The organism is Streptomyces sp. NPDC111656, from assembly GCF_055656965.1.
Genome location: NZ_JBVKCA010000001.1, coordinates 247,122 through 361,235, shown reverse-complemented (window position 1 = coordinate 361,235; position 114,114 = coordinate 247,122). Strand labels below are relative to the sequence as shown.

Genomic DNA, 114,114 nt, shown 5'->3' with positions numbered 1-114,114 from the left:
ACCAAGGGTCAAGAGAGCGCGCAAATCGCGACACAGCGGACGCCGATCGCATGCCGGGCCCGCGTCGGCCGTAACGAGGGCAGATCGGCCGACCAGTCGGCGTGGGGGCCACGCAAGGCGGGCATGACGCCCCTGAGCTGCGGCAACACGAGAGTCGTGGACGAGAGCCCCGGCGTCCGCGTCGATGCGCGCGGCGCACGGCGACAGCCCGGCGGCGCGGGTGCACCCCCCACCAGGGAGATTCCGCCCGCGCTTCGATTCTTACCAGCCGCTTACCCCTAGGCACCGCCGGGACCAGGCAGTCTGGCCCCGCAACACCGCTGACCACCACTCGTTAAGACCCTCGGCGGCAATCCTCACCGTGACCACAACTCACCCTTTCCTTACAGCATGTAGGGTTTCCCCACTCTGCCCCTCTCAGGGAACGCACAGAGTCAGCCGCCCCCGCTCCCGCGACTCCCCCCCCCACCGCCCTCTCCCCAAGGTGATGCTCCACGGTGTCTGCACAACAGCCAGTACTCGTCCCGGAACAGAGGAACTCGAAGTCGCGCCGGACGGACCCGACCGGACGGCCGGCCATCGGCGACCGGCTGCGACCACGGGCGGCGGCGGCCACGGTCTGGTATCTGCGACTGCTCGCGCTGCTCAACCTGGTGGCGGTCACGTCGCTGCCGTTCCGGGAAGAGGTGCACGAGCACAACGGAGGTCAGTTCTTCACCCCGTACCTGGCCACCGCCGGGCTGGTCTCGGCCGCGCTGGCGCTGTTCCTGGCCCTGGTGATGCGACGCCGCAAACGGGCCGCGTGGATCTTCAACATGCTGCTGGCGGGACCGCTCTTCGGGCTGTACGTCCTGGCCCTCACGCAGGAGCAGTACCGACGGCACGGCTTCAACTGGTTCTCGACCGCGTTCACCGGGCTCTTCGTCGTCGCGCTGCTGGTGGGGCGCAGGGAGTTCCAGGCCGTCGGGGACCGCTCCAACCCCCGGCTGGCGATGGCCGTCGGCGCCGGTGGCTTCCTGGTCAGCGGCACCTTCGGAACGCTGCTGGTGAGCGCCACCAACAAGGTGTCCGGGGCGCCGCTGAGCGACCGGATCGCGTACACGCTGTTGCGCGGGGTCAGCGTCGGCCCGCTCGCCGACCGCCTCGACTCGGTGGTCGCGCCCCGCTGGGTGGACGTGATCGTCAACATCCTGATCGCGGCGTCCTTCCTGCTCGTGCTCTACGCCTGCTTCCGCGCGCCGCGCGGGCGGGAGCTCCTCGGCGAGGACGACGAGCGACGTCTGCGCGGCCTGCTCGCCAAGCACGGTGAGCGGGACTCGCTGGGCTACTTCGCGCTGCGCCGCGACAAGGCCGTCATGTGGTCCCCGAGCGGCAAGGCGGCGATCGCCTACCGGGTGGTCGGCGGAGTGACCCTGGCCTCCGGCGACCCGATCGGTGACCCTGAGGCCTGGCCCGGTGCGATCGAGGCATGGCTGCACGAGGCGCGGCGGCACGCCTGGACGCCGGCCGTGATGGGCGCAGGCGAGGAGGCCGGCACGATCTACGCCCGGCACGGCCTCGACGCCCTCGAACTCGGCGACGAAGCCATCGTGGACCGCGCCGACTTCACCCTCGAAGGGCGCGCGATGCGCGGAGTGCGCCAGGCGCACAACCGCATCCGCCGGGCCGGGTACACCGTCGGCATCCGCCGCCACGAGGACATCCCCGAGGCCGACATGGCCACCCTCATCGACAAAGCGGACCACTGGCGGGATGGCGAGACCGAGCGCGGTTTCTCCATGGCGCTCGGCCGGCTCGGCGACCCGGGCGACGGCCGGTGCGTGATGCTGGAGTGCCGCGACAGCCAGGACGAACCGCGGGCCGTGCTGAGCTTCGTACCGTGGGGCGAGAAGGGGCTGTCGCTCGACCTGATGCGCCGGGACCGTGACTCCGAGAACGGCCTCATGGAGTTCATGGTCATCGAACTCCTGCTGCGCGCCGAGGAGATCGGGGTGCAGCGGGTCTCCCTGAACTTCGCCATGTTCCGTTCCGTCTTCGAGCGCGGCTCCCGGCTGGGCGCCGGACCCGTGCTGCGTCTGTGGTGCGCGGTGCTGACGTTCCTCTCCCGCTGGTGGCAACTCGAGTCCCTCTACCGGGCCAACGCCAAGTACCGGCCCGTCTGGGAGCCCCGGTACCTCCTGTTCGAGAAGAGCAGCGACCTCCCCCGCATCGGGATCGCCGCCGCCCGCGCGGAGGGCTTCCTCACCCCGCCCGCACTGCCCGCGCTCGGCCGCCGCCCACTCCTGCGGAGGCCGGGAGGACGGTCACAACCCCCGAACGGGAGTGGGCAGTTCCCCCGGCAGCAGAGCAGTTCCTCGGCCAACACCTCGTCAGCCAGGTAACTCTTCGGGCTTGTTCGAGGCGCGGGCGCCGGGGCACACGCACCCGGCGCCCGCCATGTCACAGTCACCCGACGTTCACGTCGTCCGGAAACGATGCGGCCGATCACCGAGCCCGCCCCCGGACGAATCGACGCCCTCATGAAACGCATCGCGGCCGCGCCCGCCCTGGCCCTCACCCTCTCCGCGCTCTCCGTCCTCCTCATGTCCCCGCTCCCGGCGCAGGCGGCGGGCGGCGCGTCGGGCAGTTACGGAACGAAGACGCCGTACGCGCCGCAGCAGAACGCCCGTACGTACCAGCGGGCACCGAAGGGGTTCGTCCCGGTGTTCACCGAGAACGTGTCCCGGCACGGTGCACGCGCGGCGACGAGCGGCGAGGACGGAGAGTTGATCCTCCAGCTGTGGGACAAGGCCGAGAACGAGGGCGGACTCACCCGTGCCGGTGCGGAGTTCGGCCCGCAGGTGCGCTCGCTGCTGACGGCGATGGAGAAGGTCGGATACGGCAACCTCAGCGGCCGGGGCAAGCGGGAGATCCAGGGCACGGCGGCCCGCATGGCGCAGCGGCTGCCCGGACTGTTCGCGCGGATCGCCAAGGACTCCGAGCCGATCGACGTGGTCAGCTCGGGCCAGGGCCGCGCCGTCGACAGCGGCGCCCTCTTCGCCTCGGCCCTCGCCGACGCCGACCCGGCACTCACCCCCCTCATCGGCCCGGCGCGCACCGACCCCGACCTGCTCTACTTCCACAAGTCCGCGGGCGGTGCCGCCTACCGCGACTACATCGCCAACGACCAGCGGCTGGCCACCACCCTCAAGAGCGTCACCGAGCAGCCGGCCACCCACCGCGCGGCCCGCGACATCCTGAAGAGGATCTTCACCCCGGCCTTCGTGCGGCGGATCTCCGCCGGGGAATTCGCCTCCATCGGCAGCGAGGTGGACGCGGCCCAGGCGGTCTACAACCTCTACAGCATCGCCCCGGCCATGACCGACGAGGGCAGCTGGCACCTGGAGCGCTACCTCGCCCCGCGCGACGCCGCCTGGTTCGCCTATCTCAGCGACGCCGAGGACTTCTACGAGAAGGGACCGGGCTTCGCGGACAGCGACATCACGTACAAGATGGCGGACGTCCTGCTCGACGACTTCTTCAAGAAGGCCGAGGCCAAGCGTGACGGCACCAGCGACCTCGGCGCGGAGCTGCGTTTCACCCACGCCGAGGAGATCATCCCGCTCGCCGCTCTCATGCGGCTGCCGGGCAGCACGAAGCCGGTGACGACGACTCGGCCGTACACCTATGCGGACAACCCCTGGCGGGGCGGCTCGGTGGCCCCGATGGCCGCGAACATCCAGTGGGACGTGTTCCGCAAGGGCGACACCTATCTGGTGCGGATGTTCTACAACGAGAAGGAGACCGCGTTCAAGGCGGGCTGCGCGCCCGTGGCCAAGGGCAGCGCGTTCTACGACCTGGAAGAGCTGGAGCGCTGCTTCGGGCGCACCAAGTCGTGAAAGATGCCTCCGTCCAGGTGACTTGGGAACTTCTTTACCGATGCCGTCAGTTCTGATCACACCGGCTCGGGGCACCCTCCGAGCCGGTTCGGAACGATGAGTGCGATCAGTGAAGGAGCCACACCGACATGGTGTTCAAACGGCTGCTCGGGGCGATGGGCGCGGGCGGCCCCTCGGTGGACACGGTTCTCGACGGCGGCGCGGTGACGCCCGGCGGGATCCTGTCCGGGCAGGTCCATCTCCAAGGTGGCAGCGCGGACGTGGAGATCGAGCACATCGGGCTCGAACTGATCGCCCGGGTGGAGGCCGAGCACGAGGACGGGGAGAGCGAGGGCGCCGTCGTCTTCGAGCGGTTCACGGTCGGCGGCGGATTCCGCCTCGCCGAGCAGGCGCGGCACAGCGTTCCGTTCAGCGTGTCCCTGCCGTGGGAGACACCGGTCAGCGAGCTGTACGGGCAGCCGCTGGGCATCGTCCTCGGTGTGCGCACCGAGCTCGCGGTGGCCGGTGCGAAGGACAAGGGCGACCTGGATCCGCTCGCGGTGCGTCCGCTGCCGGTCCAGGAAGCGGTCCTGGAGGCGCTGGGGCAGCTGGGCTTCGGCTTCAAGTCCGCCGACCTCGAACACGGCCACATCGGGGGTACGGGGCAGCAGCTGCCCTTCTACCAGGAGATCGAGCTGGCGCCGGCGCCGCAGTACGCGCACGTGGTGAACGAGATCGAGCTGACCTTCCTCGCCACCCCGGCCGGCATGGAGATCGTCCTGGAGGCCGACAAGCGCGGCGGGCTCTTCGAGTCCGGGCGGGACACCCTCACCCGCTTCACGGTGGGCCATCACGATGTCGGGGCCCGCGACTGGAACAGCGAGGTCGACGGCTGGATCAGGCAGTTGGTGGAGCACCGGGCGTCGTACGGCTCCCACGCCACGTACGGCCACGCCGATCCGTACGCCGCCGGAAGCGGGTACGGGCATCACTCGGCCCATGGGTCCGGCCATGAGTCCGGCTACGGATCCGGCTATGAGTCCGGTCATGGGTCAGGTCATGAGGGTCACCGCTCCGGGCCCGGCCTCGGTACCGCGGTCGCGGCCGGCGCGGCGGGACTCGCGGTGGGGGTGGTCGGCGGGCTGGTCGCGGCCGAAGTCGTCGACGAGGTGGGCGACTTCTTCGAGGGCGACGACGACGAAGGCGGCGAAGAGGACTGAGTTCTCAGACGTGTCCGTGTCCGTGTCCGGGGGCGGTGTGCGCCGTCCCCGGACACGGACCACATGGGCTCAGTGCGCGGCGCTCGGGGCCTCGGTCGCCCCGCGCGGGGCGGCCTGCTCGGCGGAGTTCCTGATGACCGCCGTGGGGGTCACCGGAGCCGTGCCCTGTTCGGCGGTGGCGGCGGACGCGGGGCTCTCGTCCTTCATCGCCTTGGTCTCGCTCTTGAGGATGCGCATCGACTTGCCCAGCGCGCGGGCGGTGTCCGGCAGCTTCTTCGAGCCGAACAGCACGATGAGCACGATCGCCACGATCAGCAGGTGCCAGGGTTCCAGTCCGTTGCGGAGCATCGCGCGCTCGCCTTTCTTCGCCTCGGTCGAGGGCACGCCCCACTGGCCGCCACCCACTTGAAGATTGCCGCTTTGCGCAACAGTACAACCATGGGCTCGGATCGCACGGCTCCCGGCTCCCCCTTCCGTCCCCTTTCCGTCCCCCTTCCGCTCCCGTTCCGCTCCTGTTCCACCGCTATTCCGTGCGCAGGGCGACGGCACTGCGGGTCCGGGCGGCCCAGCCCGCGGGCAGCAGCGCGCCCAGGACGGCGATCAGCAGTCCGCCGAGGGCGAGCAGGACCAGTTCGGGCGTGCGGTAGACGGCGATGACGGACTCGGGCAGGTTCAGCCCGGCGCTGTGTCCCATGGCCGGCATGATCCAGCCGTGCAGGGCGACGCCGAGCGGCACTCCGACGGCGCCGCCGACGAGTCCGGTCATGACGACCGAGGTGACGACCATGGCGACGGTCTGCCGCGGCGTCATTCCGAGGGCCTTGTGGATGCCCAGGTCGCGGACCCGTTCCCGGGTGTCGAGGACGACTCCGTCGAGCACGCCGAGTCCGGCGACCGCGACGAGCATCAGGGTGAGCACCGCGGTCAGGGAGTTCAGCACGGCGACCGTGCCACTGTCGTTGCCGACCCGGCCGTTCTCGGCGGTGACGCCCAGCGGCCGCAGTACGGCGTTCGACCGGTCGGTGTAGGCCGCCACATCCGTGCCGGCCTTCACCGCGATGTGGTGACTCTCGACCTGGAGGTCCGGTTCGGCGGCGGCGAGGGTCGCGCGGTCGGTGAAGACCTCCATGCCCTGGTGGTGGGTGTCGAGGACCTCTCCGACGATCCGGACCGTTACGGCCGTGCCGTGGTCGTTCAGGGGTCGAAGTCCTGCGTCTGCTCGCCCAGGGCCTGAGCAACACCGAACTCGCCGCACACCTCCACCTGGCCGAGGCGACGGTCAAGACCCATGTCGCCCGCATCCTCGCCAAACTCGGCCTCCGCGACCGCGTCCAGGCGGTCGTCACGGCGTACGAAACGGGCCTGGTCACGCCCGGCACCGTGGCGAGAGGCACGTAGGACCGACGAGTTCCGGCCGACAACTGCCGCTTTATTTCTACAGTGATGTAGTTTTTTGGTGTCGATCCATCCAGCGCCGGGCATCCACTCGCCCGGCCGACGGCAGCACGGAGGAGAGCAGCGTGGGAGTTTCCCTGTCCAAAGGCGGCAATGTCTCGCTCAGCAAGGAGGCGCCGGGCCTGACCGCGGTCCTGGTCGGTCTGGGCTGGGACGTGCGGACCACGACGGGCACCGACTACGACCTCGACGCGTCCGCGCTGCTGGTCGACGAGTCGGGCAAGGTCCTCTCGGACCAGCACTTCGTCTTCTACAACAACCTGAAGAGCCCGGACGGTTCGGTCGAGCACACCGGCGACAACCTGACCGGCGAGGGTGAGGGCGACGACGAGTCGATCAAGGTGAACCTGGCGGCCGTACCGGCCGAGGTCGCCAAGATCGTGTTCCCGGTCTCGATCCACGACGCCGACGCGCGCGGACAGAGCTTCGGCCAGGTCCGCAACGCGTTCATCCGGGTCGTCAACCAGGCCGGCGGCACCGAGCTCGCGCGCTACGACCTGTCGGAGGACGCCGCGTCCGAAACCGCGATGATCTTCGGCGAGTTGTACCGCAACGGCGCGGAGTGGAAGTTCCGCGCGGTCGGCCAGGGGTACGCCTCGGGTCTGTCCGGGATCGCCTCCGACTTCGGCGTCGGAGTCTGACGCGTCCCACCGGTCCCCCGCCGTCCCCGCCTCGATGCGCATCCCCTGGGCGCGGGCGGCGGGCCCCTCCCGGCCCTGTCGCCGCAACACGCCCCAAAAGGCACACGTGACTGTCAGTGCCTTGGTGCACACTCACGATGAGTTGTCGTACGCCTGGGGAGGATGCCGTGTTCACGGGGATGGACGAGGTCGGCTGGGCCTCGATGAGACATGCCTATGGAAGCGCCGAGGACGTCCCGGAGTTGCTCCGGGGACTGGCCTCCGCCTGCCCGCAGGAGCGTGAGAGAGCACTCGACGGGATGTACGGAGCCGTGCACCACCAGGGCGACGTCTACGACTCGACGCTCGCGTGCATCCCGTTCCTGTTCGAAGTGGTCGGGCAGGCGGAACTCCGCGACCGGGGCAGTGTCGTGGAACTGCTCGTCAGCATCGGCGGTGGGGACGCCTTCGACGACGGCCCGCTCGAAGACGGGGACGGCGGCGAGGGCAACTACGCCATGGCCCGCACGGCGGTACGGTCGGGCGCCGCGGCCTTCATCGGCCTGCTCGCGGACCGCGACCCGGAGGTGCGCCGGGCGGCACCGACGGCACTCGTGCGGTTCCTCGGCGAACCGGAGCACGTCCTCGGGCTGTTGACGGGACGACTCGAGGAGGAAGAGGAGGAACAGGTCCGGCCGGCCCTGGTCGAGGGCCTGGGGCTGTTCGCGCGCCTGCACCCCGCGTCCGCCGCTCCCGCGGTGGAGCACCTGGTCGAACTCGGTGCCGCTCCGCACGACCCCGGGCTGCGGCTCGCCGCCCTCGGCCAACTCGCCGGCTGCGCACCCGATCGCCTTCCAACCGATCTCGTTCCCACCGTCACCGCGCTGCTCCGAGCCAGATCACGACGCCCCCGGGTGCCGGACCAGCCCGAGCGGCCCGACACCGACACCCTCATCGGCCACCTGCGACGCCTGCGCCCCGCCGACGAGGAGGGGGGTCATCTCCTGCGGACGCTGCACACCGCGCTCGGCGACCGGACCGCCGACCGGATCGCCCTGCTCAAGGGGCAGTTGAGCAGCGACGAGTCGGCCGACCGGTGCAACGGCGTGTGGATGGCTGCGGGGCTGCTGCGCGAATGGCGGGGCTCGTACGAAGAGCTGGTCGCGTTGATCGGCGAACAGGTCGTCACCGAGGAGCAGCGGCTGCGCGATGCGGCGGCCTCCGTCCTGGAGACACTCTTCGATCTGGCCGCGCCGGCCGCCGACCACCTGGCCGCCCTGGTGGCGGTCGGCTCCGAGCACCGAATACGCCAGTGGGAGCACGGGACACCGGCCCTCGGCGCCCCGCTCAAGGCGCTGGCCAGAGCCGGCGATCCGCGCGCGGTGGCGGCGCTCGCCGAGGTGCTGGACGGGCCGGTCGTGCCCCCCGAAACCGGTTACGAAGTACAGCACTTGGGCCCGGCGGCGGCGGCACCGCTCGCTCCGCTGCTGCGCGAGCGGCTCGGCGAGCTCCCCCTCGACGCACTCGACACCTACGACCGTGCGGTGCCGCTGCTGTTCGCGCTCGGCAGGCTGGGACACGCGCCGGCGGTACCGGAAATGCTGCGGCTGCTGCACGGGACGCCGGAGGGGCTGCGGAGCCGGGAATCGCTCGTGCGGGCGATCGCCGACGCGCTCGGCAGGTGCGGCCCGGACGCGCGGGAGGCGATACCGGCCCTGCGTGAACTGCTGGACGGGGGGTGCGCGGTGGCGGCGGCCGGTGCGCTCTGGTCGCTGGAAGGCGACGCCGAGGCCGTGCTGCCGACGTTGCGAAGGGAATTGGCGGCGGGGCAGCTCCACGCACGCAACGCGGCCGAGGCCCTGGGCCGACTGGGGCCCGCGGCCCGACCCGCCCTGCCGGCACTGCGCGGCATGGCCGACTCCGGGAAGGTGTGGCTGCGTGCGAGCGCCGCGGGCGCCCTGTGGGACATCGCCGGGGATCCGGAACCGGTCCTCCCGGCGCTCCGCTCCGCCTGGGAGCAGAACGCGCACACCCGCATCCTCCTCGCCGACTGTCTGACCCGGATGGGGCCGGCGGGCGCGCCCGCCCACGATCTGCTCCGTACGGAACTCGCCACGCGACGGCGGCACCAGGCGCAGGCCGGCACCTACGGGAGCGACAACATCGGCGAGGACGAACAGCTGCTGCGTGCCTGCCGCACCGCCCTGGACGCCACGTAGAAACCGCAGCTCAGAGCCACTTGAGCACAACCCGTCGAGGCATTGTCAGACCCCTCCCCTACTGTGATCACCATCGCCGACAGGTGGGTTCGGGAGGGGTCCTGTCATGGGTTGGATCGAGACATCCAGTGGGTATGCCGTCACGTTGGACGGCGCACAGGTGCGGTGCCGCAACGCGGCGGGACGCACGCTGAAGCAGGTGCCCGCGAAGCTGCGGGACGACGTGGAGGTCGTCCGGCTGCGGCAGTTGGCCGAGTGGCTGGAGCGGCATGAGCGGGAGTGCCGATCCCAGGTGGACACCTGGATCGTCCGCTCCCTGCCCGTGCCGACGGACCTGCTGGCCCGGGTGTGGCCCGACGCCGCCTGGCAGGCGGCGCTGCGGGACCTGGTGGTGGCGCCGGTGGACACGGACGGCACGGTCGCGCTGGAGCGCGCCGGATTCCTGCGGGACGCGGATCCGGAGCAGGGCCTCGGCGTGGTCGACCTGGACGGCGACTCGGTCCGGCTCGCCGCGCGGACGGTGGTGATACCGCATCCGGTGCTCCTCGAAGACCTGGAGGAGCTGCGGGAGTTCGCGGCGGAGCTCGGTGTCGAGCAGGGCGCAGGCCAGTTGTTCCGGGAGGTCTGGCCGCGGCCGGACGGGAGGGACGGCGCCGCCTTCGAGTGGAGCGCCTACGCGGGCGGGAAGTTCGAGGAACTGCGGCACGCGACGGCGCGGGCGGGCTCGTACGGCTATCGGGTGCGCGGCGGATACGCGGTGTGCCCACTGGTCGAGAACGGGGTCGCCGTGGAGGCGGCCTACTGGATCGGCGCCGACTACCCGGAGGCCGAGACCCGCACCGGCGGCCTGGAGTGGCGGGTCGCGGGCGGGCGCCGGCTGCCGTTGCGGGAGGTGGGGCCGGTCGCCTGGTCGGAGGGGGTCCGGATGGCGGCATTGGTGTACGCGGGGCGTGTGGTGAACGGCGAGGACGAGGAGGGGGAGCTGTGAGCGGGGATCAGCTGCTGGAGTCGGGAGCGGTACTGCCGCTGGGCAAGGGTGCCGGCGATGTGCTGACGGCGCGGACGTACGGGCATCCCGTACTGGAGGGGCGCACGGTGGTGCGGCTGGTGCCCGAGGCGATCGGGCCCGCCGAGGACCTCGCCCTGGAGTACCTGGGCTTCGGCACCGCCGACTCGGCGCCGGTGGGCCGGGTGAGGCGCCAGTCGCTGGGCTTCCCCGCCTGGGCACTGGTCAACGACCCGGTGAACGGGCACCATGCGCTCGCCGTGGTCAAGGAGATGGAGCGACTCACCCGGATGGTGTCGAGCAAGCCGGGCCACGCCAAGGACGGCTTCGACGAGATCGGCGCCCGACTGGATCGCTCGGTGCCGCACTTCCTGCCGACGTACTACGAGCAGGTGGCCCGGTTGTTCCTGGCGGCGGAGTCGCGCCAGCACGCCGCGTCGTTCTTCGGCAAGGCCCGGGCAGCCGAGCAGCGGCACGCCCTCGACGTGGACGAGGACCGGCTGCGGGAGGTGTTCCTGGAGTTCGCCGGGGCGGGCGCGCTGAGCGGGAAGGCGCTGCGCGACCACGCCAAGGGGCTGGCGGCACGACTGTCCGGCACAGCCGCGTACGAGCAGTTCAGGACGCTGTCGTCGCAGCGCTGCGCGGCCGGGATCGCTCCCTACGCGGGCATGCTGGAGGACCTGCGGCGGCTGGCGAAGGGTGCGGGGCTCGATCCGCGCGCCGAGGAGCGTGCACTGCTCGCCGCGATCCTCCCCTCGGGCGCCATGAACCGCGCGGCCGGAAGCTTCTGGAAGTCCGCGCTGCCCGCCCTGGCGGAGCTGGCGCACGAGGATCCGGCGGTACGGGAGCGGTTGTTGACGCTGATGCCGTCCACGGGCGGTGATCAGCGCGAGGAGTTCGACGCGGCGTGGCTCGCGCTGCTCGACGCCTGCGGGGCGATCGGTCTGCTGGTCGACGGCACGGTCGACGCCGCCGACTGGCTGAGCTCCTGGGACCGGCACCGTCAGCGTGGCTGGCGGCAGCGCAAGCGGCTCGTCGAGGAACTCGCCCTGATGGAGCGGCTGGCGCCCCGGCTGATCGCCGACGGCAAGCCGGTGCGGCTGCTGCGCGAGCGGGGCTGGAACTCCTACGTGGATCTCGACCTGCTGGACACCGCCCTGGCGGCGGGTGTGCCGGTCGCCGACCCGTCCCCGGGGACCGAGGGGCTGGAACTGCGCTACTGGACGGACGACGAGCGCCCGGGCCGCCGAGACCTGCTCGCGGTCACCACCGACCCGCGTTTCGCTCCTCTGTTGCGCAGGGCGGTGGAGAGCCTCTCGCTCGTGGACGGACCCGGGTCCGGTCCTTCGGCCCGCGTGCGGCGGCTCGCGGACCATCCGGCGCTGTGCACGGCCGTGGCGGGCTGGCTTCGGGACCGTGCCGACGAACTGGCCGAGCCGGTCGGCCTGCCGGGGCTCGACTCGCTGCTGAGCAAGGTCTCCCGCTTCTCGGCACCCGCCGTACTGGCGACGGCACCGGAGGCCGTCCGGCGGATCGTCGGCTTCGATCCCGCGCCGGTCCTGGGTCGCACCCTGCGCGCGGGCATCCTCGACGAACTGGGCTGGCCCGCCCTCGAAGAGGCCCTGGAAACCCTCGGCAAGGTCGCCCCGCCGACGAGCGGACAACACCCGTGGCCGCACCAGCCCGGCCGTTCGTACCAGCACGCGGACGCCTGGCCCGCGCTGATCGTCCGGGTCGAGACCCAGGTCGCGCTGGCCGGCCCCGATGCGCTGCTCGACGCGCGCACGCTCACCCTGCCGTCCCAGGGACGCCAGTACGGCGAGCCGACGGTGCGTCACGTGGACGGTCAGTGGCTCATCGCGTCGGGGTACGGGAACGAGCAGCGGGCCGTCTGGTCCGGGCGCCCCGCCGACGTGTTCAAGCCGACGGGCCTGCCGGGCGGCTGGTACGGCGGTCACCCGGTGTCGCTCGCGCTGCCCGACGGCGGCCGCTGTTTCGGCGGCCGACCCGTGCACGCCGGGGACACCACGTTCGCCGAGCAGCACCGTGAGATCGCCTCGGACGGCATCTCGTACTGGGTGCTGCACGAGAACCGCTGGCACGAGTACGACCCCGCCTCCGCCAAGCGCGGCCGGATGTCGGTGCCTGCGTTCTTCGACTCGGCGCTCGCCGACGCCCGCCCGGGCATCGTCCTCACACAGACGGACTGCCGGCTGCTGCCGGTCCGGCCCGGCCTGGAAAACTCGCCGTTCGGCAGCAAGGACGGGCTGCTCGGCTGGTGGGTGACGCACGACCAGAACTCCGGTGCCTGGACGGCCTGTTCGGTCGACGGGAGCCGCAGTCCGGCGACCACCAAGGGCGTTCCGGCTCCGCCCCTGCGTCTGCCGGGCGGCGCCGTCCTGCACCCCGTGCAGGAGGGCTGGAACCGCACGATCGTCGAGCTGTGCGACAGGGACGGCCTGTCGCTGGCCCGCGTCCAGCTGGGTGACCGCGGCAGCGCACATGCGGCGGGCACCCGCTTCCTGCCCCCGCTGTGGTACTGGCACGCGCTGCGCCCCCGCGACGAGCACGGCTCGACCGCGCTGCGGGCCGTGACCGACGCGGACGCCACCGCGCTGTTGGCCGCCGTCCGGGACGGCGAGAGCCCCCGGGAGGCCGTGGCCCGGCTGCTGCCTGCCGTCACCGACGAGCGGCTCGCCCTCGGGGTGGCCGGATTGGTCGAGGAGACGGCCCGCTGCGCCAAGCGGATCACCACGCTCGCCGAGCGGGCCGAGCGGCCGGTCGCCGCGCCGCGGGACGAGGAGGAGGAAGTCCGGCACGCGTACGACCACGTCCTGCGCGAGGCGCTGCGGGGGCTCACCGCTCCCGGACACTTCTACGGTTACTACGGCAACGAACAGCACGCCACCACCGCCGTCGACCAGCTCAGGGCGTTGCGCGCGCTGTTGGTCCCGGGCACACCGCCCGCGAAGTTCCCGTTCGTCGGCACCGGAGTCGCCTGGCTCTCGCTGACCGGTCCCGGCACGGTGGCGGCCGCCCTGCGCGCCGCCGCGCCCACCACGCCGGACGACCAGCGCGCCGGGCTGCTGGAATTCCTCGACGCCGTCCTGTCGGTCGGCGACGGCGTGCTCGTCGATCCCCGCGGACGACTGCGGGTCGTGCAACTCAAGGCCTCCCGGTCGGAGCGGCCGGAGCGCGTCGGGGAGGTGCTGGCCTCGGGCGACCGGCGGCTGCTGATCCTGTCCTGCCAGAGGGTCGATGCGGGCGACGCGTACTGGAACGCCGTCGAGTACGACCCGGCGGGCGGGTTCGGCCCCTGGGAGGGCTTCGCACTGGTTGAGTCCGAGATCCGGGGTACATCCGGGGACGAGGTCCTGGCACCCGCCGTACGGCGGTTGGCGGCGCTCGTGAGGGAGCGGGGACCGCTGCCCTACCGGCCGGAGCAGGCGCGGGAGTTCGCCGATCGGGTAGGGGTGAGCCCGGTGGCCGGAGCGCTCCTGCTCCTCGGACTGCCCGGGCTCAACTCCTACGGCAGGGACGGGCTCCTGTCCGCGGAGCACCTCCAGCCGCTGGGCGCGAAAAGCGCGGAGGCACAGGCCGCCCGGAACGCGCTCGATGAACTCTCCATTGCGGAACGGAAGTTGTTCACCGCCGCGCTGGTCCCCGCGGATCCCGGACGCCTGGAGCGGCTGTGGACCGACGGTTTCGACCTGGAGCCCGTCGTACGGATCTGGATCGAGCGGCGGGGGCGGCGGCGGGCGGCGACGCCCGAGCTGATCGCGCGGATGGTGAGCGAGATGGGGCCGGGCCGGATGCTGGACGCCGTCCTCAACCCCCAGGCGCACCCTGAGCTGACCGGTCGCACCGAGCAGCGGATGCGGGACAACGGACTCGAACCGCTGGACGCCCAGGCCCTGTTGACCGGCTCCACCCTCGCCGCGTACGTCAGCATGCTGCGCTGGCTCGCCTATCGACTGCCGTACGGCGATCCGCTGCGCGCGACGCTTCCCGAGACCCTGCGCATGCTCCGCGAGCGCCTCACCGACCCCGGGCTGCTGCTCGACCTCGGAGTGACCTGGGGGCATGACGGCAACACGGTGTCGACCCGGGTACGGGAGACGTTCGGACTGCCCGCCCAGGGAGGCGGGGACGCCGAGGGCCTGCTGCGGGCGGGCCAGGCGATCGTGCTGGCGCCGATGCGGCACCGCTCGGAGTGGGACACCGTATGGCTGCGGCCGTCGGCCGTGCTGCCGCGGGCGGGCGACGAGGGCGGACCCGATCATCCGGCGCTGAAGCTGCTCGCGGCGCTGAGCCGGGACAGCGGGCAACTGCAGTCGCTGCGCGCACTGTTGAGCGAGGAGTTCACCGCCCTGATCACGGCGGACGGCCCTCCCGGAGCCGCACAGCACCCGGCCCACAGCGTGCCGGAGCTGGTGGCCGAGGCGGCGCAGCGGTGCGGGTTCTCCGAGGACGCGGCCGGGCTCTATCTGATGCTGCTCGCGCTCCCGGACCCCACGGACCGCAACCAGGCGGCCTGGACCGGCTGGAAGCCCGCGCGGCTGAAGCGGGCCAGGGCCGAACTGGCCGCCGCCGGGCTGGTGGTGGAGGCGAAGCGGTCCCGGGCCGGACGAGCGCAGTTCCTGCCCGGCGGCTGGCTGGAGCACAAGGCGCCGCGGCTGCCCGTCGAGAGCTGGAAGACCCCGCTGCTGCCGGAGACGACCCACGGTTTCGTGGTGCCGGACCGCCCGGTGCCGGAGCTGTTCGCGCGGGCCTGGCAACGGGTCGTCCAGGGTGACGCGCCCGGGTTCGAGGAGTTCGCCGGGCGCGCTGGCAGAGGTGGCCGGGGCAGCCGGAGTGGAGGCAGGGCATGAGCGGCGGACAGAGCACGGCGAGGGGGATGACGGCAGCGGGTGCGACGGCCAGGACAGACGTGACGGAGGCGATGGGCGCAGCGGGTGTGTCGGGTGGATCCGGTGGATCCGGTGGATCCGGTGGATCCGGTGGATCCGGTGGATCGAGCGTGACGGGCGCGCGGCAGATCGAGCTGCCCGAGGACCGTCACGCCGAGGAGCTGGCGTTTCTCGCGGCGTACGACGAGGGGCCGCGACCGCCGGGCTGGCACCTGACCCCGCGCGCCGTGGTGACGTTCGTGTGCGGTTCGGACGGCGAGTCGCTGAGCGGGGCGGACGGGCGACGGCTCGTCGTGTCACGGAAGTTCGTGGGCGACCGGGGACTCGTCGAGCGGTGTGTGGTGACGCTCGCGGGCGAGCGGGGTCTCCTGCTGGTCGGCGAGCCCGGCACCGCCAAGTCGATGCTCTCCGAGCTGCTGGCCGCCGCCGTGTGCGGCACCAGCGCGCTCACCGTGCAGGGCACCGCGGGCACCACGGAGGACCAGCTCAGATACGGCTGGAACTACGCGATGCTGCTCGCCACGGGACCGAGCCGCGCGGCCATGGTGCCCTCACCCGTGCTCACGGCGATGACCCGGGGAGCCGTCGCCCGGATCGAGGAGGTCACGCGCTGTCTGCCGGAGGTACAGGACGCTCTGGTGTCCCTGCTGTCCGAACGGCGCATCGCCGTACCGGAGTTGGCCGGCGGCCCGGACGGGGACGGCACGGTGCACGCCGTGCCGGGGTTCACGCTGATCGCGACGGCCAACCTCCGTGACCGCGGCGTCTCCGAGATGTCCGCCGCCCTCAAGCGCCGCTTCAACTTCGAGACCGTCGGACCGATCGACGACCTCGACGCGGAGACGGAGCTGGTCCGAGGCCAGGCCACGGCGGCCCTCGCCCGCTCGGGTGCCCGTTTCTCCGTGGACGACGCGGTGCTGGAGGCGCTGGTCACGGCCTTCCGGGATCTGCGCTCGGGCCGCAGCGCGGAGGGCTGGGAGGTCGAGCGGCCCACCACGGTGATGTCGACGGCGGAGGCGGTGCAGGTGGCCACGTCCATGGGCCTGGGCGCCGCGTATCTCGGGGACGGCAGGGATGTCGTACGCGGCCTGCCCGGCCATCTGCTCGGCACGGTACGCAAGGACGACCCGGCCGATCACGCACGGCTGCTGGGCTACTGGGACGGTCCGGTGCGGCGGCGCGCGGAGCAGGGCGCCGCGCTGTGGCGGACGCTGTGGGAGCTGCGCGATGACCTCGTATGAGGAAGCGGCCGGCTCGGCGGCGTCGCCCGAGGTGGCTCTGAAGGCGCTGGCCGAGTGTCGGGAGCCGTTCCTGATCGGCGTGCGGCACCATTCGCCGGCGCTCGCGGCGGCCGTGCCGGGGATGCTGTCGGCGGCGGCGCCGGAAGTGCTCCTCATCGAGCTTCCGGAGGAGTTCGCGCCGTGGCTGGAACACCTGGGGGATCCGGCGACGGTGCCACCGGTGGCGCTGGCGGGGAGCGGGGAGCACGGCGGGGTGGTCTTTCTGCCCTTCGCCGAGTTCTCCCCGGAGCTCGCGGCGATACGGTGGGCGAGGGAGGCAGGCGTGCCGGTCGTGCCGTTCGACCTGCCCCTGGCCGCGCGGGACGCGGAGGAGCGGGCTCGAGACGTGGCGGAGGAGCCGGGTGCGGGCCAGGCGGGTGGCGGGCGTGGGCGACTGGCGGCCGCCCTGCGAGCGCGCGCCGGGGGCCGGGCCGAGGACGACCTGTGGGCGCGGCTCGTGGAGTCGGGCGCGCCGGGCGCCGCGGCGGAGGAGTTGCGGCGCGCCGCGCTGCTCGTGGGCTGGGCGTTGCGGGGGGACACCGGAGAGGACGCCGTGGACCCGTACGACCTGCGGCGCGAGGCCAATATGCGGGGACGACTGGCCGAGTACTCGGGGCGGCGCACGGCGGCGGTGATCGGGGCGTTTCACGCGCCCGCGCTGCTGCGGGCCGGTTCCGGCTCGGTGCGTTCGGGTGCCGGGCCGGTGGGTTCAGGTTCCGAGCCCGTGGGCTCAGGTGCCGGGCCGGTGCGTTCGGGAGCCGGGCCGGTGCGTTCGGGAGCCGGGCCGGTGCGTTCGGGTGCCGGACTCGCGGAGGACGTCCCCTCGGTCATCACCTCCCTCGTGCCGTACTCGTACCCGCTGCTCGACGAGCGGTCGGGGTATCCGGCCGGCATCCGTGATCCGGAGTGGCAGCGGGGGGTGTTCCGGGCGGCCGGGGAGCCGGGGCGGCTGGACGAGTTGCTGACGGCGACGGCCGTGCGGATCTGCGCCGCCGTCCGCGAGGCGGGGCACCCCAGTGGCCCCGCCGACGCCCGCGAGGTGGTGCGGGTGGCGCGGGATTTGGCCACGCTGCGCGGGTTGCCCGCCGCGGGCCGCGGGGAGCTGGTCGAGGCGGTGCAGACGGTGCTCACGCAGGGCCAGTTGCTGGGTCGGGGACGGGTGGTGGCCGCGGCCATGGAACGGGTGCTCGTCGGTGACCGGCAGGGTCGACTCGCTCCCGGCACGCCACGCTCCGGCCTCGGCCCGGCGGTCGAGGGCCTCCTCGCGGAACTCTCCATGCCCTCCCCCACCGCTCCCGCCCGTCGTGAGCTGCGACTCGACGCGCTGCGGTCCGAACTCGACCGCCGGCGCGAGATCTGTCTGCGCAGGATGGCGATCTGCCGAGTTCCCTACGGCGAGGAGGCCGGCGTCGCGGGGGTCGGCGACGGCGCCGCGCTCACCACACGGTGGACGGTGACCTGGACGCCCCCGACCGCGGCGATGCTGGATGTGACCGGCGTTCACGGAGTGACGTTGGAACAGGCGACCGGCGGCGTACTGGCGCGGCGACGGGCGGCAGAGCGGCGCGACGGCGGTCCGACCGCGGCCCAGGTGCTCGCCGGGCTCGAGGACGCCGCCCGCTGCGCCCTCCCGGGGCTCGCCTCGGAGCGCCTCACGGAAGTCGCCGAACTGCTGCCCGCGTCCGGCACCCTGCCCGAACTCCTCAGCGGGCTCGACCTGTTGAGCCGGATCGGCGCGGGGCATGTGCCGGGGCTGCCCGCCCCTTGGGAGAAGGAGCGGATCGAGGCCGCGTACGACGAGCTGGGCGCCGCCGGTGTCCGCGCGCTCGACGGGCTGACCGGCTCCACCGACACCGCCGACGCCCGCGCTCTGGAGGACCTCGCCACCCGGGTGGACGGCGCGGGCGGCGGGCTCCGGCTCGCGGACGCCCTCGGCCGCCTGGACGAGGACGGTACGCCGCTGATCCGCGGCGCCGCGGGAGCCGCCCGGGTGCTGCTGGGGCTGCGGGAGGCGACGGAGTTCGGCACCCGGCTGGCCTCCCGTGTCGACGGTGCCGTGACTCCCGAACTCCGTTCCGACCTCGCCGCGTTCCTGCGCGGCACACTGCTCGCCGCCGGTCCGCTGCTCGAGACGGGCGAGGCCGTGGACCCGCTCCTGGAGCGCGTCGAGTCCCTCACCGACCGGGCTTTCCTCGACCGCCTGCCGGCCCTGCGCGCCGGCTTCGACGTCCTGGCGCCGGCGGCCCGGTCCCGGATGCTCGCCGCGGTGGAGGACCGCACCGGCCGCGCGGTGGGCGAGTTGCCGGACGCGGTGGCGGAGCCGGGGTTCCTGGCCCGGATGGCGGCGGCGGATCTGGCGGGGCGGACGGCGTTGGCGACGGCGGGGTTGGACCCGTTGGGCACGGACGCGACGCCGACCTCGTATCAGACCCCTCATGACAACCCCGGCGTGCCCCACAAGTCTGCCGTGCCCAGCAGCCCCGCCGTACCCGACACTCGCGCCGCAACCGACAGTCGCGCTGCAACCGACAGTCCCGCCATACCCAACAATCCGCCCGTACCCAACAGTCTCGGCCCGGGAGATCGCTGGCGGCTCCTGCTGGGCAGGGCACGGCAGTTGACGGGGCGGGCCGGCCGGATCGCGCGCGCACTCGACGAGTTGTACGGGAGCGGGCGCGGCGAGGGGGTCGGAGAGCCCGGCGATGACGGTGCCGGCGGCGGAAGCGAGGCGTCGTTCCCGGATGTGCGGATCTGGTCCGAGGAGCTCGCGGCGCTCTTCGGCCCCGGGGTACGGGAAGAGGTGCTGGCCGCGGCGGCCGACGCCGGACGCGTCGACGCGCTGCAGGAACTCGACCCCGCCTCGGCCCGCCCCTCGGTCGAGCTCCTGCGGACGGTCCTCTCGTACGCGGGAGGCATGCCCGAGCAGCAACTCGCGCGGCTTCGGCCCCTGGTGGCCCGGCTGGTCAAGGAGCTCACGGACGCCCTCGCCCACAGACTGCGGCCCGCCCTCGCCGGTCTCGCGCACCCGCGGCCCACCCGCAGACCGGGCGGCCCCCTGGATCTCGCCCGCACCGTGCGCGCGAACCTCGCGACGGCGCGCCGCGATCCGGCGACGGGAGCGGTGACGGTGCTGCCCGAACGGCCGGTGTTCCGTACGCGGGCCCGCAAGGCGGCGGACTGGCGGCTCGTGCTGGTCGTCGACGTGTCCGGGTCCATGGAGGCGTCGACGATCTGGGCGGCGCTCACCGCGTCCGTGGTCGCCGGGGTCCCGGCACTGAGCACGCACTTCGTGGCGTTCTCGACGGAGGTCGTGGACCTCACCGACCAGGTGGACGATCCCCTCGGGCTGCTCCTCGAGGTGCGGGTTGGCGGCGGGACGAGCATCGCCCGGGGCCTGCGGCACGCGCGCTCACTGGTGACGGTTCCCTCCCGCACGCTGGTCGTCCTGATCAGCGACTTCGAGGAAGGGGGTCCGGTGGGCCCCCTGCTGTCCGAGGTGCGGGCACTCGTCGACTCGGGCTGCCATGTCCTCGGCTGCGCCTCGCTGGACGACGCGGGCCGACCGCGCTACTCGGCCGGTGTGGCGGGGCAGTTGGTGGCCGCGGGCATGCCGGTGGCGGCCCTCAGTCCGCTGGAACTGGCCCGCTGGGTGGGCGAACGCATGGGAGGTACACACCGATGACCACACTTCCCCCGGTGACGGCCGAAGTGGCGGCTGCCGCGCTGGAGTCGCTCCCGACCCGTCTGCGCAAACGTGCCGACTCGGCCGCGGCCAAGGCCGCCCACTGGCCCGTCGCCATTACGGACGCGACGGTCGTGGTGCGGGTCGACGACGCGACGACGGTCACGCTCACCACCACGGCCGGGGTGGTGACGTCCCCCGAGGATGCCGTGTGCAGCTGTCTGCTCGCGCCCGCGTGTCTGCATCGTGCGGCCGTGCTGACGCTGGCACCGCTGGCGGAGGAGACGGACGGACCGCCGGCGACTGTCGTGCCGTCGGACGCCGACGACTCCACCCCTGTCCCTCCGGAGACCGGGGCCCTCGACCTCACTCTCCCGCAGTCCGCGGCGGCGCACGCCCTCCGGGCGGCCGCGACCGCCGTACTGGCAGCCGGAGTGACCGGCTCCGGTGCCGTGCACCGGGCCACGCTCCTCCATGCCGCCCACTCGGCGCGCATCGCCGGACTCCACCGCGCCGCGGCCGCGGCCGTCCGGGTGGCGCGGCGGCTCTCCGAGGCGGGCACCGGGGACCCCGCGTTCCGGCTGCCCGAACTGGCCTCGGAACTGGCGGAGTTGCTGACCGTCACCGACGGGCTGCACCGTGCGCCGGACCCGGCTCTGATCGGCACCGCACGTCGGGCCTATACGGCGAACGGTTCGCTGCGGCTGCACGGTCTGTTCACCGAGCCGGTGGTGACCGCTTCCGGGTACGCCGGGGCGGTCACGTACGCCCTCGCGCAGGACGGCCGGCTCCGCTCGCTGTCCGACGTCGCGCCGGGCGACGCCGACCGCGCTCGGCAGGCCGCGGGCTCCGCGGTCCCCGGCGGCAGCGCCCTCACCCTGCGGGAACTGGGCGACCACGGCGGGGCGATCCTCACCGACCCGACGGTCTCGCCGGACGGGCGGATCGGCGGTGGCGGCGCGGTCCGTTCCGTACGGGCGTCGGGGGCCCGTTGGCACGAGGAGCCGCTCGACACGCTCTGGCGGCGTTCCCCAGCCGACCAGGTGGCCGCCGCGCTGCGGTGGTGGGCCGAGCCCGCCGACGACCGGGACGCGGGAGGTGACCTGCTCTTCCTCACCGGGACGATCACCGGCGGAGGGTTCGCCGTGGACGGTGGTCCCACTGTGCGTCTCTTGGCGCCGGACGAGCGTCCCGAACTCCCCTACGTCGAGAACCTCCGGCTTCTGGCGGGGACCCACGGTCTGTCCCTGCGCCTCGTCGCGCGGCTCGCGCCGGACCGGCCGAGCGGTGTACGCGCCCTCGCCGCGGCCTGGCACGGCACCGACGGCGACCCGATCCGCGCGGACCTCGGCCTGCGCCGCCTCAACCGCACCCACCTGCCCAGGACCGGGACGGCCGTCGTCCCGCCCGTCCCAGCGCCCGCGCTTCCCACGGAACTCGACCTCCTGCGGCGGGCCGTGGACCGCGCGGTCGCCGGTGGACGCGCCGTCACCGCCGCCGTGGCCGACGGCGAACTCCCCCGTCGGCTCGCCGCGGTGGGTCTGACCACGGGGGCCGCGTGCGCGCGGGCCCTGGTGGACACCGCGTCGGACCGGCGCCACGACGCGCTGGGCCGACTACGGCCGGCCGACCCGGAGGCGTACGCCCACGCCTGGCTCGCGTCGTCCACATACGCCTCGGCCGCCACGGCATCCCTCCTCACGGCCGCGTGGGCACCGGAGGAGGACCATGATCCGGCCTGACCGCGGAGGTCCTGCGGAGCGGGGCGGGGCGAGGTGGGGCGGCGGAGGCTCCCCTCAGCCCGTCTTCCGCCCCCACAGGGGACCGACCCGTTGCCAGTCCTCGTCCCACTGCGCCATGCGCCGCCGCTCCATGCGGCCGCGTACCAGCCGTCCGCCGACGAACGGCACACCCGCGACACTCACCCCCATCAGGACGCCCACCAGCACGGCACGCAGTTGGGCCTGGGAGGGCGTGGGGGGCTTGGTGACGAGACGGCCGTCGGCGTCCGTCCAAACGGTCACCGGGGTGCCCCCGGCGCTGCCGACGGGCACCTGGGCCTGACCGGCGTGCGGCGAGCCGTCCGCGGCGGTCCAGTGGACCTTCGCCCAGACCATGTCGGCGTCGTTGGCCGACGCGGTCGACTTCGGCACGTCGTCGTTGAGCAACGCGAGAACGGAGTGCCACTCGGCCCGCTGCCTGGCGAGGCCGTTCTCCACGGACTGCGTCGCCAGCAGACCGGTGAGCACCCCGCCGAGCGCGGTGAGCGCCCAGGCGACCAGCACGATCCAGGCCTCCAGCGCGTCACTGCGACGCCGCAGCGGATTGCGCCGCCATCGCCACAGCCACACCTTCGGAGCCTTCGGACCACGGAATGCCGCCATCGATGGCATCCTCCTCACGACCGCACGGACATGCCACATCGCCCTCCCATACGGGATCGGTCCCTCCGATGCTCACAACGAGTCCCACGACCCGCGCGTTCCAGGAATCCGGCCATCCCTCACCCGGAGGCGCGTCGGCCGGGACGAGACGTCACCGATGACCGACGCCACCCTGCTGACCTGCGGCAATTCGGCGCACAGGGGAGACTGTCGGTGCCGGGGTGCAGACTGGCCGATGTCTGAGACAACGTCGTCGCGGAGGTGGTCGGCATGGCCGAAGTACTGCTCACCGTCGGTACACGAAAAGGGCTGTTCATCGGACGGCGGCGCGGCGCCGCCTGGGAGTTCGACGAGAGTCCGTACTTCAACGCGCAGGCCGTGTACTCGGTCGCGATCGACACCCGCGGCGAGACACCACGGCTGCTCGCCGGAGGGGACAGCGCGCACTGGGGTCCGTCCGTCTTCCACTCCGACGACCTGGGGCGGACATGGACCGAACCGGCGCAGCCTGCCGTCAAGTTCCCCAAGGACACCGGGGCTTCGCTGGAGCGGGTGTGGCAGTTGCACCCGGCGGCGGCCGAGCCTGACGTGGTGTACGCGGGCACGGAGCCGGCCGCTCTGTACCGCTCCGAGGACAGGGGCGAGTCCTTCGAGCTGGTACGGGCCCTGTGGGAGCACCCCACCCGGTCGCAGTGGGTGCCGGGCGGCGGTGGCGAGGGGCTGCACACCGTCCTGACCGACCAGCGCGACCCAGGCGCCGTCACGGTCGCCGTCTCCACGGCGGGGGTGTTCCGTACGCACGACGGCGGGGCGAGCTGGGAGCCGTCCAACTCCGGTGTCTCCGCGGTGTTCCTGCCGGATCCGAACCCGGAGTTCGGTCAGTGCGTGCACAAGATCGCACAGGACGCGGCGACCCCGGACCGGCTCTACCTCCAGAACCACTGGGGTGTGTACCGCAGCGACGACGCGGGCGGCGAGTGGACCGACATCGGCGCGGACCTGCCGTCCACCTTCGGGTTCGCGGTGGCCGCGCATCCGCACCGCGGCGACACGGCGTACGTCTTCCCGATCAACGCGGACGCGGACCGCGTCCCGGCCGACCGGCGCTGTCGTGTCTTTCGCACGCAGGACGCCGGCAGGACCTGGGATCCGCTGACCGCGGGGCTGCCCACGGAGGACCACTACGGCACGGTGCTGCGCGACGCGCTCTGCACGGACGGCGCGGACCCGGCGGGTGTGTACTTCGGCAATCGCAACGGCGAGGTGTACGCGTCGGCGGACGACGGGGACAGCTGGCGGCAACTGGCCTCGCATCTGCCGGACGTGCTGTGCGTACGCGCCGCGGTCGTCGGCTGAGGCCCGGGAGCCGCCCCTGGGAAGACATCCGACGTCGGTCACCCGCCGTGGTGGTGCCGACGCGACGAGTGGCGAATTCACCGCGCCGAAGGGTCCCTTGCGCCGCTGGCGCGCCGCTGCAGGAGGCGCGAGCATGGAGGTAGGGGGATGGCGGTGAAGACGTGACACCTGCGATTCCGGAATCGGGCGAAGGTCCCGGCACAGAGCCCTATATCGGTGCGGAAGAAGCAGCCTCGGACGCGGCGGCGATCGTCACCCTGGCCGGCACGGTGATCGGCTGGACCAGAAGTGCGGAAGAACTCCTCGGCCGTTCGGCCCGCGAGGTCGTCGGAGGCTCCGTCGGCCGTCTCCTCGCCGTGCCCGAAGACCCCTGCCGCGTAGCGGCGATCATGGAGCGCTGCCGTGCGGGCCGGGCCTGGAGCGGAGTGGTCACGCTGTCCCATCGCGACGGCCGTCGTGTCGAAGTGAGTCTGCGGGTTTCCGCGTCGTTCCAGGTCCGCGACGACGAGTGCTTTCTCCTCTCGGCACGGGAGCGCATCACGCGCTGGGCCATGGGGCAGTCCATGCTGGACGGGTTCCTGACCCGTTCGCCCGTGGGCATGGCCATCGTGGACATGGACCTGCGCTGCACCTGGGTCAACAACACCCTGGAGAGCATCGGCGGCATACCGCGTGAGCAGCGTCTGGGCCGGCGCCTGACCGACCTCTTCCCGGGCCTCCACGCGGAGACCCTCGAGGACGTGATGCGCAAGGTACTGCGGACCGGCGAGCCGGTCAGCGACTTCGAGTACCTGGGCTGGAGCTGGGCCGACCCGCATCGGCAGCACGCCTACTCCACGTCGTTCTTCCCCCTGGTGGACGTCGACGGCGCCGTCACGGACATCTGCTACATGGTGCTCGACGTGACCGACCGGTGGAACGCCCGCCAACTGATTTCCATGGTCAACGAAGCCGGCGCCTGTGTGGGCAGCACCCTGGACGTCATGGAGACGGCCCAGGAGCTGGCCGACTTCGCCGTGCCCCGGTTCGCCGACTTCGCCATCGTGGATCTGCTGGAGCCGGTCCTCAGCACCGAGGGGCACGGAACCTGGCTGTCCGACGCGGGTCCGGCCGTGACGGGCCCGGTGATGCGGCGGGCGGGCATGAGTTCCGTCCGGGAGGGGTGTCCGGAGGCGGTCGCCCACGTCGGCGATCCGGTGGACTTCATCCCTCCCCCGCACGATCTCGACCTCCTTGTGAACGGCGAGCCCGTCCTCATACCGGTGCTGAACCCCGACAACCCTCAATGGGCCGTCGATCAGCCGTCCAGGACCTCGAGCATGCGCGAGTTCGGACTTCACTCACTCATCTCCGTGCCGATGCGGGCCCGGGACACCGTCCTCGGCCTCACCACCTTCGTCCGCTCGCGGAACCCGGCTCCCTTCACCTCGGACGACGTACTGCTCGCCCGGGAACTGGTCGCACGAGCGGCCGTCTGTGTCGACAACGCCCGCCGCTACACCCGGGAGCACCACGCCACGCTGACGCTCCAGCGCAGCCTTCTGCCCCATACGCTGGAGGGCGGCATGGCCGTGGACGTGGCCTCCATGTATCTGCCCGCGGACGCCAAGGACGGTGTGGGCGGGGACTGGTTCGATGTCATCCCGTTGTCCGGAGCCCGAGTCGGCCTCGTCGTGGGCGATGTGGTCGGCCACGGTCTGAGTGCGGCCGCCACCATGGGCCGACTGCGGACCGCGGTGCAGACGCTCGCCGACATGGATCTGCCGCCCGACGAGCTCCTGGCCCACCTCGACGACCTGGTGCTCCGCCTCAGCGAGGAGGAGTCCCATGACGCGTCGGCCGACCTGATCCGGACCACGGTGATGGGTGCCACCTGCCTGTACGCCATCTACGACCCGGTCACACGGAACTGCACGCTGGCCCGGGCCGGCCATCCGCCGCCGGTCCTCGTGACTCCGCAGGGCCGGGTCAGCTTCCCGGAACTGCCGGCCGGTCCGCCACTGGGACTGGGTGGACTCCCGTTCGAGGCAGTCGACATCGAACTCGCCGAGAACAGCCTGATCGGCCTCTACACCGACGGCCTCATCGAAGGCGGCGAGCGGGACGTCGACGTCGGAATGGCCCACCTCAGGGAGGCCCTGTGCCCTTGCGATCTCCCGCTCGAGACGCTCTGCGCCAACGTGCGGGGCCTGACCTCCACGCCGCAGTCCGACGACGTCGCGTTCCTCGTGGCGCGCACGCACGCACTCAGCGCCGACCACGTCGCCTCGTGGGACGTGGCCTCCGATCCCGCCGCCGTGGCCGGGGCCCGCGCCCTCGCCACCCGCCAACTCCGTGCATGGGGACTGGAAGAGCTGGCCATGGCGACCGAACTCGTCGTCAGCGAGTTGGTCACCAACGCGGTGCGCTACGCCCCGGGCCCCGTGCGACTGCGGCTGTTGCGCGCATCCCGTCTGATCTGCGAGGTCACCGACACCAGCAACAGCTCCCCGCGGCTGCGGCACGCCCGGACCACCGACGAAGGGGGACGCGGCCTCTTCCTCGTCGCCCAGCTCACCCACCGCTGGGGCACCCGGTACACACACGAGGGAAAGATCATCTGGGCGGAACTGGACTCGTCGGCGCCCGCAGCGCGCTGGTGATGTCGGCGAGGTGGTCCTCGACGGGGCCCAGGGTGATCAAGCCGCTGCCCGCGCCGGCGAGTTCCCCGGCGGCCGGCAGCAGGCGGGTGCGGGCCCGCTCCAGCACGTCCCGGTCGCCGACCTCCAGCGCGACCACGGCCTCCAGGCAGCAGCACGCCTCGTACATCAGGTCGCGCGGCGCCTCCGGGAGCGCGCGCAGCACCGCCCGTGCCTCGGCCCGGCGTCCGGATGCCAGCAAGGCGAAGGGCGCAGCCCAAGGCCGGTACGGGCCCCAGTCCGCCCCCGGGCCGATCTCGACCGGCCCTGGATCGGTGTCGGACCGCGTCCTCCTGCCCTGCACCCGCAGGCACAGCAGGGCGAGCGGGAGAAGCCCACGCTCCAGGCCCGGCATCCCTGCGCCGTCCAGCCGCGCGGCGGCATCCCGGTAGGCGGTCTCGGCACCCGCCGCCGGCCCGGACGCGGCCAGCCGCAACGCCCGGTACCACTGGGTGAAGACGCCCGCGAGCGGCAGCTCGTGGCGCTCGGCCAGCCGGTCCACGGCGGCGGCATGGCGGTCGGCCGCGGCGAAGTCGGCCAGCGCGCCGCGTGCCTGGAGCCGGATGAGGTGACCGAGTACCTCATAGGTCACCAGGTCGTGCCGGGCGGCCAGTTCGACCAGCTCCGCGCCGATCTCGTCACGCCGTGGGGCCAGGCCCGCGCGGGTGAAGGACTGCATGAACGCCCCGTTCAGCGCGAACGCCAGCAGCGCGGGATCGTCGAGACGCCGGGCGATCTCCTCCGCCTCGCGGGCGGCCTGGGGGCCGCGTGGTGCTCGGCTGCCGCGCGTCTCCAGGGCGATCGTGGCCAGCAGGCGGCACCGCGAGGCCTCGTGCGCGTCGCCCGGCGAAGCGGTGAGGGCGCGCTCGGCGGCCTCGACGATCCTTCGGGCCAGCTCCGGATCGTCGCTGCGGGTCCAGATCGCGGGGACGTCGTAGGCGCCGATCACCCGGGCGGTCAGGTCCGGGTCGCCGAACTCCTCCGCCGCCGCGATGGCCTCCATACGGTGCTGCCTGGCGGCCGCGAGCCCACCGCCCCCGGTGACCGCGAGGTTGCGGATCAGGCTCACCGTCGTCTCCAACCGGGCCCGGGCACCGACGGCGACCGTACGGTCGTAGGCCGCCGCCGTCCGTGTCCACAGCCGGGCCGCGGTCGCCGCCGGCCCGGCCGGCGGATCGAGGCCGGGATCCTGGGCGAGGATGTCCGCCTCCAGGCGGCGCAGCCGGGGCCCGGGGTCCACCCCCAGCTGGTCGGCCAGGACCGCCCGGGCTCCGCGCAGCACGCCCAGCGCGTCCCCCTGACGGTCCTGCCGGTACAGCGCCAGCGCCAGCAGCCGCCAGGCGTCCTCGCGCCAGGGGTGAGCGGCGAGGTGTACGTCCAGGTCGGGCACCGCCTCGGCGGCCAGGCCGAGGTCCAGCTGCGTCCGGGCCCGCTGCTCCACCGCCTGGAGCCGCAGCTCGGCGAGGCGGGAGCGCTCGCCCCGGGCCCAGTCCTCGTCCTCGAACTCGGCGTAGGCGGGCCCGCGCCACAGGGCCAGCGCCTCCTCCAGTCGCGGCAGCGCTTGCGTGGCCGGCAGCCGTGCGGCGGCGCCGACGGCCGTCTCGAAGCGCCAGGCGTCCACGGCGTCCGGCTCCGGGCGCAGCGCGTACCCGGGGCCGTCCGTGACCAGCAGCCGGGCGGGGGCCCGGGACGGACGGTCCGGCTCCAGGACGCGTCGCAGCGCGGCGACGAAGGTCTGTACGGCGCCCACGGCGCCGGGCGGGGGATCCGTCCACAGGTCGACGACCAGGTGGGTGACAGGGACGACCCGGCGGCGGGCCACCACCAGCCGCGCCAGCACGGCCCGGTGCCTCGGTCCCTTCAGCGCGAGCGCGCGGCCGTCGCTCTCGGCCACGGTCGGTCCGAGCACACCGAACGCGACCCGCACCCTTCTCGCCTCTCCCGACACCCTCGCCACGGTACTGCGCCGACGACGTGGTGATCCCTTACTGATCACGTGCTGATCAGCTGCTGATTCGCGCCCGGCAGGCTCGTCGTGTCCGTCACCCTCCGCTTCCGCCTTCCAGAAAGGGCGAACCATGGCACCGACCATCCCCGGCTTCGACTACCGGCGCGTCCCCGTCGCCGACGATGTCGCGCTCCACGTCGCCGTCGCCGGATCCGGCAGTCCGATCGTGCTGCTGCACGGTTTCCCGCAGACCCACCTGATGTGGCGGCACGTGGCCGCCGACCTCGCGGCCGATCACACCGTCATCTGTCCCGACCTGCGGGGCTACGGCGCCAGCGACAAGCCCGTCGACACCGGCGCCGACGGGAGCGCGTACGCCAAGCGCACCATGGCCGCCGACGTCGTCTCGCTCGCCCGCGCTCTGGGCCACGAGCGTTTCGCCCTGGCGGGACACGACCGGGGCGCGCTGGTCGCCATCCGCGCCGGCCTCGACCACCCCGAGGCGATCACCCATCTCGCCTCGCTCGACGTGCTGCCCACGCTGGACATGTGGGACGTGATGCACGGCACCGGCGCGGCCGTCGGCTTCCACCTCTACCTGATGGCCCAGCCGCCGGGTCTGCCCGAGCGGATGATCCACGCCGCAGCGGACGTCTTCTTCGGTCATTTCCTCGACGTCTGGACGCGGGACCCGAGGGCGATCCCGGAGGAGATCCGCGCCGCCTACCTGGCGGCTTCCCGCGCGGCAGTCCCTTCCATCGTCGCCGACTACCGTGCCTCGGCCGGCATCGACGTCGAGCACGACCGGGCCGACCGTGCTGCCGGGAACCGGCTGCGGATGCCCGTGGCCGTTCTCCAGCAGGACTGGGGCGCGGCTCTCGGCTTCGACGCCGCCGCGCGGTGGCGCGCCTGGGCACCGGACCTGCGGCACACGACCGTATCCTGCGGTCACTTCATGGCCGAGGAGGCCCCCGCCGACGTCGTCAAGGCCATCAGGGACCTCGTCGCCGACCACTGAGCGGGCCTCCTCACCGAGCACCTGGGCGGATCTCCTCGTAGACACCGTTTCGCCGCGTGCCGGACCCCGCGCGGGGCGAGAATCAGGGGGTGACTGTGCCAGCCGAGACCTCGCCCATGTCGGGGCAGACCGTGTGCGGCAAGGACGGGCGCGGTCCGCTGCGCTCCTTCCTGCAGACCGAGACCGGCAGTGCCGCGGTTCTGCTGGCCGCCACGCTCGCGGCCCTCGCCTGGGCCAACATGGGGCCGGGCACGTACGAGGCCTTCTGGAGCACCGAGCTGTCGGTCCGCCTCGGGGCGGGCGAAGTCTCCCTGGACCTGCGGGAGTGGGTGAACAGCGGGCTGATGACGCTGTTCTTCTTCGTCGTGGGACTCGAGGCGCGCCGGGAGTTCGACCTGGGTGAGTTGCGGGAGCGCAGAAGGGTCACGCTGCCGCTGCTCGCCGGGCTCAGCGGCATGGTCGTGCCGATCGCGATCTACGTGGCTCTCAACGCGGGCCACGACTCCGTGCACGGCTGGGGCGCCGCCATGTCGACCGACACGGCCTTCGCCCTGGGCATGCTCGCCCTCTTCGGGGCACGGCTGCCCGACAGTCTTCGGGTCTTCATCCTCACCATCTCCGTCGTGGACGACTTCCTGGCCCTGGCCGTGATCGCCGTCGCCTACAGCGGCGCCCTGGCCCTGCCCGCGCTGCTGACGGCGCTCGGCCTCTTCGCGGCCGTCGTGCTGGTGCGGCGCACCCTCGGGGTACGGATTCCGGCCCTGTACGCGGTGCTGGGCGCGGCGGTGTGGGTCGCGCTGCTCAAGTCGGGGGTGGACCCGGTCGTGACCGGCCTCGCGATGGGCCTGCTCACCTACGCCTACCCCGCCGAGCGCGTCGACCTGGAACGAGCCAGCCACCTTTTCCGGCGCTTCCGCGAGCAGCCGACACCGGAACTGGAGCGCTCCGTACGGCGCGGGATCGCCTCGACGCTCTCGCCCAACGACCGGCTCACGCGGATGTTCCACCCCTGGACGAGCTATGTGATCGTGCCGCTGTTCGCCCTCGCCAACGCCGGCATCACCATCAGCGCCGGCCAGTTGGCCCATGCCTTCACCTCACCGATCGCCCTCGGCATCCTCCTCGGCTATGTGCTCGGCAAGCCGATCGGCATCATCGGCGCCACCTGGGTCACGACACGCGCCAGCCGCGGGCGGCTGCACCCGCCGGTCGGCTGGGGCGCCATCACCGCGGGGGGCACCCTGGCGGGAGTGGGGTTCACCGTGTCCCTGCTGATCGCGACCCTCGCCTTCGACGGGGCCCGGCTGGCGGAGGCGAAGATCGGCATCCTCGCCGCCGTGGTGTGCGCGTTCCTCCTCACCTGGCTGGTCACCTCGGTGATCGGCGCCCTTCCCAAGCGCTCCCGTGTCCGGGCCCTCCTCGGTACGGGCACGACCATCGTCGACCTCAGCGACCCCGTGGACGTGGACCGCGACCACGTACGCGGCCCGCTGGAGGCGCCCGTGACGCTCGTCGAGTACGGGGACTTCGAGTGTTCGTACTGCGGCCTGGCCGAGCCCGTGGTGCGCGAGCTGCTCGCCGACTTCGGCGACGTGCGCTACGTGTGGCGGCATCTGCCGCTGACCGACGTCCATCCGAACGCCCAGTTCGCCGCGGAGGCCGCCGAGGCCGCGGCCCACCAGGACGGGTACTGGGAGATGCACGATCTGCTGATGCAGCACCAGGGTGACCTGCGGCCGAAGGACCTGCTCCGCTACGCCGAGGAGATCGGCCTCGACACCGAACGCTTCCGCAAGGATCTCCGCGAAGGCAGGGGGACGGCCCGGGTCGCGGCGGACGTGGAGTCCGCCGACCTCAGTGGTGTCTCGGGCACCCCGACGTTCTTCGTCAACGGCCGCCGCCACTACGGCGCCTACGACATCGCCTCGCTGTCGGCGGCGGTGCGCGCCGCGCGGCAACGGGCGGCGCTTCAAGGGGTCGGCCGACAGGACTGAGCCCCGATCAGGGCGAGGCCGTACGCTTCAGGGCGTCTCGCGGACACCCTCGAACAGGTCGCTCTCCCGTGTGCCACCGATCCACGGCGGGTGGGCCCGTACGTATTCCTCGACCCGGCCCACGTCCCCGGACAGGCTGAAGAGCCTCAGCAGCGCCGCGGCGTCCGCCTGGCCGGCGTGGGCCGCCAGGGCCCGCACCGCTTTCGGACTCGAGAGCGACACGGCGATGTAGTACAGCTTCGGCAGGCTCCGCGGGTGCCGGCCGCCCTCCTCGCCGGGAAGTCCACCGGACCGCTTGATCCGCTCGAAGGCGGCGCCGGTCAGCTCGTGCGTACGGACATGATCGGGATGGTACGAGAACCCGTTGGGCGGATACGTCACGACCACATCCGGCCGGTACTCCCGCATGAGCGCCTCGAGCCGCCGGACGACCTGTTCGCCCTCCATCCTGCTGAACGCGCGCGGATCGATGTCGTCCGCCGAGTCGGGCACGCCGGAGTCGGGGTAGTCCAACGGGACCAGGTCACTGACGCCGAGCGCGGCTCCCGACGCGGCGAGCTCGCGGGAGCGCCGTGCGGCGACCTGCGCCGGCTCGTGGTCGCGGTTCCCGGGCTTGCTGCTGTCGGCTCCGTCGCCCTGCGCACCGTCGGTGCAGGTGACGAGAACCGTACGAACCCCGGCGGCCGCGTATCGGGCGAGCGTGCCGCCCGTCTGGCCGGCCTCGTCGTCCGGATGCGCGTGGAGGACCATCAGTGTCGGCCGCCGGGTCTGCGGTGCGGTCATGACATGGACCCGTCCGTCAGCGGCCCACCCCACCCGAGGCCGCCTTCCTCGGTTCGTCCGCTGTGCCGCTCAAGACGCGTTCCTCGGCCCGCTCTTCAGGGCCCCGTCGAGGGGTCGGCGGGGTCCTGGGAGGTTCGCGCACCCGCTTCGATACTTCCTTTGATGCCGAGTTTTCTGCGTGCCCGCTGGTAGAACGTCGTACCGCCCAGGCGCACGACATGAGCCGCCGCGGGACATGCCGACACGGTGACCCGGTCGCCCGCGTCGAGGTAGCCGAGTACCTCGCCATCGACCTCGACCGCCAGTCGCCCGGTCGTGGGGAGCAGTTCGAGGGTGACGTCCTCGTCCGCGGGCAGCGCGAGCGCCCGGTCGAACGACGAGTGCGCGCTGGCGGGGACGACCAGGATGGCTTCCACCCGGGGCGAGAGGATCGGGCCGCCCGCGGCGAAGCTGTACGCCGTGGATCCGGTCGAGGTGGAGACCACGACGGCGTCGGCGGCGTAGCGGATGAACTCCTCGCCCTGGAGCCGGATCGCGATGGCGGCCATGCCGCTGCCGGGTACCCGTACGAGGGCGATGTCGTTGAACGCACGGACCTCGCGCCCGTCCGGGAGGCGCGTTCGTACGGCCATCCGGGCCTCGGTGGTGAACTGGCCGCTGTCGATCCGGTCCAGCGCCGGCTGGAGCTCGTCGACATCGATCTCCGCGAGGAAGCCCAGCCGGCCCAGGTTGACGCCGAGCACCGGAGTGGCGCTTCCGGACAGCAGCCTCATGGAACGGAGCATGGTCCCGTCCCCGCCGAGGCTGACGATCAGATCGGCCCGGGCGACGAGATCCTGATCCGGTACGGCCACGGCGCTGCAGGCGATACGGCCGACCTCGTCCGGCAGCCCCAGCACCTCGGCATCGTTCTTGCGGGCCCACTGCACGACCGACTCGATGACCGGTCCCGGATTGCGCCGGGGATGCAGGATCAGGCCGATCGATCCGATCAGACCCATGAGAGGGTTCCCTTCCGTCGAGACGCCATGTCCAAGTAGTCCATCATTGCCCGACGAGGGGCACTTCCGACCGATGCGGCACGGAATGCAGCCTGGACGACTCATACGGAAGGGGTCGGCAGCGGACCGGCGCCGACCGCGGGGAGCGCGGCGCCGTCGAGGTGCCGCCGCGCCGGTCCCCGCCCCCGGCTCAGGCCTGGTACGGCTGCTGGGGCTGCTGCGGCTGGCCGTACTGCTGGGCGGCGTGCGCGCTCGCGGCCTGCGCCTGCAGCTGCTCCGCCTGCTCCTTGGTCGCCTTCTGCTCCGCGCCGCAGAAAGTGCACTGCGTCGCGTACTTCGACGAGATCGGGAACAGCGGCACGAAGAACAGCGTGAACTTCGTGACACGCTTGCGGAGCGTGTGCGCCGAGGGATTGCCGCAGCGGCCACACACCAGCGTCAGTATCGCGAGCTGGTACAGGTATCCCCTGGTGCCAAAAATGATCATACTGTTGGTCCCTCCCGGGTCGGTGCGGACGAGCTGCGGAGTGCAGTCGCGGAGCACAGTCTCATGCACGTCGACGGGTTCGGCGATGGCGGGGTTGCACGATGCCGCCCGAGAATCCGCTGGGAGCTCGGTGGCCGCCACTCCTGGGGCAGAGTCGCGGTGACGGCCGGCGCGGCGGCTGACGCTCCGTCACGGCCTCACCGAAGACGGTCAGATCGGGTTCGTCGTCCACGACAGTGGCGAGTCCCACGCCCTCCGGCGGGCACCGCCGCGCACCGGTGCCCGCCCCGTCCCTGCCCACAGGGCCCGTACGCGCCCCGGAACCCGCCCGTCGCACGAGATCCGGTGGCCGCTCTACGGCAGGCGCCAGTCCACCGGCTGCACGCCCTGCCTCTCCAACAGCTCGTTGGCCCGGCTGAAGGGACGCGAGCCGAAGAAGCCGCGATCGGCCGACATCGGTGAGGGGTGCGCGGACTCGATCGCCGGGAGATCCCCGAGCAGCGGCCGCAGATTGCGCGCGTCACGCCCCCACAGGATCGACACCAGCGGCTTCTCCCGCGCGACCAGCGCCCGGATCGCCTGCTCCGTGACCTCTTCCCAGCCCTTGCCCCGGTGCGCCGCGGGCTGGCGGGGCGCCGTCGTCAGCGCCCTGTTGAGCAGCAGCACTCCCTGCTCGGTCCAGGGCGTCAGATCGCCGTTGGACGGCCTGGGCAGCCCCAGGTCCGCGTGCAGTTCCCGGAAGATGTTCTCCAGGCTGCCCGGCAGCGAACGCACCTCGGGTGACACGGCGAAACTCAGCCCGATGGCCATCCCCGGCGTGGGATAAGGATCCTGGCCGACGATCAACACGCGGACGTCGTCGAACGGCTGTTGGAAGGCCCGTAGGACATTCGCCCCGGCCGGCAGATAGGTCCGGCCCGCCGCTATCTCGGCCCGGAGGAAGTCCCCCATGGCGGCGATTCGTTCGGCCGCAGGTTCCAGAGCCTTCGCCCAGCCTGCTTCGATGAGTTCATGCAAGGGTCGTGGTGCCACGACGTGCCACTCTACTGGCACGCGCCGTGACGCATTCCTACGGATTCATGCGGCCGAGCCCCGCGCGCGGACCCGCCCCTCGGCGCTAGTCTTCCTCCGCGCCGAGACCATCGAGCCGGTCCAGCCGATCACCCAACCGATCGCCCAGTCGGCCGGTCAGCAGAGAGGAGGGGAGCCTGTTGCGTCCCTCCCACGCGTCGGCCGGTGTGCTGGCGGTGGACTCGGGTGGCTCGGGGCTGCGGGCGGCGCTGGCCGTGCGCGGGCATGTCGTCGGCGTTCCACTGACCTCCAAGGAGCCGGTCCGCACCGGCCCGCGCGGCATCGACGCCGGACATCTGCTGGAGCAACTGCTCCCGATGGCCCGGGAGTTGTTGGCCGCCACCGGGACGGACGAGCTCGGGGCCGTCGCCGTCGGAGCGGCGGGGCTCGCCACCCTCGGCGACGCACTGCGTGCCGAGCTGCCCTCCGCGCTGGAGCGCGAACTCGGGGTGCGGCGGCTCGCGTTGGCCGCCGACGCGGTGACCGCGTACGTGGGCGCGCTCGGCCCCCGGCCGGGCGCGGTGATCGCCGCGGGCACCGGCATGATCGCGGTCGGCACCGATCTGGGCAGCTGGCGCAGGGCCGACGGCTGGGGCCATCTGCTCGGCGACTGCGGCGGTGGGGCGTGGATCGGTCGCGCCGGGCTCGAAGCGGCCCTGCGGGCCTTCGACGGGCGCCCCGGCGGGTCGGCGGAGCTGCTGGCGCGGGCCGAGGAGATGTTCGGGCCGGTGACCGGGTTGCCGGGCAAGCTGTATCCACGCACCGACCGGCCCGCCGTACTCGCCTCCTTCGCGCCCGAAGTGGCCGCGTGCGCCGCGTCCGCCGCCGGCGACCCCGTCGCGCGCGAGGTGCTGCGCTCCGCCGCCCGGCACCTGGCCGACTCCGCGGCCGCCGTCTGCCCGGACACCGGGGAGGACCGGGTCACCCTCACCGGGGGCCTGTTCAAGATGGGCGACCCCCTCCTCGTACCGCTGCGCACGGAGTTGACGCAGCGGTTGCCGCACGCCCGGCAGGTACCGGCCGCGGGCACCCCGCTGGACGGCGCCGTACGTATCGCCGTCGACCTGGCGAGCGACCGGCTCACGCTCCCCCGCGACGAACACATGCTTTACGTGATAACCGAAAAGGGCACAACCTCGCCATCCGTCCCCCGAGAGGCGGATTCATCCACCCTGTCGGACAAGTGAAGTTGACTCCCGCACCGGTCGCCACAGGAGCACCACGGCACCGGCAAGTCCAGCCACACCGATCATTTCTGATCCACGCGTAACTCATCAGACAAAAGGGGACGGATACCGCTCACCTGCACCCTCCCCGAACAGGGGAGCCCAAGAAACCAGTAACATGCGTCGCCATGAGCTCCCCCACTGGGCCCGCGTCCGGCCTGCCAGTACGAATGCCGCGACCTCGCCAGCCCGGGCGGCACCGCCGACCCGAGCCGCTGGCGGCTCCCGAGGGCGCGCCTGCGCTCGTCCTCGCGGTGCCGGGCACCTCCAGCGCGGCCACGCGCAGCCTCGCCGAGGAGGTCGTGAGCATCGCGCGCTCCGAGCTGCCCGGCCTCGACGCCCGCATCGGGTACCTCGACGGGGACGACGCCGAGTTCCCCACGCTGCAGTCCGTGCTCACGCGTGCCGCCGAGGAGCGCACCGCCCGCTATGAGCAGGCCCGTGCCGCCGGTGCGGACGTGACCGAGCCCGACGGCCCCGTCGCCGTCGTGGTGCCCCTGCTCGCCGGCCCGGACAACGCGCTGCTGCGCCGGGTCCGCCAGGCCGTCATGGAGAGCCGGATCGCGGCCGACCTGACCGACGTTCTCGGCCCCCACCCGCTGCTCGCGGAGGCGCTGCACGTGCGTCTGTCCGAGGCGGGTCTGGCGCGCGCCGACCGTGCCCGGCTGTTCACCGTGGCCACGGCCGCCGACGGCATCATCCTCGCCTCCGTGGGCGGCGAGGAGGCCGTACAGGCGGCCGGGATCACCGGCATGCTGCTCGCCGCGCGGCTCGCCGTGCCGGTGATGGCGGCGGCGCTGGACGAGGAGGGCGCTATCGCGGCCACCGCCGAGCAGCTGCGCGGCTCGGGTTCCCAGCAGCTCGCCCTGGCTCCGTACCTGATCGGACCGGAGATCGACGCCGGTCTGCTGGACGCGGCCGCCAAGGAGGCGGGCTGCTCCGCCGCCGAGGCGCTCGGCCCGTACCCGGCGATCGGCAAGCTCGCGCTGGCCAAGTACACGACGGCGCTGGGCATCGCCCCGCAGCAGCCGCAGGGCGCGCCGGTCCGCTGACCGCCCAGGCACCACCCCTCGCACGTCGAAGGGCCCGCTCCTCGCACGGGAGCGGGCCCTTCTGTCGTCGGCTCTCTCGTACGTCGGCGGCTCGCGCGTCGTTAGCGGGCCACCGCCGGGCGGGTCAGCCGAAGACCACGCAGGACGCCGCCGGAACCTCCACCGAGCCGCCCCGTCGCGGCACCCCCGTGTCCGGGTCGACCGCGAACCAGGTCACGTCCCCCGAGCGCTCGTTGGCGGCGTACAGGAAGCGCCCCGAGGGGTCGAGGGCCAGCGCGCGCGGCCAGGTGCCGCCGCAGGGCACCGTGGCGACCAGCCGCAGCCCTTCGCCCACCGCGTCGGGCGTGAGCACGGAGACGACGTCCTGGCCGCGGGTGGCGGTCCACACGAAGCGCCCGTCGGGCGACACCACGATGCCCGAGGGGTATGCGTCACCGTCCGGGACCCTCGAGAGCACCGGCGTCTCCCCGACGGGACGCAGAGAGCCTTCCTGGGGGCTCCAGCGGCAGACGGTGACCGTGGGAGCGAGTTCGTTGAGAACGTACGCGTGTTCGCCGCGTGGGTGGAAGACCAGGTGGCGGGGCCCGGAGCCGGGGCGCAGCGCGATCTCGCGGTGCAGCGTGAGCCGGCCGGCGTCCAGGGCGCACACCCGCACGGAGTCCGTGCCGAGGTCGACGCTGACGGCCCAGCGCCCGCTGGGGTCGGGCTGTACCTGGTGGGCGTGCGGGCTCTGCTGACGCCGGGTGTGCGGGCCGCGGCCCTGGTGCTGGAGCACGCTGGAGGCGGCGCCGACGAGCGCGCCGTCGTCGCGCACGGGCAGGGCGGTGACGCTGCCGGAGCCGTAGTTGGCGGTCAGGACGTGTCCCGCGAACACGCTGAGGTGCGTGGGGCCGCTGCCTCCGACGGAGACCAACGGCCCGGCGGGCTTCGGCTCGTCGCCGTCCACGCGGTACGCGGCCACCGCGCCGTCGGCCGTCTCGCTGACCGCGTAGAGCATGTCGCGGGCGGGCGACAGGGCGAGGTACGAGGGATCGGGCACGCCGTCCACCGCGCTCAGGAGGGTCAGCGCGCCGCTGCCGCGGTCCACGGCCGCGGTGAGGACGCCGGGGCCTCCCGCCGCCGTGAACGAGCCGATGAACGCCCGCTGTTCCCGCGTGCCGCCGTCTGCCACTGCCGTTCCCCTCTCGGTCCCACGCTGTCCGGGGCCGACGGTAGCAGTCGGCGACCAACGGTCTAGACCAAGGTCCCGCCCGTCTCCCCGAGCGCCCGTGCGCGCGCCTCCGGGTGGTGGACGTACGCGGGATGCTGTTCCACGGTCTCGTAGGTGCGGTGGAAGACGGGTGTGGCGCTGCCGGAGATGGGCGGCACGATCCACGACCAGTCCGCGCCGACCCGGCGGCCCTTGCGCTCCTCGCGGCCGAGGTGGGTGAGGAAGCGCCGGGACTCGGTGTGGTGGTCGGCGACGGTGACGCCCGCGCGGTCGAAGGAGTGCAGGACGGAGCGGTTGAGTTCGACGAGCACGCGGTCCTTCCACAGCGAGCGGTCGGTGCGGGTGTCGAGGCCGAGGCGGTCGGCGAGGTACGGCAGAAGGTTGTAGCGGTCGGTGTCGGCAAGGTTGCGGGCGCCTATCTCGGTGCCCATGTACCAGCCGTTGAACGGGGCCGCCGGGTAGCAGATGCCGCCGATTTCCAGGCACATGTTGGCGAGCGCGGGCACGGCGTGCCAGCGCAGTCCGAGCGAACGCCACCAGGTGTACTCGGGGTGGGCGAGCTCCACTTCGAGCACCGCGTCCTTGGGCAGCGTGAACCAGCGGGGTGGGTCGTCGGGCCTGCCGTCGGCGCCCTGGATCACCAGCGGCAGGACGTCGAACGGGGTGCCGGGGCCGCCGGGCCAGCCGAGCCGCCGGGCCAGCGCGGTGAGACCCGCGTTGCGCGGATCGCCGGTCACGCCACCGTCCGGGCGGGCGTAACCGGCGTACCGGATGAGCTGTTCGTTCCAGATCCGTGGCCCTGGGCGCCCCGGCCGGTCGGGCGCGAAGACGGTGATGAGCGCCCTGATCCGGCCCTCGCCTGCGGCCTCCCGCAGATGGTCCGCCGACGCCTCGGCGACGTCCTCGGCCGTCCGCACGTCCCTGCGGTCACGGACGCACAGGGAGCGCCAGTACAGGCGCCCGATGCAGCGGTTGGCGTTGCGCCAGGCGACGCGGGCACCGAAGGCGAGCTCCTCGGTGGTGTGGCGGTACGTGCCGGTCTCCGCGATCTCGGCCCGCGCGGCGGCGATGCGCCGGGCCGGATCGCCGAGGCGCTCCTCGGTGTGGCGGAGGGTGAGGAACTCGGCGGCGGCGCGCAGCAGTGCGTACGGCGGGGAGTCGTCGTGCGACGTCGGGGCGTCGGACCGGCCCGGCACGGGTGTCAGGCGCCCGCCGAGACCCGGGACGGACGGCTGCGTCCGCCGGGATCCGCCGGCGGACGGCGATGCGGTCGGGGTCGCGCCGCGGTCCCTGCGACCTGCCGGAACACGGTCCAGCCAGCCGCCCGGCCCCTCGGCCCACGGCGCCGGGTGCCACGCGCTCCCGTCGTCGCCGAAACGCTCTCCCTGTCCGGTTCCTCGCGGGAAGTCCCGCATGGTGCCACCCCCAAGAGGCTTGGCCCGCGGGCCGCTCCCGCGCGGTCCGCGGGTTCCGTGCGTCCGATAGCCGCGGGGTTACCCCGCCCGGGCGGTGATCCACCCTCTACGTGGCCCGTGCACGTGCCTCGCGCGTGTCAGACGCGAACGGGGTCCGAAGCACGGGGGTGCAGAAGGGGCGCGGCGAGTTCGGCGAGTGCCCGCTCGAGCCCGTGCAGGTGTGCGAGCACCGGCTCTTCCAGGTGAGGTGTTCCGGCCTGGACCGTGATCCGCCGCGGTTCGGGTGAGGTGAGTGCCTCGACGGCCCTCTCGACGCGCTCGCAGGCGACGGTGAGGCGGTGGTCGCAGGAGGCCACGGGGTCCGACGCGATGGCGGCGAGGCCCCGTACTTCCCGCGCGCAGGTGTTCAGCGCCGCGAGTACCTGGCGCGCCCTGCGGCCACGGGCGCGCAGGGGATTGAGGGGGTGCAGCAGGGGCGTGAGCGAGAGCCGCACCTTGTTCAGCACCGTCTCCAGCTCCGCGACGCGTGCCGCGGGGTCGGCGGCGGAGGAGCCGTTCAGACGGGCCGCGGCCTCGGTCGTGCAGGCGTGGACGCACTGGATCGCCCGTACGATCCAGGCGTCCGTCGTGGCGTGCGTGGTGATCGGCAGCACGAGCAGCACCGCCAGCGCGGCGCCGATCGCCCCGATGCCGGTCTCCGCCAGCCGCAGCACGACCAGGTGCTGGTCCAGCACGCCGAACATCCCGTACAGCAGCTCGGCCATCACCGTCACCGCGAGCATCATCCAGGTGTACGAGACCGCGGCGCTGTAGAAGATGACGAACACACACACGGCGAGCAGGATCACGGTCGGTACGGGCGCCCCGTGCAGGGGGACGACGACCGAGGCCCCGAGGGCGATGCCGATCACCGTTCCGAGGACCCGGCGGTAGCCGCGGATCAGGGTCTCGCCGCGCGAGGTGGTGTTGACGAAGATCCACCAGGCGGCGCCGACGGCCCAGTACCAGCGCTCCTGGGACAGCAGGCTTCCGACGCCCAGGGCGAAGGCGGCGGCCACGACGGCCTGGACCGCCTGGCGGGTGGTGGGACGGGCGAGGCCCCGGCCGGCCGAGGGGGCGGGCGCCCCGGCGGGCGGCATCCGGCGCTCGTAGCACCACAGTCCGAATCGGACCGCCGAGGACGCGAGGAGGGCGAGCAGTACGGCGACGTACAGCTCGGGCAGTCGCGCCGGCACCGTGCGCAGGAACTGCGCCATGAAGAAGGCCATGAACCCGAAGACGCCGAGGGCATGGCCGCGCGCGCCCCAGCGCCGGGCGTACACACCGGCGCCGACGACGGCGAGGAAGGCCGCGCCCCGCGCCGCCGGGTGGTCGTGCAGGGTGGCCGCGAGAGCCAGGACAGGAAGGCCCACCGCGGGCAGCAGCGCCGTCGTCACCAGTTGTCCGCGCACCGTGGCGTCGGTGACCGTGAAGAGGGCGAGCAGCGCCGCGAGTCCTCCCGCGACCGCACCCGCGAGGGAGGAACCGGTGACGCCGCACAGGGCCACCGCCAGGCCGATGCCGAGGACGGCCCGGAGGGCGCCGCGCAGCCGCAGCCGGCCCGGGTCCGGCGCCACGAACACCCTCTTCAGCACTGATTCCCCGCCCCTTGAGCTCAGCCTGTACTTCAGGCATGCAAAAGGCGCCGCGGGGGTCCCGCAGCGCCATCGACCTGCCCATCAGAGCATCATCGGGGCTGTTGGCTCAAGTGGACTCCGGAGCACTGAGCCATTGGCACAGTCACCGAGCGGAGAGGGGAGCCATGCGGATGCCATTGGCATCACTCCGTGTCGACCGGGTGCGCGGGGAGCTCGAAGCGCAGCAGGGCCCCGGTCAGGTGCGTGCGCAGGTCCGTCTCCATGTCGATGTGGCGGACCTCGCCGCCGTCCTCGATGACGGTCTTCACCAGTTCCTCGATGACGTCGGGGACCTCGCGCAGGGCGTCCTGGCAGAGCGGGCACTGCTCCCCCGTGCGGGCGAGCAGCCCGTCGCGGTCGCAGACGACTCCCGGGGCGACGGCCGCCGCGTCCACGGCCAGCGTCCGGATCGCGGCCAGCGAGCCCGCCCACAGGGTGTCGTCGAGCCCGACCGTCGCGTGATGCTTGGTCGCGACGGCCTCGAGGATCTCGCCGACCAGCCGCTCCTGCTCCTGGTAGGCGCGGTCGGTGACAAGGACGCGTACCTTGTCCCGGATGTCGGCGGCGGTCGCGGTGTCGCGGTCGACGGTGAAGCGACCGACGAGCCGGTCGTGCAGGTCACGGGGGAGGTACTCGATGAAGGCCGGTACCTGATAGGGGTGCCCGCCGATGGCCAGCAGATCGAAGCCCCCCTCCTTGAACAGGCGCTTGAGCTCGCCGATGAGGCGCCGGTAGTGCCTTTTGCTCAGCTCGTCGGCCCTGTCGCGGACCCGGACCTCGTCGAGCCCCGCGGCATGCTCGGGCCTCCGCAGCGTCCGGTCGCGGATCGCCTCCAGCTCCCGGACCTCGTCGAGGTGGTACTCCCAGACCTGTGCGGTGACCTCGTCCACGACGACCGCGCAGGTGCGGTCGTACTCGTCGAGCACCGCCAGCATCGGACGGACGTAGGGGTTCGCGTCCACCACGACGCGTTCGTGGGTGGCGCGCGGCAGCCACACCTCCTCGTAGACGCCGTGGCCGCTGCAGGAGAAGACGACGACGGTCCCGGGCCGCTGGGGTTCCTCGCCGAGCCTCCGCTCGATCTTCGCGATGTCGTCGTGCAGCGAGATCCGTACGGCGTGCTCCAGCGAGCGGTCGTCCGCGAGCGGTCTGATCCCTTCCAGCAGGCTGGCCAGCCGGGCCCGGTAGGTACGGCGGCCGGGCCGGTCCGGTTCCACCGGAAGGTAGAGGGAGACGAACGGGAGCCCGTTCCCGCCGAGCCGGAGAATTCGGTCGACCTGCTCCTGCGTGATCATCGTCGCTCCTCGCCGCTCCTCGAGCCGAACGCCACCCCTCCAGGTAACGCGGTGGTCGGCGCACCGGCAAACGCGGCGCGGTGGACAAGGTGGGCGGGGAGAGATGGACAAGGTGAGCGGGGAGAGGTGAACCGGCCCACCGGGCTCACGGCGGGCTGAGCCATTGGTACGGTCGAAGAAGATCAGCCCAGGCGGCAGGGAGGCCGGTGGATCATGGCCGTGGACGAACTCGACACCCGCATCCTGCGGCTGCTGCTGGAGCAGCCGCGTACCAGCGTGCGCGAGTACGCCCGCACGCTCGGTGTCGCCCGCGGCACGCTCCAGGCCCGCCTCGACCGGCTGGAGCGGGACGGGGTGATCACCGGTACGGGCCCCTCGCTGTCCCCCGCGGCGCTCGGCCACCCCGTTCTCGCCTTCGTGCACATCGAGGTCACGCAGGGTCACCTCGACGAGGTCGGCGAGGCGCTGGCCGCCGTACCGGAGATCATCGAGGCGTTCTCGATCACGGGCGGCGGTGATCTGCTCACCCGGGTCGTGGCGCGCGACAACGCCCACCTGGAGGACGTGATCCAGGCGCTCATCAGCATGCCCGGTGTCGTCCGCACCCGCACCGAGGTGGCACTGCGCGAACGGGTTCCGCACCGGGTGCTACCCCTGGTGGAGTCGATCGGGCGTGCAACCAGAAGCTGACGGGTGGCACAGGGGTGATCGGCCGCGCTCGGCCGTCGCTTGGCATCCTGGACCCCATGAGCACTCTCGGCCGTACTTCGGTCATCTTCGATCTCGACGGCACACTCGTGGACAGCGAGCCGAACTATTTCGAGGCCGGCCGCCAGACGCTCGCCGAGCAGGGCATCACCGACTTCACCTGGGCCGAGCACGAGCGCTACGTCGGTATCAGCACCCGGGAGACGGTGGCGCTCTGGCAGGAGCGCTACGGCTTGCGACCCCCGCTGGACGCCCTGCTCGCCGACATGAACCGCCGCTATCTGGAGCTGGCCCGCGCCACCACCCACGTGTACCCGGAGATGCGGAAGTTCGTGGAACTGCTGGCCGCCGAGGGCGCCTCGATGGCCGTGGCCTCGGGCTCCTCGCCCGCCGCCATCGAGGCGATCCTGACGGGCACCGGCCTGGCCGCCCATCTGACGACGGTCGTCTCGGCCGACGAGGTCGCGCACGGCAAGCCCGCCCCGGACGTCTTCCTCGAGGCGGCCCGCCGTCTGGAGGCCGACCCGGCGGACTGCGTGGTCCTGGAGGACGCCGCTCCGGGCGCCGCCGCCGCACACGCGGCCGGGATGCGCTGCATCGCCGTCCCGTACGTCGCCGCACAGGCCGACGACCCGGAGTTCGCCACGGCGGGTCTGCTCCTGCGCGGCGGTCAGCGCGAGTTCACCGCACAGGCCGCGTACGACTGGCTCACTCGCCCGGCCTCGGCTTCCTGAGCCGCGGCCACGGCTCGACCACCTGCCGTGTCCGGTGTCGGCTCAGGAGACGTGGAGCACGATCTTGCCCCGTCGATGGCCCTGCTCCAGTGCCGCGTACGCCTGCGCGGTCTCGGCGAGGGGGAGGACGCGGTCGACGGGCGGGGCCAGTTCGCCGTCCGCGACCAGGCGGGACAGCTCCTCCAGCCCGGTGCGGTCCGGTTCCACGACGAAGCGTCGGGCGGAGCGCCGATGCTCACCAGGCGGCCGCCGGGACGCAACACCTGCCAGGAGCGCTCCTGGGTGTCGCCGCCGACGGTGTCGAAGACCAGGTCGACGTCCTTGACCTGCGCCTCGAAGCGTTCGCTCCGGTAGTCGACGACCTGCTCGGCGCCCAGCTCGCGTACGAAATCGGCGGCTTCGGCGTCGGCCGTCGCGGTGACCGAGGCGCCGAGCGCGACCGCGACCTGCACCGCGAAGGAGCCCACCCCGCCCGCGCCGCCCTGCACCAGCACGCGGGCACCCGGGCACCCGGGCACCGTGCACGACCAGGCCCTGCCAGGCCGTCAGCCCGGCCGGCGGCAGCGCCGCCGCGTGGTCGTGGTCGAGCCGGGCCGGCTCGGCGGCGGGTACGGCCGCGGGGACGGCGACGAACTGCGCCGCGGCCCCGTCCCGGGTGAACGGGATCAGCCCGTACACCTCGTCGCCGACGTCCCGGTCCGACGCCTCGGGGCCGAGCGCGCCGACGACACCCGACACCTCCTTCGACGGCTCGACGGGCACCCGCTCACGGCCGCTGCCGTCGAAGCTGTCGGTCCAGGTCGCGCCCCAGACCGGTTCGTCCGGTGTGACGAACGCGGACCGCACCCCGACCAGGACCTCTCCCCGGCCCGGCACCAAACACGGGGGCGATCTCGTACGTCAGCTGCTCGGGGCCGCCCCGTCGGTGGCCGCGCACCGCGCGCCTGAGTCGTTCGACCGCACGCGCCTTTCTCAGGCTGCCTCCCGCGCCCCCGCCGCACCGGTCCCCCGCCCGCTCCCGTCACGGTGGATCGGTGTTCTGGAGCCGGTCAGTGGAGCGCCTGTCCCGCCCTCCCGGGCCGCGACGATCTCCGCCGCGATGGACAGCGCGGTCTCCTCCGGCGTACGGGCCCCGAGGTCGAGCCCGATCGGAGATCTCAGGCGGGCCAACTCCCGCTCGCCGAGGCCGACTTCGCGCAGCCGCCGCTCACGGTCCTCGTGCGTGCGGCGTGACCCCATGGCGCCGACGAACGCCACCGGCATCCGCAGGGCCGCCTCCAGCAGCGGTACGTCGAACTTGGCGTCGTGGGTGAGCACGCACAGGACCGTGCGGTCGTCGGTCACGGTGCGTCGGAGGTAGCGGTGCGGCCAGTCGACCACGATCTCGTCGGCGTCGGGGAAGCGGACCCGGGTGGCGAAGACCGGGCGGGCGTCGCACACGGTCACGTGATAGCCAAGGAACCTGCCCACCCGTACCAGCGCCGTCGCGAAGTCCACGGCGCCGAAGACGATCATTCGGGCCGGCGGCACGCTCGACTCGACGAGCAGGGTCACGCCACCCGGGCAGCGCGCGCCGTCCTCCGACAGTTCGAGGGTGCCGGTGCGGCCCGCCGCCAGCAGGGCACGAGCCTCGGCCACCGCCGTGCGGTCCAGCTCCGGACGACCGCCGAGGCTCCCCTCGTGGGAGACACCCGGGCCGCCCGCGTACGACGTGGACGCCCCGGAGGAGTCGGACGAGCCGGAGGAGTCGGACGAGCCGGAGGAGTCGGACGAGTCGTCGGGGCGGACGAGCAGCACCCTCCCCAGCAGTTCCGCCGGTCCCCGGGCCACCCGGGCGACGGCCGCCGCCTCGCCCCGGGACGCGGCCGCCAGCGCCGCCGCGTACACCGGCCGCTCAGCCGCGTCCGCGCGCACCGGGGTGACCAGGACCTCGATGACCCCGCCGCAGGTCAGCCCCACCGCGAAGGCGTCCTCGTCGCTGTAGCCGAACCGTTCCAGCACCGTGCGGCCGTCCTGGAGGGCCTGGACACACAGGTCGTACACGGCGCCTTCCACACAGCCGCCGGAGACCGAGCCGATGGCCGTGCCGCCGCTGTCGACCGCGAGGGCGGCGCCGGGGCCGCGCGGGGCGCTGCCGCCGACACTCACGACGGTGGCGACGGCGAAGTCCCGGCCCTCCTCGGCCCACCGGTTCAGCTCGTCGGCGATGTCAAGCATCCCGGTCCCTTCCCGTGCCCGCCAGCAGCACCCGGTCCGGGCGGATCGGCAGGTTCCGGTGACGTACACCCGTCGCGTGCCAGACCGCGTTGGCGATCGCCGCCGCCGCTCCGACGACCCCGATCTCGCCGATGCCCTTGATGCCGACCGGGTCCCCGGGGTCGGGGTCGTCGACCCAGTCCGCCTCGATGTCGGGTACGTCGGCGTGCGCGGAGAAGTGGTAGCCGGCGAGGTCGTTGCCGACATGGCCGCCGCTGGCCCGGTCCCGGTGAGCCTCCTCGTGCAGGGCCATGGACAGGCCCCAGACCATGCCTCCGACGAACTGCCCGCGCGCGGTGAGCGGGTTGACGATCCGGCCGGCCGCGAAGATGCCGAGCATCCGCCGCACTCGCACCTCCCCGCTGGTGACATCGACGGCGACCTCGGCGAACTGGGCCCCGAAGGAGTGCCGTTCCTTCTGCTCCAGCGCGCCGACCGCCTGGGAGGTGTCCGAGCGTGCCGTGATCCCCTCCGGCGGAATGCCGCCGCCCAGGGCCAGCCGCTCGCGCAGCTCGTCCGCCGCGACCCTGATCGCCCAGGCCCAGGAGCGGGTGCCCATCGAGCCGCCGGCGATCATCGCGAAGCCGAAGTCGCTGTCCGCGATGCGCATCCGGATGCGCTCCGGCGCCACCTCCAGCGCGTCGGCGGCGATCAGGGTGAGCGCGGTCCGGGCCCCGGTCCCGATGTCGGACGCGGTGATCCGTACGGTGAAGCTGCCGTCGGGCTCGGCCGTCACGGCCGCCGTGGACGGGGCGGACAGCACGGGGAACGTGGACGCGGCGGTCCCGGTCCCGAGCAGCCAGCGGCCCTCGCGGCGGACACCGGGACGCGGGTCACGGTCCGCCCAGCCGAACCGGCGGGCCCCCTCCTCGAAGCACGCGAGCAGGTTGCGGCCGCTGAACGGCAGCCCGGAGACGGGGCCGACGGCCGGTTCGTTGCGGGCGCGCAGCGCGATCGGGTCGAGTCCGCACTTCTCGGCGAGTTCGTCGAGCGCGGACTCCAGCGCGAACGAGCCCGGCGCCTCGCCGGGCGCCCGCATCCAGCTCGGGGTCGGCACGTCGAGCGGTACGACACGGGTCTGCGAGTAGTGCGCGTCGGAGTCGTACATCGCGCGCCCGAACTCGGCGGCCCGCTCGACGAACTCGTACACGCTCGAGGTGAGGCACTCGGCCCGGTGGTCGAACGCGCGCAGTCGGCCGTCCGCGTCGGCGCCGAGCCTGACCCGCTGGGCCGTGGGGCTGCGGTAGCCGACGAGCGAGAACATCTGGCGGCGGGTCAGCACGACGCGGACGGGGCGCTGCAGGACCGTCGCGGCCATCGCGGCGGCGACCGAGTGCGGGCGGGTGCCCTTGGAGCCGAAGCCGCCGCCGACGTGTTCCGAGCGCACCCGCACCGACTGGGGGTCGAGCGAGAACAGCTTCGCGAGCTCGTCCGCCACGAACCTGCTGCCCTGGTTGGAGTCGACGACCTCGAGCCGGCCGCCGTCCCAGCGTGCGATCGCCGCGTGCGGCTCCATGGGGTTGTGGTGCTCCTCCGGAGTGCTGTACTCGGCGTCCACGACGACGGCGGACGCGGCGAGTTCGGCCTCCAGGTCGCCCTTTTGCGCGGCGGGGGCGCTCTCCGGCGCGTACACCCCGGGGAGTCCGGCGGCGAACGCGACGTCGTGCGGCTCCTCGTCGTACACGACGACGAGGGCCTCGGCGGCCTCCCTGGCCTGCTCGGGCGTCTCGGCGACGACCAGCGCCACCGGCCAGCCGACGAACGGGACCCGGTCGTGCTGGAAGATCTGGGCGATCGGGTCGGGCGCCCCGAAGGCGTTCGTGTAGTCGCCGTTGAGACGCGGGGCGTTCTCGTGGTGCAGGACGGCGACGACGCCCGGCATCGCGAGGACGGGCGCGGACTCCACCGTACGGATCCGGCCACGGGCCACGGTGGACAACACCAGCCAGCCGTGGGCGAGTTCGGGATACGGGACCTCGCCCGCGTAGCGTGCCGCCCCGGTGACCTTGGCCACGCCCTCGACGCGGGTGTGGGCGGCGCCGACGGCCCCGAACGTCGCGGTCGCCGCCGTCGTCGCGGTCGTGGTCGTGGTCGTACCGGTCATCGGGCCGCCTCCTCGGTGAGTTCGGTCAGCATCGCCACGACGAGATTGCGCATCAGGGGCACCTTGTATCCGTTGTGGGGCAGCGTCCGGGCTGCCGCGAGCTCGGCGTCCGCGGCGGCGGCGAAGGCCTCGGCGCTCGCCGGTCCCCCGGTCAGCGCCCGTTCGGCCGCACGGGCCCGCCACGGCCGGGAGGCCACCGCCCCGAAGGCGAGGCGCACTTCGCGTACGACACCGTCGTGGACGTCGAGGGCGGCGGCGATCGAGCCGATCGCGAACGCGTACGAGGCGCGCTCACGCACCTTGCGGTAGCGGGAGCGGGCGGCGACCGGGGCGGCCGGCAGGGTGACGCCGGTGATCAGCGCGCCGGGCGGCAGGGCGGTCTCCAGGTGCGGGGTGTCACCCACCGGCAGATAGAACTCCGCGAGCGGCAACTCCCCGGGTCCGTCCGCCGTTTCGTACGAGACGACGGCGTCGAAGGCGGTGAGGGCCACGGCCATGTCCGAGGGGTGCGTGGCCACGCAGTGCGGGGAGGCACCGAGGATGGCGTGGTTGTGGTGCTCGCCCTCGACGGCCGGGCAACCACTGCCGGGGACCCGCTTGTTGCAGGGCTTCGCCAGATCGGTGAAGTAGCCGCAGCGGGTGCGCTGGAGCAGGTTTCCGCCGACCGTGGCCATGTTGCGCAGCTGACCGGAGGCTCCGGCCAGCACGGCCTGGGTCAACGCCGGGTAGTGGCGCCGCACGTCGGGATGGGCGGCGAGGTCGCTGTTGGTCACGGTGGCGCCGATACGCAGCCCGCCGCTCCTTGTGAACTCGACGCGGTCGAGGGGGAGTTCACGCACGTCGACGAGCCGGGCGGGCCGCTCCACCCCACTCTTCATCAGGTCGACGAGATTGGTACCACCGCCGAGATAACGCGCGTCCGGGTCGGCGCCCAGCAGCGCGACCGCGCCGGTGACGTCGTAGGCGCGCTCGTAGTCGAACTCCCTCATGCCGCCGTCTCCTTGGTCTCGGACGACCGTGTATCGGACGACCGTGTATCGGACGACTGCGCCGCCCGTGCGACGGCCTGGACGATCGACACATACGCGCCGCACCGGCACAGGTTGCCGCTCATCCGCTCACGGATCTCCTCGGGCGTGAGCTGCGCAGCCCCCGCTTCGGGCCGCACGTCCGCGGTCACGGCGCTCGGCCAGCCCGCCGCGTGCTCCTCGATCACGGCGAGGGCCGAACAGATCTGGCCGGGCGTGCAGTAGCCGCACTGGTAGCCGTCGAGGTCGAGGAAGGCCTGTTGCACGGGATGCAGCCGCTCACCGTCCGCCACCCCTTCGATGGTGGTGATCTCGCGCCCCTCGGCGGCGACGGCGAGTTGCAGACAGGAGACGGCCCGGCGTCCGTCGAGCAGCACCGTGCAGGCGCCGCACTGGCCCTGATCGCAGCCTTTCTTGGTACCGGTGAGATCGAGACGCTCACGCAGGGCGTCGAGCAGGGTGGTGCGACGGTCGACGGGCAGCGTGTACTTCTCGCCGTTGACGTGCAGGGTGATGGTGCTGGACGTCGAGGTCGTGGCGCTGGACGTCGTGGGGGCCATGATCAGCCTTCTTTCGCCTGTCTGAGGGGGAAAGGAAGTCGCGAGAGGGCCGGGAAAAGGGGGCACCGATGGTCCACACTGGCCGGATCCGGCGGTATGGTGAACCCTTAACCGGACAGCTGTCCGTTCATCTCGAACCTATCGGACAGCTGTCCGCTTAGCAAGGTACTCGCCTGGGAGGGCGGAGGACGAAGGAGGCCCGGGTGCAGCAGAAGAAGGCCGCCCCGCTGCGCTCGGACGCGCAACGCAATCGCGAGCGCATTCTCGAGGTGGCCCTGGCCGAGCTGACGCGGTCGGCGGACACCCCGCTCAGCGCGATCGCCAAGAAGGCGGGGGTCGGGCAAGGGACGTTCTACCGCAACTTCCCCAATCGCGAGGCACTCCTCCTGGAGATCTACCGCCACGAGGTGCAGCAGGTCGCCGACGCCGCGGCCCAGCTGCTCGAGACGCGTGCGCCGGACCGGGCCCTGCGGGAGTGGATGGACCGCCTCGCCCAGTTCGCCATGACCAAGGTCGGCCTGGCCGAGGCCCTGCGCGCGACCACCCTCGCGCACGGCACCCTGACCCGGCTGGGGCACGGCGCGATGTCCTCGGCCACCGCGCTGCTCCTGGCGGCGAACGACAAGGCGGGCAGCATTCGCCCCGGAGTGACCCCCGAGGACTTCTTCCTCTTCATCGCCGGTCTCTGGCAGATCGACGCGGACGGGGACTGGCAGCCGCGCGCCACCCGCCTTCTGGACCTCGTGATGGACGGTCTACGGGTGGGCGCGCCGGGTTCCGCGCCGCCCGAGTGAGCCGAGCCGCGGGCTGCGAGCGGGAGCGGGAGCGGCGGCCCGTCGTCACCGACAGCCGCTCCTACGCGCACGACGAAGCCGTCCGCCTGTAACTCCCCCGTGGCGGACGGCTCGTGTCGCGGTGTTCAGAGATCGGGATCGGTGTCGGCGACGTAAGTGTCCTGGGCCGCTGGACGACACCCGCTGGGGCGGGCGACGGGATTCGAACCCGCGTTTCTCTCTTGACAGGAGAAGTAGCCGAAACCTTCGCACCTGAACGAGTTCACCGTAGTGGTCACCGCCGTCGCGGTCACCTGGTTTCCGGCGTGCGGCAGACGCGTGCCGGGGCGTTGTCAGTGGTGGCGTGCAGGATGGCGGGTATGACAACACCAGCCGCAGTGATCGTGGATGCCGCCGCCTACGCGCGGGCGGTCGAGGACGCCGTGAAGGCTTCGGCCGCCTACTACGCGGGCGGCACGTCGGTACTGGACGACGACACCTACGACCGGCTCGTGCGCGGCATCGCGGCGTGGGAGTCCGCTCATCCCGACGAGGTGCTGCCCGACTCACCGACCGGGAAGGTCGCCGGTGGCGCCGTGGAGGGCGATGTCCCGCACACGGTCCCCATGTTGAGCCTGGACAACGTCTTCTCGCCGGAGGAGTTCACCGCCTGGACCGCGTCACTGGCCCGGCGGATCGGCCATGACGTCACCCGGTTCGGTGTCGAGCCGAAGCTCGACGGGCTCGCGATCGCCGCCCGATACACCCGCGGTCGCCTCACCCGGCTGATCACCCGTGGCGACGGGACGGCCGGGGAGGACGTCTCGCACGCCATCGGCACCGTCGAAGGCCTCCCGGCCGAACTCGCCGAGCCGGTCACGGTGGAGGTGCGCGGCGAAGTCCTGATGACCACCGCCCAGTTCGAGCACGCCAACGAGGTGCGCACCGCGCACGGCGGTCAGCCGTTCGCGAACCCGCGCAACGCCGCGGCGGGCACACTGCGCGCCAAGGACCGCGCCTACACCGTGCCGATGACCTTCTTCGGCTATGCCCTGCTGCCGCTGCCCGGCACCGAGGAGGCCCTCGCGGCACGGCTGGGCGAGGCCGCGCACAGCGAGCTGATGGCCCGGTGCGCCGCGCTCGGCGTGAACACCACCGCCGCCACCGCCGTGCCGGGGACCACGGCGGAGACCGCCGATCAGGTCCTGGCCCGGGTGAAGGAGATCGCCGCGCTTCGGGCGGAGTTGCCGTTCGGGATCGACGGGATAGTCGTCAAGGCCGACCTCGCCGCCGATCAGCAGGCCGCCGGATCCGGTTCGCGTGCACCGCGCTGGGCGATCGCCTACAAGCTGCCGGCCGTGGAGAAGATCACCCGGCTGCTGGAGGTGGAGTGGAACGTGGGCCGCACCGGCATCGTCGCTCCGCGCGCGGTCCTCGAACCGGTCGAGATCGACGGCTCCACCATCACCTACGCCACCCTCCACAACCCTGCCGACATCACCCGCCGCGACCTGCGTCTGGGCGACCATGTGATGGTCCACCGCGCCGGGGACGTCATTCCCCGCGTCGAAGCCCCCGTCGCCCATCTGCGCACCGGCGAGGAGCGGCCGATCGTCTTCCCCGAGGTGTGCCCGCGGTGCGGCTCGGCCATCGACACCAGCGAGCAGCGCTGGCGCTGCGAGAACGGCCGCAACTGTCATCTGGTCGCCGCCCTCTCGTACGCCGCCGGCCGCGACCAGCTCGACATCGAGGGCCTGGGTCACACCCGTGTCGTCCAGCTCGTCGAGGCCGGCCTGGTCGCCGATCTGGCCGACGTGTTCGCCCTCACGCGCGACCGGCTCCTCGCCCTGGAACGGATGGGCGAGACCAGCACCGACAATCTCCTCGCGGCGATCGGCGCGGCCAAGGGGCAGCCGTTGTCGCGGGTGCTGTGCGCGCTCGGCGTCCGCGGTACGGGCCGCTCCATGTCCCGTCGTATCGCCCGGTACTTCGCGACCATGGACCACATCCGTGCCGCCGACGCGGAAGCGATGCAGCGGGTCGAGGGCATCGGCACGGAGAAGGCCCCGTCCATCGTGGCCGAACTCGCCGAACTCGCCCCGCTCATCGACAAGCTCGCCGCGGCCGGGGTCAACATGACCGAGCCCGGTGCCACTGCGCCCGTCACCGCCGACGACACCGACACCGGCGCCGATACCGGCACCCAGGGCGCGGAGCCCGCGGGCGGGCCGCTGACCGGGATGGCGGTCGTCGTCACCGGAGCCATGACCGGCCCACTGGAGAAGCTCAGCCGCAACCAGATGAACGAACTCGTCGAGCGCGCCGGTGGCCGCTCCTCCTCCAGCGTCTCCAAGAAGACCACGCTGGTCGTCGCCGGCGAAGGCGCCGGATCCAAGCGCGCCAAGGCCGAGGACCTCGGCATCCGGCTGGTCACCCCCGACGAGTTCGCGACCATGGTCGCCGACTACGTCGGCTGAAGGGCGCCGCTTCCTTCCCCGGCCTCCTGCTTCGTGCTGGGCCGTCCTCGCCGTGACTCGGGAACCGATGGTGCAACCCGCTACACCATCGGTTCGGGAGTGGGCTCTTTCATGACGGCGAGCCCGCGTCGGGACCCGAGGAGCCCTGAAGAGCCCCCGAGGCCTACGCGCCGCTCGCGTCGAGCATGTCCTCGCGCTCGACGATCTTCACGCGTTCCCGGCCCTGCGGTTCACCCAGCGCCTTCTCCGCGGCGTCCAGGCGGTACCAGCCCTCCCAGGTGGTGAAGCGGACGTCCCGCTCGCCGAGGAACGCGTCCACGGCCTCCGGGTCGGGCGAGCCGGGCGTGTGCAGACGTCCGTTCGCGTGGTCGTCCAGCAGGCTCGCGACGGTCTCATTGGCGTCGCCCTTGGTGTGGCCGATCAGACCCACGGGGCCGCGTCGGATCCAGCCAGTGACGTACGTCGACTGCAGGTGCTCGCCGGTCTCCTCGATCACCCGTCCGCCCTGGTCCGGGACCGTGCCCGACTCGGCGTCCCAGGGGAGCTTGGGCAGTTCGTCGGACAGGTAGCCCACGGCGCGGTAGACCGCACCGAGGTCCCAGTCCTTGTACTCGCCGGTTCCCTTGACGTTGCCGGTGCCGTCGAGGGCGGTGCGCTCGGTGCGCAGGCCCACGACCTGGCCGTTCTCGCCGAGGATCTCGGTCGGGGACTCGAAGAAGTGCAGGAACAGCTTGTGCGGGCGGTCACCGATGTCGCGGATGGCCCAGTTCTCCAGGGTCTTGGCGACCATGTCGGCCTGCTTGTTGCCGCGCCGGGTCGCGATCGAGCCCTCGTCGTAGTCGATGTCCTCGGGGTCGACGATGACCTCGATGTTCGGGGAGTGGTCCAGTTCCCGCAGCTCCATCGGGCTGAACTTCGCCTGCGCCGGACCGCGGCGGCCGAAGACGTGGACCTCCAGGGCCTTGTTGGCCTTGAGGCCGTCGTAGACGTTCTGCGGGATCTCGGTCGGCAGCAGCTCGTCGGCGGTCTTGGCGAGGATGCGGGCGACGTCGAGCGCGACGTTGCCGACGCCGAGGACGGCGACCTTCTCCGCTTCGAGCGGCCAGGTCCGTGCCACGTCCGGGTGACCGTCGTACCAGGAGACGAAGTCCGCGGCACCGTACGAGCCGTCGAGGCCGATGCCGGGTATGTCGAGGGCCCGGTCGGCCGTCGCCCCCGTGGAGAAGATCACGGCGTCGTAGAAGGTGCGCAGGTCGTCGAGGTTGATGTCCCCGGGGTAGTCGACATTGCCGAAGAGACGTATCTGGGGCTTGTCGAGCACCTGGTGCAGGGCCGTGATGATGCCCTTGATCCGCGGGTGGTCGGGGGCCACGCCGTAACGGATCAGGCCGAAGGGGGCCGGCATCCGTTCGAAGAGGTCGATGGACACACCGGGCTCGACCGCAACTGCGGACTTCAGCAGCGCGTCGGCAGCGTAGATCCCGGCGGGGCCGGCTCCGACAATGGCTACCCGCAGAGGGCGAGGCATGATCAGGTTCCCTTCGAACGGTGGCAGGGTGGCTCGTCGGGAAGCCTAAACTAAGGCAAACCTTAGTCAGTAGCCGGGTTGGATCTATGACCCCATAAGCCGATCTTATGACCCGCCGCCGGGGAGCACGGGCCTCGGAATCGGGGGCAAACTGGGATATGTGGATGTCCGGCGTGTGTCAGTGGACCGCCTCGTGGAGCAGCCGTCGGGCCGCGGACTGGTGGCAATCCCACTCGCGCTGATCGTAGTGATCACTGTGGTGGACCTGCACTCCCCGACCAACGTCCACCTGGGTCCGTTGCTGGTCATCGCCCCCGCCCTCACCGCCTCCCTGGCCGGACCACGACTGACCGCGGCCGTGGGGGCGCTGGCCGTGGCCGCCCAGATCTTCATCGCGATATTTCACGGCGGGCTGACCACCGCCAACCACATCGCGCAGATCATCGCCCTGACCGTGCTCTCCGCGCTGGTGGTCTTCGTCTGCCATGTACGCGAGCGGCGTGCCCGGGAGCTGAGCCGGGCGCGGTCGGTGGCCGAGACGGCGCAGCGGGTCCTGCTGCGACCGCCGCCCCGCAGGATCGGGCCCTTGCGCGTGGCCTGGCTGTATCTGGCCGCCGAGGACGAGACGCAGATCGGCGGCGACCTGTTCGCGGTCGCCCGCGTCGCCCAGTCCGCCACGCGGGTGATCATCGGGGACGTACGCGGCAAGGGTCTGGCCTCCATCGGGGAGGCCTCGGTGGTGCTGGGCTCGTTCCGTGAGGGCGCTCACCGGTACGCCACCCTGCCCGAGCTCACGGCGGCGCTGGAGGTCAGTGTGTGCCGCGACCTGGAGGACGTGGCCGACACCGAGCACGACCCGGGCGAGCACTTCATCACCGCGCTTGTGCTCGACATCCCCGACGAGGGGCCGGACGCCTGGATGATCACCTGCGGTCATCCACCGCCTCTCCTGCTGCGCAACCAGGAGGTCACGGTCCTGCACCCGCGCCACCCCCTCCCCCCGCTGGGCATGTGCGAGTTGCCCGCCGCGAGCCACCGACCCGACGGGTTCACCTTCGAAACGGGTGACATCCTCCTGCTCTACACCGACGGCGTCATCGAAGCCCGCTCACCGTCGGGCGCCTTCTACCCCCTCCTCGAGCGGGTCGCCTCCTTTCCTGCCTCCAGCCCCGAGACCCTGATGCGGCGCATCCACGACGACCTCCTCGCGCATGTCGGCGACCACCCCGGCGACGACGCCGCCCTCCTGATCATCGAACGCACCGCCTTCCACCACCCGCATCGACCGCATTTCGCCACCCGTCCCGTAGACGGTCACCACCGGCTCCATCCCACCGGATCGCCCCCGTCGGCGGAGCGCTGACCTCACTCCCGGGCCATGTCCGACTCTGCCGCGCTCGCCGCGGAATCGGCGTCGTCGACGAGCTTCCGCAGGTGACCGAGGTCCGCGGAGGAGGTGGGTGCGGGCTGCCGAGTGGTCTGCGTGCCCTGTGCGGACTGTGTGCCCTGCGTGCTCTGCGCGCTCCCGCCCTGGCCGCATCCGGCCAGGAACAGCAGGGCGGCCAGTACGGCCGGCACGGTGTGGCGCGCGCGCATCAGTTCGTACGACCGTTGTCGTGGGCGCCGCACCACTTCTCGACGTCGGCCAGGTCCTTCTGGCGGGTCTCCAGGGTGGGGACCAGGGAACGCCGGGCGGTGAGCCGGTCGTTCAGGTAGGTCTCGATCTGGGTGTGCCCCGCGGACTTGGCGTTCGCCACCCGCTGCTCGAGACGGGCGATGGAGCCACGCCGGGAAGCGTCCGCGCGCAGCCGGGTGAGGATCCGGTCGATCCGCCGGTCGATCTTCGGCGCGCGCTTGCAGAGCGCCGCCGCGCCGTCGCCCGTGGGGGTGCCGGACGGCGTGGGAGTCGCGGCGTCGGCCGTGGCGGCGCCCGCGGCGCCGAACAGCGATCCGGCGGCGACCAACGAGACGACCGAGATCACTGTCTTCCTGGTGCTTGGCATGACGAACTCCTCCGCGTTCACGGGCGACTGCCCTCTCGCCGGAAAGCTAGGAACCGTCTTTGTGGAATTCTTGTGACCGGTCGGCGGTCGTGATCATCCAGTTGCGCGGGAGCGGAAGCGTGGCTCCCGTGTCCGCGGTGCCGTCGCTCAGCGGCAGGGTGACCTCGACGCGGGTGCCCGGGCCCGTGGGCCGGTCCAGTACCCGGATCCCGCCCCGGTGCAGGGCGATCTGCTGGGCGACCAGGGTCAGTCCGAGGCCGGAGCCGGGGCTGTCCGGTCGGCGGCGGAAGCGTGCGAAGACCTCGGTGCGCAGCGCGGGCGGGATCCCGGGTCCCCGGTCTTCGACGACGAGGAGCGCGTCGGCGCCGCTCGCGCGCAAGGTCACCTCGACCTGCGGGGGCTGCCCGTCCGTGTGTCCGTGGATCAGGGCGTTGACGAGCAGGTTGTCCACCAGGCTCCGCAGTCCCGCCTCCCAGCCGTGTACGCGCAGACCCGGTGCGCAGTGGCCGACCACCCGTGCGTGCGGATGGCGTCGCCGCTGGTCCTCCGTGCTCGCTTCGACGAGGTCGGCGAGGTCGACCGGGCCGAAGGCGTCCGCCTCGACGAGGTCTCCGCGGCCGAGGTCGCGCAACATGACGAGGACCCCGAGGAGGCGTGCGTGTTCGCGGCTCAGGTCGTGCAGCACTTCGTCGCGGTCGGGTCCGGCGAGTTCCGGATGCTCGGTGAGGATCTCCAGGTTGGTCTGCATGCTCATCAGCGGGGTGCGCAGTTCGTGCGAGGCCGCCGAGGCGAAGGAGCGGGCGGTGGCCAGTGCCTCGGCGGTCCTGAGCGCCTGCTCGTCGTAGCGGGCCAGGACGGTCTGCAGGGTGTGTGCGAGGTCGTCGACCTCGGCGATCCGCGTCGGGGTGTGATCGAGGCGGGTGGCACTGGAGCGGGGGTCGAGGCCGCTCGCCCTGCGTTGCAGACGGCGCAGCGGTGTGCTCGCCCGGGTGGCGACGGCCCAGGCGAGCAGCCCGGACAGCGGTGCGGCGAGCAGGGCGACGGTCACCACGCGCCGTCGGACCAGGCGCACCTGGGTGTCGGCGGCGGTGTCGGACGCGAACAGCCACAGGGTGCCGCGCACGCCGGGGCGCGCCCCTGTCACCCGGGTCGACAGGATCCGCCAGCTCCTGCCGTCGGCACGGAGGGTGACCGGCACGGGCGCCCTGGCGGGCAGCGCCACGTCGGCCGCCGGTTGCGGGCCACCCGTGAAGGTCTCCTCGGGGCCGATCAGCCGTACGCCCACGTCCAGGGCCGAGGTGAACACCCGGCGTTCGCGGGCCTGCTCCACCGCCGCCGACCGGTCGGCGGCGCTCGCGCGCAGCAGCCCCCGGGCGTCCTTGGCGACGGCCACCGAGCGCTCACGCAGATGTGTGTCCTGCTGATCGTGCAGATCCGCGGCGACCAGCCGCAGCAGCAGCCAGCCGGTGGCCAGTACCAGTACGGGCACGGTGGCGCCGACGGCCAGGGCGATCCGTGTGGACAGTCTCACGGCCGCTCCCGCGGGTCGTCGTCGCGCAGGACGAAGCCCACGCCTCGTACGGTGTGGATGATCCGGGAGCGCCCCGACGTCTCCAGTTTGCGGCGCAGATAGCTGACGAAGGTGTCCACCGCGTCGGTGCGGACCTCGAAGTCGTAGCCCCATACGCGATCGAGGAGCTGGTCCCGGCTGAGCACGATGCCGGTGTTGCGGGCGAGGAAGTGGAGGAGTTCGAACTCGCGGCGGGTCAGTTCCACCGGCCGCCCGTCGAGGCTCACCCTGCGGGCGGCCGGATCAAGGAGCAGCCCGCCGGCCCGTACGGTGCCGCTGTCCCGTGGCGGCCTGCGCCGCAGCAGCGCCTCCAGCCGCAGGACCAGCTCCTGCAGGGCGAAGGGCTTGACGAGGTAGTCGTCGCCGCCCGCCTGCAGGCCCGCGATCCGGTCGGCGGTCTCGTCGAGTGCGGAGAGCATCAGCACGGGTACGTCGTCGTCCTCGTCCCGCAGTGCCCTGCACACCTCGATGCCGCTGAGGTCGGGCATCGAGATGTCCAGCACGATCACATCCGGCGGTGTCCGCCGGGCCACCGCCAGGGCCGGCCGGCCCCCGTCGGCCAGGTCCACGGTGAATCCGCCGAGCCTCAGGCCCCGCTCCAGCGAGCGGCGGATCGCCGCGTCGTCGTCCACGACCAGGACACGGCCGCGCTGCCCACTCATCACCACTGTCCCTCCCCGCCACACCCCGGCGTCCTGCCGGGGCCCGCCGCCGCCCATCGTGCATCAGCCGGGCCGGTCCCGGCCCCGAGGGGTGGACCAAGGGTTCGGTGAGAGGCGCCCGGACCGGCCCCGGTCGGCGCGGGCCCTGGCGGAGCGTGGCGGTTGCGCGGGGCCTGACCCGACGGTTGCATACGACTGTGTCGTCGATGGCCGACCCCGCACACAGCGAACGACCCGCCGAACCAGGCCTCCGTGCGGCCGGGGCCACCAGGGCCGGACTTCTACGACGTCCGTGGAGGAGCGATGGGTGTGGACGCGAGCGCGCAGGTCGGCCACGGGAAACGGTGGGCGGCCAGGGCCGCGCTGGTCGCGGCGGCGCTGGCGGTGCTGCTGCCGCTCGGTTACGGCGGCGTGGACGGCGTACTGCTGCTCCTGGCCGCGCTCCTCGGCGTGGCCGTCACGGCGGCGGCGCTGTGGTGGGCGCTGACCCGGCGCGGCCCGCTCCGCTGGGTGGCGGCCGTGCTGGCGGCCGTCGCGCCCGGCGCCGTGATCACCCTGTTCGCCGTGGCCCGCCTGCTCTGGGCCGTCCCCGTGTCCCTGGCACTGTGGACCGTGGCCGTCTGGAGCGGCCGGTACGCCCTGCGGAGCGACCGGACGCGCGCCCCGCGCCCGAAGGAACGCAGGGCACCACCGCCGCGGCGCCCCTTCCTCCTCATGAACCCGCACTCCGGCGGCGGCAAGGTGGCGAAGTTCGGACTGCGGGAGAAGGCGGAGCGGCTCGGCGCGCAGGTCGTGCTCCTCGACCCGGACCAGCACCAGGACGTCACCGCGCTGGCCCGGGCCGCCGTCGCGGACGGCGCGGATCTGCTGGGCGTCGCCGGCGGTGACGGTACCCAGGCGCTGGTCGCGGCCGTCGCCGCCGAACACGGTCTGCCGTTCCTGGTGGTCTGCGCCGGCACCCGCAATCACTTCGCCATGGACCTCGGCCTCGACCGCGACGACCCGGCCACCTGCCTGGACGCCCTCATCGACGGCGTCGAACTCCGCGTGGACCTCGGCTTCGCCGGCGGCCACCCGTTCGTCAACAACGCCTCCTTCGGCGCGTACGCGGCGGTCGTGCAGAGTCCCGCGTACCGCGACGACAAGATCGGCACCATCCTGGACCTCCTGCCCGACCTGCTCACCCGCCAGCGCGGGCCGCGGCTGACCGCCCGCGCCGGCGACACGACGCTCGACGCCCCGCAGGCCGTACTGGTGAGCAACAACCCCTACCGAACCAACGATCCGGCCGGTCTCGGCCGCCGCGAACGGCTCGACTCCGGGCTGCTCGGTGTCCTCGGCATCACGGTGGACAGCGCGGCCGAGGCCGCCGCGCTCGTACTGGACCCCGCGCCGGACGGACTCGCGGTCCTGACCACCCGTGAGGTGGTCATCGACGCCGACCGCTCGGAGATCGAGGCCGGCATCGACGGCGAGGCCCTGGTCCTGCCCGCCCCGGTCCACTGCCGCGTCGAACCCGGAGCGCTGCGCGTCCGCGTCCCCAAGGAACGGCCCGGCGTGCCGGAGGCCCAACCCCCTTTGGACTGGCGCCGGTTGCGCACGCTCGCGGCGACCATGGGGCGCACGGCGGTCGTACGACATCCTGGTCGCGGCCGGGACACGTAGACGAAGGTCACAATTACATATCGGACAGTTCGCGCTCCAATCTTCACACCAGGCACACAAATTGGCTAAGTTGGCCGTAGGCCGCACGACTCCCTCCGGCGAACCTCGCCGGGTCGCGCGACCTCCGCCGAATCCGGCGCCCCCGTGGCAACCGGAACCAGGACCCAACCGGCCTTGGGGTGAATCGGCCCAACTGCCCCACCGGGCAAGGGCCGTAGGGCATGCCTTCCGGAATCTTCCGCCCGAACCCGACAGCCGGCCCGGTAGGCGGAGTACGGAAGGAGTACGGCTCCCATGGCGCCGGAACGAACCCCGCGCCCTGGAGGCAACAGCCTCCCTGGCATGCCCGACTCCGCACGCGCGACGGCCGCCCTCAGTGGCGCGGACGGTCCGAGCCACGAGGAGGTGCAGCAGCGGATCAGCTCCCTCTACGACCAGGCCGAGAACGCCGTGGGGTTCGTCAACGGGACCCGCGCGATGACCACGGGGAGCCGAAGCCGCGTCAACCCGGCGCCGGAAGCCGCGCGCAGGCGCCGCGACCCCGCCCTCGACGACATCACCAAGACCTGGTTCGACGCGGCGCGCAGGCAGCTGGGTCCGTCCGCGCCGGCCAGGCTGCCGGCCGACCGGATGCCGAATCGCCCGGCCGAGGCGCGGCCCACGGGCCCGGCGAAGCGGCCGGAGGACGGACTCGGCGACCGTGGGCGGGAGTTGACCGCCCGCCCCGTTCTCGAGTTGACCGCGGGCCCCTCCGCCGAGGCGACCGCCGGGCCCGTGGCCGAGTTGACGGCCAGGGCCGTCGCCGCGCTGCCGGCCGCGCCGCAACCCGCGCAGGAGGCCGCCACGGCCCTGCTGCCCGCGCTGCCCGCCGGGCCGGGGCAGTCCTCGTTGAAGACGTCCAAGGAGAAGATCCAGCGGAAACTGGCGCTGGCCCGTGAGCTGGTGTCCAAGCACGCCGCACAGTGGAACCCCGGGCCCGCGGCGATCGAGTCACGTCCGGCCGAGGGTGTCTGGCCCACCCCGGAGGATCAGGCTCGCCAGCAGGCCGCGCAGGAGTGGCAGCGACAGCAGTCGACCGCACTCGGCCCGGACATGTCCCTCGGCACCGGGATGCCTCTCGGTGCGGACATGTCCATGGGTACGGGAATGCCCCTCGGTGCGGACATGTCCCTCGGCACGGGAATGCCCCTGGCTACGGACATGTCCATGGGTGCGGGGATGCCCCTGGCCGCGGGCATGCTTCCCGGCGCGGACATGTCCCTCGGCGGAGGCCTACCGCCGGCCACGGACATGTCCATGGGTACGGGGATGCCCCTCGGTGCCGACATGTCCCTCGGCGCGGGAATGCCCCTGGCCGCGGATATGCCCGTAGGCACCGGCGCGGTCAACACGGCCGTCGGAGCGGTCGGCGCCGTGGAGTCGGCGTACGGCGGGAAGGCCGCCAAGGCCCTCGCCTTCGCCCGCGAGCAGATCGGCAAGCCGTGCGTCTGGGGCGCGACCGGACCGGACTCGTACGACTCCGCCAGCCTCGTCCAGGCCGCCTGGAGGGCCGCCGGGGTCGCACTCCCGCGCACCGTGCACGGGCAGGCGACCGCCGGTGCGGCGATTCCCCTGACCGACATCCAGTTCGGCGACCTGATCTTCTTCTACGACAACGTCAGCCACGTCGGCTTCTACACCGGCAACGGCATGATGATCCACGCCCCCAGCCCGGGTGCCTCGATACGCGAAGAGTCCCTCTTCTTCGCCGGACAGAACGCGATCCACGGCGCGCTGCGCCCGGCGTGACGGACGCCGCGACGTCTCCAGCACCTCAAAGCACATATAAGGGACCGCAAAGGCCAAAGCTCCGCAATACCGGATGTACGTGATCCACGCGGGCCTCGCCGCCCGGCTCGCCACCCGCGCTGACCATACTGTGAGGCCACGCCGCCTCCCATCGCAAAGTGACTCATGCCCAAGCCCTCCACCGCCCGCGCCACCGCCCCGGAAACCGTCTGGCTGGCCGGCGGGCACCACATCGGGCCCGCCCCGCAGGAGATCCTCAGGGAGAACCTGCGAAGGCTGAAGGCCGACGAGACGATCCACGACTTCCTGGAGGCAGAGAACCCCTCGGACTCCGAGGGACATGTCTTCGAGGCGCGCTGGCTGGTCGACGACGCCGTCACGGTTCGCGCACGGCTCACGACGGACGGACGCGAACACGCCGCCGAAGCAACCCGCTGGACGCTGGTGGCCGAGGCGGAGCGGCCCTGGAACCTCGCGTGGCCCTCTCCCGCGACCATGTTCTGGCCCGAGGGACACGAGGTCTCCTGGGACCACGACATCGTGGCCGGGCTCCACCTGCGGGACATCAACCCGCTGCCGCAGGAGGACAAGACACTGCGCCGCCTGCTCAAGGAGGCCGCGCAGCACAGCTGGAGCATCAACGTCGTCATCCACGAGGCGATGACCACCGACGAACGCGGTCGCCTCCCGCTGGCCCGGCTGCTCCCGCCCGGTCTGCGCCACCGCGTCGTGGAACACCGCGCCGCGCCCGAGCAGTTCCAGGCGGTCAACTGGGCGCTGTACGACCTGGGCGTACGGGTGCCGCGCGGCGGCGCCGTGATTCTGCCCGGTTCCCCCGCCCGGCCCGGGTACGACGAGCAGGACTGCACCGTACGCAGCGTGTTCCTCGACGGCTCGGAGCCGACGGAGCTCCTGGAGAAGGTCGTGCGGTACGCGGCGCTGCCCCGGCCGCTGCCGGAGGCGGCGCAGGACGCCCTCACCGGCCTCCGGGATGACTGGAAGCTGCTGACGCTGGAGGAGGCGCGGGCGTTGGTGGCTGTCTACGCCGAGGCACTCGACGCCATGACGAAGTCGCGCGACCAGTACCGCGAGGCGACCGAACTCGCGCATGCGGCACTGGCCGACCTCCGAGACCTCCGGACGACGGCGTCCGGTGCGCACGAGACGTCCGCCGGCCCGGAGGGCAATCCGCTGCACCAGCTGACGCGGACGTTCCAGCGGGTCGCGGGCACCGTACGAGCACGGCGCGCGGCCCGCGACGACGGCCCGGACCGGGGCACCGACCGGGCCACCGACACTGGAACAGGCACTGGCACCGGCACCGGCACCGGCACCGGCACGTCCGAGAACGGGCCCGGCAAGGGCGAGTGATCGCTACCGGAAGCCGGCGCCGGCCCGAGGCCACCCTCTGAAACCGGCGTGTCGCGGCGCGCCCGTTCGCGTCACGCACCTCGCCAGAGGTTGGCGAACGCCGCGTTCTCGATGGACCGGCGCTGGCGTACCGCTTCCAGTTCCATGACCGCGTCGTTGACGGCGGCCAGCACGGTCGTCACCGCGTCGTCGGTCACGACCGGTACGTCCGCGCCCTGCTCGGCGGGAATCCCGACGGCCGCCGCGAGGGAGACGAGGACGGGCTCGTCGGCGGCCCAACGGTGCAGGGCCCGGCGCCGGGCGGGCGAGTCGACCACGACCATCCGGACGGCTCCGAAAAGCAGTCGGCGTTGGCGTTCCCGGGTCAGCTGACCGTCCGCCTCGAGTGCGGCGAGATGAACCGCGGCCAGGCCGCGCCCCCTGCGCCACAGCCACTCCTCGACCGGCTCGTAGGGCACCTGACGTACGAGTGAGGACGCCGCCTCGGCCAGGAGGCGGTCCTCCGTCGTCGGCTCCGGGGCCGGCACGAGGCGGTCGCCGTCCAGGTGGACGGCGTCAACGGCGAGGAGGTCGATCACCTCGGCTCCGGCGAGGGCGAGGGAGAGGTCGCCCTGCCCCACGGGGCGGTCCGGGTCCACGTCCATGGCGGTGATCAAGAGGTCCCTGGCCGTGGTCATAGATGGCTCCCCCACACAGTCTCCGGAGGGGCAAGCCTACGATCTTCGGCGGGGAAAGCCTACGAACCTCCACCGCTCGGCGCGGGTGCTCGCGGGAGCGGAGCGGGGGCCCGTCGCTCCATGCGACGGGCCCCCAGCTCTGCGTAAACCGTCCGCCCCACGAGCGGCCGGGCATCAACCGCGGAAGATGTCCTTGGTCTTCTCCTTCGCCTGGCGCGCGTCACCCTTGGCCTTCTCCATACGCCCCTCGGCCGTCAACCGCTCGTTGCCCACGGCACGCCCCGTGGTCTCCTTGATCTTGCCCTTGGCCTGCTCGGCCTTGGCCTTGGCTTTCTGGTCGCGAGCCATGGAACTCACCTCTCGGTGCTCTCGACATCAGGTGCTCACTGACCCGTGTGACCCTGAGCAGATCCTGTAAACATGCCTGGTCCATGGAGCTACAGCCGTCGGAACACCGCTCCGGCCATGGCCGCCTCGCCCTTGGCGTTGGGGTGTGCGGGGGCGGCGGGTGAAGCGGGCTGCAGCGGCTCGATCCACCGGTCGGCGGGTGCCTTGCACATGTCGTGTCCGACGGTGGGTTTGTACGTGTCGACGTATTCGGCACGGCTGAACAGGGCCACCGTGCGCATCATCAGGTTGAGCCGCTTGCCGACGTCACGCAGGTAGGCGAAGTCCTTGGCGGCGAACGGGACGGACGGATAGCAGCCGCTGCCGTCGTCGGGCAGGAGGTCCGGGTAGCCGACCACGAGCACGCGGGCGTGCGGGGCCCTGTCGTGCACGGCGCGCAGCACCCGCGCGATCTTGGGAGCCGTCTCGATGATCTTCCGCGTCAGCTGGTCGAAACCCGAGGAGTTGTAGTACTGCTGACAGGGGTTGCCCGACGGGTCCTTGGAACTCAGCGCGGCGCAGGTGCCGATGATGGAACTGAAGCCGATGTCGTTGCCGCCTATCTGCACCGTCACCAGATCCGTGGAGCGCTCGACGGCGTTCAGCTGGGGTCCGTTGGTTCCCTGCGCCTTCCACATATGGTCGGTCGTCGCGCCGGCGCAGCTCACGTCCGTGAACGCTCTGGTCGGCCGCCGCGTCGAGACGAGCGAGGGGTAGTTCTGGTCGGAGCGGGCGCAGTTGGCGTCCACCTGACGAGGGATCAGGGGTCCGGAGGTGTACGAGTCGCCGAGCGCCACGTAGTCGACGCCCCGGTGGGAGTGCGGTCCGCTCGCGACGGCGGGAGACGCGGAGGCGACGCCGAGGAGCAGGACACCACAACCGAGGGCGGCTCCCAGCGCGGAGGCGTGCCGTCGTCTTCGGGTGGCGTCGTCCCGGACCACGTGATGGTTCATCATCTCTCCTCCGTCGACACTGACTCGGCGTTCCTTGCAGGCTCAACATCGCTTGTATACCGGCCGGTAGGTCGCTGGAGAAGAGATCTGTCACATATGCGGGAAACCCCGCCTCCCGAGCATCGGAGACGGGGTCTCGCAGCGCACCCGTCGCGGTTCGGCGAGGGGCGTCAGGTCATGTGTCGTCAGGCGATGGTTCCGCCGCCGTCGACGTACACGGTGGTGCCCGTGGCGTAGGCATTGCCGGTGACGAAGAGCACCGCCTGGGCGACGTCGGCCGCCTCCCCCACGCGACCCACGGGCAGGCGTTGCGCCGCCGCCTCGTACATCCGCTCGCGGGCGGTGACGTCCATCCCTCCCAGAGCGGGGTCCGCAGCAGCCCCGGCGAGACGGCGTTGACGCGCAGCGGCGCGTACTCCAGGGCCAGGCCACGCACGAGGGCCTCGAGGGCCGCGTTGATGGCGCTCCGCAGGGCGGAGGCCCGGCCCGGCCGCTGGGAGAGGTAGCCGGCGAGCAGGGTCAGCGATACGGGGGCCGGATCCGGACGGACCGGGCGATGCGGTACGCGCCCCGGAACTTGCTGTCCATGGCGGCGTACGCGTCGGTCAGCGGCAGGGCGTCGACCCGCCCCATGGGGGTCTCCCCCGCCGAGACGACGACGTGGTCGAACTCCCCGGCGGTGGCGGCGAACTTCTCCACCTCCTCCTCGGAACGGATGTCCAGGGTCTGCCCGTTCACCGCCCCGCCGCCGGACGCGGTGAGCCCGCCGAGCACCGCGAGGGCCGCGTCGAGCCGCTGCGGACTGCGCGAGGCGATGACGGTGTCGGCGCCCTGCGTGACGAACTCCCGGGCGGCGGCGAGGCCGACACCGGAGGTGCCGCCGACGACCAGGACGCGCTGGTCTGCGTATGCGCTCATGACTGGTTCTGCTCCTGTACGTGGAGGGGGTGGGGCCGGTCAGGCCGCGGAACGGCCGCTGTGGTCCTCGGACCGGGTCCGGGCGAAGCTCGGGCGGTCCAGCTCGGTGATCTGGACGGAGATGTCGCAGGCCGTCTCGCGCAAGGTCGCCTCGAAGGCGTCGGCGAGTACGGTCAGGGCGGCCTCGCTCACCGCCGTTCTGGCCTCCGGGGACTTGCCGCCGAACGTCCGCACGTCGAGGTTGACGAACGACTGCTCACGGGTGCCGTCGCCGATGAAGTACTGGTCCATGCGGACGGCACGGCTCTTGAAGTCCTGGATGCGGAAGCCTCCGACGGAGGCCAGTTCGGTGTGCAGCTTCCCGAAGAGGGCGGCCGGGTCTACGCGCTCCCGGACGTCGCCTGAGTATTCGAGCACGAGGTGAGGCATGGAACGGGGACTCCTTGGGGTAGGGCGACCGGGCGGCGGCCGTCAGCGCGCGTCGGCGGTCTTCAGAGCGGGCTCGGGCTCGGACCCGGCCTTGGATGCGGCGGCCGCCGGTGTCGTCGCGGTGGTCGCCTGCCGCCTGGGCAGGCCGACCGCGCTGAGCACCGCGCTGATCGCGAGGGCCACCACGGCGCAGAGCAGGGCCGCGCGCAGGCCGGACAGGAAGTGGTCGGAGGCGGCCTGGCCGACGAGCAGACCCATCACCGCGACCCCGATGAGGCCGCCCAGCTGACGCGAGGCGTTGAGGACGCCGGAGGCGATACCTGCGTTGGCCGGGTCCACGGAGCCGAGCATGGCGTTGGTCATGGAGGGGACGACCAGGCCGATGCCGAATCCGGCGACGCCGAACTGCGCGGTCATCTGCGCGTACGCCCCGGAGTCGACGACGGGGACCGTGGCCAGGTAGCCGAGGACGGCGAGGGTGTTGCCGGTGATCAGTACGGTCCGGGCGCCGTAGCGCTTGACCAGCGGACCGCACGACAGGTTCGCGATCATGATGGCGGCCGTCATCGGGAGGAACGCGAGTCCGGCGCCGATGGGCGAGTAGTCCCAGACCTGCTGGAAGAAGAGGCTGAAGACGAAGATCAGCCCGTAGAAGGCGAAGTTCAGCAGCACTCCGATGAGGGACGTGGAACTGAACGCCCGTCGGCCGAACAGGTGGAGGGGCAGCATCGGGTCGCCACTGCGGCGCTCCACCGCGAGGAAGCCGACCAGCGCGACCAGGAAGACGGCCAGGCAGGTCAGGACGGTGGCCGAGGACCAGCCCTGCGCGTTGGCCTCCACGATCGCTCCGGTGAACGCGCCCAGGCCGACGACGGCGAGCAGCTGACCGGGCAGGTCCAGCGAGCGGCGGACCGAGGCGCCCCGCGCGAGGGCGGGCCGGGCGTGGGCCCGCACGAGCACGATGCCGACGGCGGCGATGGGGACGTTGACGTAGAAGATCGAGCGCCAGCCGAGCGAGTCCACCAGCAGGCCGCCCACGACCGGGCCGAGCGCGAGGGCGAGTCCGCCGGCCGCGGCCCAGAGGCTCACGGCGCGGGTGCGTTCCGCCGGGTCGGGGAAGTTGGTGTTCACGATCGACAGCGAGGACGGCACGATCATCGCAGCCCCCACGCCCTGGACCACACGGGCGGTGATGAGGGCGACCAGCGAGGGGGCGGCGCCGCAGGCCAGGGACGTCACGGCGAACAGGGCGAAGCCCGCCATGAAGATCTGCTTGGGGTCGTACCGGTCACCCATGGCGCCGGCGGTCAGGAGGAAGGCCGCGAAGGTGAGCGTGTAGCCGTTGATCACCCACTCAAGACCGGACAGACTGCCGCCGAAGTCCGCGCCGAGCGCCTTGGTGGCGACGTTCACGACGCTGACGTCCAGGATGACGACCACGAAACCGAGGCAGGCCGCGAACAGCGTCAGTCCCGGCCGGGGCTTGTGGGGTTGGGTCTGAGGCACGGTTTTCCTTCCGTCGTGCCGGAGAGCGGTGGGGGGCCGGAGCCGGGCGATACGCAGCGGGCTCCGGTAGACTGTTCGTCTACAAGCGAACACTCCGAGTGTACGCAGATCATCGAACACTCTGCAATCCGTGTACGGCACGCCTCACGGACCAAGCGAGTCGGGACGGAGCAACCAGCCATGACGGCACAGAGCCGAGAGTCGACGGCACGCGGCGGGCGGGCGACCATGGAGAGCCGACAGCCGACGGCAGCCTCGAGTCACCGGACGCCACCGGTCCACACGCCCCCGGGCGACGTACCGCTGGAGGCGGCGCTGCTCGCCCTCGCCGACCCGGTCCGCCAGACCCTGGTACGGGAGTTGGCCGGGGCCGCCGACTGGGAACGGTCGTGCGGCAGCTTCGACGTGCCGGTCACCAAGGCGACCCTCAGCCGCCACTTCGCCGTACTGCGCGAGGCCGGCCTCCTGGAGCAGCGCGACGCCGGACCCAAGAGACTCAACCGGCTGCGCCGCACCGAGTTCGACGAGCGCTTCCCCGGTCTCCTCGCCCTGGTCCTGCGCACCGAGGAATCCGAAGACACCGGGGACACCGGGGACACCGGGGACACCGGGGACACCGGGGACAAGGCCTGAGCGCCTCATCGGGAAGCCCCCGCCGACAGGTCCCGGCGCGCCGCGGCGGGGCGTAGCGCGCGGTCGCGCAGTGCCTTCGCCATGGCGCGCACCGTGTCCGGGTCGGTGCTGGGGGTGCCGAAGGCGAGTGCCGTCGTGAACGCCCGGCCGAGGGTGCCGAGATGGAGGACGACCGCGTAGTTGGCACCCACGCGGTTGACCACCGTGCGATAGCCGGTGACCCGGGCGGTGTGCGGGCCGAGCGCCGGGTCGAAGACGCCGACGTTGGTGATGCAGATCCCGGCGGCCGACCGGGCGGCCGCGGTCTCCGCCACCGCCCGCCGGCCACCGCGCCGCCGCCCGCGGCGCTTCCTCCCGTCGAGCGGGCCCCGCTGCCGAAACCGGGGGCCGGCCGGTCGCACGCCTCCCGTCCGCCCGCGGAGCGCCTCTTCATCCACACCGCGACGACGCTCGGCACCACCGTCGACCGGGTGGATCCACGGCGGTCACTGCGCGACCTGGGCCTCGACTCGCTGATGGCGACCCAGCTCAGGCGCATCCTGCACCGGGAACTCGGGGTGGATCTCCCGACCAGCCGTCTGCTGGGCAACGAGAGCGCCGCCGCCATCGCGGCCGACCTCCGAGAGGAGACGGCGCCCGAGCCCCGGAGCCGCTGAGGCCTGTCCCGGCGACCAGGTCGCCTTCAGCCGGAGCGGTCGTACCGCGATGCACGCGGTACGACCGCTCCGGCGTTCAACGCGTCACGTACCGCACCTAGAACCGCAATGCATCAATGGACTACGGCATACCGATACGGTCGCCGTGGACCCGGTCTCTTGGCACGACGGTAGGGATGCCCGTCGTCGACTCCGAAGGTTCGCGGAGGCGTCCGGTCGGAGCCGAGAGAAAGAGAGAGCCGATGACGGTTGAGAATTCCCAGCCCGTACGTCCCCCCGGTCGGCGGGAACGGAGCAGGCAGCGCATGCACGACCGCCTGTACACGGCAGCTCTGGAGCTCTTCGCCGAGCAGGGGTACGAACGCACGACGATCGACCAGATCGCGGAACGCGCCGATGTCGCCCGGGGAACGTTCTTCAATCACATCCAGCGCAAGGAAGACGTCGTCACGACGTGGGCAAAGCAGCGCCAGGACAACCTGCGGGCCTTCATGGACAAGTCGCTCTCGCACAAGGACGACGACGCCACCGTCCAGTTGGAGCGGTGCATGGCCGCCCTGGCCGACTTCAACGAAGCGGAGCCGGACCTCACCCGGGTGATGCTGACCGCCTGGGTCAGGTCGGGCCAGCCCCTCCTCGAGGAGCCCGACTACGCGGGGCACGTCTTCACCCGGGTCATCACGATGGGGCAGACCCGCGGGGACATCGCCCGCGACATCGACCCGGTGGTGGCGGGCAACATGCTGCACGACGCCTACCTGAGCTTCTCTACCGCTGGACGCAGGCCGCCGACGGCAGGGCCCCCTGCACGTCGAACTGCGCGCCCTCCTGCGGATCGCGCTCACCGGCGTCCTCTCCTGGACCCGCACCTCGAACGCGCCCCTCCGGGACCGCTGACGGCACCGGCCGCAACGAGCGAACCCCGCCTCCGGAGTACCGGAGGCGGGGTTCTGTGGAGCGCCGGGCAGGCCTTGCACCTGCATCTCCCCACAGGAAGCGGGGCGTCTTTCCTTGGACCACCAACGCGAGGCCTGCCACCGAGACTTCCGGCGGTCTGCTCAAGATCAATCATAGCGCATTCCCAGCCGCCGACGGCGCACGCGTCAGGCGGCCGACGGTCGGGCGTACTGGAGAAGATGGTCGGCGAGCAGGTGCAGAACCGCCTGGCTGTGGTCGCTGTTGCGGTCGACGAGCCAGGTCATGTTCAGGCCGTCGATCACCGAGTGCACGTACCGCGCGAGGATCGGCACGGGCTGCGTCCACTCGATCCCGGCGTTATCAGCGGCCAGTTCGAGCAGGGAGGCGAAGGCGGCCAGGAAGATCTCGTACTGCCTCCTGGCGATGTTCTCGAAGCCGGGGTTGCGCAGCGCGTACTGGGTGAGCTCGTAACTGATCTGGTGCTCGCCGGGGTTGGCCTCGAACCCCTTCCAGAACGCGTGCAGGCTGTCGAGGACGCTGTCGCGGATATCCCTGTGCGGCGCGAACAGGCCCCGGACCTCGGCGACGTAGCGCTCGGTGAGGGTCTCGGTGACGCGTTCGAGGAGCTGCGCCCTGGAGTCGAAGCAGTAGTGGAAGGCCCCGAGGGTCATACCGGCCTCGTTGACGATCGCACGGGTGGTGGCCTTGGCCACGCCGTCACGCGTCATGACCCGGATCGCGGCCTCGAGGAGCTCGGCCCTCCGGTCGCTCGCCGCCATACGGGACACACGATCTCCCCTCTTCACCTGCGGGTTCGTCCGCCAGGATAGCCAGACCCACGGGCCGCGCGTCGGCTCGGAGCGTGGATCCGCCAAGAAGTAAGTCAAGCGTCCAAGACTCTTGACTTACTTCCGCGCGGTGGGCGACCGTAGCGGAACCCGACGCCTGGCACGAGCCCCCTCAGGAGGCGGAAGTGCGACCGCAAGCCACTGTCGTTCTGGACGGATTCGGCACGCTGGAGTCCCTGCGCTGGCACGACGGCGCGCTGTGGTTCTGCGACTTCGCCCACGGGACGGTGCACCGCTGGGACACCCTCGGAAAGCCTGAGACCGTGGTGGAGGTCCCCGGCCGGGCCGGTGGCCTCGGCTGGCTGCCCGACGGGCGGATGCTGGTCGTCTCGATGGACGGACGCCGCGTCCACCGTCAGGAACCGGACGGCTCCCTGGTCGTGCACGCGGACCTCGGGGACATCGCCGGCGGCCCGGTCAACGACATGCTCGTCGACGGGCAGGGCCGTGCCTACGTGGGCAATTTCGGCTTCGACTACCACGGCTTCGTCCGACAGCGGCCCAACGCGATGCTCTACGCACCGCCGGGCCCGCCCGGGGCCCCGCTCGCCTGCCTGTCACCGGAGGGCGAACTGCTGGGCCTGAGCGAGCCGTTGGTGTTCCCCAACGGCTGCTTCCTCATCGACGAGGGGCGGACCCTGCTGGTCGCCGAGACACTGGCGATGCGGCTCACCGCACTGCCCGTGCTGCCGGACGGACGGCTCGGCCCGCCACGCCCCTGGGCCCCGCTGGTCCCGGCCTGGCTGTGGAAGTCCCTCAACCGTCCCGGATTGCGTGGCCGCATCACCCGGCGGGTCTCGTCCCTGCTGGACCACCAGGCGATCGCCGACCGCTCCGACACCCCCATCGCCCCGGACGGCATCGCACCGGGCAAGGACGGCACGGCCTGGGTCGCCAACGCGCTGCGCGGCGAGTGCGTCCGGGTCGGCCCCGGCGGCACGATCCTGGAGCGCGTCGCCACCAGCCAACGCACGCTCAGCTGCCTGGTCGCGGGCCCGCGCGGCGACACCCTGTACGCCGCAACCGTCCCCACCGACGACCCGGAGCGCGCGGCACAGCTGGGCGGCGGACGGCTGGAGGCGTACGTCCTGCCGTCGTGACCGCGGACGCACGGGCCTTCCCCGACAGCCGGCCCGCTCCTCCGCTCGCGGACACGCGCGCTCCGTCCACGGGGCCATCCCCCGTCCGTCTCCTGGGAGTTCACATGCACGGACATCGAACGGGCGACGGCGCCCACGACACTTCGTACGGCGCCCACGACGGCACCTCGTACGGCAGCGGCGGCACATGCCAGGGGAGGCCGCGATGAGCGTGGTCCTGGTGACCGGCGCGGCCAGTGGCATCGGCGCCGCCACCGCGCGCGAGGCGGTGCGCCGCGGCCATCGGGTCGCCCTCGCCGACATCGACCTGGCCGGTGCCACCCGCCTCGCCGACCGACTCGGCCCCGCCGCCTGCGCGATCCCCCTCGACATCCGCGACCAGGACGCCTGGGAGGAGGCCTTCGACGCCGTCGCGGCCCGGCTCGGCCCCGTCGAGGTTCTCGTCAACAACGCCGGAATCATCCACACCGGATACGCACGCCAGTTGTCCCTGGAACAGCACCGCCACATGATCGAGGTCAACCTGCTCGGCCCGATGACCGGGACGCTGACCGCGCTGCCCCGGATGCGCGCCCAGGGGCGCGGGCACATCATCACCGTCTGCAGCATGAGCTCGTTCCTGCCGCTGTCCGGTTACACCACCTACGGCGCGACCAAGCACGGGCTGCGTGCCTTCCACCACAGCGTGGCGATCGAGGAACGCGGCGGACCGGTGACGTTCAGCATCGTCCACCCGCCCGGCACCCGGACGCCGATGCTGGAGCAGGAGATGGCCGACCCCAGCGCGGTGATCACCTTCGCCGAGAAGCCGCTCACCCCCGAGAAGGTCGCCTCGGTCATCGTCGACGCGATCGTGAAGAAGCCGGTCGAAGTCGTCCACCCCGCCGTAGGCGGACGCGTCCAGCGGGTCGCCGGGGTGTTCCCCCGGCTGATGCGCTTCGTGATCCCCAGGGTGGCGGCCATGGCGGAACGCCGCAGTAGGAGCATCGCCCCGGCCACGGCCGTGGTGCGCGAGCGAGGAGACAGCCGATGACCACCGACACCGCCACCACCCCGGCCCGGTCCGCCCCCGCGGAACAGGGGCACTTCGACCGGTTGCGGGCGGCGACCGCGGGCCTGGAGCCGCCGTTCGGCGTCATCGATCTGGACGCCTTCGACGCCAACGCCGTCGACCTCGAACGCCGCGCGGGCGGCAAGCCGATACGGCTCGCGAGCAAGTCGCTGCGCTCGCGCGCCCTCATCCGCCGGGCTCTCGCCCGCCCCGGGTTCCAGGGCGTCCTCGGCTTCACGCTGCCCGAAGCCCTGTGGCTGGCCGAGGAGTTCGAGGACGTCGTCGTCGGCTACCCCACCACCGACGCCACCGCGCTGCGCCGGCTGGCCGCCGACGAACGGCTCGCCTCCCGGATCACCCTGATGGTGGACTCCGTCGAGCACCTCGACCTCGTGGACGCCGCGACCGGACCCCGGCAGACCCGCGTCCGCGTCTGCCTGGAGCTGGACGCCGCCCTGCGACTGGCGGGCGGCCGTCTCCACCTCGGGCCGCGCAGGTCCCCGGTGCACACTCCGCGGGACGCGGCCGCCTTCGCCCGTGAGGTCGCGGCCCGTCCGGGCTTCGAACTGACCGGGATCATGGGATACGAGGGCCAGGTCGCCGGCCTCGGCGACAACCAGCCCGGTTCCCTGCTCAAGCGGGCCGTCGTGCGCGCGATGCAGCGTTCCTCCGTCGAGGAACTGCGCCATCGACGGGAGGCCGCGGTCGCCGCCGTACGTGCCGTCACCCCACTGCGGTTCGTCAACGGCGGCGGCACCGGCAGCCTGGAGACCACCACGCGGGAGGACGCCGTGACCGAACTCGCGGCGGGCTCCGGCCTGTACGGTCCCGGGCTCTTCGACTTCTACCGGTCCTTCCGGCCGGTCCCCGCCGCGTACTTCGTGCTGCCCGTCGTACGCCGCCCCTCCGCGAAGATCGCGACACTCCTGGGCGGCGGATGGATCGCGTCAGGGCCGCCCGGCAAGGACCGGCTGCCCACCCTGGCCTGGCCCCCCGGCCTGCGCGTCACCGCGACCGAAGCCGCGGGCGAGGTCCAGACCCCGCTGCTCGGCAAGCCCGCGCAGGTCCTGCGCATCGGAGACCGGGTGTGGCTGCGGCATGCGAAGGCCGGTGAACTGTGCGAGCGGGTCGGGGAACTCCACCTGGTCAGCGGCGGCGAGGTGGTCGACACCGTACCGACGTACCGGGGCGAGGGCCGGCACTTCCTGTGACGGCCCGTCCTCCGGGCAAGGTGACACCATGACCCGCATCACCGACCGAACCGTCCTGATCGTCGGTGGCTCCTCGGGCATCGGCGCGGAGGTGGCACGCCTTCTCGCGCCCAACGGAAACCGGCTGGTCATCACGGCGCGGCGCGCCCCCGAACTCGCCTCCGTGGCCAAGGAGATCCGAGCCGCGGGCAGCGCCTGCCTGGACATCGCCGCCGACGCCCTGGACCCGGGGGCGGCCTCCGCCGTGGTGGCCGCGTGCGTCGCGGAGTACGGATCCGTCGACATCGCGCTCCTCAACGCCGGCCAGGGACCGGACATGTCCATGGACCAGGTCACCGTGGCCGACATCGCACGGATCACGGCCCTGAACTACGACGTCGTCGTCCACTGCCTCGTCCCGCTGATCGCACAGATGAAGATCCAGCGCGCCGGAGGCCTGATCGCCCACACCAACTCGCTGGCCGGCCTGATGGGCATCCCCCGCCAGGGCCCCTACTCCGCCGCGAAGGCCGCTGCCCGCACCCTCATCGACACCGCACGCGTCGAACTCGCACCCCACGGCATCCGGTTCACCAGCATCCACCCCGGCTTCGTCGCAACCGACCGCGTCGGCGCCGACGGTCTCCCCAAGCCCTTCCAAGTCAGCCAGAACCGCGCGGCACGACACGTCGTACGCGCCCTGGAAAGAGAGCCGGCACAGGCGTACTTCCCCTGGACCACGACAACCCTGGTCCGCACCCTGCGCGCCCTCCCCACACCGCTCTCCGCCCTGATACTGCGAAAACTGGCCTCGCGCTAGGAGTGGGAGTGGCTTCAGGGTTCGATGACCAAGCGTTCCACGAGGTCGCCGCGGAGCGTGAACCGGTAGCGCAGGTCGACGGTTCCGCCGGGGAAGTCGCCTTCGAGGTGCTGCGTGGCGGTGTAGTGGCTCGCGTCGGTGCGCTCGGCCCCGGTGAGATCGATGGTGTACGTGAACTCGGTCGCCGACCGGTTCAGCCACCGCTCGATGACGGCGGTGCCCTGGTAGGTGTTGCCGTCGTCGATCACCGTGGCGTCCTGGGTGAACGTGGCGAGCGCCACGGCGGTGTCGTGGGCGCGGTGCGCCGTGAGGTAGCGGGTGATCACCTCGGGCAGGGTGTCCGGAGCGATGGCTCGGGGCTGGTCGTGCTGCATGGCGGGCCTCTCGGTGGTGGCGTCTTTCAGATGCTGTCGGTGAGGGCGGTTCACACCGTGCGGGTGGTGCCGCCGTCGATGACGTGCTCGGCGCCGACGATGGCCGAGGCACGGTCGGAGACCAGGAAGGCGACGAGTTCGGCCACTTCCTCGGGTCGGTTGGGGCGGCCGAGGGGGATGCCGCCGAGGGAGTCCATGAGCCGGGCCAGTGCCGCGTCCTGGGTGATGCCGGCGTCGTGGGCGATCCTGGCGACGAGGTTGTCGGCGGCGGTGGTCTGGACGAAGCCGGGCGAGACGGTGTTGACGCGGATGCCGTGCGAGGCGACCTCGTTGGCGAGGCCCTTGCTGTAGGTGGTCAGGGCGGCCTTGGCGGCGGCGTAGGCGAGGGTTCCGTTCCACAGCGGCATGCGGCGCTGGATCGATGTGACGTGCACGATGGCGCCCTTTCCGGCCGCGATCATGCCGGGCAGCAGTCCGCGGTCCAGGCGGACGGCGGCCAGCAGGTTGATGTTCAGTTCCCTGGCCCAGTCGTCCTCGCCGAGTGCCGCGAAGCCCCCGGCGGGCGCCTCGGAGCCGCCGAGGGTGTTGACCAGGATGTCGACACCTCCGAGCCGGGCCTCCACCTCACCGACCACTCGTGCGGCGCCGTCGGCCGTGGACAGGTCGGCGGCGATGAACGTCTTCTCCTCGACCTCGTCGGGACGGCTGCGGGCGGTGACGAGTACCGTCGCCCCGGCCTGGGCGAGGCGCCGGGCGATGGCGGCTCCGCTGCCTTGGGTGCCGCCGGTGACCAGGGCCCGACGGCCCTCGAGGGATTCGCCGGGGTGGGTGACCATGGTGTGCTCCGTTCCCGGGTGCGGACATGCCGAACACCGCCGCCCCGTTACTGCTAAAATAGAAGCTAGTAACTTCGACTTTAGCAGTAACTGAGGGGATGGTCGCCGTGGCGAGCCGGATCAGGCTGGAGGACCGTGAGTGCCCGCTGTCCACGACGGTGGAACACGTGGGCGAGTGGTGGACGCTGCTGATCCTCCACGACGCCTTCGACGGTTACACCCGCTTCGACCAGTTCCAGGAGAACCTGGGAATCTCCTCCAGCATGCTCACGGCCCGGCTCAAGAGCCTTGTCGCGGACGGACTGCTGGAGCGTCGGCCGTACCAGACCAACCCCGTGCGCCACGAGTACGTCCTGACGGAGCTCGGTCGCTCGCTGCGCCCGGTGATAGTCGCCCTGGCCGCCTGGGGCAACTCCCGGCTGGCGCCCCAGGACCGCAGCATGATCCTCGTCGACGCGGGCAGCGGCGAGGAGGTCGAGCCCGTCGTCGTCGATGCCAGGACCGGCCGCCGGCTCGACGACAGCGACGCCTTCGTCTTCACGGCGGGCCCGGCGGCGAGCCCCGCCATGCGCGACCGCTACCCGAACGGGTCGAAGACGCAGAGGTGAGCGGCCCCGAGCGCGGAGCACCGCCCCCGCGACCGCTCAGCCGGGCGGAAGGGGGTGACGGCCGGGCGGCGGCGCGTCCCGCGGGGGCAGCTCGCGTCCCAGGCGGGCGAGTGGGGACAGGGCCATCAGCGCCGGGGACAGCATCATCGCGGCGGCCGTCACCAGGAGGCTGGTGCGCAGCCCCCACGCCCCCGCGAGAAAGCCGCCGAGCAGTGAGCCGAGCGGGGCGGCCCCCATACCGACGAACGTGATCGTCGCGGCCACGCGGGCTTGCATCCCGTCCGGCGTGACGGCCTGCCGCACGGCCATGACCGTGACGTTCACCAGTTGGCCGAAGGTCCCGAACACGAAGTTGACCGCGACGAGCGAGGGGATCGTCACCGTGGAGGGGCCGCTCAGCGCGGGCACGCACAGCAGCACGCCGTCGCCGAGCGCCGCCGCCGACACGAGCACCACGCCGTGACCGAACCGGCCCGGGAGCCGGGCGGCCAGCACAGAACCCAGGAGCGCGCCCGGCCCCGTGGCGGCGAGTGTCAGCCCCACGACGCCGCCCGACAGGTGCAAGTCCCGTGGCAGGAAGAGCAGATAGCCGGTCATCATCGCCGCGAAGGAGAACTGGAAGGCGGCCGAGGCCAGGCCCACGGTTCGCAGCGAGGTGTCCCCGGCGACGAAGCGCAGGCCCTCGTGGATCCGGCGCCAGACCCGAGGGGTCCGTCCCGACCGCTCGGGGACCGGTTCGCGGCGCCGGATCCGCCGGATCGCATGGAACGATCCCGCGAAGGACAGGGCGCAGGACGCGGCGGCGATCGGCGCCGACAGAAGGGACACGAGCGCGCCGCCCAGGGCGGGGCCGACGATCTGCGCCGCCGAACGGCTGCCCTCGATCGCGCTGGTGGCCCACGTCAACCGGTCGCGTTCCACCAGTCGTACGAGAGAGGCCTGGTACGCCACGTCGAAGAACACCGACAGGACCCCGACCGCGAAGGCGACCACGAGCAGTGCCGGCGGGCCGAGCCCGCCGAGGAGTCCGGCCAGGGCGGCGCCGCCCAGCGCCAGGGCCCGGCCGAGGTCCGCCAGCACCATCACCGTGCGGGTCCGCCATCGGTCCACCCACGCGCCGACGAGGAGCGCGAGCAGCAGGGTCGGCGCCTGCCCCACCGCGCGCAGGACGCCCAAGCGGCCGGCGTCGGCGTCAAGTGTGAGAACCGCGATCAGCGGAAGGACCACCAGGCTCGTGTGTTCGCCGAGTTGGGAGGCCGTCTGTCCCACCCACAGCCGACGGAAGTCGGCGTCGCGCCGGAGGTCCGGCGGAACAGGACGCCCCGAGCCGGACGCGGAGGATGGTAAGGAGGAAGACGAAGACGACGAGGGGGACGGACAGGAGGAAGGGTCCAGCACAGGAAAACCCCTTGGGTCGCGCAAGACAGAGCCCGCCACCCGGCGCACGACGAGGACGCCGACGGTTCAGGTGGGGGAAGGCTCGCTGTGCCGCGCATCAAGGGCAGCACGCGATGACGGGCCGCTCAGGGCCTACGACGTCAACGCGCGCTCGGACGACCGGGCATGTCTCGACTCCTCAGGGATCACACTCGCTGCCCGCACCCTACCCTTCGACCGATCGGCACGAAAGGGGATTACCTACGCGGCAGTTGAGGTGTTCAGGTCCTGGTTGACGGCGCGGGCGGCGCCCTCGACGGTCGCGACGCCGTCGGCCATCGTGCGGTTGTCCTGGGAGAGCACGACCATTCCGTAGTCGTGGCCGCCACCGGTGAACACACCGACGCTGTGCACCCGCCAGCCGTGGGTGTCGCGCGGCAGCCAGCCGTTCTTGACCTGGACGGTCGCCGTCGCGGGGGCCCCGGCGGGCGTTCCCCAACGCTGCTCGGGGACGACCCGGTTCATGAGCCGGAGGGCGTAGGTACGCGTGTCCCGGTCGAGGACGGAGTTGTCCGAGGTGAGCAGCCGGAGCAGCTTCAGCTGGTCCCCGGCCGTGACCTGGGTGTGCCCCCAGTAGCCCTTGGGCCCGGGGACGGTGTCCCGCATCCCGGCCAGGGTCAGGAAGTGCTGGATGCCGGTGTGGCCGATCTGGTGCCACAGGGCGTTCGTCGCGTCGTTGTCCGACTTGGTGATCATGGCGGTGGTCAGTTCCACCTCGTGAGCGGTCAGGGCCCGGTGCTGCTCCATGGTCTGGCGCAGCAGCGCCCCCAATATCGTGACCTTGACCACGCTCGCCGAGTCGAAGGCGGTGTCGGCCCGGAAGCCGCACGAGGTCCCCGTGGTGCGGTCGTACAGCGCGAGCGCCGCGGCTTGCTCCCGCCCGTGCAGGGCACCCGCGATGTCCTTGGACAGCCGAGCGGCGAGCCCTGGCCGCTGCGAGGTGCACGTCACCTGGGAGCCGCCGACGGCGGCGGTGGCTTCGGAGGTGGCGTCGGCGGTGCTCGCCTGGGCCGGGGTGGCGGCGAAGAGCGCCGCGAGCACCGACCCGGCGGCCGCGGTCGCGGCCAGTCCACTCCGCGCGCGGCGCAGTGCGTGCATGTCCGGCATGAAGATTCCCTGCTCTGTGTCGGCGGTCACATCGGGGGCCCGTGCGCGGGCCCATCCCGATTCCCGAATGACGGCGACGCTACAGGGACGGAAGAGACCCCAGTGCGCAGTAAATAGTCTTATGTCCGAATTGAGAGGTTTTTGGCCGTGTGACATTCATCAACCCATTCATCCCTGCTGAGGGGGGTCACACCTGGGGGGCCGCCGGAGAAGGAGCCTTCGTCACGGTTCGCCGGCGGCGTGGCACGGGCCCCAGCAGGACGTAGCCCGCCGAACCGGCGGCGAAGGCCAGCCGGATCAGGCCGCAGACACGGTCCGAGGGCACCAACAGGGTGCTGCCGTACAGGGAGAGCAGGGCGATCCAGCTCCACCACGGCACCAGACGACGCTGCCCGACCGCGTCCCACAGCAGGGTGCCGAGCAGGATCGAGGCGCTGTAGTACGTGTAGACACTCGGGTCCAGTGCGATGCGGGCATCGGCACCGAGCAGCACGACCGCGGGCCAGCGGCCTCTGAGTACCGCCAGCGCGCCGAGACCGAGTCCCAGGAGTACTTGGGCCGGGCGGTCCCACCAGGGCGTGGCCGGAGCCAGGACGCCCAGCCAACGCAGCGCCGAGGCGGGCTGGTTGGCGATGGTGAATCTGGCGGCGGCGGCCGAGTTGAGATGGGTGACGTAGAACGGCAGCCACGCGACGGCCACCAGGCCGACCGTCCAGAAGGCGGAGTTGCGTCGTTGCGTGGCCGGCAGGGCGAGCAGCAGTGCCGCGAACGCCAGCGCCCAGGGTTTCGAGTCCACCGCCAGCGCGAGCATGATGCCCACCGTGCGCCCTTTGCCCCGCACCAGGGCACGGACGGCCAGCGTGGTGAAGAACAGTGCGAGTACGTCGTCCAAGTGGGCGAAGCGGACCGCCACTTCGACCCACATGGGTATGAAGGCCACCCCTGCCACGAGCACCCGCTGCTGGAGTCGGCGGTGGTTGAGTCCCGTGCCGCGGTTGTGATCGGCCGCACTGCGGCCGACCAGAACCAGCATGTAGAGGCCGAGCGCGGACATCACCACCTCTGCCAGCACCTCCGCCAGGTGGGGTGGCAGCGGGGCGAACAGCGCGGCCGCCAGAAAGCTCACGGGGCCGATCTGCAACTCCGGATGGTTGGCGTAGATGGCCAGGCCGCCCCCCGGAACGGCGCCGAAGAGCAACTGGCCCCCGGTGCGCAGGTAGTGCCAGGAGATCCCCCCGTGTCTCTGCACCAGCAGGAACCAGAGCAACGTCCACGCCGCCAGGACGACGATATGGGGTCGTATGCCCTTGCGTTCCTGTCGCATGACCCAGGGGACGGCCCGGCCCGCGGCGCGGCCATCCGTTCCGCGGTGACTTTGCTCCGGGTCCTGCGCCTGTGTCGGTCCCCCCGCGTCCTCGCGGCCCTCGTCCCACCGCACAGGCGCCTACCGCGCCAACTGATCGGCGACGCCACGGACCGACGCGCACCGGTCCCCCGCTGGAAGATCCGCGCCTTCCATCAACACCCCTTGTCGTTCCCTCACCCGCGGCACAGACCGCGGGCGGTTCCTCGCGGGCTCCGGCACTCGACCGCCTGCCGCCACGACAACCGCTCTCAGGTGCGAGGCACCGAACTCGCGTTGTCCGTACCGCCGGAGACATGTTCCGAGGGCCTGGTCACGGCCCTCGCTGCTTGCCCGCGCTTACGGATCAACCCTAGACATACATTCGGGCGCGACCTGCAACACAGGGGAAACACACACCCCACTCTCACCAGCCGCGCTGTTCGGCCGACGCACGAGAGGCCGCGGCGAGGACCCCGTCGAGGATGACGTCCAGAGCCCAGTCGGTACGGCTCGGGCCGTCTCCCGACACGAGCGTGTCGCCGAGCCGGGCGATGTGGGGGTAGCGCGCCGGGTCCGCGGTGGCGATCTTCGCGGCCAGGGCGGAGAAATCGTCGGCCTCCTGCGTGGCGGACTTCGGGGAGCTGTGTTCGACGGCCACGGCGGTGGGATACAGCAGCAGGAGGTCCATGGCCCAGGCCGCTTCCCGGCCCGCCACCCCGCCCTCGTCGAGGAGGCCGAGGATCGCGTCGGCCAGCGCCAGGTAGTTCGGGCCGCTCGGCTGCGTGGACATCGCCATCCGAGCGATCTCCGGGTGCCTGAAAAGCACCTCTCCATAGCTGACCAGCAGCGCCTTCAACCGGTCCCGCCAGGCCCCGGTCTCCGGCGCGGGCACCTTCACCGGCCCCAACAGGGAGTCGAGGATCTGCGCATGCAGGTCGCCCGTGTTGCGGACGTAGACATAGAGCGACGCGGGCCCGGTGTCGAGGGCCGCGGCGATGCGGCGCATCGTCACCTTGCCCAGTCCCTCCTCACGAAGGATCGCCAGCGCGGCGTCGATGATTCCCTGCCTGGTCAGGGCGGGCTTCGCCGGGCGTTCCCGTCGGCTGATCGGAGCGGACCTCTCTGGATTCATGCCGCGCAAGGATAACGAACGCGTTCGTGAAAAACAAGTTCGTACCGAACGGTGCGAGCGCGCGGCGCGGGCACACGGCGCGCCGGACACCGCCACGGGGTCGTCACGCCCGTGCCTCGGGCGTGACGACCCCGCGTTCCTCACACCGCGATCCCGTTCAGCTCGGCCAGCTCCTTCTCGGGAAGGTCCAGGGCGGCAGCGGCGATGTTGTCACGCAGGTGTGCCACCGAGGAGGTGCCGGGGATGAGCAGGATGTTCGGGGAACGCTGCAACAGCCAGGCCAGGGCGACGGCGACCGAAGTGGTCTCCAGCCGGCCCGCGACCGCGTGCAGGGTGTCCGACTGCAGCGGGGAGAAACCGCCGATGGGGAAGTAGGGCACGTAGGCGATGCCCTGCTCGGCCAGGGAGTCGATCAGCGCGTCGTCGGCGCGGTTCGCGAGGTTGTAGAAGTTCTGCACACACACGACGGGCGCGATGGACTGGGCTTCCTCGATCTGCTCGGCGGAGACGGTACTGACACCGAGATGCCTGATCAGCCCCTCCTGCTGGAGCTCCGCGAGCACGGTGAACGGTTCGGCGAGCGAACCCGGCTCGGGGGCGTCGAGCCCTCCGACCCGCAGGTTGACGACGTCGAGTGCGTCCAGGCCGAGGTTCTCGAGGTTGCTGTGCACGGCCTGGCGCAGCTCGTCGCGCGACAGCGCCTTCGGCCAGCCTCCCTCGGCGTCCCGCCGTGCTCCGACCTTGGTCACGAGGTGCAGGCCGGCCGGGTAGGGGTGCAGCGCTTCCTTGATGATCTGGTTGGTGACGTACGGGCCGTAGAAGTCGGAAGTGTCGATGTGTGTGATCCCCCGCTCGACCGCCTCGCGCAGAACGGCCACGGCGGCGTCCCGGTCGGCGGGCGGCCCGAACACGTGCGGACCGGCGAGCTGCATGGCGCCGTAGCCCATGCGGGTGACCGTCAGGTCCTTGGCCATGGTGAACGTTCCGCCGGGAAGTGACTGCACGGTCATGTCGATGCTCCTGTTTGTTCGGTGGGGCGGTGTGGGCTGTGGGGGGGGTGACGTGGCGGCTCGGACTACCAGGGAAGGGTGCCTTCGGCGTCGAAGAAGCCCCCAGTGGGACCGTCAGGGCCGATCTGCGCCGTCCGTACGATGATCTCGGCGCCCTGCTCGACGGTCTGGATGCCGGTGTTCCCGTTCAGGTCGGTCTTGGTGAAGCCGGGCTCCACCGCGTTGATCCGCATGTTCGGGAACGCCTTCGCGTACTGCACGGTGATCATGTTGACGGTAGTCTTCGATGCCGGGTAGGCGACGCCGGGGTATGCGTACGCCGGGGTGCCCGCCTCGCTCACCCGGGCCAGCGAGGCCAGCCCACTGCTGACGTTGACCACCACCGGGGCGGCCGAGGCCTGGAGCAGCGGGAGGAAGGCGTGGGTGACGCGCACGATGCCGAAGACGTTCGTCTCGAACGTCTCCCGCATCGCGTCGGCGGTCACGTCCGCGGCACCGATCACGGAGTTGCCCTCGCCCCTCGACTCGATGCCCGCGTTGTTGATCAGTACGTCAAGCCCGCCCTCGGCCTCGATGGCCTTCACTGCGGCCCGCACCGACGCGTCGTCGGTGACATCGAGCTGGACGGCGCGGGCGCCCAGCTGTTCGGCGGCCCGGCGTCCGCGTTCGGCGTCCCGGCTGCCGACGTAGACCGTGTGGCCCGCGGCGACGAGCCGACGGGCGGTCTCGTAGCCGAGACCCTTGTTCGCTCCGGTGATGAGTGCGGTCGTCATGACTCCACCCTGCGACCGGACGATGCGCACAACCAGTAGCCCGGCTTTCCTGGGACTGCCGGTACCAGGCTCGTTCGCGTCCGGCGGCGGGCCAGGAATCCGTCCGCGCAGGACAGCGGCTCGGGCCCACGGGGCGACAGCGGGGCCCCTGCCGAACAGACCGCACCACGAGTGCCAGACTGCACGACGGGACCGTCGCGATCATGTGGCCGTCGGAGATCCGCGCGGCACCCCGAAACGCCCGGAAGACGCCCTGGAGACACCCGAGAGAAGAAGAGGGACGCCCATGACCGATGTACGTGAAGTACGCGGAACCTCCGTGAACATCCCCACCCCGAACGGCTCGGCCGACGCCTATCTGGCCCACCCCGACGACAACGCCGCCCACCCCGCGGTGCTGTTCTACATGGACGCCATCGGACTGCGCCCCCGGCTGAAGGAGATGGCCGACCAGCTCGCCGGGGCCGGCTACACCGTGCTGGTTCCCAACCTCCTCTACCGCCACGGCCCGGCCCCGGTGGTGGAGCTGCCGGACTTCATCGACGCTGCCCACCGTCCGGCGCTGTTCGAGCAACTCGTGCCGATCATCCAGGAGTTGACCCCCGAACTGGCCATGCGCGACGCCGAGGCCTATCTGTCCTGGCTGGCGGCCTGCCCGCAGGCCGCCGACGGACCGGTCGGCACCACCGGCTACTGCATGGGCGCCGGTCTGGCCCTGCGCACCGCCGGTACCTACCCCGAGCGGGTCGCGGCCGCGGCCGGCTTCCACGGCGCCCGGCTGGCGACCGACGCGCCCGACAGCCCGCACCTGCTCGCCGGCCGGGTCACCGCGGAGCTGTACTTCGGCCACGCCGACCAGGACGCCTCCCTGCCTCCCGAGCAGATCGAGCGCCTCGACAAGGCGCTCACCGAGGCGGGTGTCCGCCACCGCAGCGAGCTCTACACCGGCGCGCACCACGGCTACACCATGACCGACACCGCCGCGTACGACGCCGAGGCCACCGAACGCCACTGGGCAGCCCTGCTCGACCTCTTCGACCGCGCCCTCTGAACACGCCTCTCCTCCGATCACGGGGACGGCCGTCCCCGGTCGGGGGCCCTCAGCGCGGTTGAGTCCTCGAGCCCCGCGTACGCCCCTCACCCTGTGGCGGGAACAGCCGCTCCAGGCCACTGCGTGACCAAGCCGAGAAAAGCAGGGCGCCGAGGGAATCCCACAGTCTTCGGCAGCGCCCGTGCAGCACCGCCAGGACGATCGCGGCGCCCACGGCGATCAGATGCTCACGGCCTGCCAGATTGGGTTTGACGATCGACTCCCACACCATCGAGCCGCCGGTGAGCGCGAACACGATGGGGGCGCGCCGGACGACCGAGAGATAGGTGAACAGTCCCACCACCGCGGCAGAGGGTCCGGTGTCGAGCACCTGCCCGATCTCGGGCGGCAGGCCGAGCCCCCACCAGCCCGGGCCGAGCGCGATCATCACGCGGACCGTGAGGGTGCCGGCCAGGGTGGTGGCGTAGGCGATGACCAATGTCCGGGCCCGGCCGAGGGCGAGTTCCGCGAGCGCGAAGGCGAAGAACAGCTGGGTGATGCCCGCCCACACGGGAAGGTCGAGGGCGGGCACGTACAGCGACACCGGAGTACGCAGCAGGGCCAGGGGCAGCGGCAGGCAGGCCTTCACTCCACCGGTCAGTCGCACGATCACCGCACCGGTGGGATGTTGGGCGAGCGCGTGGAAGAAGATGACCCCGAAGACGGCCACGAACGCCAGCAGGAGTCCGGACAGCCCACGACGCACGAGTTGCCGTACCGGATCCACGACGATGCCGTGCCACTCGCCGTACAGCGTGCGCCCGACGAACAACACGAACCGGCGCAGCGGGCCGCGCGGCCGCACGCCCGCGTCGTCGCTCGTGGCGGACGGCGACCGGTCGTCGTCGAACCCGTCGCCGCTCGCATGGCCGTCCCCGGTGTCACCGCGACGCTCGTCGACCGCCCAACCCAATGGTCTCTCCCCCAATCCCCCACAGGACGCCTCATCGTATAGAGCGACAAAGCCCGCATCACGGAGCCCCCGGTCAGTGCCTGTTCCCCGTCTTGTTGGGGCTGCGGGACCGATTCGGCTTCGCCTACGACGAGGCCGGCCGGCCGCGAACTGACCCGCCGCATCGGCGAGACGCTCACTCTGGAGCACACCTTCGACGCCCAGGGCCGCCTCACGTCGGTGGTCACTCCGGACGGCGCCCGCTGGCGTTACATCTACGACCCCGAAACGGGCCTCCACTACAACTACTTCCGTCACTACGATCCGGAAACCGGGTGGTGACCATCACTTCTTCTCCGAAGGCAGCTGAGCGTCACCGGCAGCAGCGGAAGGGCGGAGATGACGAAGGACCAAGGGCGGCCCAAGTGGCTGGACGTCCTGGAGCGCTGTGGCCTGCGTGTGCTGGAGACCGCCGTGCCGCAGGAGGCTCCGCCGGTGAACACGGCCATCTACTCCGTCACCGGGTTCGAGGTCGAGCCCGTCGCCGTCATCCCCGCCTCCTCGCCCCGTGCCGCCGACGAGCTGGACGAGAAGTGGCACCACTGCGCTTCGGCGAGTGCGCTGTACGGCGACAAGGGCGAGTTCCTCATCCTTCCGCCCCTGTCGGGCGGAAGTGAGATCGGCTGGGCGGCAGTCACGGACCCGGTCGGCGAGCACCTGCCGTCACGCATCGCCGCGGTGACGGGCTCCCCCGAGTTCCTCGCCGTTTCGATGGACGGCCACCACCTGTGCGCCGCCTCGGCCGAAGAGGACGACTACTGGGTCGTACGGCACGAATTCTCCTGACGGCACGGCACGGCGCGGCACCGCCCTGCTCGCGGACCGGACCTGCGGCCCGATGCCGGTGCCAGTTACCAGGTACCAATTGACAGGTGACAGGTGACAGGTGCCAGGGCCTCCTGGGATACTCAGTCGGACACCGTCTCCTGCTGCGGCTCGGCCGGCGCGGGCTCCGAGGTGACTGCCGTGGTGTAGAAGACCGACGAACCCTGCTTGGCGCGGTGAGCGTGGCTCTTGGCGACGAGTCCTTCGAGGGTGGTGCGCACGACCGTGGTCTTCACGCTCCGGTCGGGGTGGGCCTGCGTGAGCGCGGTGGTGATCTCGGCGGCGGAACGCGGCTCGGTCTGCTTCTCCAGGTGCCCTCGGATCAGCTCGACGAGAGTCGGCTTGGCCGCTGCCGTGGACGCCTTCACGGGTGAGGTCTTGGCGGCGGGCTTCTTGGACGCCGTCTTCTTGGCGCTCGTGGCGGCCGCCTTCTTCCCCTTGCTCTGCTTGGGTTCGGCAGAGGCCTGGTGAGGCACGGAGGGCGCAGCCGCGACCTCCGCCCCGGGGGCCGGGCTGGGACCGCCGAGCGCGTCCTGCATGTTCACCAGCACGGTGTGATCGTGCTGCAGGGCACTCAACTGCTCCTGCAGGGCCTCGATCTCCGCAGCGACACGCTCCTGCTCCTTGGCATTGCGCTCAAGGTCACCCGTCACCTGGGCGATGTACTGCGACGTGAGTTCTGTGGAGGGGGAGTTGGAGCTGACTTCAGTCATGACATGGGCCAATCACTCGCAGGACACAACTGCCACGGCCTGCAGCAGTGTAGAGATAGTACGCACGTGTGGAACTGGATGCTCCTGTGATGCGGGTATGTGCGACACATGTGCTTCCCGGGCCGACTCATGTGCTAGTGCGGCCGAGCCGCCATGTGGCCTTCGACCGCGGGAAGTTGGCTGCTCTCGTCGGCGGTGGCCGCCGAACTCATGAGCCTTGGCCCCAGGTGCGGTGGCCGGTGGTCAGCCCTGCCGCAGGATCCGGTCCGCCGCGAGCAGGCACCTCGGCCGTTCCGTCCGCTGCCCATCCGGTCGGAGATGTGTTGGAGGGTTCCAGACGGGTCACCGTGTCACTCGTGTGTCCCTCTTACGTGTGAACCTCGGAGAGGAAGGCCCACAGTTCGTCACGGACAGGTTCCGTTGCCACGGCTCCACCCACCACGACCTCCCGATCTGCGGGTCAGGAGAAGCGGCCAGGTTTCAGGCGCGCGGACTACGCGCCACGACGAACCCGAGCGGCCTTGCGGGCCTCGGCCGTCTGGCGTGCCTCGGCGGCCCGGCGGGACTCGCCACCGGCGCGTCCTGGGCGGGTGCCCAGGCCCCGGAAGGGGGCACCGCCGCGCTCGGGTCGCTCCGCGACCGGCCGGCTGCCGCCGATGGGAACACCGGAGGGAGCCTGCGCGCCGGTGATACGGCTCAACTCCGCCTCGCCGGAACGGACCTGGGTGACGTGTGGCCGAATGCCCGCGTCGGACATGAGACGGATCATGTCGCGGCGCTCGCCGGGCAGAACGAGCGTGACGACGCTGCCGGACTCACCGGCGCGGGCGGTACGGCCGCCTCGGTGCAGATAGTCCTTGTGGTCGCTGGGCGGGTCGACGTTGACGACGAGGTCGAGATCGTCGACATGGATACCGCGGGCGGCGACGTTGGTCGCCACCAGGACCGAGATGTGACCGGTCTTGAACTGGGCCAGCGTGCGCGTGCGCTGGGGCTGCGACTTGCCGCTGTGCAGTGCCGCGGCCTTCACACCACTGCCCAGCAGGTGCCTGGTGAACTGGTCGACGGCGTGCTTGGTGTCCAGGAACATGAGCACGCGCCCGTCGCGGGCGGCGATCTCGGTGGCGGTGGCGTACTTGTCGGCACCATGCACCTGCAGTACGTGATGCTCCATCGTGGTCACCGCGCCCGCCGAGGGATCGACCGAGTGGACCACCGGGTCATGGAGATATCGACGGACCAGGAGGTCGATGTTGCGGTCCAGCGTGGCGGAGAACAAGAGGCGCTGACCGTCTGGGCGCACCTGATCCAGCAGCTCGGTGACCTGGGGCATGAAACCCATGTCGGCCATCTGGTCGGCCTCGTCCAGGACGGTGATGCTCACCCGGTCGAGGCGGCAGTCGTTGCGCTCGACGAGATCGGTGAGGCGGCCCGGGGTCGCGACGACGACCTCGACCCCGGCCCGCAGCGCGGCGGCCTGCCGCCCGATCGACATACCACCGACCACGGTGGCCAGCCGCACCTTCAGCAACTGGGCGTACGGGGTGAGCGCATCGGAGACCTGCTGGGCCAGCTCGCGGGTGGGAACGAGGATCAGGGCGCGCGGCTTGCGGGCCTCGGCCCGCTGTCCTGCCGTGCGCACGAGGAGCGCGAGGCCGAAGGCGAGCGTCTTGCCCGATCCGGTGCGCCCGCGGCCCAGGACGTCGCGTCCCGCGAGGGAGTTCGGCAGCGTGGCCGCCTGGATCGGGAACGGCTCGTTCACGCCGAGGCTGGTGAGCTTGTTCAGCAACTCGACGGGGAGGTCCAGCTCACCGAAGGCCGCGACCGGGGGGAGGGCCGGGGTGATGGTCTCCGGCAGCGCGAACTCGCCCTGCGGTGCGGCGGGACGGCGCCCGTCGCCGCCCGAACGAGCGCCGGGGCGCCCCTGCGCGCCCTGCCGACGGGTCTTGGCAAAACGGTCGCTCGTGCGAGCTGAGCGGTTCATGGAGAACCTTCCTCGATATGGCACGTATCGAGGAATTCTCGGCAGCGATGAACCGAATGAATTGCAAGAACGAACCGAATCCGACTTCCGGGCGATACCCAGGGGTCCACGCTCTGCGAAATGCAAAAATGCCCGACGACATAAAGTCATCAAAGGCACTTGGAGCTTACGGGAACCACAACTGGAGTCAACTTTAGCACGGCACGCGCGTCCGGACACGAAAAGTACCATTATCGACCGGCAGGCCGGCCGGGCGAGCCCACGCAGACCTGTTGCGCGGGCTCTCCCAGGCGTCGTCAGACCACCTGAGCGGCGGGGCGCGGCGCCGGGACCCCGAGGTGGTGTGGGTACACGGCCGACCAGTGCTGGAAGGAGAGGATCTTCGGGTTCTGGATCACGCCGTCGCGAATTTCGATGGCGTTTCTGACCGTGGCGTCGGCGTCCCAGGCGAGGGGGCCGCTCATGACCTTGCGGAGATAGGGAAGGAGCGCTTCGCTGATCTCCCATGTGGCCGAGTTCCACACATGCGACGGGCATTCGAAGCCCATGCCCGCGTCACGGGCGACGTCGATGAAGAAGGTGCCCGGCCGGAACAGGGCGAGTTCCTCGTCGGTGACGAACATCAGCGGCGCGTCGGTGTCCTGCCGGATGCGGTTGACGATGATGTCGAACCCGGCCAGGTACTCCGCGAGCGGCACGGGACCGGCCGCGGTGAGCGCCCGAAGCCGCGACGGATCGTCCTCCTGCTCCTCGAAGTGACCCATCACGACCGACGGCATCGGCGAGGCCACGGCCGCCGCGGCGCGTTGGGTGAGCACCGTGACGTCGGAGACTCCCATGGCGCCGAGGCCGGTGACCGCTCCGCGCGCCGTGGCGCCGAAGCTGATGACCACGGCACGCATGCGGCGGCCATGACTACCTGTCAGCCCGCCGAGTTGCAGGGCGTGCAGCACCGAGCAGTAGCCCGCCAGTTCGTTGTTCTTATGGAACACATGGACGCTGAAGGCACCCGTGGACGTCCAGTGGTTCATGGCCTGCCAGGCGGCGAGGGTCGGCTTCTGGTCGATGCCGATCTGGGTCATCTTCTCGTCACAGTGCGGCCATCCCCACAGCACTTGGCCCTCGCGCAGCTCGGCGATGTCGTGGTGCATCGGTTTGGGCAGCAGCAGCACATCGCACTCGGCGAGGAGCCGCTCCCGGGAGCGCAGGCCTCCCACGAGCGGTCGCAGAGTGTCGTCGACGCCGAACCGCCGGCCGTAGCCTTCTTCGAGCAAGCACTCCCAGGCTCATCAGGCTCATGCGCTTCCTTGTCATGTGACTCTTGGTTCATCGCGGGCGTGTGAAGCGAGGTGCCGGACCACATGGGCTCCGGCCTTGCCGTCCCCCGAGAGCGACGCCGAAACGGATGACGGCATGCGAGGTGCGCTCGGTAGGACCCCCGTACCACCGGCCCCCACGCGCGCGGCCGCCGCCGGATCATGAACCCCCCGGAAGACTCAGCCCCCAAGAAAACTCAAACGCACCTTTCGCACAGGATTGTCCCTGTTCGTGTCCACCAGGCACACCGACTGCCACGTCCCCAGTTCCAGCCTCCCGCCCAGCACGGGCAGCGTCGCGTGGGGCGGGACGACGGCGGGGAGCACGTGGTCACGGCCGTGCCCGGAGCTGCCGTGGCGGTGCCGCCAGCGGTCGTCCGCGGGCAGTAGGGAGTGCAGCGCGGCGAGGAGGTCATCGTCGCTTCCGGCGCCGGTTTCGATGATCGCGACACCGGCGGTGGCGTGGGGGACGAAGACATTCAGGAGGCCGTCGCGGCCCGCCGCCGCCTCTCGGAGGAAGGCCTCGCAGTCGCGGGTGAGGTCGACGACCGTCTCCGCCGAACCGGTGGTGACGTTCAGGACTCGAGTGGTGAAGGCATCCGGCATGACCCGATTCTCACCCGCCCGCGGGTTCCCGCACACGCCCGACAGCCCGCACCCCTGTTCACGCGTCCCATTTCGCTGTACATGCGTTCCATTCCGCGAGACACCATTGACCGGGCATGGACCACCTGGCTACTTTCACCCGCATGTTGCGTTCAGCCTTGCTCACCACGCGCGGTCACATCGACCTGCTGCGGGTGGCCTCCGCCGCGTGTCGCCGCGGCCGCTGACGCCCTTTCACTCCCCCGTTCCACCACGCCCTCGCTCCGCTCCACCCGCACGTCGCGGCTCCGCCTGAGCCACTGACGCGGCGGAGCCATGGCGTATTCCTCTCCGGCCGCTCTCCTCCCCGTGGAGCACTCATGAGCATCAGCCATGCCCCACCCAGCCCCTCCGAGCCCGATATATCGGGCATATCCAAGAGTGGTGCGGCCCAGTCGGCGCCACCCGAGCTCGTTCCGATCGTCCCCCTCTCCACCCGCCGCACCCGTGTGCCCCGCTGGCTGCGCCGCACCTCCGGCCCGCTCCTGCTGCTCGCGCTGTGGCAACTCCTCAGCAGCACAGGGGTGTTGACCTCCGACATCCTCGCCTCGCCGGGCACCATCGCACGGGTCGGCGGCAATCTGATCGCCGACGGTTCGCTGCCCAACGCGATGGGCGTCTCCTTGCAGCGCGTCGCGGTGGGGCTGTTGCTCGGAACCCTCGTCGGCACCGGACTCGCCCTCGTCTCCGGGCTCTTCCGGATCGGCGAGGACCTCGTGGACGCGAGCGTCCAGATGCTGCGGACGGTGCCCTTCGTGGGACTGATCCCGCTGTTCATCATCTGGTTCGGGATCGGCGAGGCCCCCAAGATCGCGATCATCACGCTGGGGGTGTCCTTCCCCCTCTACCTGAACGTGTACGCCGGTATCCGCGGCGTCGACTCCCAGCTCATCGAGGCCGGGGAGTCCCTCGGACTCTCGCGGTGGGGGCTCGTGCGGCATGTCGTGCTGCCGGGCGCGCTGCCCGGGGCGATGACCGGGCTTCGCTACTCCCTCGGTATCGCCTGGCTCGCGCTCGTCTTCGCCGAGCAGATCAACGCGGACGCCGGGATCGGTTTCCTCATGGTGCAGGCCCGTGACTTCCTGCGGACCGATGTGATCGTGGTCTGCCTGATCGTCTACGCCTTCCTCGGCCTGCTCGCCGACTTCGTCGTCCGCTCCCTCGAAAGGCTGTTGCTGCAATGGCGACCGACGTTCACGGGCCGGTGATCCTCCAGAAGGGCGCCACCACCCAGCAGAAGACCGCGACCGGTGAGCAGCACCCGATCACCCAGGCCTCCGCCGTACACGTGCAGGGGCTCACCCGCTCCTTCGACGGGCGCGCCGTCATCGACGACCTCCAACTAGACGTGCGTCCGGGCGAGTTCGTGGCCCTGCTCGGCCGCAGCGGCTGCGGCAAGTCCACGCTGCTGCGCATCCTGGCCGGGCTCGACCGTGACATCGAGGGCACCGTGCTGGTCCCGCGGCGCAAGGCCGTCGCGTTCCAGGCGCCCCGGCTGATGCCATGGAAGAGGGTGTGGCGCAACGTCCTGCTGGGGCTGCCCGGGGGGCCCGAACGCGCCGTCGCCGAGCAGGCGTTGACCGAGGTCGGACTCACCCACCGCGCGAACGCCTGGCCCAAGACGCTCTCCGGCGGTGAGGCCCAACGCGCCTCGCTGGCCCGTGCGTTGGTCCGCGAACCCGATCTGCTGCTGCTCGACGAGCCGTTCGGTGCGCTGGACGCCCTCACTCGCATCAAGGCACAGCGGCTGGTCGGCGAACTGTGGCGGCGCCGCGGCTGTGCCGTGCTGCTGGTCACGCACGACGTCGAGGAGGCCGTGCTGCTCGCCGACCGGGTCCTCGTCATGGACGGCGGTGTCATCGCGTACGAGACCCAGGTCGACCTGGACCGCCCGCGCGACATCGCCGACCCCCGGTTCGCCGCACTGCGTGCCGGTCTCCTGGAGCGCCTGGGCGTGGACACCGTCGCCTGAGCTCGTCCTCCCCCGCCAGTCGCCCGCCGCCATCGCCTCACCCTCACTTCACCGTCACCTCGTCTCGTCTCACCCCACCCCACCTCACCTGAACCAATCGAACGGAATCGTCATGCGCCGACACCTCGTCCCCGCCGCTCTGCTCATCCCTCTGACCCTGCTCCTGGCCGCCTGCGGCGGGAACTCGGCCGCCGACACCGCCGGTGCCGGAACCGACGGCAAGGGTTCCCTCACGCTCAACGTCGGTGACCAGAAGGGCGGTTCCGAGGCGGTGCTGCGGGCCGCCGGAGAACTCAAGAACCTCGACTACAAGATCAAGTGGTCGACGTTCACCTCAGGGCCGCCCCTCCTGGAGGCCGTCAACGCCAAGGCCGTCGACATCGGCGGCGTCGGCAACACCCCGCCCGTCTTCGCGGCCGGCGCGGGCTCGAAGGTCTCGGTGGTGGCCGCCTGGCACGGCACGTCCAAGGGCGAGGCCATCCTCGTACCGAAGAACTCGTCGCTGCGGAAGCCCGAGGAGCTCAAGGGCAGGTCCATCGCCGTGGCGCAGGGTTCGTCCGCGCACTTCCAGCTGATCGCCTCGCTCAAGGAGGCCGGTCTCAAGCTGAGCGATGTGAAGGTCAAGTATCTGCAGCCCGCCGACGCGCTCGCCGCGTTCACCGGCGGCAAGGTGGACGCGTGGGCGGTGTGGGACCCGTACACCTCACAGGTCCTCGATGCCGAACAGGGCCGGATCCTGGCCGACGGGGACCGCGTCGTCAACGGGCTCAGCTTCCAGGTGGCGGCGCCGAGCGCACTGAAGGACACCAAGAAGGCCGCGGCCGTCAAGGACTATCTGGAGCGGCTGCGCCGCGCCCAGGACTGGGTGTACCGGCATCCGGACGCTTGGGCCAAGGTGTGGGCGAAGGACACCGGCCTGCCGTACGAGGTGGCGCTGGCCTCGGTGAAGCGCACCAACGCCAGCCGGATCGCGGTCGCCGTCGACAAGCCGCTCATCGCGTCGGAGCAGCAGATCGCGGACACCTTCACCGGGCTGAACCTGATCCCGGGCAAGGTCGACTTCGCCGCCTTCGTGGACACGCGTTTCAACGGCGGCCTGCCCCCCTCCACCGCCACGCCCCGCGTCTACAAGGACTCCTGAGGACCGCCCCTCCCGGCTCCCGGCCGACAGGTCGCGCGTCGGGTGGCTCACAGGCGTCGCCGTTCGGGAAGATCCCGCGCCCCGGTCGAGTTGGTGGAAGCGTGAACAACATCGGGGCGCAGGCGCGTGAGGTCCGTGAGGTCGACGTCGTCGTCATAGGCGCTGGGCAGGCAGGACTGTCCAGCGCCTATCACCTGCGGCGGAGCGGTTTCGAGCCGGAGCGGGACTTCGTGGTGCTGGATCACGCACCGCGTCCGGGCGGCGCCTGGCAGTTCCGCTGGCCGTCGCTGACGTACGGCAAGGTGCACGGGATGCACTCCCTGCCCGGTATGGAGCTGGAGGGCGCCGACCCGGCGCGGCCGTCCTCCGAGGTGATCGCGGAGTACTTCGACTCCTACGAGCACACCTTCGACCTGCGGGTGAGGCGGCCGGTGGACGTGCGGGCCGTGCGGGAGGGTGCCGGCGGGCGGCTGCTGGTCGAGTCCTCCGACGGTACGTGGTCGACGCGCGCGCTGATCAATGCCACGGGCACCTGGGACCGGCCGTTCTGGCCGCGCTATCCGGGCCAGGAGACCTTCCGGGGGCGGCAGTTGCACACGGCGCAGTACCCGGGGCCCGAGGAGTTCGCCGGGCAGCGGGTGGTCGTCGTGGGCGGCGGCGCGTCCGGCACCCAGCATCTGATGGAGATAGCCCCGTACGCGGCCGCGACCACCTGGGTGACACGGCGGCCGCCCGTCTTCCGTGAGGGACCCTTCACCGAGGACGTGGGGCGCGCGGCCGTCACGCTCGTGGAAGAACGCGTTCGGCAGGGGCTGCCGCCGAAGAGTGTCGTGTCGGTGACGGGACTGCCGCTGAACGACGCGATCCGGCAGGCGCTGGCCGACGGCGTGCTGGACCGGCAGCCGATGTTCGACAGGATCGCCCCGGACGGTGTCGAGTGGGCGGACGGGCGTCACGTCGACGCGGACGTCATCCTGTGGGCGACCGGCTTTCGTGCCGCCCTCGATCATCTGACGCCGCTGCGGCTGCGTGAGCCGGGCGGCGGCATCCGCGTCGAGGGGTCGCGCGCGCTCGCCGATCCCCGGATCCATCTGGTCGGGTACGGGCCTTCCGCCAGCACGATCGGCGCCAACCGGGCCGGTCGTGCGGCGGTACGGGACATCAGGCGGTTGCTGGCGGGAGTGACCGTCGGCGCCTGATGCCCCGCATCCGCCAAGGAGACCTCGTGGGCGGTGTCGCAACGGGCAACGGGCTTCAGCTCAGGGCCGAGGCGGACGGCGAGCCCGGAACCGGGGTCGAAATCGAGTGCGAGGGTGAGGTCGAGGGTGAGGCACTCCTCCGGAGCCGGTTGAATTCGGCGACGTTCCTCTGCTGCTCCTCGTAGCTGGCCGTGAACCGGGTGTCGCCCGGCTTGACCGTGACGAAGTACAGCCAGTTGCCCGGGGTGGGGTTGATCGCGGCACGCATCGCGGCTTGGCCGGGGTTGGAGATCGGTGTGGGCGGCAGCCCCATGCGCTGGTACGAGTTGTAGGGGCTCTCGAGCTTCGTGTCGTTCGTGGTCGTGGTCGGCGAGAAGCGGTTCAGCGCGTAGTTGAGGGTCGCGTCCATCTGCAGCGGCATGCCCTGCTCCAGGCGGTTGAAGATGACCCGGGCCACCTTGCCCATGTCGGCCTTGGAGGAGACCTCGGCCTGGATGATGCTCGCGATGGTGATCGCCTGATAGAGGTTCATCGCGTTGCGCTGGGCGCCCGCGGTGACGGGGCTGCCGCTGAACTTCTTGTTCGCGGTGTTGACCATGAGCGCCAGCAGGGACTCGGGGGTCGCCGTCTTGTCCAGGGGGTACGTCGCCGGGTAGAGGTAGCCCTCGGGGTTGCCCTCCGCGTAGGCGGGCAACTTGAGGTTGGCCTTGGCCAGGGACTTCTTGGTGGATCCCAGGGGCAACGCGAGGGCATTGTCGACAGCCTCGTAGACCTGGCCGGTGCGCCAGCCCTCCGGGATGACGAGGGACGTGGGCCGCGTTTCCTCGTCCTCCGTGGTCAGGGTGAGCAGCGGCACCGTCACGGCGGCGGCCGCCACGACGGCTCCGGTCGCGATGAGGGCGACCCGGCCCCGGCGCGTCAGTCGAATCGTGCTCCGTGGCGGAGTGTTCATCTGCATGCGGGCACGGTAACCCGCTAAAGCCTACAAACCCGGCATATCGTCATCTTGTCGGCTCCAGTTCAGCGTCCCGGTGGACCAGCGCCGCATAGCGCCCCTCCCGCTCCAACAACTCCTCGTGCGTGCCGCGTTCGACCGCACGGCCGGAGTCCAGGACGACGATCTGGTCGGCGCCACGGATGGTGGAGAGCCGGTGCGCGATGGTGAGCGTGGTCCGGTTGGCCGACAGGGCGTCGATGGCCTCCTGCACGGCGTACTCCGTGCGGGTGTCCAGGGCGCTGGTCGCCTCGTCGAGGATGAGGACCGGCGGGTCCCGCAGGATCGTGCGGGCGATGGCGAGGCGCTGCTTCTCGCCCCCGGAGAACCGGTGGCCGCGTTCACCCACGACCGTGTCGTACCCGTCGGGCAGTGACGCGATGTGGTCGTGGATCTGGGCCGCCCTGGCCGCCGCCTGCAGTTCCTCGTCGGTGGCGTCGGGCCTGGCGAAGCGCAGGTTCTCCGCGACCGAGGCGTGGAAGAGGTACGTCTCCTGGGAGACGACGCCGATCCCGCGGGCGAGCGTGTCGAAGTCGAGGTCCCGCACGTCGACGCCGTCCAGCGTGACGCGGCCACCCGTGACGTCGTACAGCCGTGGCACGAGATAGCTGAGCGTGGACTTGCCGGAGCCGGTCGGGCCGACCACGGCGAGACTGCCGCCCGCGGGGACGGTGATGTCGATGCCCTCGAGGATCGGGCCGCTCTTGTCGTCGTAGCGGAACTCGACGTCCTCGAAGCGGATCTCGCCCTTGACCTGGTCGAGGTGGACCGGGTGCTCCGGCTCGGTGATGTCGATGGGCAGGTCGAGGTACTCGAAGATGCGCTGGAAGAGCGCGAGCGAGGTCTGGATCTGGACGCCGGTGGACAGCAGGCCGACCGTCGGCCGGAACAGACCCTGCTGGAGCGAGACGAAGGCGACGAGCGTGCCGATCGACACGGACGGGCCGCCGAACTGGAGGGCCATGCCCGCGGCCCAGTAGATGACGGCCGGCATGGCGGCCATGACGATGCCGATGACGGACATGCGCCAGCGGCCCGCCATGTTCGACTTCACCTCGAGGTCCACCAGGCTGTCGGACTCGGCCTCGAACGCCTTGGTGAGCGAATCGCCGCGGCCCATGGTGCGGCCGAGCAGGATGCCGCTGACGGAGAGCGACTCGGTCACGGTGGCGGCCATCGCGGCCATCTGCTTCTGGCGCTGGGTCGCTATCTTCTTGCGTTCGTTGCCGACCCGTCGGCTGATCCACACGAAGACCGGCAGCAGGAGCAGCGAGACGACGGTGAGCCGCCAGTCCAGGGCGACCATCGCGACGATCGTGGCGACCACACTGGTGAGGTTGGAGACCAGCGAGGTGGCGGTGGAGGTCACGGTCGCCTGCATGCCGCCGATGTCGTTGGCGATGCGGGACTGGACCTCGCCGGTGCGGGTCCGGGTGAAGAAGGCGAGCGACATGCGCTGCAGCCGGCCGTAGACGGCGGTGCGCAGGTCGTGCATGACGCGCTGGCCGACGGTCGTGGAGATCAGGGTCTGCAGGACACCGAAGATGCTGGTGACGACCGCGCTGAGGATCATGCCGAGCGCGAGCAGGCTGAGCAGACCGGTGCGGCCCTGGGGGATCGCGACGTCCAGGGTCTCCTTCAGCAGGAAGGGGGTCGCGACGGTGACGAGGGACGAGGCGCCCACCAGCAGGCCGACGATCGCGAGGCGGCCGCGGTAGGGCCGGAACAGCTTCAGGATGCGGCGCACCTGCCGTGGCTGTTCGCCCTCGGCGGGTGACGGGGTCCAGGTGGATTGGTCGGGACGCATGGGCTCCTACGGGAGGTGAGACGACGATGACACAGGGCAGGGAAACGATGACTGCCGGAGCTTAGCTCATTGTTACCTATACTCACAATGAACCGCATCCTGATATTGTTCCCGCATGACCACCCCCGATGCCGACGGCCTGCTCGCCGAGCAGTTGCTGCGGCTGACCCGACGTGTGCACCGCATCCAGAAGCGGCACCTGGAGCAGCGCGAGCTGGGCATCACCCCGGCCCAGTCCCGGCTGCTGCGCACGCTCGCGCACTACAGCTCACCGCCGCGCATGGCGGATCTCGCGGAGCGCCTGGAGGTGGTGCCCCGGGCCGTGACCACGCTGGTCGACGGCCTGGAGGCGAGCGGGAAGGTGCGCCGGGTCCCCGATCCCACCAATCGGAGGGTGATCCGGATCGAGGTCACGGACGAGGGGCGCGAGGCACTGCGCGAGCTGCGCGGCGCGCGCCGGTCGGCCGCGGAGGAGATCCTGGCGCCGTTGTCGGACGAGCAGCGCGAGGTGCTCGGTGGGCTGCTGGACACACTGGTGGACGGCATGCCGAGGCTTGAGCACCGCTGCTGAGGGGTTGCCGCGGGCGGCCTCGTCACGCGGTGGGCAACGCGAGGAGCCGCGCGCTCCCACTCCGTACGGCTGGAGTGGGAGCGCGCGGCCCGTTCCGGGGGCGCCGGGGCGGTGACCCGTCCCGGGTCGGTCACCCGACCTCGGCGGCAGGTTCCTTGGCCGACCGTGCGGGGACTTCCGGCTTGACCGAGTGGGCGGGGCCTTGCGCCTCGGTCGGACGGGCGGGGCCTTGCGCCTCGGTCGACTCGGGCCCCGGTTCTTCCGTCGGCGACTGCCGCGTCAGCGGCTTGTCGTCCTCCTCCACGAACGCGATCTCGCCGTCGAGCATCTTCTTCGCCCGCTCCGTGTCGAGCACACCCTCCCAGCGGGAGACCGCGAAGACGGCGACGCAGTTGCCGAGGAGGTTGGTCGCGACGCGCATCGAGTCCATGATGCGGTCCACGCCGAGGAGGAGGGCGACGGCTCCGGCGGGGATGACACCGAGCGAGGAGGCCGTCGCCGACAGAGTGAGGAAGGCGGAACCCGGCACACCCGCCATGCCCTTGCTGGTCAGCATGAGAACCAGGACGACCGTGATCTGCTGACCCAGGCTCAGATCCACACCCACCGCCTGCGCGATGAACAACGTACCGATCGACAGGTAGATCGAGGCGCCGTCGAGGTTGAAGGAGTAGCCGGTGGGCAGGACCAGGCCCACGGCGTCGTCGCGGCAGCCCGCCTGGCGCAGCTTCTGCATCATGCGCGGCATGACGGTCTCACTGGAGGCGGTACCGAGCCCGAGCAGCATCTCCTCGCGGGTGTAACGGACGAACTTCCAGAGCCTGAGTCCCGTGACCGCCTTCAGAGCGACGGCGAGCAGCGCGAGGAACAGCAGCGCGACCGCGTAGCACAGGAAGATCAGCTTGCCGTACGTCTTGATGACGCCGAGCCCGTACTCCCCCACCAGGTGGACCATCGCGCCGAACACCGCGAGCGGGGCCAGCTTCATGATGAAGCCGACGATCGCGAAGACGACGTCCTGGACCTGCTCGATGGCGGGCAGCACCTTGGGCACCTTGGAGTTGCCGAGGTGGAGCAGTGCCGCGCCCACCAGGCAGGCGAGGACGAGGACTTGGAGCAGGGAGTTCTCGGCGAAGGCCCCGACCGCGCTCTGCGGCAGCGCGTTCAGGATGAACTCGCCGGTCGACGGGAGCGAGCCGCCGCCGGTGTCGTGGCCGTGTCCGGCCACGACCTTCCGACGACGATTCCGAGTACGAGCGCGCAGGCGACCTGCGCGAACAGTGAGGTACGCGGTATGCGTGCGACGCGTCGCGGGGACGGTACAGACGGCGGCACGGGCACTCCTCCGAGGGGACTTCTGGTATGCGGAAACTTCCTTCCGCAGCGATCACTATTGAGGAGTTGCCCGTGCCGCCGGATACCTCTGTGCCACGTCCATGTAAATCCTGGAACAGACGTGCCTTCCCCACCTGGGGCCCCAACAGGCTCAGCAGTCGCCGCGGTCCCGTGCCAGAACTCCCTGCGCGGTGACCAGAACGCGGTCGTAGCAGCCGTCCGAGCCGTACAGCCGGTAGCGCTCGCTCGTCGTACCGACCGCGTGCCGCTGGTCGCGGGGCACGTTCGCGGTATACGTCGCGTCTCCCGTGTACGTGTCGTCGAGCCGGGACCACGTGGTGCGCCGTCCGCCGCGCGTCTCGTCGACCGCGGCCCGGTCGCCGAGTGTCAGGACGGTCCGCAACCGGTCGTCCGCGGCGAGCGTCGTGGCGCCGTCCATGGTGTACGTGCGGTGGGTGCGCCTCACCCCGGCCGGTCCGCGCCCGTCGACGGTGACCGTCTCGTCGTCGGTCCAGGTGGCCTTGAGCGCGTCCGTGTTCTCGCCGTCGGTCCAGTGGTGCGCGGAGGTGTTGGCGAGCGTGCGGCGCACGGTGGTCCACACCCGGCCGTGCGAGGTGTCGACATATCCGGCGGTCGTCAGCCGGTGTCCGCCCTCGGTGTCGAGCCGCTCTTCCGAACCGGGCGTATACGTCGAGGAGTTGGTGAGGCCGCCCGCCCTGACCTCGGTGAGCGCGCCGCTCACGTGCGCGCGCTTCGCGTCCTGCCAGACGAGGACGTCGACCGGGGTGCTCCAGCCGGTCTGGCCCGCGGGAACGCCCACGACGGAGACGTCGATCCGGTGCGGACGACCGTCGTTGAGGAGACCGGCGTAGGGCGTGAGGTCGTATTCGATCGGCTTGATGTCGAAGGCGCGCGGGCCCGGGATCACGTACCAGAGGAAGGGGTTGGACCAGCCGCCGGTCCACACGGTCGGGAACGGCTCGGCGATGCCCGCGAGTTGGCCGTCCACCTTGATCTGCACCTCGCGATAGGGGCCCTTGTCCGCCTTGCAGGAGTACGGGGCGGGGTCGGGCACCGTCAGGTACCAGTACTCCTCGCAGCCGCCGCCGGAGCCGGTCGCGTACACCTCGGCGACGATGCGCTCGCTGTTGCGCGGGGTGGTGAGGGTGCCGTCCTGCAGGGTGAGGACACGGTCGGGGATCCCGGCGGACTTCACGGCGCCGCCCTGCGCGTAGAAGGTCAGGGTCACCTTCACGTCGAGGACTCCGGTGTACGTGTCGTCGACGACGTTCCCGATGAGCATCTCGACGTCGCCGCCGCGCCGGAACGTGTCGCTGTACCTGGTCACATCCTTCTCGACGGACCACTCGATACCGTCGGGCGAAGGCTCCGGGGTGGAGGTACGGAAGATCTCCACGCCGCCGATGTGCAGATAGCCGAGCCGGTCGAACTGACGCCCCTTGACCTTGCCGTCGAGTCGCAGGACGACCTTGCTCCAGCGGTCGCCGCAGCCGCTCGGGGGTGTGTACGTGCCCCGATACGGCGTGAAGTCACGGAACTGCGCCTCGGCGACCGTCACCGCACAGGACTTGGTGGCCGGTTTCGCCACCGGCGGGGCGGCGGTCAGGGGGTCGTGCCAGTCGGTGCCGAACTCGGCGGGTGTATCAGCGGCAGGCCCGGCGAGCGCATGGGCGGGCACATCTGCGGACGTATCGGAGGCAGTCCCGGCGGGCGTCTCGGAGGGCGCGTCGCGGGGCGTGGCGGCGACGCGATCCGCCGACCGGGCGGGGGTCGCGGCGGGCCGCGCGGCGTCCGCCGGCGGTACGGCCGAGGCCGGGCCCGCTCCCAGGAAGGTACTCGCCGAGAGGGCCACTCCGGCGAGCATGGACATGACGATCCGTCTTCTCATGTGCGGTGTTCTACGGGGGAGTCGGCCCGCCCCGCAATGGGCACTCGGTGACCGCGTCACGCGGGGCAGCCCGGTCGGCCACGGCCGCTACATCTTCAGATCGGCCTTGTCCCCCATCACGATGACGGGGTGCTGATGCGGGTCGAGCGTCCGCAGGAGATACTCCATGGCCGGCTTGGGCACGCTGACACACGCGGACGTACCGCTGCCATGGTCCATGTGCAGCCAGATGCTGCCGCCCTTCGACTGACCCAGGGGGCGGTCCGGGTCGTCCGGCGGGGTGCCCACGCGGCGGTTGTAGTTGATGGCGACGACGTAGTCGAAGTCGTGCCAGTGCGACCTGGCCCAGTCGCGGGGAGCCTGATAAGCCACCGAGTGGTCGTACGGGAGCAGGGCGCCCGGGTCGTCCAGCACTCCGCCCGCATCGGTGAGCGAGAACACCCCGACGGGGCTGCGCTTGTCGCCCTCGTGATGGTCCGTGGTCCAGCCCTTCGTCCCGTTGTGCGCGTGCCAGGAACGCCGCACCTCCCAGGTGGAACCGGACTTCGCGTACAGCACGACCGTGGAGTCGGCGGAGTCCCTGCCCTCGCCGTAGACCGCCACCACCTGGTGGGCGTTGGACGGGATCCGGGCCTGCAGGCGGTTGCCGACCTCCGGTATCCGGGTCAGATCGACGGTGCGCGCGGGGGCATGTTCGCCCTTGGCACCGGCTCCACCGTCGCCCTTCACCGCACCGCTCCCCCCTTCCGAACCACCACAGGCCGACAGGAACACAGCGAGGACACCGCACGCCACAGCGGTGAACCCCGTACGCCTCGCACCGTCTTTTCGCATGCGACCCATCGTTGCATCACGTATCGGACGAATAACCCCTACCCCCCCGACTTCTCGGTCAGGTGTTGCCTTTCCGGGCACACTCTCGATGGGTCGGAAGCGGTCCCAGCCTTGTCTCGGAACCCCTGCGCCAACTCCTGTCTCCCGAACGCGTGTCCCGATTCTCTGTCCTGAATCCATGTCCTGGGATGAAAAACCGTTTGCCTCCGGTCGCACCGTGACGCGAACCTTTCACGGTTTGCTGCCGACCCCCCACGGTCGGTCGGTCGCCGGAACTCCACGGCATCGCCCCGGCCCCACCCCCTGACCCCACCCCTTACACGAGCCACTGGGACGTCATGCAGATTCAAGACCTTCCCTATCCCGACCCGGGTGTGCCGGAAGCACGCTCGGGTCCCCGATTCCTGTGGTGGCTCGGCCGGAATCAGCTCGGCGGGCAGTTCAAGGCCCTTGCCTGGGGACTGCTGCACTTCGTGGCCGTCTCCGGGCTGCCGTTCTGCGTCGGCCTCGCCGTCCAGGCAGTCGTCGACCGCTCCGGCACCCGACTCGCCCTGACCGGTGGGCTGCTGGTGCTGTGCGGCGCCTGCATCGCGCTGGGCGACACCATGCTGCACCGCGCCGCGGTCACCAACTGGATCACCGCCGCCGCGCGCGTCCAGCAGTTGCTGGCCCACAAGACCGCCCAGTTGGGCTCCGCCCTGACCCGACGTGTCGCGGCCGGCGAGGTCGTCGCGGTCTCGACCGGCGACGTCGAGAAGATCGGCTGGTTCGTGGAGGCCCTGTCGCGGTTCGCGGCGGCCGCCCTGACCGTCGTGCTGGTCTGTGTCGGCCTGGTCGTCTACCAGCCCGCGCTCGGCGTACTCGTCGCGCTGGGTGTGCCCGTCCTGGCGCTCGCCGTACTGCCGTTGCTGCCCCGTGCCACCCGGCGCGCGGACTTCCAGCGCGAGAAGGCCGGCCGCGCCACCGAGCTGGCCTCGGACACCGTCGCGGGCCTGCGCGTGCTGCGCGGCATCGGCGGCGAGGAACTGTTCCTCGACCGCTACCGCCGCGCCTCCCAGGAGGTCCGCCGCGCGGCCGTGCGCAGCGCCCGGATGTGGTCGCTGATCTCGGCCATCCAGGTGCTGTTGCCCGGCCTGCTGATGATCGCCGTCATCTGGCGCGGCGTTCACCTCGCCCGCGACGGCCGGATCACGGTCGGCGAACTCGTCACCGTGTACAGCGCGGTCATGCTGCTCACGTACCCATTGCGACACTTCGAGGAGATCGCGATGGCCTACTCCTTCTCCCGCCCGTCCGCCAAGCGCGCCGCCCGGGTACTGTCCCTGGAACGGGCCATGGACAGCGGCGGATCGCGCTCGGCCGAGGTGCCGGCCGGTGATCTGTACGACCCCGCGACCGGGCTGCTCGCGCCCGCCGGGCGGCTCACCGCCGTGGTGTGCGGCGACCCTGACGCGGCGGGTGTGCTCGCCGCGCGGCTGGGTGGCCACCCCACGGAGGGGGGAACCTCCGTGCTCCTTGGAGGCGTACCCCTCGACGACTTGCCGCTCGACTCCGCCCGTACGGCCGTCCTCGTCCAGGACAAGGACCCGGTGCTGCTGTCCGGCTCGCTGCGCGAGCTGCTCGACGTGCCTTCCTCGGGTCTTGTCAGCGCCGAGGCCGCACTGACCGCCGCGCAGTGCGGCGACGTCCTGGACGCGCTCACCCAGGGTTCGTTGGAGGCCGGGGACCCGATGGACGCCCGCATCACCGAACGCGGACGGTCCCTCTCCGGCGGCCAGCGCCAGCGCCTGGCCCTGGCCCGGTCGCTGATCACGGACCCCGAAGTCCTGGTCCTCGACGAGCCGACCTCCGCGGTCGACTCGCACACCGAGGCCCGGATCGCCGACGGCGTGCGCGCCCTGCGCGCCGGACGCACGACGGTCGTCCTCACCTCCTCGCCGCTGCTCCTGGACCACGCGGACCGGGTCGTTCTGGTGCACGAGGGCGAGGTCGTGGCGGTCGGCGTCCACCGCGAGCTGGTGCGCGGTGAGCCGCGGTACCGGGCCGTGGTGACCCGGGAGACCGATGACGAGGCCGCGCGGAGCGGTGCGAGGGCAGAGGACGGGGCAGCGCGGAGCCACGTGCGGGAAGAAGACGAGGCCGACCTGGGCGGCGTACTGAAGGAACTGGAAGAAATCGAGGAGACCGCATGATCGGCCTGGCCCCACCGGCCTACGACCCGGCGGCCCCGACGACGGCGCACACCCTGCCCGTCGGTGCCCCCGCGACCGTACGCGCCTACGTGATCGAACTCTTCCGGCGGCACCGTCGAGCCTTCCTGCTGCTCATCGCCGCCAACACGGTGGCCGTGGTGGCCTCGATGGCCGGCCCCTACCTGTTGGGCTCGATCGTCGAGCGGGTCTCGGACCACGCGCGGGAGCTCCATCTGGAGCGCACCGCCGCGCTGTTCGCCGTCGCACTCGTCGTGCAGGCCGTGTTCGTACGCGAGGTGCGGCTGCGCGGGGCCGTGCTCGGCGAGCGGATGCTGGCCGATCTGCGCGAGGACTTCCTCGTACGGTCGGTCGGGCTGCCGCCCGGCGTCCTCGAGCGGGCCGGCACGGGCGACCTGCTGTCCCGCATCACCACGGACATCGACCGGCTCGCCAACGCGATGCGCGAAGCCGTACCGCAGCTCGCCATCGGCGTGGTGTGGGTGGCCCTGCTGCTCGGCGGGCTCGCCGTGACCGCCCCACCGCTCGCCCCCGCCGTACTGGTCGCCGTGCCCATCCTGCTGATCGGCTGCCGCTGGTACTTCAAGCGCGCACCGTCCGCCTACCGCTCCGAGGCCGCCGGCTACGCCGCCGTCGCCGCCGCCCTCGCCGAGACCGTGGACGCGGGCCACACCGTCGAGGCGCACCGCCTGGGCGAGCGCCGCATCGAGCTGTCGGAGCGCCGGATCAAGGAGTGGACGGCCTGGGAGCGCTACACGCTCTGGCTGCGCACGGTGCTCTTCCCGGTCATCGGGGTCACGCACGTGGTGATCCTCTGCTCGGTCCTGATGATCGGCGGGGTCTTCGTCCTTCAGGGCTGGATCGGTGTGGGGCAGCTGACGACGGGCGCGCTCATCGCACAGATGCTCGTCGATCCGGTAGGCCTGATCCTGCGCTGGTACGACGAGCTGCAGGTCGCCCAGGTGTCGCTGGGCCGGCTGGTCGGTGTCCGGGACATCGAGCCCGACGCGAGCGACCCGGAGATGGTCCCCGACGGGCGGGACGTGCGCGCGGACGAGGTGCGCTTCGGCTACCGGGCCGGGGTGGACGTGCTGCGCGAGGTCTCCCTGGAGGTCGCCCCAGGCACCCGGCTCGCGCTGGTCGGACCGTCCGGCGCGGGCAAGTCCACCCTTGGCAGGCTGCTCGCCGGGATCTACGCGCCCCGGGACGGCCGTGTCACGCTCGGCGGTGCCGAACTGTCCCGGATGCCCGCCGAGGCGGTCCGCTCCCACGTGGCCCTGGTCAACCAGGAGCACCACGTCTTCGTGGGCTCCCTGCGCGACAACCTGCTGCTCGCCAGGACGGGAGCGGTCGACGCCGAGCTGTGGGCGGCGCTCGGGGCGGTCGACGCGGAGGGCTGGGCGCGGGCGCTGGACGACGGTCTGGACACCGAGGTCGGCTCGGGCGGGCTCGCGCTCACCCCGGCCCAGGCCCAGCAGATCGCCCTGGCCCGGCTGGTCCTCGCCGATCCGCACACCCTGGTCCTGGACGAAGCGACCTCGCTGCTCGACCCGCGCGCGGCCCGTCACCTGGAACGCTCGCTGGCCCGCGTCCTCGACGGACGCACCGTCGTCGCCATCGCCCACCGGTTGCACACCGCCCACGACGCGGACGTCATCGCCGTCGTGGAGAACGGCCGGATCAGTGAGCTGGGCAGTCACGACGAGCTGGTCGCGGCGGACGGCGCCTACGCGGCGCTGTGGAGGTCCTGGCACGGGTGAGGGTGCCCTGCCGGTGCGGTCCGCGCTCATGTGCGGCAGCGGTCGCACCGGCGCCCGGGACCTGCCTCCGCGGGCGGGCCCGTACCGCGTCGGACCGTGTGGCGTTGCGCAGTGCCGAACCGGAGTGGAAGGCTGGATATCGGCACCGGCTCGGGGAACGCCCGGGAACCACCCGGTTCGCGAAGGGCGAAGCCTGTGTCGAGTGGCCCGCGCGCCCGCCGTCGAGCGCGGTGGGATCGGGCTCGCCCGCATCACCTGGAGGTACCCGTGAACAGCGTCGACGGATGGGGAGACGACGTCTACCAGCCCGACGGATCCGAGGTACAGGACGACGCGGGGCTGCTCGACTCCGAGGACACCCTGCTCTCCGACGGTGTCGGTGACCCGCTCGACCGGGGTTGGTCCCCGCCGGAGCGGCCGTGGGCGGTGGAGCACTCCGGGGTGACCGCCGCGGAGCGCCGACAGGGTGAGAGCCTGGACCAGCGCCTCGCGGAGGAGATGCCCGACGTCGCGGAGCCGGACGGGGACGGCATCGGAGACTGCCAGGGCACCGACGGCGAAGCCTGGGACAACGAAGTGGGCGCCAGCCGCTCCGGTCGTCTCGTCGCCCCCAATGAAGGAGCGCACGAGGACGACGAGAGCGGGCTGATCGCCACCGACGTCGGCATCGACGGGGCCGCGGCCTCGGCCGAGGAGGCCGCGATGCACATCGTCGACGAGGACACCGCGTCCGGCTGACCGGCCCCCGCCCCTCTCCCCCAAGGAGCACCCATGCAGCAGGACAAGCACCCCGACTACCACTCCGTCGTCTTCCGCGACCGCGCCGCCGGGTACGCGTTCCTCACCCGGTCCACCGCGACGAGCGACCAGACCATCGAGTGGGACGACGGCGAGACCTACCCGGTCGTCGACGTCGAGATCTCCTCGGAGAGCCACCCCTTCTACACGGGCAAGGCCCGGACCGTGGACTCGGAGGGCCGGATCGCACAGTTCGAGAGGCGGTACGGGGGTGCGGGGCAGGGAGCGGACAAGGACGGGTCGGCGTGAGGGATTGCCCCCCGCGCTCGGGCGTGTGGGGCTGACGCTCCTCCTCGGGCCTGCGGGGCTGACGCGCTGGCTCAGATGAAGTTGAGCGCCGCCGCGCAGCCCACTCCTCCGAGCAGCATGAAGACCGGCATGAGCACCTTGAGCTCGACCCAGCTGCCGGCCCGGAAGCGCATCGCCTTGGGCGGGCCGATCGGGTACCAGCGCTTGCGGCCGATCGGGATGGGCCACAGGACCGGGCAGCCGGACACCGTGAGCGCGTCGCCTATGTCGTGCACCAGGGCGCCCAGGACGATCGGCAGGCCGAGCCACAGGTACTCCTGGCCCGGCGCGGTGAACAGCCAGTCCGAACCGTTGCCCGGCTTGTCCAGGACTCCGGCGAGGATCCAGGCACTGGTCGCGGCCAGCAGCCAGACCAGGACGTCGCTGCTGGAGCCGCGAGCGGCCCGCCACAGAAGTCCCTCGATCGCGAGCACCATGTGCACGAAGAGGATGGCCAGGACCGCCCAGCGGCCACCTGTGATCGCGAGGACCGCGGTGCCCGCGCCGATCATCACCGCCCACAGCCAGGTGTGCGTCAGCGTGCGATGGCCGCCGTTGCGCCGTGGGTCGCCCGGCTTGCGGGTCGACTTGTAGACGGCGTACGAGAGCTTGTCGACGATCTCGCACAGGGTCCGTGAGACGGGCCCGAAGGCCCGCGAGATCGTCGCCGCCTTGTGGTCCAGGTCGGGGGCGAGCGCGGCACCCGCGCAGATCAGGGCGCCGACGAGGAGAACCGGCCAGGGCATCGTGTGACCGGTGGCGGCCGCTGCCGCTCCGACGCCGAGCCAGGCCGCGGCTCCCGAGAGTGAGTGTGCTGGTCCCATCATGACCGTTCCCCGCCCTATTCTTCTTTAGCCGCTGTCCAGTTGCCCGCATACGCTGACGCTTCGTCGGCGCCACAGCGTAACGGTCGTGATCTTCGGACGAGCATCCGATTCCCCCATCGAGCGGGTCGACAGGCAAGATGGGGGCGTGACCCTCATCGATCAGCTGCCGCAGACCCCAGATCCCGACGCCCTCTACGAAGCCTTCGAGTCGTGGGCCGGGGAACGCGGTCTCACGCTCTACCCCCATCAGGAGGAGGCGCTGATCGAGGTGGTCTCGGGTGCGAACGTGATCGTCTCGACGCCCACCGGCTCGGGCAAGAGCATGATCGCCGCGGGGGCCCACTTCGCCGCGCTCGCCCGTGACGAGGTCACCTTCTACACGGCGCCGATCAAGGCACTGGTCTCGGAGAAGTTCTTCGAGCTGTGCAAGATCTTCGGCACCGAGAACGTCGGCATGCTGACCGGCGACGCCTCCGTGAACTCCGACGCCCCCGTCATCTGCTGCACCGCCGAGGTGCTGGCGTCCATCGCGCTGCGGGACGGCAAGCACGCCGACGTCGGCCAGGTCGTCATGGACGAGTTCCACTTCTACGCCGAGGCCGACCGCGGCTGGGCGTGGCAGATCCCGATCCTGGAACTGCCGCAGGCGCAGTTCATCCTGATGTCGGCGACGCTCGGCGACGTCGCGATGTTCGAGAAGGACCTCACCCGGCGCACCGGACGGCCCACGTCGGTGGTCCGCTCGGCGACCCGGCCCGTGCCGCTCTCCTACGAATACGTGCTGACCCCGCTGACGGAGACGCTCACCGAGCTGCTCGCGACCAAGCAGGCTCCGGTCTACATCGTCCACTTCACGCAGGCGCAGGCCGTGGAGCGGGCGCAGGCGCTCATGAGCATCAACATGTGCACGCGCGAGGAGAAAGACCAGATCGCCGAGCTGATCGGCAATTTCCGTTTCACCACCAAGTTCGGCCGCAACCTCTCCCGGTACGTACGCCACGGCATCGGAGTGCACCACGCGGGCATGCTGCCCAAGTACCGGCGACTGGTGGAGAAACTGGCCCAGGCCGGTCTGCTGAAGGTCATCTGTGGCACGGACACCCTCGGTGTCGGCGTCAACGTCCCGATCCGCACCGTGCTGTTCACGGCGCTGACGAAGTACGACGGCAACCGGGTGCGCACGCTCCGTGCCCGTGAGTTCCACCAGATCGCCGGCCGCGCCGGGCGCGCCGGATTCGACACGGCGGGCTTCGTCGTGGCGCAGGCGCCCGAGCACGTCATCGAGAACGAGAAGGCGCTCGCCAAGGCGGGCGACGACCCGAAGAAGCGCCGCAAGGTGGTCCGCAAGAAGGCTCCCGAGGGCTTCGTCGGCTGGACGGACAACACGTTCGAGAAGCTCATCGCCTCCGATCCCGAGCCGCTCACCTCCCGCTTCCGGGTCACCCACACCATGCTCCTGGCGGTGATCGCCCGGCCCGGGAACGCCTTCGAGGCGATGCGGCATCTGCTGGAGGACAACCACGAGCCGCGCAAGCAGCAGCTGCGCCACATCCGGCGGGCGATCGCGATCTACCGCTCGCTCCTCGACGGCGGCATCGTCGAGAAGCTCGACGAGCCGGACGCCACGGGTCGCATCGTGCGCCTCACCGTGGATCTGCAACAGGACTTCGCGCTCAACCAGCCGCTGTCGACCTTCGCGCTCGCCGCGTTCGAGCTGCTGGACCCCGAGTCGCCCTCCTACGCCCTGGACATGGTGTCCGTCGTGGAGTCCACCCTGGACGACCCGCGGCAGATCCTCGCGGCCCAGCAGAACAAGGCGCGCGGCGAGGCCGTGGCGGCGATGAAGGCGGACGGCGTCGAGTACGAGGAGCGCATGGAACGGCTCCAGGACGTGTCGTACCCCAAGCCGCTGGAGGAGCTGCTCTTCCACGCCTACAACACCTACCGCAAGAGCCACCCGTGGGTCGGCGACCATCCGTTGTCGCCGAAGTCCGTCATCCGTGACATGTACGAACGGGCCATGTCCTTCACGGAGTTCGTCTCCCACTACGAGCTCGCCCGTACTGAGGGCATCGTCCTGCGCTACCTCGCGAGTGCCTACAAGGCGCTGGAACACACCGTCCCGGACGACCTCAAGTCCGAGGACCTGGAGGATCTGATCGCCTGGCTGGGCGAGCTGGTGCGCCAGGTCGACTCGAGTCTCCTCGACGAGTGGGAGCAGCTCGCCAACCCCGAGGAGATGACGGCCGAGGAGGCCCAGGAGAGGGCCGACCAGGTCAAGCCGGTCACATCGAACGCCCGCGCCTTCCGTGTCCTCGTCCGCAACGCGATGTTCCGCCGTGTCGAACTCGCCGCACTCGACAACGTCGACGAGCTCGGTGAGATGGACGGCGAATCCGGCTGGGACGCCGACGCCTGGGGCGAGGCGATGGACAAGTACTGGGACGAGTACGAGGACCTCGGCACGGGCCCCGACGCACGTGGCCCCAAGCTGCTGTCGATCGTGGAGGAGCCGCAGAACGCACTGTGGCGCGTCCGTCAGACCTTCGCCGACCCGAACGGCGATCACGACTGGGGCATCAGCGCGGAGGTCGACCTGGTGGCCTCCGACGCGGAGGGCCGTGCCATCGTCAAGGTCACCGACGTCGGCCAGTTGTGAGCACAGGAGAATCCCCCACATGACGAACCCAGCCGAGAGGCTCGTCGACCTGCTCGACCTGGAGCAGATCGAGGTCAACATCTTCCGTGGCCGCAGCCCGGACGAATCACTGCAGCGGGTCTTCGGCGGCCAGGTGGCGGGCCAGGCCCTGGTGGCGGCCGGGCGCACCGCCGAGGCCGACCGGCCGGTGCACTCACTGCACGCGTACTTCCTGCGCCCGGGCCGGCCGGGCGTGCCGATCGTGTACCAGGTCGAACGGGTCAGGGACGGGCGGTCGTTCACCACCCGTCGCGTCACCGCCGTGCAGCAGGGGCGCACGATCTTCAATCTGACCGCCTCCTTTCACAAGCCTGAGGATGGGAGCTTCGAGCACCAGTTGCCGCCGACCCGCGAGATACCGCACCCGGAGTCGCTGCCGACGGTCTCGCAGGAGATCACCGAGCATCTGGGCGCGCTTCCCGAGTCGCTGGAGCGCATGGCACGCCGCCAGCCGTTCGACATCCGGTACGTGGACGGACTGCGCTGGACCCCGGAGGAGATAAAGGACGCGGAGCCCCGCAGCGCGGTGTGGATGCGTGCCGTCGGGCCACTGGGCGACGACCCGCTCGTGCACACCTGCGCCCTCACCTACGCGAGCGACATGACCCTCCTGGACGCCGTCCGCATCCCGGTGGAGCCGCTGTGGGGTCAGCGCGGCTTCGACATGGCCTCGCTCGACCACGCGATGTGGTTCCACCGGCCGTTCCGCGCGGACGAGTGGTTCCTCTACGACCAGGAGTCGCCGATCGCGACGGGCGGTCGCGGGCTGGCCCGCGGGCGCATCTACGACCTGGAGGGACGCCTGCTCGTCTCGGTCGTCCAGGAGGGGCTTTTCCGGGCTCTGTAGGGATGCAGGAAAAGGGTCAGGGGCTTCTGCGGCGCAGCCACCCGAGGAGCCTGCGTGGCCGCTCGGACTCCACGGTCGGGGCCCGGTCGTCGAGCGCGGCTTCCCGCGGTCGCGAGGCCACCGGAGCCGCCGCGCCGAAGGAGGAGACCGGCGTCGGCGATGCCTTCGGCGTCGGGCGGGGCGCGGGGCGGAGCTCTCGGGCCTCGACGAGTGCTTGGCCAAGGTCCGCACGGAGCCAGCTGATCTCGTCGGGATCCTCGGCCGTCATGATGCGCGAGACGAGGTGCGCGGCGGGCGTGTCCGGCGCGGCGCCGTGGGCGGCCCGCTCGGGCCGGAAGCGGTTCAGATACGCGCGCTCGTAGGGGTCCCTGACGATCTCGGCCACCTGAACGGGGTCGAGCAAGGAGGCCACGATCGCGGCCTGCGCCCAGGGATCCTCGGTCTGCCGCAGCAGGAATCCCATGTGCCGGCCCCGCCAGTTGCGAGGGCGGAGGTCCAGGCCGGCTTCCAGCTGGTCGCGGAGTCCCTCGGGGGTACGGCCCTTCAGCAGCGGGGTGTTCTGCTCGTCCGCCCCGAACTGGCGCAGTTCTTCGGCCAGGTACAGCCAGACCACAGCCCTGT

At 71.6% G+C, this 114,114-nt stretch carries 93 protein-coding genes, 6 pseudogenes and 1 riboswitch (1 of these 100 cut by a window edge); of the genes and pseudogenes, 47 read left to right on the top strand and 52 right to left on the bottom strand.

Features of this window, described 5'->3' with window-relative positions; all coding sequences use genetic code 11:
* Positions 1–497: 497 nt before the first annotated feature.
* The 3 genes from ACZ7M3_RS01720 (at position 498) to ACZ7M3_RS01710 (ending at position 5,077) form a co-directional block, all read left to right on the top strand.
* Complete coding sequence (locus ACZ7M3_RS01720; RefSeq protein ID WP_472059947.1) at positions 498–2,381, top strand: phosphatidylglycerol lysyltransferase domain-containing protein; 1,884 nt, start codon at positions 498–500, stop codon at positions 2,379–2,381.
* A gap of 138 nt (positions 2,382–2,519) precedes the next feature.
* On the top strand, positions 2,520–3,878 hold the full coding sequence (locus ACZ7M3_RS01715) for a histidine-type phosphatase (RefSeq protein ID WP_472059946.1): 1,359 nt from the start codon (positions 2,520–2,522) through the stop codon (positions 3,876–3,878).
* Positions 3,879–4,006: 128 nt separating this feature from the next.
* A complete protein-coding gene (locus ACZ7M3_RS01710; RefSeq protein ID WP_472059945.1) occupies positions 4,007–5,077 on the top strand; it encodes a sporulation protein in 1,071 nt (356 codons plus the stop codon).
* A 69-nt stretch (positions 5,078–5,146) separates the two neighbouring features.
* Here ACZ7M3_RS01710 and tatA read toward each other — a convergent pair whose 3' ends face one another.
* Together tatA and ACZ7M3_RS01700 are read right to left on the bottom strand one after the other, a co-directional pair.
* On the bottom strand, positions 5,147–5,425 hold the full coding sequence (gene tatA, locus ACZ7M3_RS01705; RefSeq protein ID WP_355303309.1) for a Sec-independent protein translocase subunit TatA: 279 nt from the start codon (positions 5,423–5,425) through the stop codon (positions 5,147–5,149).
* A 175-nt stretch (positions 5,426–5,600) separates the two neighbouring features.
* Positions 5,601–6,206, bottom strand: a complete 606-nt coding sequence (locus ACZ7M3_RS01700; protein WP_472059944.1) for an ABC transporter permease — start codon at positions 6,204–6,206, stop codon at positions 5,601–5,603.
* A gap of 71 nt (positions 6,207–6,277) precedes the next feature.
* On the opposite strand from ACZ7M3_RS01700, the pseudogene ACZ7M3_RS01695 reads away from it, so the two are divergent.
* From ACZ7M3_RS01695 to ACZ7M3_RS01660, 8 genes and pseudogenes are all read left to right on the top strand, one after another.
* Positions 6,278–6,475 (top strand): annotated as a pseudogene (locus ACZ7M3_RS01695) (response regulator transcription factor); the annotation flags it as partial.
* 122 nt (positions 6,476–6,597) lie between these two features.
* Entirely contained in the window at positions 6,598–7,173 is a 576-nt protein-coding gene (locus ACZ7M3_RS01690; RefSeq protein WP_351312328.1) for a TerD family protein, read from the top strand.
* Positions 7,174–7,340: 167 nt separating this feature from the next.
* Positions 7,341–9,371 (top strand): HEAT repeat domain-containing protein, encoded by a 2,031-nt coding sequence (locus tag ACZ7M3_RS01685; protein ID WP_472059943.1) that lies wholly within the window; start codon positions 7,341–7,343, stop codon positions 9,369–9,371.
* A 106-nt stretch (positions 9,372–9,477) separates the two neighbouring features.
* On the top strand, positions 9,478–10,359 hold the full coding sequence (locus ACZ7M3_RS01680; RefSeq protein WP_472059942.1) for a DUF4132 domain-containing protein: 882 nt from the start codon (positions 9,478–9,480) through the stop codon (positions 10,357–10,359).
* The gene (locus ACZ7M3_RS01675) at positions 10,356–15,248 is read left to right on the top strand and encodes a hypothetical protein (RefSeq protein ID WP_472059941.1); all 4,893 of its coding nucleotides are present in this window, start codon (positions 10,356–10,358) and stop codon (positions 15,246–15,248) included. Before ACZ7M3_RS01680 ends, ACZ7M3_RS01675 begins: the two co-directional genes overlap by 4 nt.
* The gene (locus tag ACZ7M3_RS01670) at positions 15,245–16,528 is read left to right on the top strand and encodes an ATP-binding protein (RefSeq protein ID WP_472059940.1); all 1,284 of its coding nucleotides are present in this window, start codon (positions 15,245–15,247) and stop codon (positions 16,526–16,528) included. The genes ACZ7M3_RS01675 and ACZ7M3_RS01670 overlap by 4 nt, the downstream gene beginning before the upstream one ends.
* Positions 16,515–20,249, top strand: a complete 3,735-nt coding sequence (locus ACZ7M3_RS01665; protein ID WP_472059939.1) for a vWA domain-containing protein — start codon at positions 16,515–16,517, stop codon at positions 20,247–20,249. The genes ACZ7M3_RS01670 and ACZ7M3_RS01665 overlap by 14 nt, the downstream gene beginning before the upstream one ends.
* Positions 20,246–21,991 carry a hypothetical protein gene (locus ACZ7M3_RS01660; protein WP_472059938.1) on the top strand — a complete coding sequence of 582 codons (1,746 nt, stop codon included), beginning with the start codon at positions 20,246–20,248 and terminating at the stop codon, positions 21,989–21,991. Before ACZ7M3_RS01665 ends, ACZ7M3_RS01660 begins: the two co-directional genes overlap by 4 nt.
* A 54-nt stretch (positions 21,992–22,045) precedes the next feature.
* Here the strand turns inward: ACZ7M3_RS01660 and ACZ7M3_RS01655 are convergent, their stop codons facing one another.
* Complete coding sequence (locus tag ACZ7M3_RS01655) at positions 22,046–22,633, bottom strand: Rv1733c family protein (protein ID WP_472059937.1); 588 nt, start codon at positions 22,631–22,633, stop codon at positions 22,046–22,048.
* 270 nt (positions 22,634–22,903) lie between these two features.
* Between ACZ7M3_RS01655 and ACZ7M3_RS01650 the strand changes: the two genes are divergently transcribed.
* On the top strand, positions 22,904–23,989 hold the full coding sequence (locus ACZ7M3_RS01650; RefSeq protein WP_472059936.1) for a WD40/YVTN/BNR-like repeat-containing protein: 1,086 nt from the start codon (positions 22,904–22,906) through the stop codon (positions 23,987–23,989).
* A 161-nt stretch (positions 23,990–24,150) separates the two neighbouring features.
* Complete coding sequence (locus ACZ7M3_RS01645) at positions 24,151–26,631, top strand: SpoIIE family protein phosphatase (RefSeq protein WP_472059935.1); 2,481 nt, start codon at positions 24,151–24,153, stop codon at positions 26,629–26,631.
* Here the strand turns inward: ACZ7M3_RS01645 and ACZ7M3_RS01640 are convergent.
* Complete coding sequence (locus ACZ7M3_RS01640; protein ID WP_472060988.1) at positions 26,585–28,594, bottom strand: AfsR/SARP family transcriptional regulator; 2,010 nt, start codon at positions 28,592–28,594, stop codon at positions 26,585–26,587. The genes ACZ7M3_RS01645 and ACZ7M3_RS01640 overlap by 47 nt on opposite strands.
* A gap of 151 nt (positions 28,595–28,745) precedes the next feature.
* Here ACZ7M3_RS01640 and ACZ7M3_RS01635 point away from each other — a divergent pair, with 151 nt between their 5' ends.
* The gene (locus ACZ7M3_RS01635; RefSeq protein WP_472059934.1) at positions 28,746–29,633 is read left to right on the top strand and encodes an alpha/beta fold hydrolase; all 888 of its coding nucleotides are present in this window, start codon (positions 28,746–28,748) and stop codon (positions 29,631–29,633) included.
* 116 nt (positions 29,634–29,749) lie between these two features.
* The gene (gene nhaA, locus ACZ7M3_RS01630; protein WP_472060987.1) at positions 29,750–31,627 is read left to right on the top strand and encodes a Na+/H+ antiporter NhaA; all 1,878 of its coding nucleotides are present in this window, start codon (positions 29,750–29,752) and stop codon (positions 31,625–31,627) included.
* 332 nt (positions 31,628–31,959) lie between these two features.
* Here the strand turns inward: nhaA and ACZ7M3_RS01625 are convergent.
* The 4 genes and pseudogenes from ACZ7M3_RS01625 to ACZ7M3_RS01610 form a co-directional block, all read right to left on the bottom strand.
* Positions 31,960–32,410, bottom strand: a pseudogene (locus ACZ7M3_RS01625) (PIG-L deacetylase family protein); the annotation flags it as partial.
* A 95-nt stretch (positions 32,411–32,505) separates the two neighbouring features.
* Complete coding sequence (locus ACZ7M3_RS01620; protein ID WP_450479700.1) at positions 32,506–33,411, bottom strand: NAD(+)/NADH kinase; 906 nt, start codon at positions 33,409–33,411, stop codon at positions 32,506–32,508.
* Between the two features lie 190 nt (positions 33,412–33,601).
* Positions 33,602–33,898, bottom strand: coding sequence for a zinc-ribbon domain-containing protein (locus tag ACZ7M3_RS01615; protein WP_095858264.1), 297 nt, complete (start codon positions 33,896–33,898; stop codon positions 33,602–33,604).
* Between the two features lie 354 nt (positions 33,899–34,252).
* Positions 34,253–34,930, bottom strand: a complete 678-nt coding sequence (locus tag ACZ7M3_RS01610) for a uracil-DNA glycosylase (protein WP_472059933.1) — start codon at positions 34,928–34,930, stop codon at positions 34,253–34,255.
* Between the two features lie 179 nt (positions 34,931–35,109).
* Between ACZ7M3_RS01610 and ACZ7M3_RS01605 the strand changes: the two genes are divergently transcribed.
* Positions 35,110–36,156, top strand: a complete 1,047-nt coding sequence (locus tag ACZ7M3_RS01605; RefSeq protein ID WP_472059932.1) for an N-acetylglucosamine kinase — start codon at positions 35,110–35,112, stop codon at positions 36,154–36,156.
* 167 nt (positions 36,157–36,323) lie between these two features.
* Positions 36,324–37,247: a sirohydrochlorin chelatase gene (locus ACZ7M3_RS01600; RefSeq protein WP_095856132.1), complete on the top strand. Its 924-nt coding sequence runs from the start codon at positions 36,324–36,326 to the stop codon at positions 37,245–37,247.
* A gap of 124 nt (positions 37,248–37,371) precedes the next feature.
* On the opposite strand, the gene ACZ7M3_RS01595 is transcribed toward ACZ7M3_RS01600, so the two are convergent.
* From ACZ7M3_RS01595 to ACZ7M3_RS01580, 4 genes are all read right to left on the bottom strand, one after another.
* Positions 37,372–38,418: a lactonase family protein gene (locus ACZ7M3_RS01595; protein WP_472059931.1), complete on the bottom strand. Its 1,047-nt coding sequence runs from the start codon at positions 38,416–38,418 to the stop codon at positions 37,372–37,374.
* A gap of 62 nt (positions 38,419–38,480) precedes the next feature.
* Positions 38,481–39,653, bottom strand: coding sequence for a nitric oxide synthase oxygenase (locus tag ACZ7M3_RS01590; protein ID WP_472059930.1), 1,173 nt, complete (start codon positions 39,651–39,653; stop codon positions 38,481–38,483).
* A gap of 356 nt (positions 39,654–40,009) precedes the next feature.
* Entirely contained in the window at positions 40,010–41,506 is a 1,497-nt protein-coding gene (locus ACZ7M3_RS01585) for an FUSC family protein (protein WP_472059929.1), read from the bottom strand.
* Between the two features lie 185 nt (positions 41,507–41,691).
* Entirely contained in the window at positions 41,692–42,843 is a 1,152-nt protein-coding gene (locus ACZ7M3_RS01580) for a baeRF10 domain-containing protein (RefSeq protein WP_472059928.1), read from the bottom strand.
* A gap of 213 nt (positions 42,844–43,056) precedes the next feature.
* On the opposite strand from ACZ7M3_RS01580, the gene ACZ7M3_RS01575 reads away from it, so the two are divergent.
* The gene (locus tag ACZ7M3_RS01575) at positions 43,057–43,533 is read left to right on the top strand and encodes an Lrp/AsnC family transcriptional regulator (RefSeq protein ID WP_351312293.1); all 477 of its coding nucleotides are present in this window, start codon (positions 43,057–43,059) and stop codon (positions 43,531–43,533) included.
* A gap of 56 nt (positions 43,534–43,589) precedes the next feature.
* Positions 43,590–44,285: an HAD family hydrolase gene (locus ACZ7M3_RS01570; protein ID WP_472059927.1), complete on the top strand. Its 696-nt coding sequence runs from the start codon at positions 43,590–43,592 to the stop codon at positions 44,283–44,285.
* Between the two features lie 42 nt (positions 44,286–44,327).
* Here the strand turns inward: ACZ7M3_RS01570 and ACZ7M3_RS01565 are convergent.
* The 5 genes and pseudogenes from ACZ7M3_RS01565 to ACZ7M3_RS01545 form a co-directional block, all read right to left on the bottom strand.
* A pseudogene (locus ACZ7M3_RS01565) lies at positions 44,328–44,752 on the bottom strand (zinc-binding dehydrogenase).
* A gap of 505 nt (positions 44,753–45,257) precedes the next feature.
* Positions 45,258–46,502 (bottom strand): XdhC family protein, encoded by a 1,245-nt coding sequence (locus tag ACZ7M3_RS01560; RefSeq protein WP_472059926.1) that lies wholly within the window; start codon positions 46,500–46,502, stop codon positions 45,258–45,260.
* A complete protein-coding gene (locus ACZ7M3_RS01555) occupies positions 46,495–48,645 on the bottom strand; it encodes a xanthine dehydrogenase family protein molybdopterin-binding subunit (protein WP_472059925.1) in 2,151 nt (716 codons plus the stop codon). Before ACZ7M3_RS01555 ends, ACZ7M3_RS01560 begins: the two co-directional genes overlap by 8 nt.
* Positions 48,642–49,634 (bottom strand): FAD binding domain-containing protein, encoded by a 993-nt coding sequence (locus ACZ7M3_RS01550; RefSeq protein ID WP_472059924.1) that lies wholly within the window; start codon positions 49,632–49,634, stop codon positions 48,642–48,644. The genes ACZ7M3_RS01555 and ACZ7M3_RS01550 overlap by 4 nt, the downstream gene beginning before the upstream one ends.
* Positions 49,631–50,233, bottom strand: a complete 603-nt coding sequence (locus ACZ7M3_RS01545) for a (2Fe-2S)-binding protein (protein WP_472059923.1) — start codon at positions 50,231–50,233, stop codon at positions 49,631–49,633. Before ACZ7M3_RS01545 ends, ACZ7M3_RS01550 begins: the two co-directional genes overlap by 4 nt.
* Positions 50,234–50,436: 203 nt before the next feature.
* Between ACZ7M3_RS01545 and ACZ7M3_RS01540 the strand changes: the two genes are divergently transcribed.
* A complete protein-coding gene (locus ACZ7M3_RS01540; protein ID WP_095856121.1) occupies positions 50,437–51,027 on the top strand; it encodes a TetR/AcrR family transcriptional regulator in 591 nt (196 codons plus the stop codon).
* Between the two features lie 359 nt (positions 51,028–51,386).
* Positions 51,387–53,483 (top strand): NAD-dependent DNA ligase LigA, encoded by a 2,097-nt coding sequence (ligA, locus tag ACZ7M3_RS01535; protein ID WP_472059922.1) that lies wholly within the window; start codon positions 51,387–51,389, stop codon positions 53,481–53,483.
* Between the two features lie 163 nt (positions 53,484–53,646).
* On the opposite strand, the gene ACZ7M3_RS01530 is transcribed toward ligA, so the two are convergent.
* A complete protein-coding gene (locus tag ACZ7M3_RS01530; RefSeq protein ID WP_351312276.1) occupies positions 53,647–55,011 on the bottom strand; it encodes an FAD-dependent oxidoreductase in 1,365 nt (454 codons plus the stop codon).
* Positions 55,012–55,192: 181 nt separating this feature from the next.
* Between ACZ7M3_RS01530 and ACZ7M3_RS01525 the strand changes: the two genes are divergently transcribed.
* Positions 55,193–56,374 (top strand): PP2C family protein-serine/threonine phosphatase, encoded by a 1,182-nt coding sequence (locus ACZ7M3_RS01525; RefSeq protein WP_472060985.1) that lies wholly within the window; start codon positions 55,193–55,195, stop codon positions 56,372–56,374.
* A gap of 2 nt (positions 56,375–56,376) precedes the next feature.
* Here ACZ7M3_RS01525 and ACZ7M3_RS01520 read toward each other — a convergent pair whose 3' ends face one another.
* From ACZ7M3_RS01520 to ACZ7M3_RS01505, 4 genes are read right to left on the bottom strand one after another with little or no spacing between them, the layout of a single operon-like run.
* The gene (locus ACZ7M3_RS01520) at positions 56,377–56,607 is read right to left on the bottom strand and encodes a hypothetical protein (protein WP_472059921.1); all 231 of its coding nucleotides are present in this window, start codon (positions 56,605–56,607) and stop codon (positions 56,377–56,379) included.
* Positions 56,607–57,014, bottom strand: coding sequence for a hypothetical protein (locus tag ACZ7M3_RS01515; protein WP_472059920.1), 408 nt, complete (start codon positions 57,012–57,014; stop codon positions 56,607–56,609). Before ACZ7M3_RS01515 ends, ACZ7M3_RS01520 begins: the two co-directional genes overlap by 1 nt.
* Before the next feature lie 46 nt (positions 57,015–57,060).
* Positions 57,061–58,545 (bottom strand): sensor histidine kinase, encoded by a 1,485-nt coding sequence (locus ACZ7M3_RS01510; protein ID WP_472059919.1) that lies wholly within the window; start codon positions 58,543–58,545, stop codon positions 57,061–57,063.
* Positions 58,542–59,246 (bottom strand): response regulator transcription factor, encoded by a 705-nt coding sequence (locus ACZ7M3_RS01505; RefSeq protein ID WP_472059918.1) that lies wholly within the window; start codon positions 59,244–59,246, stop codon positions 58,542–58,544. Before ACZ7M3_RS01505 ends, ACZ7M3_RS01510 begins: the two co-directional genes overlap by 4 nt.
* 303 nt (positions 59,247–59,549) lie before the next feature.
* On the opposite strand from ACZ7M3_RS01505, the gene ACZ7M3_RS01500 reads away from it, so the two are divergent.
* From ACZ7M3_RS01500 to ACZ7M3_RS01490, 3 genes are all read left to right on the top strand, one after another.
* Entirely contained in the window at positions 59,550–60,911 is a 1,362-nt protein-coding gene (locus tag ACZ7M3_RS01500) for a diacylglycerol/lipid kinase family protein (RefSeq protein ID WP_472059917.1), read from the top strand.
* Between the two features lie 115 nt (positions 60,912–61,026).
* Positions 61,027–61,197: riboswitch (cyclic di-AMP (ydaO/yuaA leader) on the top strand.
* A gap of 56 nt (positions 61,198–61,253) precedes the next feature.
* Positions 61,254–62,699, top strand: coding sequence for a C40 family peptidase (locus tag ACZ7M3_RS01495; RefSeq protein WP_472059916.1), 1,446 nt, complete (start codon positions 61,254–61,256; stop codon positions 62,697–62,699).
* A gap of 165 nt (positions 62,700–62,864) precedes the next feature.
* On the top strand, positions 62,865–64,070 hold the full coding sequence (locus ACZ7M3_RS01490; RefSeq protein ID WP_472059915.1) for a hypothetical protein: 1,206 nt from the start codon (positions 62,865–62,867) through the stop codon (positions 64,068–64,070).
* A 71-nt stretch (positions 64,071–64,141) separates the two neighbouring features.
* Here the strand turns inward: ACZ7M3_RS01490 and ACZ7M3_RS01485 are convergent, their stop codons facing one another.
* The 8 genes and pseudogenes from ACZ7M3_RS01485 to ACZ7M3_RS01450 all read right to left on the bottom strand — a co-directional run bounded on the left by ACZ7M3_RS01485 (position 64,142) and on the right by ACZ7M3_RS01450 (position 68,940).
* On the bottom strand, positions 64,142–64,747 hold the full coding sequence (locus tag ACZ7M3_RS01485; protein ID WP_472059914.1) for a GOLPH3/VPS74 family protein: 606 nt from the start codon (positions 64,745–64,747) through the stop codon (positions 64,142–64,144).
* A gap of 174 nt (positions 64,748–64,921) precedes the next feature.
* Complete coding sequence (locus tag ACZ7M3_RS01480; RefSeq protein WP_472059913.1) at positions 64,922–65,095, bottom strand: CsbD family protein; 174 nt, start codon at positions 65,093–65,095, stop codon at positions 64,922–64,924.
* Between the two features lie 89 nt (positions 65,096–65,184).
* Positions 65,185–66,087 carry an SGNH/GDSL hydrolase family protein gene (locus ACZ7M3_RS01475; RefSeq protein WP_472060983.1) on the bottom strand — a complete coding sequence of 301 codons (903 nt, stop codon included), beginning with the start codon at positions 66,085–66,087 and terminating at the stop codon, positions 65,185–65,187.
* Between the two features lie 185 nt (positions 66,088–66,272).
* The gene (locus ACZ7M3_RS01470; protein WP_472059912.1) at positions 66,273–66,440 is read right to left on the bottom strand and encodes an SDR family oxidoreductase; all 168 of its coding nucleotides are present in this window, start codon (positions 66,438–66,440) and stop codon (positions 66,273–66,275) included.
* Between the two features lie 59 nt (positions 66,441–66,499).
* Positions 66,500–66,604, bottom strand: a pseudogene (locus tag ACZ7M3_RS01465) (hypothetical protein); the annotation flags it as partial.
* Positions 66,605–66,606: 2 nt separating this feature from the next.
* The gene (locus ACZ7M3_RS01460; RefSeq protein ID WP_472059911.1) at positions 66,607–67,005 is read right to left on the bottom strand and encodes an SDR family NAD(P)-dependent oxidoreductase; all 399 of its coding nucleotides are present in this window, start codon (positions 67,003–67,005) and stop codon (positions 66,607–66,609) included.
* Between the two features lie 39 nt (positions 67,006–67,044).
* Positions 67,045–67,434 (bottom strand): 5-carboxymethyl-2-hydroxymuconate Delta-isomerase, encoded by a 390-nt coding sequence (locus ACZ7M3_RS01455; protein WP_472059910.1) that lies wholly within the window; start codon positions 67,432–67,434, stop codon positions 67,045–67,047.
* A 42-nt stretch (positions 67,435–67,476) separates the two neighbouring features.
* Positions 67,477–68,940 carry an MFS transporter gene (locus ACZ7M3_RS01450; RefSeq protein WP_472059909.1) on the bottom strand — a complete coding sequence of 488 codons (1,464 nt, stop codon included), beginning with the start codon at positions 68,938–68,940 and terminating at the stop codon, positions 67,477–67,479.
* Between the two features lie 228 nt (positions 68,941–69,168).
* Here ACZ7M3_RS01450 and ACZ7M3_RS01445 point away from each other — a divergent pair, with 228 nt between their 5' ends.
* Positions 69,169–69,573 (top strand): ArsR/SmtB family transcription factor, encoded by a 405-nt coding sequence (locus ACZ7M3_RS01445; protein WP_472060981.1) that lies wholly within the window; start codon positions 69,169–69,171, stop codon positions 69,571–69,573.
* 5 nt (positions 69,574–69,578) lie between these two features.
* On the opposite strand, the gene ACZ7M3_RS01440 is transcribed toward ACZ7M3_RS01445, so the two are convergent.
* Complete coding sequence (locus tag ACZ7M3_RS01440) at positions 69,579–69,887, bottom strand: hypothetical protein (RefSeq protein ID WP_472061051.1); 309 nt, start codon at positions 69,885–69,887, stop codon at positions 69,579–69,581.
* Between ACZ7M3_RS01440 and ACZ7M3_RS01435 the strand changes: the two genes are divergently transcribed.
* Both ACZ7M3_RS01435 and ACZ7M3_RS01430 read left to right on the top strand, forming a co-directional pair.
* Positions 69,804–70,229 (top strand): acyl carrier protein, encoded by a 426-nt coding sequence (locus ACZ7M3_RS01435; RefSeq protein WP_472059908.1) that lies wholly within the window; start codon positions 69,804–69,806, stop codon positions 70,227–70,229. The two genes, ACZ7M3_RS01440 and ACZ7M3_RS01435, sit on opposite strands and share 84 nt — an antisense overlap.
* Positions 70,230–70,345: 116 nt before the next feature.
* Positions 70,346–70,615: pseudogene (locus tag ACZ7M3_RS01430) on the top strand (TetR/AcrR family transcriptional regulator); the annotation flags it as partial.
* A gap of 717 nt (positions 70,616–71,332) precedes the next feature.
* On the opposite strand, the gene ACZ7M3_RS01425 reads toward ACZ7M3_RS01430, so the two are convergent.
* The gene (locus tag ACZ7M3_RS01425; RefSeq protein WP_054228878.1) at positions 71,333–71,926 is read right to left on the bottom strand and encodes a TetR/AcrR family transcriptional regulator; all 594 of its coding nucleotides are present in this window, start codon (positions 71,924–71,926) and stop codon (positions 71,333–71,335) included.
* Positions 71,927–72,120: 194 nt separating this feature from the next.
* Between ACZ7M3_RS01425 and ACZ7M3_RS01420 the strand changes: the two genes are divergently transcribed.
* From ACZ7M3_RS01420 to ACZ7M3_RS01405, 4 genes are all read left to right on the top strand, one after another.
* The gene (locus ACZ7M3_RS01420) at positions 72,121–73,095 is read left to right on the top strand and encodes an SMP-30/gluconolactonase/LRE family protein (protein WP_472059907.1); all 975 of its coding nucleotides are present in this window, start codon (positions 72,121–72,123) and stop codon (positions 73,093–73,095) included.
* Between the two features lie 205 nt (positions 73,096–73,300).
* Complete coding sequence (locus ACZ7M3_RS01415; RefSeq protein WP_472059906.1) at positions 73,301–74,128, top strand: SDR family NAD(P)-dependent oxidoreductase; 828 nt, start codon at positions 73,301–73,303, stop codon at positions 74,126–74,128.
* Complete coding sequence (locus ACZ7M3_RS01410) at positions 74,125–75,357, top strand: amino acid deaminase/aldolase (RefSeq protein ID WP_472059905.1); 1,233 nt, start codon at positions 74,125–74,127, stop codon at positions 75,355–75,357. The genes ACZ7M3_RS01415 and ACZ7M3_RS01410 overlap by 4 nt, the downstream gene beginning before the upstream one ends.
* 28 nt (positions 75,358–75,385) lie before the next feature.
* Positions 75,386–76,156, top strand: coding sequence for an SDR family NAD(P)-dependent oxidoreductase (locus tag ACZ7M3_RS01405; protein WP_472059904.1), 771 nt, complete (start codon positions 75,386–75,388; stop codon positions 76,154–76,156).
* A gap of 14 nt (positions 76,157–76,170) precedes the next feature.
* Here ACZ7M3_RS01405 and ACZ7M3_RS01400 read toward each other — a convergent pair whose 3' ends face one another.
* On the bottom strand, positions 76,171–76,530 hold the full coding sequence (locus ACZ7M3_RS01400) for a nuclear transport factor 2 family protein (protein WP_472059903.1): 360 nt from the start codon (positions 76,528–76,530) through the stop codon (positions 76,171–76,173).
* A gap of 50 nt (positions 76,531–76,580) precedes the next feature.
* The gene (locus ACZ7M3_RS01395) at positions 76,581–77,366 is read right to left on the bottom strand and encodes an SDR family oxidoreductase (RefSeq protein WP_472059902.1); all 786 of its coding nucleotides are present in this window, start codon (positions 77,364–77,366) and stop codon (positions 76,581–76,583) included.
* A gap of 98 nt (positions 77,367–77,464) precedes the next feature.
* On the opposite strand from ACZ7M3_RS01395, the gene ACZ7M3_RS01390 reads away from it, so the two are divergent.
* Entirely contained in the window at positions 77,465–77,974 is a 510-nt protein-coding gene (locus ACZ7M3_RS01390) for a winged helix-turn-helix transcriptional regulator (protein ID WP_452972756.1), read from the top strand.
* Positions 77,975–78,010: 36 nt separating this feature from the next.
* Here the strand turns inward: ACZ7M3_RS01390 and ACZ7M3_RS01385 are convergent, their stop codons facing one another.
* The 6 genes from ACZ7M3_RS01385 to ACZ7M3_RS01360 all read right to left on the bottom strand — a co-directional run bounded on the left by ACZ7M3_RS01385 (position 78,011) and on the right by ACZ7M3_RS01360 (position 84,778).
* Positions 78,011–79,369 (bottom strand): MFS transporter, encoded by a 1,359-nt coding sequence (locus ACZ7M3_RS01385; protein WP_472060980.1) that lies wholly within the window; start codon positions 79,367–79,369, stop codon positions 78,011–78,013.
* Positions 79,370–79,612: 243 nt separating this feature from the next.
* Positions 79,613–80,518 (bottom strand): serine hydrolase, encoded by a 906-nt coding sequence (locus tag ACZ7M3_RS01380; protein WP_472059901.1) that lies wholly within the window; start codon positions 80,516–80,518, stop codon positions 79,613–79,615.
* Between the two features lie 187 nt (positions 80,519–80,705).
* Positions 80,706–81,842, bottom strand: a complete 1,137-nt coding sequence (locus ACZ7M3_RS01375) for a hypothetical protein (protein WP_472059900.1) — start codon at positions 81,840–81,842, stop codon at positions 80,706–80,708.
* A 445-nt stretch (positions 81,843–82,287) separates the two neighbouring features.
* Positions 82,288–82,995 (bottom strand): TetR/AcrR family transcriptional regulator, encoded by a 708-nt coding sequence (locus ACZ7M3_RS01370; RefSeq protein WP_472059899.1) that lies wholly within the window; start codon positions 82,993–82,995, stop codon positions 82,288–82,290.
* 140 nt (positions 82,996–83,135) lie between these two features.
* The gene (locus ACZ7M3_RS01365) at positions 83,136–84,005 is read right to left on the bottom strand and encodes an aldo/keto reductase family oxidoreductase (RefSeq protein WP_472059898.1); all 870 of its coding nucleotides are present in this window, start codon (positions 84,003–84,005) and stop codon (positions 83,136–83,138) included.
* A 65-nt stretch (positions 84,006–84,070) separates the two neighbouring features.
* Entirely contained in the window at positions 84,071–84,778 is a 708-nt protein-coding gene (locus ACZ7M3_RS01360; RefSeq protein ID WP_472059897.1) for an SDR family NAD(P)-dependent oxidoreductase, read from the bottom strand.
* A gap of 286 nt (positions 84,779–85,064) precedes the next feature.
* Here ACZ7M3_RS01360 and ACZ7M3_RS01355 point away from each other — a divergent pair, with 286 nt between their 5' ends.
* The gene (locus ACZ7M3_RS01355; protein WP_472059896.1) at positions 85,065–85,829 is read left to right on the top strand and encodes a dienelactone hydrolase family protein; all 765 of its coding nucleotides are present in this window, start codon (positions 85,065–85,067) and stop codon (positions 85,827–85,829) included.
* 49 nt (positions 85,830–85,878) lie between these two features.
* Here the strand turns inward: ACZ7M3_RS01355 and ACZ7M3_RS01350 are convergent, their stop codons facing one another.
* Positions 85,879–86,640: a hypothetical protein gene (locus tag ACZ7M3_RS01350; RefSeq protein WP_351306636.1), complete on the bottom strand. Its 762-nt coding sequence runs from the start codon at positions 86,638–86,640 to the stop codon at positions 85,879–85,881.
* Between the two features lie 519 nt (positions 86,641–87,159).
* Here ACZ7M3_RS01350 and ACZ7M3_RS01345 point away from each other — a divergent pair.
* On the top strand, positions 87,160–87,606 hold the full coding sequence (locus tag ACZ7M3_RS01345) for a hypothetical protein (protein WP_472059895.1): 447 nt from the start codon (positions 87,160–87,162) through the stop codon (positions 87,604–87,606).
* Between the two features lie 122 nt (positions 87,607–87,728).
* On the opposite strand, the gene ACZ7M3_RS01340 is transcribed toward ACZ7M3_RS01345, so the two are convergent.
* The 4 genes from ACZ7M3_RS01340 to ACZ7M3_RS01325 all read right to left on the bottom strand — a co-directional run bounded on the left by ACZ7M3_RS01340 (position 87,729) and on the right by ACZ7M3_RS01325 (position 92,264).
* A complete protein-coding gene (locus tag ACZ7M3_RS01340) occupies positions 87,729–88,358 on the bottom strand; it encodes a hypothetical protein (RefSeq protein ID WP_472059894.1) in 630 nt (209 codons plus the stop codon).
* 493 nt (positions 88,359–88,851) lie between these two features.
* On the bottom strand, positions 88,852–90,342 hold the full coding sequence (locus tag ACZ7M3_RS01335) for a DEAD/DEAH box helicase (RefSeq protein WP_472059893.1): 1,491 nt from the start codon (positions 90,340–90,342) through the stop codon (positions 88,852–88,854).
* 296 nt (positions 90,343–90,638) lie between these two features.
* Positions 90,639–91,616, bottom strand: a complete 978-nt coding sequence (locus tag ACZ7M3_RS01330) for a Rossmann-fold NAD(P)-binding domain-containing protein (RefSeq protein WP_472059892.1) — start codon at positions 91,614–91,616, stop codon at positions 90,639–90,641.
* Positions 91,617–91,838: 222 nt separating this feature from the next.
* Positions 91,839–92,264, bottom strand: coding sequence for a YjbQ family protein (locus ACZ7M3_RS01325; protein ID WP_472059891.1), 426 nt, complete (start codon positions 92,262–92,264; stop codon positions 91,839–91,841).
* Positions 92,265–92,380: 116 nt separating this feature from the next.
* Here ACZ7M3_RS01325 and ACZ7M3_RS01320 point away from each other — a divergent pair, with 116 nt between their 5' ends.
* From ACZ7M3_RS01320 to ACZ7M3_RS01300, 5 genes are all read left to right on the top strand, one after another.
* The gene (locus tag ACZ7M3_RS01320; RefSeq protein WP_355620305.1) at positions 92,381–92,491 is read left to right on the top strand and encodes a putative leader peptide; all 111 of its coding nucleotides are present in this window, start codon (positions 92,381–92,383) and stop codon (positions 92,489–92,491) included.
* Between the two features lie 132 nt (positions 92,492–92,623).
* The gene (locus ACZ7M3_RS01315; RefSeq protein WP_472059890.1) at positions 92,624–93,511 is read left to right on the top strand and encodes an ABC transporter permease; all 888 of its coding nucleotides are present in this window, start codon (positions 92,624–92,626) and stop codon (positions 93,509–93,511) included.
* Positions 93,484–94,275 carry an ABC transporter ATP-binding protein gene (locus tag ACZ7M3_RS01310; protein WP_472059889.1) on the top strand — a complete coding sequence of 264 codons (792 nt, stop codon included), beginning with the start codon at positions 93,484–93,486 and terminating at the stop codon, positions 94,273–94,275. Before ACZ7M3_RS01315 ends, ACZ7M3_RS01310 begins: the two co-directional genes overlap by 28 nt.
* A gap of 112 nt (positions 94,276–94,387) precedes the next feature.
* Positions 94,388–95,416, top strand: a complete 1,029-nt coding sequence (locus ACZ7M3_RS01305; RefSeq protein ID WP_472059888.1) for an ABC transporter substrate-binding protein — start codon at positions 94,388–94,390, stop codon at positions 95,414–95,416.
* 101 nt (positions 95,417–95,517) lie between these two features.
* On the top strand, positions 95,518–96,615 hold the full coding sequence (locus ACZ7M3_RS01300; RefSeq protein WP_472059887.1) for an NAD(P)-binding domain-containing protein: 1,098 nt from the start codon (positions 95,518–95,520) through the stop codon (positions 96,613–96,615).
* Positions 96,616–96,670: 55 nt separating this feature from the next.
* On the opposite strand, the gene mltG is transcribed toward ACZ7M3_RS01300, so the two are convergent.
* Both mltG and ACZ7M3_RS01290 read right to left on the bottom strand, forming a co-directional pair.
* Entirely contained in the window at positions 96,671–97,573 is a 903-nt protein-coding gene (gene mltG, locus ACZ7M3_RS01295; protein WP_472059886.1) for an endolytic transglycosylase MltG, read from the bottom strand.
* Positions 97,574–97,616: 43 nt separating this feature from the next.
* Positions 97,617–99,416, bottom strand: a complete 1,800-nt coding sequence (locus ACZ7M3_RS01290) for an ABC transporter ATP-binding protein (protein WP_388519290.1) — start codon at positions 99,414–99,416, stop codon at positions 97,617–97,619.
* Between the two features lie 115 nt (positions 99,417–99,531).
* Between ACZ7M3_RS01290 and ACZ7M3_RS01285 the strand changes: the two genes are divergently transcribed.
* Complete coding sequence (locus ACZ7M3_RS01285) at positions 99,532–99,987, top strand: MarR family winged helix-turn-helix transcriptional regulator (protein ID WP_095856082.1); 456 nt, start codon at positions 99,532–99,534, stop codon at positions 99,985–99,987.
* A gap of 130 nt (positions 99,988–100,117) precedes the next feature.
* Here the strand turns inward: ACZ7M3_RS01285 and ACZ7M3_RS01280 are convergent.
* The 3 genes and pseudogenes from ACZ7M3_RS01280 to ACZ7M3_RS01270 all read right to left on the bottom strand — a co-directional run bounded on the left by ACZ7M3_RS01280 (position 100,118) and on the right by ACZ7M3_RS01270 (position 104,065).
* Positions 100,118–101,322 (bottom strand): annotated as a pseudogene (locus ACZ7M3_RS01280) (cation:dicarboxylate symporter family transporter).
* A gap of 151 nt (positions 101,323–101,473) precedes the next feature.
* Positions 101,474–103,231: a peptide-N4-asparagine amidase gene (locus tag ACZ7M3_RS01275; RefSeq protein ID WP_472059885.1), complete on the bottom strand. Its 1,758-nt coding sequence runs from the start codon at positions 103,229–103,231 to the stop codon at positions 101,474–101,476.
* Between the two features lie 87 nt (positions 103,232–103,318).
* Complete coding sequence (locus ACZ7M3_RS01270) at positions 103,319–104,065, bottom strand: hypothetical protein (protein ID WP_472059884.1); 747 nt, start codon at positions 104,063–104,065, stop codon at positions 103,319–103,321.
* A 338-nt stretch (positions 104,066–104,403) separates the two neighbouring features.
* On the opposite strand from ACZ7M3_RS01270, the gene ACZ7M3_RS01265 reads away from it, so the two are divergent.
* The 4 genes from ACZ7M3_RS01265 (at position 104,404) to ACZ7M3_RS01250 (ending at position 109,082) form a co-directional block, all read left to right on the top strand.
* On the top strand, positions 104,404–106,257 hold the full coding sequence (locus tag ACZ7M3_RS01265) for an ABC transporter transmembrane domain-containing protein (RefSeq protein WP_472059883.1): 1,854 nt from the start codon (positions 104,404–104,406) through the stop codon (positions 106,255–106,257).
* Positions 106,254–108,035, top strand: coding sequence for an ABC transporter ATP-binding protein (locus ACZ7M3_RS01260; protein WP_472059882.1), 1,782 nt, complete (start codon positions 106,254–106,256; stop codon positions 108,033–108,035). Before ACZ7M3_RS01265 ends, ACZ7M3_RS01260 begins: the two co-directional genes overlap by 4 nt.
* 267 nt (positions 108,036–108,302) lie before the next feature.
* Positions 108,303–108,773: a DUF5709 domain-containing protein gene (locus ACZ7M3_RS01255; RefSeq protein WP_067372614.1), complete on the top strand. Its 471-nt coding sequence runs from the start codon at positions 108,303–108,305 to the stop codon at positions 108,771–108,773.
* Positions 108,774–108,806: 33 nt separating this feature from the next.
* Positions 108,807–109,082 (top strand): type B 50S ribosomal protein L31, encoded by a 276-nt coding sequence (locus ACZ7M3_RS01250; RefSeq protein ID WP_095856076.1) that lies wholly within the window; start codon positions 108,807–108,809, stop codon positions 109,080–109,082.
* Between the two features lie 71 nt (positions 109,083–109,153).
* Here ACZ7M3_RS01250 and ACZ7M3_RS01245 read toward each other — a convergent pair whose 3' ends face one another.
* Complete coding sequence (locus ACZ7M3_RS01245; RefSeq protein WP_472059881.1) at positions 109,154–109,948, bottom strand: metal-dependent hydrolase; 795 nt, start codon at positions 109,946–109,948, stop codon at positions 109,154–109,156.
* A gap of 145 nt (positions 109,949–110,093) precedes the next feature.
* On the opposite strand from ACZ7M3_RS01245, the gene ACZ7M3_RS01240 reads away from it, so the two are divergent.
* Both ACZ7M3_RS01240 and ACZ7M3_RS01235 read left to right on the top strand, forming a co-directional pair.
* The gene (locus ACZ7M3_RS01240) at positions 110,094–112,607 is read left to right on the top strand and encodes a DEAD/DEAH box helicase (RefSeq protein ID WP_472059880.1); all 2,514 of its coding nucleotides are present in this window, start codon (positions 110,094–110,096) and stop codon (positions 112,605–112,607) included.
* 19 nt (positions 112,608–112,626) lie between these two features.
* Positions 112,627–113,493, top strand: coding sequence for an acyl-CoA thioesterase (locus ACZ7M3_RS01235; protein WP_472059879.1), 867 nt, complete (start codon positions 112,627–112,629; stop codon positions 113,491–113,493).
* A 16-nt stretch (positions 113,494–113,509) separates the two neighbouring features.
* Here the strand turns inward: ACZ7M3_RS01235 and ACZ7M3_RS01230 are convergent, their stop codons facing one another.
* Positions 113,510–114,114, bottom strand: the 3' portion of a protein-coding gene (locus tag ACZ7M3_RS01230; RefSeq protein ID WP_472059878.1) for a DUF6397 family protein. Its footprint extends 373 nt past the window's final position; 605 of the gene's 978 nt are visible here — the last part of the coding sequence; the start codon falls outside the window, past its right edge; the stop codon is at positions 113,510–113,512.

What these genes read in the sequence shown, in the direction of transcription:
- ACZ7M3_RS01715 (WP_472059946.1), top strand. Translation starts at nt 2,520, where the DNA reads ATGAAACGCATCGCGGCCGCGCCCGCCCTGGCCCTCACCCTCTCCGCG.
- ACZ7M3_RS01710 (WP_472059945.1), top strand. Translation starts at nt 4,007, where the DNA reads ATGGTGTTCAAACGGCTGCTCGGGGCGATGGGCGCGGGCGGCCCCTCG.
- tatA (WP_355303309.1), bottom strand. Translation starts at nt 5,425, where the DNA reads ATGCTCCGCAACGGACTGGAACCCTGGCACCTGCTGATCGTGGCGATC.
- ACZ7M3_RS01700 (WP_472059944.1), bottom strand. Translation starts at nt 6,206, where the DNA reads ATGGAGGTCTTCACCGACCGCGCGACCCTCGCCGCCGCCGAACCGGAC.
- ACZ7M3_RS01680 (WP_472059942.1), top strand. Translation starts at nt 9,478, where the DNA reads ATGGGTTGGATCGAGACATCCAGTGGGTATGCCGTCACGTTGGACGGC.
- ACZ7M3_RS01670 (WP_472059940.1), top strand. Translation starts at nt 15,245, where the DNA reads ATGAGCGGCGGACAGAGCACGGCGAGGGGGATGACGGCAGCGGGTGCG.
- ACZ7M3_RS01665 (WP_472059939.1), top strand. Translation starts at nt 16,515, where the DNA reads ATGACCTCGTATGAGGAAGCGGCCGGCTCGGCGGCGTCGCCCGAGGTG.
- ACZ7M3_RS01660 (WP_472059938.1), top strand. Translation starts at nt 20,246, where the DNA reads ATGACCACACTTCCCCCGGTGACGGCCGAAGTGGCGGCTGCCGCGCTG.
- ACZ7M3_RS01655 (WP_472059937.1), bottom strand. Translation starts at nt 22,633, where the DNA reads ATGGCGGCATTCCGTGGTCCGAAGGCTCCGAAGGTGTGGCTGTGGCGA.
- ACZ7M3_RS01650 (WP_472059936.1), top strand. Translation starts at nt 22,904, where the DNA reads ATGGCCGAAGTACTGCTCACCGTCGGTACACGAAAAGGGCTGTTCATC.
- ACZ7M3_RS01635 (WP_472059934.1), top strand. Translation starts at nt 28,746, where the DNA reads ATGGCACCGACCATCCCCGGCTTCGACTACCGGCGCGTCCCCGTCGCC.
- nhaA (WP_472060987.1), top strand. Translation starts at nt 29,750, where the DNA reads ATGTCGGGGCAGACCGTGTGCGGCAAGGACGGGCGCGGTCCGCTGCGC.
- ACZ7M3_RS01620 (WP_450479700.1), bottom strand. Translation starts at nt 33,411, where the DNA reads ATGGGTCTGATCGGATCGATCGGCCTGATCCTGCATCCCCGGCGCAAT.
- ACZ7M3_RS01615 (WP_095858264.1), bottom strand. Translation starts at nt 33,898, where the DNA reads ATGATCATTTTTGGCACCAGGGGATACCTGTACCAGCTCGCGATACTG.
- ACZ7M3_RS01600 (WP_095856132.1), top strand. Translation starts at nt 36,324, where the DNA reads ATGAGCTCCCCCACTGGGCCCGCGTCCGGCCTGCCAGTACGAATGCCG.
- ACZ7M3_RS01580 (WP_472059928.1), bottom strand. Translation starts at nt 42,843, where the DNA reads ATGATCACGCAGGAGCAGGTCGACCGAATTCTCCGGCTCGGCGGGAAC.
- ACZ7M3_RS01575 (WP_351312293.1), top strand. Translation starts at nt 43,057, where the DNA reads ATGGCCGTGGACGAACTCGACACCCGCATCCTGCGGCTGCTGCTGGAG.
- ACZ7M3_RS01570 (WP_472059927.1), top strand. Translation starts at nt 43,590, where the DNA reads ATGAGCACTCTCGGCCGTACTTCGGTCATCTTCGATCTCGACGGCACA.
- ACZ7M3_RS01560 (WP_472059926.1), bottom strand. Translation starts at nt 46,502, where the DNA reads ATGCTTGACATCGCCGACGAGCTGAACCGGTGGGCCGAGGAGGGCCGG.
- ACZ7M3_RS01555 (WP_472059925.1), bottom strand. Translation starts at nt 48,645, where the DNA reads ATGACCGGTACGACCACGACCACGACCGCGACGACGGCGGCGACCGCG.
- ACZ7M3_RS01550 (WP_472059924.1), bottom strand. Translation starts at nt 49,634, where the DNA reads ATGAGGGAGTTCGACTACGAGCGCGCCTACGACGTCACCGGCGCGGTC.
- ACZ7M3_RS01545 (WP_472059923.1), bottom strand. Translation starts at nt 50,233, where the DNA reads ATGGCCCCCACGACGTCCAGCGCCACGACCTCGACGTCCAGCACCATC.
- ligA (WP_472059922.1), top strand. Translation starts at nt 51,387, where the DNA reads ATGACAACACCAGCCGCAGTGATCGTGGATGCCGCCGCCTACGCGCGG.
- ACZ7M3_RS01530 (WP_351312276.1), bottom strand. Translation starts at nt 55,011, where the DNA reads ATGCCTCGCCCTCTGCGGGTAGCCATTGTCGGAGCCGGCCCCGCCGGG.
- ACZ7M3_RS01520 (WP_472059921.1), bottom strand. Translation starts at nt 56,607, where the DNA reads ATGCGCGCGCGCCACACCGTGCCGGCCGTACTGGCCGCCCTGCTGTTC.
- ACZ7M3_RS01515 (WP_472059920.1), bottom strand. Translation starts at nt 57,014, where the DNA reads ATGCCAAGCACCAGGAAGACAGTGATCTCGGTCGTCTCGTTGGTCGCC.
- ACZ7M3_RS01505 (WP_472059918.1), bottom strand. Translation starts at nt 59,246, where the DNA reads ATGAGTGGGCAGCGCGGCCGTGTCCTGGTCGTGGACGACGACGCGGCG.
- ACZ7M3_RS01500 (WP_472059917.1), top strand. Translation starts at nt 59,550, where the DNA reads ATGGGTGTGGACGCGAGCGCGCAGGTCGGCCACGGGAAACGGTGGGCG.
- ACZ7M3_RS01495 (WP_472059916.1), top strand. Translation starts at nt 61,254, where the DNA reads ATGCCCGACTCCGCACGCGCGACGGCCGCCCTCAGTGGCGCGGACGGT.
- ACZ7M3_RS01490 (WP_472059915.1), top strand. Translation starts at nt 62,865, where the DNA reads ATGCCCAAGCCCTCCACCGCCCGCGCCACCGCCCCGGAAACCGTCTGG.
- ACZ7M3_RS01485 (WP_472059914.1), bottom strand. Translation starts at nt 64,747, where the DNA reads ATGACCACGGCCAGGGACCTCTTGATCACCGCCATGGACGTGGACCCG.
- ACZ7M3_RS01480 (WP_472059913.1), bottom strand. Translation starts at nt 65,095, where the DNA reads ATGGCTCGCGACCAGAAAGCCAAGGCCAAGGCCGAGCAGGCCAAGGGC.
- ACZ7M3_RS01475 (WP_472060983.1), bottom strand. Translation starts at nt 66,087, where the DNA reads ATGAACCATCACGTGGTCCGGGACGACGCCACCCGAAGACGACGGCAC.
- ACZ7M3_RS01470 (WP_472059912.1), bottom strand. Translation starts at nt 66,440, where the DNA reads ATGGACGTCACCGCCCGCGAGCGGATGTACGAGGCGGCGGCGCAACGC.
- ACZ7M3_RS01460 (WP_472059911.1), bottom strand. Translation starts at nt 67,005, where the DNA reads ATGAGCGCATACGCAGACCAGCGCGTCCTGGTCGTCGGCGGCACCTCC.
- ACZ7M3_RS01455 (WP_472059910.1), bottom strand. Translation starts at nt 67,434, where the DNA reads ATGCCTCACCTCGTGCTCGAATACTCAGGCGACGTCCGGGAGCGCGTA.
- ACZ7M3_RS01445 (WP_472060981.1), top strand. Translation starts at nt 69,169, where the DNA reads ATGGAGAGCCGACAGCCGACGGCAGCCTCGAGTCACCGGACGCCACCG.
- ACZ7M3_RS01425 (WP_054228878.1), bottom strand. Translation starts at nt 71,926, where the DNA reads ATGGCGGCGAGCGACCGGAGGGCCGAGCTCCTCGAGGCCGCGATCCGG.
- ACZ7M3_RS01415 (WP_472059906.1), top strand. Translation starts at nt 73,301, where the DNA reads ATGAGCGTGGTCCTGGTGACCGGCGCGGCCAGTGGCATCGGCGCCGCC.
- ACZ7M3_RS01410 (WP_472059905.1), top strand. Translation starts at nt 74,125, where the DNA reads ATGACCACCGACACCGCCACCACCCCGGCCCGGTCCGCCCCCGCGGAA.
- ACZ7M3_RS01405 (WP_472059904.1), top strand. Translation starts at nt 75,386, where the DNA reads ATGACCCGCATCACCGACCGAACCGTCCTGATCGTCGGTGGCTCCTCG.
- ACZ7M3_RS01400 (WP_472059903.1), bottom strand. Translation starts at nt 76,530, where the DNA reads ATGCAGCACGACCAGCCCCGAGCCATCGCTCCGGACACCCTGCCCGAG.
- ACZ7M3_RS01395 (WP_472059902.1), bottom strand. Translation starts at nt 77,366, where the DNA reads ATGGTCACCCACCCCGGCGAATCCCTCGAGGGCCGTCGGGCCCTGGTC.
- ACZ7M3_RS01390 (WP_452972756.1), top strand. Translation starts at nt 77,465, where the DNA reads ATGGTCGCCGTGGCGAGCCGGATCAGGCTGGAGGACCGTGAGTGCCCG.
- ACZ7M3_RS01380 (WP_472059901.1), bottom strand. Translation starts at nt 80,518, where the DNA reads ATGCCGGACATGCACGCACTGCGCCGCGCGCGGAGTGGACTGGCCGCG.
- ACZ7M3_RS01375 (WP_472059900.1), bottom strand. Translation starts at nt 81,842, where the DNA reads ATGCGACAGGAACGCAAGGGCATACGACCCCATATCGTCGTCCTGGCG.
- ACZ7M3_RS01370 (WP_472059899.1), bottom strand. Translation starts at nt 82,995, where the DNA reads ATGAATCCAGAGAGGTCCGCTCCGATCAGCCGACGGGAACGCCCGGCG.
- ACZ7M3_RS01365 (WP_472059898.1), bottom strand. Translation starts at nt 84,005, where the DNA reads ATGACCGTGCAGTCACTTCCCGGCGGAACGTTCACCATGGCCAAGGAC.
- ACZ7M3_RS01360 (WP_472059897.1), bottom strand. Translation starts at nt 84,778, where the DNA reads ATGACGACCGCACTCATCACCGGAGCGAACAAGGGTCTCGGCTACGAG.
- ACZ7M3_RS01355 (WP_472059896.1), top strand. Translation starts at nt 85,065, where the DNA reads ATGACCGATGTACGTGAAGTACGCGGAACCTCCGTGAACATCCCCACC.
- ACZ7M3_RS01345 (WP_472059895.1), top strand. Translation starts at nt 87,160, where the DNA reads ATGACGAAGGACCAAGGGCGGCCCAAGTGGCTGGACGTCCTGGAGCGC.
- ACZ7M3_RS01340 (WP_472059894.1), bottom strand. Translation starts at nt 88,358, where the DNA reads ATGACTGAAGTCAGCTCCAACTCCCCCTCCACAGAACTCACGTCGCAG.
- ACZ7M3_RS01335 (WP_472059893.1), bottom strand. Translation starts at nt 90,342, where the DNA reads ATGAACCGCTCAGCTCGCACGAGCGACCGTTTTGCCAAGACCCGTCGG.
- ACZ7M3_RS01325 (WP_472059891.1), bottom strand. Translation starts at nt 92,264, where the DNA reads ATGCCGGATGCCTTCACCACTCGAGTCCTGAACGTCACCACCGGTTCG.
- ACZ7M3_RS01320 (WP_355620305.1), top strand. Translation starts at nt 92,381, where the DNA reads ATGGACCACCTGGCTACTTTCACCCGCATGTTGCGTTCAGCCTTGCTC.
- ACZ7M3_RS01315 (WP_472059890.1), top strand. Translation starts at nt 92,624, where the DNA reads ATGAGCATCAGCCATGCCCCACCCAGCCCCTCCGAGCCCGATATATCG.
- ACZ7M3_RS01310 (WP_472059889.1), top strand. Translation starts at nt 93,484, where the DNA reads ATGGCGACCGACGTTCACGGGCCGGTGATCCTCCAGAAGGGCGCCACC.
- ACZ7M3_RS01305 (WP_472059888.1), top strand. Translation starts at nt 94,388, where the DNA reads ATGCGCCGACACCTCGTCCCCGCCGCTCTGCTCATCCCTCTGACCCTG.
- mltG (WP_472059886.1), bottom strand. Translation starts at nt 97,573, where the DNA reads ATGCAGATGAACACTCCGCCACGGAGCACGATTCGACTGACGCGCCGG.
- ACZ7M3_RS01290 (WP_388519290.1), bottom strand. Translation starts at nt 99,416, where the DNA reads ATGCGTCCCGACCAATCCACCTGGACCCCGTCACCCGCCGAGGGCGAA.
- ACZ7M3_RS01285 (WP_095856082.1), top strand. Translation starts at nt 99,532, where the DNA reads ATGACCACCCCCGATGCCGACGGCCTGCTCGCCGAGCAGTTGCTGCGG.
- ACZ7M3_RS01275 (WP_472059885.1), bottom strand. Translation starts at nt 103,231, where the DNA reads ATGAGAAGACGGATCGTCATGTCCATGCTCGCCGGAGTGGCCCTCTCG.
- ACZ7M3_RS01270 (WP_472059884.1), bottom strand. Translation starts at nt 104,065, where the DNA reads ATGCGAAAAGACGGTGCGAGGCGTACGGGGTTCACCGCTGTGGCGTGC.
- ACZ7M3_RS01265 (WP_472059883.1), top strand. Translation starts at nt 104,404, where the DNA reads ATGCAGATTCAAGACCTTCCCTATCCCGACCCGGGTGTGCCGGAAGCA.
- ACZ7M3_RS01260 (WP_472059882.1), top strand. Translation starts at nt 106,254, where the DNA reads ATGATCGGCCTGGCCCCACCGGCCTACGACCCGGCGGCCCCGACGACG.
- ACZ7M3_RS01250 (WP_095856076.1), top strand. Translation starts at nt 108,807, where the DNA reads ATGCAGCAGGACAAGCACCCCGACTACCACTCCGTCGTCTTCCGCGAC.
- ACZ7M3_RS01245 (WP_472059881.1), bottom strand. Translation starts at nt 109,948, where the DNA reads ATGATGGGACCAGCACACTCACTCTCGGGAGCCGCGGCCTGGCTCGGC.
- ACZ7M3_RS01235 (WP_472059879.1), top strand. Translation starts at nt 112,627, where the DNA reads ATGACGAACCCAGCCGAGAGGCTCGTCGACCTGCTCGACCTGGAGCAG.